This is a genomic window from Paenibacillus brevis (assembly GCF_018919145.1).
In the GTDB taxonomy this organism is placed as follows: domain Bacteria; phylum Bacillota; class Bacilli; order Paenibacillales; family Paenibacillaceae; genus Fontibacillus; species Fontibacillus brevis.
Genome location: NZ_JAHLQJ010000009.1, coordinates 57,672 through 173,014, shown reverse-complemented (window position 1 = coordinate 173,014; position 115,343 = coordinate 57,672). Strand labels below are relative to the sequence as shown.

General features: G+C 49.5%; 108 protein-coding genes (1 of these 108 only partly in view). 20 read left to right on the top strand and 88 right to left on the bottom strand.

Features of this window, described 5'->3' with window-relative positions; genetic code table 11:
- Positions 1-20, bottom strand: the 5' end (the start) of a protein-coding gene (locus tag KQJ23_RS12150; RefSeq protein ID WP_216479145.1) for a Gfo/Idh/MocA family protein. 991 nt of this gene lie to the left of the window's left edge; the window shows 20 of its 1,011 coding nt (coding positions 1-20); it begins with the start codon at positions 18-20; its stop codon lies beyond the left edge, outside the window.
- A 240-nt stretch (positions 21-260) separates the two neighbouring features.
- Here KQJ23_RS12150 and KQJ23_RS12145 point away from each other — a divergent pair, with 240 nt between their 5' ends.
- From KQJ23_RS12145 to KQJ23_RS12135, 3 genes are all read left to right on the top strand, one after another.
- A complete protein-coding gene (locus KQJ23_RS12145) occupies positions 261-902 on the top strand; it encodes a cell wall hydrolase (RefSeq protein ID WP_216479181.1) in 642 nt (213 codons plus the stop codon).
- Positions 903-1,006: 104 nt separating this feature from the next.
- Positions 1,007-1,633, top strand: a complete 627-nt coding sequence (locus KQJ23_RS12140; RefSeq protein WP_216479144.1) for a copper resistance CopC family protein — start codon at positions 1,007-1,009, stop codon at positions 1,631-1,633.
- Positions 1,630-2,664, top strand: a complete 1,035-nt coding sequence (locus KQJ23_RS12135; RefSeq protein WP_216479143.1) for a copper resistance D family protein — start codon at positions 1,630-1,632, stop codon at positions 2,662-2,664. Before KQJ23_RS12140 ends, KQJ23_RS12135 begins: the two co-directional genes overlap by 4 nt.
- Before the next feature lie 82 nt (positions 2,665-2,746).
- Here the strand turns inward: KQJ23_RS12135 and KQJ23_RS12130 are convergent, their stop codons facing one another.
- The 12 genes from KQJ23_RS12130 to KQJ23_RS12075 all read right to left on the bottom strand — a co-directional run bounded on the left by KQJ23_RS12130 (position 2,747) and on the right by KQJ23_RS12075 (position 12,768).
- Complete coding sequence (locus KQJ23_RS12130) at positions 2,747-4,303, bottom strand: ABC-F family ATP-binding cassette domain-containing protein (protein ID WP_216479142.1); 1,557 nt, start codon at positions 4,301-4,303, stop codon at positions 2,747-2,749.
- A 239-nt stretch (positions 4,304-4,542) separates the two neighbouring features.
- Positions 4,543-5,100, bottom strand: coding sequence for a GNAT family N-acetyltransferase (locus tag KQJ23_RS12125; RefSeq protein WP_216479180.1), 558 nt, complete (start codon positions 5,098-5,100; stop codon positions 4,543-4,545).
- A gap of 129 nt (positions 5,101-5,229) precedes the next feature.
- Complete coding sequence (locus tag KQJ23_RS12120; protein ID WP_216479141.1) at positions 5,230-5,868, bottom strand: NAD(P)-dependent oxidoreductase; 639 nt, start codon at positions 5,866-5,868, stop codon at positions 5,230-5,232.
- Positions 5,869-5,915: 47 nt separating this feature from the next.
- Positions 5,916-6,779, bottom strand: a complete 864-nt coding sequence (locus tag KQJ23_RS12115; protein WP_216479140.1) for a VOC family protein — start codon at positions 6,777-6,779, stop codon at positions 5,916-5,918.
- Positions 6,780-6,917: 138 nt separating this feature from the next.
- The gene (locus KQJ23_RS12110) at positions 6,918-7,379 is read right to left on the bottom strand and encodes an Rrf2 family transcriptional regulator (protein WP_216479139.1); all 462 of its coding nucleotides are present in this window, start codon (positions 7,377-7,379) and stop codon (positions 6,918-6,920) included.
- Positions 7,380-7,466: 87 nt separating this feature from the next.
- A complete protein-coding gene (locus tag KQJ23_RS12105; RefSeq protein WP_216479138.1) occupies positions 7,467-8,252 on the bottom strand; it encodes a TIGR00266 family protein in 786 nt (261 codons plus the stop codon).
- Between the two features lie 58 nt (positions 8,253-8,310).
- Positions 8,311-8,814 (bottom strand): hypothetical protein, encoded by a 504-nt coding sequence (locus tag KQJ23_RS12100; RefSeq protein WP_216479137.1) that lies wholly within the window; start codon positions 8,812-8,814, stop codon positions 8,311-8,313.
- A gap of 10 nt (positions 8,815-8,824) precedes the next feature.
- Positions 8,825-9,316: an isochorismatase family protein gene (locus tag KQJ23_RS12095; protein WP_216479136.1), complete on the bottom strand. Its 492-nt coding sequence runs from the start codon at positions 9,314-9,316 to the stop codon at positions 8,825-8,827.
- A 130-nt stretch (positions 9,317-9,446) separates the two neighbouring features.
- On the bottom strand, positions 9,447-10,583 hold the full coding sequence (locus tag KQJ23_RS12090) for a zinc-dependent alcohol dehydrogenase (RefSeq protein WP_216479179.1): 1,137 nt from the start codon (positions 10,581-10,583) through the stop codon (positions 9,447-9,449).
- 208 nt (positions 10,584-10,791) lie between these two features.
- A complete protein-coding gene (locus KQJ23_RS12085) occupies positions 10,792-11,259 on the bottom strand; it encodes a hypothetical protein (RefSeq protein ID WP_216479135.1) in 468 nt (155 codons plus the stop codon).
- 120 nt (positions 11,260-11,379) lie between these two features.
- A complete protein-coding gene (locus KQJ23_RS12080) occupies positions 11,380-12,462 on the bottom strand; it encodes an AI-2E family transporter (protein WP_216479134.1) in 1,083 nt (360 codons plus the stop codon).
- Between the two features lie 39 nt (positions 12,463-12,501).
- On the bottom strand, positions 12,502-12,768 hold the full coding sequence (locus tag KQJ23_RS12075; protein WP_216479133.1) for a hypothetical protein: 267 nt from the start codon (positions 12,766-12,768) through the stop codon (positions 12,502-12,504).
- Between the two features lie 131 nt (positions 12,769-12,899).
- Between KQJ23_RS12075 and KQJ23_RS12070 the strand changes: the two genes are divergently transcribed.
- The 3 genes from KQJ23_RS12070 (at position 12,900) to KQJ23_RS12060 (ending at position 16,259) form a co-directional block, all read left to right on the top strand.
- On the top strand, positions 12,900-14,255 hold the full coding sequence (locus tag KQJ23_RS12070) for a TrkH family potassium uptake protein (protein WP_216479132.1): 1,356 nt from the start codon (positions 12,900-12,902) through the stop codon (positions 14,253-14,255).
- 72 nt (positions 14,256-14,327) lie between these two features.
- Entirely contained in the window at positions 14,328-15,560 is a 1,233-nt protein-coding gene (locus KQJ23_RS12065; RefSeq protein ID WP_216479131.1) for an aminopeptidase, read from the top strand.
- A gap of 117 nt (positions 15,561-15,677) precedes the next feature.
- The gene (locus KQJ23_RS12060; protein ID WP_216479130.1) at positions 15,678-16,259 is read left to right on the top strand and encodes a TraR/DksA C4-type zinc finger protein; all 582 of its coding nucleotides are present in this window, start codon (positions 15,678-15,680) and stop codon (positions 16,257-16,259) included.
- Positions 16,260-16,335: 76 nt separating this feature from the next.
- On the opposite strand, the gene KQJ23_RS12055 is transcribed toward KQJ23_RS12060, so the two are convergent.
- The 3 genes from KQJ23_RS12055 to KQJ23_RS12045 all read right to left on the bottom strand — a co-directional run bounded on the left by KQJ23_RS12055 (position 16,336) and on the right by KQJ23_RS12045 (position 19,523).
- Entirely contained in the window at positions 16,336-17,616 is a 1,281-nt protein-coding gene (locus KQJ23_RS12055; protein WP_249529719.1) for a hemolysin family protein, read from the bottom strand.
- A 1,000-nt stretch (positions 17,617-18,616) separates the two neighbouring features.
- Positions 18,617-19,003: a spore coat protein GerQ gene (gene gerQ / locus KQJ23_RS12050; protein WP_249529718.1), complete on the bottom strand. Its 387-nt coding sequence runs from the start codon at positions 19,001-19,003 to the stop codon at positions 18,617-18,619.
- 97 nt (positions 19,004-19,100) lie between these two features.
- The gene (locus KQJ23_RS12045; protein ID WP_216479127.1) at positions 19,101-19,523 is read right to left on the bottom strand and encodes a cell wall hydrolase; all 423 of its coding nucleotides are present in this window, start codon (positions 19,521-19,523) and stop codon (positions 19,101-19,103) included.
- A gap of 278 nt (positions 19,524-19,801) precedes the next feature.
- Here KQJ23_RS12045 and KQJ23_RS12040 point away from each other — a divergent pair, with 278 nt between their 5' ends.
- On the top strand, positions 19,802-21,127 hold the full coding sequence (locus KQJ23_RS12040) for an FAD-dependent oxidoreductase (protein ID WP_216479126.1): 1,326 nt from the start codon (positions 19,802-19,804) through the stop codon (positions 21,125-21,127).
- Between the two features lie 61 nt (positions 21,128-21,188).
- Here KQJ23_RS12040 and KQJ23_RS12035 read toward each other — a convergent pair whose 3' ends face one another.
- The 4 genes from KQJ23_RS12035 to KQJ23_RS12020 form a co-directional block, all read right to left on the bottom strand.
- Positions 21,189-21,599, bottom strand: coding sequence for a DUF2500 domain-containing protein (locus tag KQJ23_RS12035; RefSeq protein WP_216479125.1), 411 nt, complete (start codon positions 21,597-21,599; stop codon positions 21,189-21,191).
- Between the two features lie 188 nt (positions 21,600-21,787).
- On the bottom strand, positions 21,788-21,976 hold the full coding sequence (locus tag KQJ23_RS12030; protein ID WP_430522297.1) for a hypothetical protein: 189 nt from the start codon (positions 21,974-21,976) through the stop codon (positions 21,788-21,790).
- Between the two features lie 151 nt (positions 21,977-22,127).
- On the bottom strand, positions 22,128-23,417 hold the full coding sequence (locus KQJ23_RS12025; protein ID WP_216479124.1) for a WD40/YVTN/BNR-like repeat-containing protein: 1,290 nt from the start codon (positions 23,415-23,417) through the stop codon (positions 22,128-22,130).
- 67 nt (positions 23,418-23,484) lie between these two features.
- On the bottom strand, positions 23,485-24,474 hold the full coding sequence (locus tag KQJ23_RS12020) for a polysaccharide deacetylase family protein (RefSeq protein WP_216479123.1): 990 nt from the start codon (positions 24,472-24,474) through the stop codon (positions 23,485-23,487).
- A 301-nt stretch (positions 24,475-24,775) separates the two neighbouring features.
- Between KQJ23_RS12020 and KQJ23_RS12015 the strand changes: the two genes are divergently transcribed.
- Positions 24,776-25,702: an L-lactate dehydrogenase gene (locus KQJ23_RS12015; RefSeq protein ID WP_216479122.1), complete on the top strand. Its 927-nt coding sequence runs from the start codon at positions 24,776-24,778 to the stop codon at positions 25,700-25,702.
- Positions 25,703-26,081: 379 nt separating this feature from the next.
- On the top strand, positions 26,082-27,158 hold the full coding sequence (xerS, locus tag KQJ23_RS12010; protein WP_216479121.1) for a tyrosine recombinase XerS: 1,077 nt from the start codon (positions 26,082-26,084) through the stop codon (positions 27,156-27,158).
- A 156-nt stretch (positions 27,159-27,314) separates the two neighbouring features.
- Here xerS and KQJ23_RS12005 read toward each other — a convergent pair whose 3' ends face one another.
- From KQJ23_RS12005 to KQJ23_RS11990, 4 genes are read right to left on the bottom strand one after another with little or no spacing between them, the layout of a single operon-like run.
- On the bottom strand, positions 27,315-28,583 hold the full coding sequence (locus tag KQJ23_RS12005) for a molybdopterin molybdotransferase MoeA (RefSeq protein ID WP_216479120.1): 1,269 nt from the start codon (positions 28,581-28,583) through the stop codon (positions 27,315-27,317).
- Complete coding sequence (lpdD, locus tag KQJ23_RS12000) at positions 28,576-28,929, bottom strand: prenylated flavin chaperone LpdD (protein ID WP_216479119.1); 354 nt, start codon at positions 28,927-28,929, stop codon at positions 28,576-28,578. The genes KQJ23_RS12005 and lpdD overlap by 8 nt, the downstream gene beginning before the upstream one ends.
- Positions 28,930-28,968: 39 nt before the next feature.
- The gene (locus KQJ23_RS11995; RefSeq protein WP_216479118.1) at positions 28,969-29,901 is read right to left on the bottom strand and encodes a dihydroorotate dehydrogenase; all 933 of its coding nucleotides are present in this window, start codon (positions 29,899-29,901) and stop codon (positions 28,969-28,971) included.
- Positions 29,898-30,593, bottom strand: a complete 696-nt coding sequence (locus KQJ23_RS11990) for a dihydroorotate dehydrogenase electron transfer subunit (protein WP_216479117.1) — start codon at positions 30,591-30,593, stop codon at positions 29,898-29,900. The genes KQJ23_RS11995 and KQJ23_RS11990 overlap by 4 nt, the downstream gene beginning before the upstream one ends.
- Before the next feature lie 184 nt (positions 30,594-30,777).
- Here KQJ23_RS11990 and KQJ23_RS11985 point away from each other — a divergent pair, with 184 nt between their 5' ends.
- Positions 30,778-31,623: a polysaccharide deacetylase family protein gene (locus tag KQJ23_RS11985; protein ID WP_249529707.1), complete on the top strand. Its 846-nt coding sequence runs from the start codon at positions 30,778-30,780 to the stop codon at positions 31,621-31,623.
- Between the two features lie 43 nt (positions 31,624-31,666).
- Here KQJ23_RS11985 and KQJ23_RS11980 read toward each other — a convergent pair whose 3' ends face one another.
- The 4 genes from KQJ23_RS11980 to KQJ23_RS11965 form a co-directional block, all read right to left on the bottom strand.
- The gene (locus KQJ23_RS11980) at positions 31,667-32,356 is read right to left on the bottom strand and encodes a 3D domain-containing protein (RefSeq protein ID WP_216479115.1); all 690 of its coding nucleotides are present in this window, start codon (positions 32,354-32,356) and stop codon (positions 31,667-31,669) included.
- A gap of 236 nt (positions 32,357-32,592) precedes the next feature.
- Positions 32,593-33,315 carry an amino acid ABC transporter ATP-binding protein gene (locus tag KQJ23_RS11975; RefSeq protein ID WP_216479114.1) on the bottom strand — a complete coding sequence of 241 codons (723 nt, stop codon included), beginning with the start codon at positions 33,313-33,315 and terminating at the stop codon, positions 32,593-32,595.
- On the bottom strand, positions 33,302-33,988 hold the full coding sequence (locus tag KQJ23_RS11970) for an amino acid ABC transporter permease (RefSeq protein WP_249529706.1): 687 nt from the start codon (positions 33,986-33,988) through the stop codon (positions 33,302-33,304). The genes KQJ23_RS11975 and KQJ23_RS11970 overlap by 14 nt, the downstream gene beginning before the upstream one ends.
- Positions 33,989-34,062: 74 nt before the next feature.
- A complete protein-coding gene (locus tag KQJ23_RS11965; RefSeq protein WP_216479113.1) occupies positions 34,063-34,830 on the bottom strand; it encodes a transporter substrate-binding domain-containing protein in 768 nt (255 codons plus the stop codon).
- Positions 34,831-35,214: 384 nt separating this feature from the next.
- Between KQJ23_RS11965 and KQJ23_RS11960 the strand changes: the two genes are divergently transcribed.
- The gene (locus KQJ23_RS11960; protein ID WP_216479112.1) at positions 35,215-36,960 is read left to right on the top strand and encodes an alpha-glycosidase; all 1,746 of its coding nucleotides are present in this window, start codon (positions 35,215-35,217) and stop codon (positions 36,958-36,960) included.
- A 73-nt stretch (positions 36,961-37,033) separates the two neighbouring features.
- Here the strand turns inward: KQJ23_RS11960 and glgA are convergent, their stop codons facing one another.
- Positions 37,034-38,464: a glycogen synthase GlgA gene (gene glgA, locus KQJ23_RS11955; RefSeq protein WP_216479111.1), complete on the bottom strand. Its 1,431-nt coding sequence runs from the start codon at positions 38,462-38,464 to the stop codon at positions 37,034-37,036.
- Positions 38,461-40,371 carry a 1,4-alpha-glucan branching protein GlgB gene (gene glgB, locus KQJ23_RS11950; protein ID WP_249529705.1) on the bottom strand — a complete coding sequence of 637 codons (1,911 nt, stop codon included), beginning with the start codon at positions 40,369-40,371 and terminating at the stop codon, positions 38,461-38,463. The genes glgA and glgB overlap by 4 nt, the downstream gene beginning before the upstream one ends.
- A gap of 190 nt (positions 40,372-40,561) precedes the next feature.
- Between glgB and KQJ23_RS11945 the strand changes: the two genes are divergently transcribed.
- Positions 40,562-41,782, top strand: coding sequence for a glucose-1-phosphate adenylyltransferase (locus tag KQJ23_RS11945; RefSeq protein ID WP_216479109.1), 1,221 nt, complete (start codon positions 40,562-40,564; stop codon positions 41,780-41,782).
- A gap of 64 nt (positions 41,783-41,846) precedes the next feature.
- Here the strand turns inward: KQJ23_RS11945 and KQJ23_RS11940 are convergent, their stop codons facing one another.
- Genes KQJ23_RS11940 through KQJ23_RS11920 form a run of 5 tightly spaced genes read right to left on the bottom strand, consistent with a single transcriptional unit; the run spans position 41,847 to position 46,569 of the window.
- The gene (locus KQJ23_RS11940) at positions 41,847-42,389 is read right to left on the bottom strand and encodes a GNAT family N-acetyltransferase (RefSeq protein WP_216479108.1); all 543 of its coding nucleotides are present in this window, start codon (positions 42,387-42,389) and stop codon (positions 41,847-41,849) included.
- Positions 42,382-43,842: a sensor histidine kinase gene (locus KQJ23_RS11935; protein WP_216479107.1), complete on the bottom strand. Its 1,461-nt coding sequence runs from the start codon at positions 43,840-43,842 to the stop codon at positions 42,382-42,384. The genes KQJ23_RS11940 and KQJ23_RS11935 overlap by 8 nt, the downstream gene beginning before the upstream one ends.
- Positions 43,839-44,537, bottom strand: coding sequence for a response regulator transcription factor (locus KQJ23_RS11930; protein WP_216479106.1), 699 nt, complete (start codon positions 44,535-44,537; stop codon positions 43,839-43,841). Before KQJ23_RS11930 ends, KQJ23_RS11935 begins: the two co-directional genes overlap by 4 nt.
- A 14-nt stretch (positions 44,538-44,551) precedes the next feature.
- On the bottom strand, positions 44,552-45,838 hold the full coding sequence (locus KQJ23_RS11925) for an FG-GAP repeat domain-containing protein (protein ID WP_216479105.1): 1,287 nt from the start codon (positions 45,836-45,838) through the stop codon (positions 44,552-44,554).
- Positions 45,835-46,569 (bottom strand): phosphonate ABC transporter ATP-binding protein, encoded by a 735-nt coding sequence (locus KQJ23_RS11920; protein ID WP_216479104.1) that lies wholly within the window; start codon positions 46,567-46,569, stop codon positions 45,835-45,837. Before KQJ23_RS11920 ends, KQJ23_RS11925 begins: the two co-directional genes overlap by 4 nt.
- A 184-nt stretch (positions 46,570-46,753) precedes the next feature.
- Between KQJ23_RS11920 and KQJ23_RS11915 the strand changes: the two genes are divergently transcribed.
- Entirely contained in the window at positions 46,754-47,668 is a 915-nt protein-coding gene (locus KQJ23_RS11915; RefSeq protein ID WP_216479103.1) for an ArsR family transcriptional regulator, read from the top strand.
- Positions 47,669-47,733: 65 nt separating this feature from the next.
- Positions 47,734-48,519: an HAD family hydrolase gene (locus tag KQJ23_RS11910; RefSeq protein ID WP_216479102.1), complete on the top strand. Its 786-nt coding sequence runs from the start codon at positions 47,734-47,736 to the stop codon at positions 48,517-48,519.
- Positions 48,520-48,583: 64 nt separating this feature from the next.
- Here KQJ23_RS11910 and KQJ23_RS11905 read toward each other — a convergent pair whose 3' ends face one another.
- From KQJ23_RS11905 to KQJ23_RS11880, 6 genes are all read right to left on the bottom strand, one after another.
- A complete protein-coding gene (locus KQJ23_RS11905) occupies positions 48,584-50,839 on the bottom strand; it encodes a type IA DNA topoisomerase (RefSeq protein WP_216479101.1) in 2,256 nt (751 codons plus the stop codon).
- Positions 50,840-51,676: 837 nt separating this feature from the next.
- The gene (locus tag KQJ23_RS11900; protein WP_216479100.1) at positions 51,677-53,164 is read right to left on the bottom strand and encodes a glutamate synthase subunit beta; all 1,488 of its coding nucleotides are present in this window, start codon (positions 53,162-53,164) and stop codon (positions 51,677-51,679) included.
- Between the two features lie 127 nt (positions 53,165-53,291).
- Positions 53,292-53,795: a dihydrofolate reductase gene (locus tag KQJ23_RS11895; RefSeq protein WP_216479099.1), complete on the bottom strand. Its 504-nt coding sequence runs from the start codon at positions 53,793-53,795 to the stop codon at positions 53,292-53,294.
- Positions 53,796-53,836: 41 nt separating this feature from the next.
- On the bottom strand, positions 53,837-54,631 hold the full coding sequence (thyA, locus tag KQJ23_RS11890; RefSeq protein ID WP_216479098.1) for a thymidylate synthase: 795 nt from the start codon (positions 54,629-54,631) through the stop codon (positions 53,837-53,839).
- Between the two features lie 81 nt (positions 54,632-54,712).
- Entirely contained in the window at positions 54,713-55,156 is a 444-nt protein-coding gene (locus tag KQJ23_RS11885; protein ID WP_216479097.1) for an NUDIX hydrolase, read from the bottom strand.
- Positions 55,157-55,264: 108 nt separating this feature from the next.
- Positions 55,265-56,119, bottom strand: a complete 855-nt coding sequence (locus tag KQJ23_RS11880; protein ID WP_216479096.1) for an undecaprenyl-diphosphate phosphatase — start codon at positions 56,117-56,119, stop codon at positions 55,265-55,267.
- A gap of 216 nt (positions 56,120-56,335) precedes the next feature.
- Here KQJ23_RS11880 and KQJ23_RS11875 point away from each other — a divergent pair, with 216 nt between their 5' ends.
- Together KQJ23_RS11875 and KQJ23_RS11870 are read left to right on the top strand one after the other, a co-directional pair.
- Complete coding sequence (locus KQJ23_RS11875; RefSeq protein WP_216479095.1) at positions 56,336-56,620, top strand: ArsR/SmtB family transcription factor; 285 nt, start codon at positions 56,336-56,338, stop codon at positions 56,618-56,620.
- 5 nt (positions 56,621-56,625) lie between these two features.
- Entirely contained in the window at positions 56,626-59,130 is a 2,505-nt protein-coding gene (locus KQJ23_RS11870; protein WP_216479094.1) for a DsrE/DsrF/DrsH-like family protein, read from the top strand.
- 111 nt (positions 59,131-59,241) lie between these two features.
- Here KQJ23_RS11870 and KQJ23_RS11865 read toward each other — a convergent pair whose 3' ends face one another.
- The 9 genes from KQJ23_RS11865 to pdhA form a co-directional block, all read right to left on the bottom strand.
- Positions 59,242-60,003 carry a hypothetical protein gene (locus KQJ23_RS11865; protein ID WP_216479093.1) on the bottom strand — a complete coding sequence of 254 codons (762 nt, stop codon included), beginning with the start codon at positions 60,001-60,003 and terminating at the stop codon, positions 59,242-59,244.
- A 260-nt stretch (positions 60,004-60,263) separates the two neighbouring features.
- Positions 60,264-61,250: an SPFH domain-containing protein gene (locus KQJ23_RS11860; protein WP_216479092.1), complete on the bottom strand. Its 987-nt coding sequence runs from the start codon at positions 61,248-61,250 to the stop codon at positions 60,264-60,266.
- 15 nt (positions 61,251-61,265) lie between these two features.
- Positions 61,266-62,138 (bottom strand): TPM domain-containing protein, encoded by an 873-nt coding sequence (locus KQJ23_RS11855; RefSeq protein WP_249529704.1) that lies wholly within the window; start codon positions 62,136-62,138, stop codon positions 61,266-61,268.
- A complete protein-coding gene (locus tag KQJ23_RS11850; protein ID WP_216479091.1) occupies positions 62,138-63,169 on the bottom strand; it encodes a TFIIB-type zinc ribbon-containing protein in 1,032 nt (343 codons plus the stop codon). The genes KQJ23_RS11855 and KQJ23_RS11850 overlap by 1 nt, the downstream gene beginning before the upstream one ends.
- 36 nt (positions 63,170-63,205) lie before the next feature.
- Positions 63,206-63,862 (bottom strand): PspA/IM30 family protein, encoded by a 657-nt coding sequence (locus KQJ23_RS11845; RefSeq protein ID WP_346779390.1) that lies wholly within the window; start codon positions 63,860-63,862, stop codon positions 63,206-63,208.
- A gap of 194 nt (positions 63,863-64,056) precedes the next feature.
- Positions 64,057-65,472 carry a dihydrolipoyl dehydrogenase gene (lpdA, locus tag KQJ23_RS11840; RefSeq protein ID WP_216479090.1) on the bottom strand — a complete coding sequence of 472 codons (1,416 nt, stop codon included), beginning with the start codon at positions 65,470-65,472 and terminating at the stop codon, positions 64,057-64,059.
- A 4-nt stretch (positions 65,473-65,476) separates the two neighbouring features.
- Complete coding sequence (locus KQJ23_RS11835) at positions 65,477-66,805, bottom strand: dihydrolipoamide acetyltransferase family protein (protein ID WP_216479089.1); 1,329 nt, start codon at positions 66,803-66,805, stop codon at positions 65,477-65,479.
- A 270-nt stretch (positions 66,806-67,075) separates the two neighbouring features.
- Positions 67,076-68,056 (bottom strand): alpha-ketoacid dehydrogenase subunit beta, encoded by a 981-nt coding sequence (locus KQJ23_RS11830; RefSeq protein WP_216479088.1) that lies wholly within the window; start codon positions 68,054-68,056, stop codon positions 67,076-67,078.
- Between the two features lie 36 nt (positions 68,057-68,092).
- Positions 68,093-69,160 (bottom strand): pyruvate dehydrogenase (acetyl-transferring) E1 component subunit alpha, encoded by a 1,068-nt coding sequence (gene pdhA, locus KQJ23_RS11825; RefSeq protein WP_216479174.1) that lies wholly within the window; start codon positions 69,158-69,160, stop codon positions 68,093-68,095.
- Between the two features lie 256 nt (positions 69,161-69,416).
- Here pdhA and KQJ23_RS11820 point away from each other — a divergent pair, with 256 nt between their 5' ends.
- The gene (locus tag KQJ23_RS11820; protein ID WP_216479087.1) at positions 69,417-70,145 is read left to right on the top strand and encodes an alpha/beta hydrolase; all 729 of its coding nucleotides are present in this window, start codon (positions 69,417-69,419) and stop codon (positions 70,143-70,145) included.
- 154 nt (positions 70,146-70,299) lie between these two features.
- Here the strand turns inward: KQJ23_RS11820 and KQJ23_RS11815 are convergent, their stop codons facing one another.
- Positions 70,300-70,944 (bottom strand): trimeric intracellular cation channel family protein, encoded by a 645-nt coding sequence (locus KQJ23_RS11815; RefSeq protein WP_216479086.1) that lies wholly within the window; start codon positions 70,942-70,944, stop codon positions 70,300-70,302.
- Between the two features lie 155 nt (positions 70,945-71,099).
- Here KQJ23_RS11815 and KQJ23_RS11810 point away from each other — a divergent pair, with 155 nt between their 5' ends.
- Positions 71,100-71,747: a thiamine diphosphokinase gene (locus KQJ23_RS11810; RefSeq protein ID WP_216479085.1), complete on the top strand. Its 648-nt coding sequence runs from the start codon at positions 71,100-71,102 to the stop codon at positions 71,745-71,747.
- Between the two features lie 297 nt (positions 71,748-72,044).
- Positions 72,045-72,554 (top strand): C40 family peptidase, encoded by a 510-nt coding sequence (locus tag KQJ23_RS11805; protein ID WP_216479084.1) that lies wholly within the window; start codon positions 72,045-72,047, stop codon positions 72,552-72,554.
- 78 nt (positions 72,555-72,632) lie between these two features.
- Here KQJ23_RS11805 and KQJ23_RS11800 read toward each other — a convergent pair whose 3' ends face one another.
- The 23 genes from KQJ23_RS11800 to KQJ23_RS11690 all read right to left on the bottom strand — a co-directional run bounded on the left by KQJ23_RS11800 (position 72,633) and on the right by KQJ23_RS11690 (position 95,473).
- A complete protein-coding gene (locus KQJ23_RS11800; protein ID WP_216479083.1) occupies positions 72,633-73,310 on the bottom strand; it encodes a winged helix-turn-helix transcriptional regulator in 678 nt (225 codons plus the stop codon).
- Positions 73,311-73,469: 159 nt separating this feature from the next.
- Positions 73,470-74,447 (bottom strand): hypothetical protein, encoded by a 978-nt coding sequence (locus tag KQJ23_RS11795; RefSeq protein ID WP_216479082.1) that lies wholly within the window; start codon positions 74,445-74,447, stop codon positions 73,470-73,472.
- Entirely contained in the window at positions 74,434-74,991 is a 558-nt protein-coding gene (locus KQJ23_RS11790) for a hypothetical protein (protein WP_216479081.1), read from the bottom strand. Before KQJ23_RS11790 ends, KQJ23_RS11795 begins: the two co-directional genes overlap by 14 nt.
- Before the next feature lie 10 nt (positions 74,992-75,001).
- Positions 75,002-75,448 carry a hypothetical protein gene (locus KQJ23_RS11785; protein ID WP_216479080.1) on the bottom strand — a complete coding sequence of 149 codons (447 nt, stop codon included), beginning with the start codon at positions 75,446-75,448 and terminating at the stop codon, positions 75,002-75,004.
- 13 nt (positions 75,449-75,461) lie between these two features.
- Positions 75,462-75,953, bottom strand: coding sequence for an ABC transporter permease (locus tag KQJ23_RS11780; protein WP_216479079.1), 492 nt, complete (start codon positions 75,951-75,953; stop codon positions 75,462-75,464).
- 27 nt (positions 75,954-75,980) lie between these two features.
- A complete protein-coding gene (locus KQJ23_RS11775) occupies positions 75,981-78,059 on the bottom strand; it encodes a hypothetical protein (RefSeq protein ID WP_216479078.1) in 2,079 nt (692 codons plus the stop codon).
- A complete protein-coding gene (locus KQJ23_RS11770) occupies positions 78,049-79,887 on the bottom strand; it encodes an ATPase, T2SS/T4P/T4SS family (protein WP_216479077.1) in 1,839 nt (612 codons plus the stop codon). Before KQJ23_RS11770 ends, KQJ23_RS11775 begins: the two co-directional genes overlap by 11 nt.
- Before the next feature lie 3 nt (positions 79,888-79,890).
- Entirely contained in the window at positions 79,891-80,694 is an 804-nt protein-coding gene (locus KQJ23_RS11765; RefSeq protein WP_216479076.1) for a hypothetical protein, read from the bottom strand.
- Complete coding sequence (locus tag KQJ23_RS11760; protein ID WP_216479075.1) at positions 80,691-81,368, bottom strand: hypothetical protein; 678 nt, start codon at positions 81,366-81,368, stop codon at positions 80,691-80,693. The genes KQJ23_RS11765 and KQJ23_RS11760 overlap by 4 nt, the downstream gene beginning before the upstream one ends.
- A gap of 32 nt (positions 81,369-81,400) precedes the next feature.
- Positions 81,401-82,309: an SAF domain-containing protein gene (locus tag KQJ23_RS11755; protein WP_216479074.1), complete on the bottom strand. Its 909-nt coding sequence runs from the start codon at positions 82,307-82,309 to the stop codon at positions 81,401-81,403.
- Complete coding sequence (locus tag KQJ23_RS11750) at positions 82,309-83,835, bottom strand: serine/threonine protein kinase (protein WP_216479073.1); 1,527 nt, start codon at positions 83,833-83,835, stop codon at positions 82,309-82,311. Before KQJ23_RS11750 ends, KQJ23_RS11755 begins: the two co-directional genes overlap by 1 nt.
- Positions 83,836-84,006: 171 nt before the next feature.
- Positions 84,007-85,095: a 23S rRNA (cytidine(2498)-2'-O)-methyltransferase RlmM gene (locus KQJ23_RS11745; protein ID WP_216479072.1), complete on the bottom strand. Its 1,089-nt coding sequence runs from the start codon at positions 85,093-85,095 to the stop codon at positions 84,007-84,009.
- A complete protein-coding gene (locus tag KQJ23_RS11740; protein WP_233500667.1) occupies positions 85,064-85,393 on the bottom strand; it encodes a cyclic-phosphate processing receiver domain-containing protein in 330 nt (109 codons plus the stop codon). The genes KQJ23_RS11745 and KQJ23_RS11740 overlap by 32 nt, the downstream gene beginning before the upstream one ends.
- Positions 85,394-85,429: 36 nt before the next feature.
- Positions 85,430-86,296: a deoxyribonuclease IV gene (locus KQJ23_RS11735; RefSeq protein WP_216479173.1), complete on the bottom strand. Its 867-nt coding sequence runs from the start codon at positions 86,294-86,296 to the stop codon at positions 85,430-85,432.
- The gene (locus tag KQJ23_RS11730; RefSeq protein ID WP_216479071.1) at positions 86,286-87,104 is read right to left on the bottom strand and encodes an Fpg/Nei family DNA glycosylase; all 819 of its coding nucleotides are present in this window, start codon (positions 87,102-87,104) and stop codon (positions 86,286-86,288) included. The genes KQJ23_RS11735 and KQJ23_RS11730 overlap by 11 nt, the downstream gene beginning before the upstream one ends.
- Positions 87,105-87,200: 96 nt before the next feature.
- Positions 87,201-88,001: a TIGR01457 family HAD-type hydrolase gene (locus KQJ23_RS11725; protein WP_249529701.1), complete on the bottom strand. Its 801-nt coding sequence runs from the start codon at positions 87,999-88,001 to the stop codon at positions 87,201-87,203.
- 205 nt (positions 88,002-88,206) lie between these two features.
- Positions 88,207-89,130 carry a ribonuclease Z gene (gene rnz / locus KQJ23_RS11720; protein WP_216479070.1) on the bottom strand — a complete coding sequence of 308 codons (924 nt, stop codon included), beginning with the start codon at positions 89,128-89,130 and terminating at the stop codon, positions 88,207-88,209.
- Positions 89,131-89,212: 82 nt separating this feature from the next.
- Entirely contained in the window at positions 89,213-92,650 is a 3,438-nt protein-coding gene (gene metH, locus KQJ23_RS11715) for a methionine synthase (RefSeq protein WP_216479069.1), read from the bottom strand.
- Between the two features lie 225 nt (positions 92,651-92,875).
- Positions 92,876-93,298 carry a FixH family protein gene (locus KQJ23_RS11710; protein ID WP_216479068.1) on the bottom strand — a complete coding sequence of 141 codons (423 nt, stop codon included), beginning with the start codon at positions 93,296-93,298 and terminating at the stop codon, positions 92,876-92,878.
- A gap of 51 nt (positions 93,299-93,349) precedes the next feature.
- Entirely contained in the window at positions 93,350-94,144 is a 795-nt protein-coding gene (locus KQJ23_RS11705; RefSeq protein WP_216479067.1) for an HAD family hydrolase, read from the bottom strand.
- 31 nt (positions 94,145-94,175) lie between these two features.
- Positions 94,176-94,715, bottom strand: a complete 540-nt coding sequence (locus KQJ23_RS11700; RefSeq protein ID WP_216479066.1) for a DUF4153 domain-containing protein — start codon at positions 94,713-94,715, stop codon at positions 94,176-94,178.
- Positions 94,716-94,759: 44 nt separating this feature from the next.
- Positions 94,760-94,933, bottom strand: coding sequence for a DUF896 domain-containing protein (locus KQJ23_RS11695; RefSeq protein ID WP_071784176.1), 174 nt, complete (start codon positions 94,931-94,933; stop codon positions 94,760-94,762).
- Between the two features lie 177 nt (positions 94,934-95,110).
- Positions 95,111-95,473: a LysM peptidoglycan-binding domain-containing protein gene (locus KQJ23_RS11690; RefSeq protein WP_216479065.1), complete on the bottom strand. Its 363-nt coding sequence runs from the start codon at positions 95,471-95,473 to the stop codon at positions 95,111-95,113.
- A 184-nt stretch (positions 95,474-95,657) separates the two neighbouring features.
- On the opposite strand from KQJ23_RS11690, the gene lexA reads away from it, so the two are divergent.
- Positions 95,658-96,284: a transcriptional repressor LexA gene (gene lexA, locus KQJ23_RS11685; protein ID WP_044478777.1), complete on the top strand. Its 627-nt coding sequence runs from the start codon at positions 95,658-95,660 to the stop codon at positions 96,282-96,284.
- A 97-nt stretch (positions 96,285-96,381) separates the two neighbouring features.
- Here lexA and glnA read toward each other — a convergent pair whose 3' ends face one another.
- The 14 genes from glnA to KQJ23_RS11615 form a co-directional block, all read right to left on the bottom strand.
- A complete protein-coding gene (glnA, locus tag KQJ23_RS11680; RefSeq protein WP_216479064.1) occupies positions 96,382-97,710 on the bottom strand; it encodes a type I glutamate--ammonia ligase in 1,329 nt (442 codons plus the stop codon).
- Positions 97,711-97,728: 18 nt separating this feature from the next.
- Complete coding sequence (locus tag KQJ23_RS11675; protein ID WP_044478780.1) at positions 97,729-98,142, bottom strand: MerR family transcriptional regulator; 414 nt, start codon at positions 98,140-98,142, stop codon at positions 97,729-97,731.
- Between the two features lie 137 nt (positions 98,143-98,279).
- Positions 98,280-99,545: a methionine gamma-lyase family protein gene (locus KQJ23_RS11670; RefSeq protein ID WP_216479063.1), complete on the bottom strand. Its 1,266-nt coding sequence runs from the start codon at positions 99,543-99,545 to the stop codon at positions 98,280-98,282.
- Between the two features lie 43 nt (positions 99,546-99,588).
- Entirely contained in the window at positions 99,589-100,899 is a 1,311-nt protein-coding gene (hflX, locus tag KQJ23_RS11665) for a GTPase HflX (protein WP_216479062.1), read from the bottom strand.
- 14 nt (positions 100,900-100,913) lie between these two features.
- Positions 100,914-101,903, bottom strand: coding sequence for an AAA family ATPase (locus tag KQJ23_RS11660; RefSeq protein WP_216479061.1), 990 nt, complete (start codon positions 101,901-101,903; stop codon positions 100,914-100,916).
- Positions 101,904-102,018: 115 nt separating this feature from the next.
- On the bottom strand, positions 102,019-102,690 hold the full coding sequence (locus KQJ23_RS11655; RefSeq protein WP_216479060.1) for a YdcF family protein: 672 nt from the start codon (positions 102,688-102,690) through the stop codon (positions 102,019-102,021).
- The gene (locus tag KQJ23_RS11650) at positions 102,674-103,252 is read right to left on the bottom strand and encodes a ribonuclease FAU-1 family protein (protein WP_216479059.1); all 579 of its coding nucleotides are present in this window, start codon (positions 103,250-103,252) and stop codon (positions 102,674-102,676) included. Before KQJ23_RS11650 ends, KQJ23_RS11655 begins: the two co-directional genes overlap by 17 nt.
- A 148-nt stretch (positions 103,253-103,400) precedes the next feature.
- Positions 103,401-105,989 (bottom strand): transglycosylase domain-containing protein, encoded by a 2,589-nt coding sequence (locus KQJ23_RS11645; protein WP_216479058.1) that lies wholly within the window; start codon positions 105,987-105,989, stop codon positions 103,401-103,403.
- Between the two features lie 352 nt (positions 105,990-106,341).
- Positions 106,342-106,581 (bottom strand): RNA chaperone Hfq, encoded by a 240-nt coding sequence (gene hfq, locus KQJ23_RS11640; RefSeq protein ID WP_216479057.1) that lies wholly within the window; start codon positions 106,579-106,581, stop codon positions 106,342-106,344.
- A 25-nt stretch (positions 106,582-106,606) separates the two neighbouring features.
- Complete coding sequence (gene miaA, locus KQJ23_RS11635) at positions 106,607-107,581, bottom strand: tRNA (adenosine(37)-N6)-dimethylallyltransferase MiaA (RefSeq protein ID WP_216479056.1); 975 nt, start codon at positions 107,579-107,581, stop codon at positions 106,607-106,609.
- Positions 107,565-108,350: a class I SAM-dependent methyltransferase gene (locus KQJ23_RS11630; protein WP_216479055.1), complete on the bottom strand. Its 786-nt coding sequence runs from the start codon at positions 108,348-108,350 to the stop codon at positions 107,565-107,567. Before KQJ23_RS11630 ends, miaA begins: the two co-directional genes overlap by 17 nt.
- A gap of 279 nt (positions 108,351-108,629) precedes the next feature.
- Complete coding sequence (mutL, locus tag KQJ23_RS11625; RefSeq protein ID WP_216479054.1) at positions 108,630-110,609, bottom strand: DNA mismatch repair endonuclease MutL; 1,980 nt, start codon at positions 110,607-110,609, stop codon at positions 108,630-108,632.
- A 226-nt stretch (positions 110,610-110,835) separates the two neighbouring features.
- Positions 110,836-113,502, bottom strand: a complete 2,667-nt coding sequence (gene mutS, locus KQJ23_RS11620; protein WP_216479053.1) for a DNA mismatch repair protein MutS — start codon at positions 113,500-113,502, stop codon at positions 110,836-110,838.
- 69 nt (positions 113,503-113,571) lie between these two features.
- Entirely contained in the window at positions 113,572-115,047 is a 1,476-nt protein-coding gene (locus KQJ23_RS11615; protein WP_216479052.1) for a putative amidoligase domain-containing protein, read from the bottom strand.
- Positions 115,048-115,343 lie beyond the last annotated feature (296 nt).

The following is a 115,343-nucleotide window of genomic DNA, read 5'->3' as shown; positions in this document are numbered from 1 at the left end:
TTTCCGACTCGAATACTCATAAACATGGCCTCCTAGCTTATATGAAATTCTGACATCTGTTGATAAAGTACCATATTCAAACACATTTAAATAGTGTATTTATACGACAATTCAATATATAAAATCGCGACACACTATCATGGATATTCAGGGTTAATTTTACCTCGGAGGTATTTTCCATTTTATTTCCAATAAGTGTGGGTTGTTCCCCCTCTGGAGCTGATTCTATAATGCTAACAGGAAAGGAGGCATGCCCAATGATGAAGCGCAGATTGCTAACCTTCATATTATTGGCCGTGATCGTGGGACTGCAGCCCGTGACCTCGAACGTCCACGCTGCCCCATCCGTACAATACGGCAATACCGTGGGTGATATATGGGATTTACAGTACCGGTTAAAGGTACTCGGTTATTATGCCCCATCGCTGGACGGACAGTACGGAACGCAGACCAAAGCGGCAGTCGCCAAGTTTCAGCTGGCTTATGGTGTCCATGCAGACGGAATTGCAGGCAGCCAAACCTGGAGCTTATTGAGAAAACACACCTTGAACCTCTACGAGATGGACATTTTGGCTAAAATCATATACAGCGAAGCCCGCGGCGAGTCCTATACAGGTCAGGTTGCGGTAGGAGCAGTTGTCATGAATCGTATTCAGTCACCGGATTTTCCCGATACGATCTCGGAGGTGGTGTTTCAGCGTGGCGCCTTTACAGCTATTGACGACGGTCAATACTGGTTGACGCCTGACAGAACCGCCTATCTGGCAGCTCAGGACGCCGTTCGTGGCTGGGACCCTTCAGGAGGCTCGTTGTACTACTTTAACCCAAACACCGCAACAAGCAGCTGGATTTGGTCCAGAACGCAAAACGTAAAAATCGGCAATCATATCTTTGCAAATTAATTCCTCCGGGCACGCCCGGAGATACATAACAAATTCAGGATAGTTGGTTTTAATTTAAAATTTAAGTAGAATAGGAAGCGAGAACACAGAACCTGGAGGATATGATGAAAAAATTTTACGTCGTAGGAGTATTATTAGCATTTGTTCTGCTTGTAACGCCGCATTCTGCTTTTGCCCATACCCATATGGTGTCTTCTTCACCGGAGAAGGATGAGCAAGTCGAGCAGCCGATTCATCAGATTCAGCTGGACTTTCATACGGACATCGCTCCGCTAAGCTCCTTTACGGTCACCGGAGAGCAAGGCGCAATTGAACTGGAGGAGATTCAGGTCGAGGGTGCCCGGATGACCGGGTTATTGGCTGGGGACTTGGAGAACGGAACCTATACAGTGGATTGGAAAATCGTCGGTGAAGACGGGCATCCGATGGAAGGAAGCTACTCCTTCTCCGTAAATGTTCCCGAGTCAGCAGTGACTGAGGAACAGACAGAACCGTCAGCCGAAGACACTTCATCAAATGCCGATACGCCGGCAAATGATAACAACGGCAATGCAGCTACGGATGAGTCCGTCACAGCCGTTGATCCTGATACAAATTCAACCGAAGTAACAGATACAGCAGTCGTCAAGGAACCTTCATCGCTTTCCATGCCGATGCTTATTGCTGGGATTGTGATCATTGCAATTATTCTTGCTGTTGTACTTGTCGTCATGCGGAGACGCCGTTCATGATCTATTGGCTTGGAGAGCCGCTGCTTTATCTCTGCTTTGCGGTTATCATAGGCTGGCTTGCTGTCATTCGTGCCGGAGAGACCGAAATCGCCGCACGGATCCCCAAGCCGTTTGTGATCATGTCCATCATTGGAATTAGCTTGCTCTCCTTTCTTCCCGTATTAAGAATCGTACTGTTCTTTGCGGGGAATGCCGGCTTTGTTGTATCTTTGAAAAATGTCCTGTTTACCCTTGCAGAAGGTAAAGCCTACGGCTGGACCCTGTTATTCTGCCTTTTGATGTTGTCAGCGATGTGCATCAAGCCTTTGCTCATCTCCATCCGGAAGGCTGGTTGGGGCTGGTGGCTGTGCTGTATCCTTTGTCTTGGCCTGGCGGTCGCTACCAACTGGTTCAGCCATATGACGGCAAACTATGGACCAGTTGGCCTTCTCGTACATCTCATTCATTTTCTGTCCGTCATGATCTGGTCCGGAATCTTGATAGCAGCAGGATGGTTCAAGCCTGTGCCTTCACCTTGGTCTGGTTTTTTGAGATGGTTTCACATTCTGGCGATGATCGCCATGACTCTGATTATAGGCTCCGGCTGGCTGATGTCCGCGGTCCTTATTCCGCAGCTTGCAACGGCAGCCGTCTCATCTTATGGGAAAGCTTTACTGCTGAAGCATCTGCTGATCATCCCCTTGCTGCTATTCAGCTTCATAAACGGGTTTCTTGTCAAAAGCAAGCTGTCTCAGGACCACTCCTATCAGCCGACTTCCTGGATACGCGCTGAGGCCGTGCTGGTGCTGGCCATTTACATCATGACTGGATATATGAATCAGCAGGCCACTCCAGAGTCGCAACCTGATCCGCCTTCAGGTCTAGTCTTGCAAGGGCATCCCTCAGCTCTTCTTTATCTGGGCCTGGCCATAGGATGTTTAGCTGGACTGATGGCTGTATACCGCCGGAATAAAAAGGCGTACCTGGCTCTGCCGCTTAGTCTGGTCTTTACGCTTGCGTCCTATCAGGCGGTAATGTTGTTTATCTCCTGATGTCAGGCATTCAAAACAAAAAGGTTCATCCTTTAAAGCCTTATCGGCTGCAGGATGAACCTTTTTGTTTAAGAGGTAGCATTTAGAATACTTTGGTTGTCCAGGACTCGCAATTCCAAGTCTCCGTCACCACATCCCGGTAAAATTCCGGTTCGTGGGAGATTAGCAGAATGCTGCCCTTATAAGCTTTCAACGCCCGTTTCAACTCATCCTTGGCATCTACATCCAGATGGTTCGTCGGCTCGTCAAGTACCAGAATATTCGTCTCGCGGTTAATCAGCTTGCAAAGACGAACCTTGGCCTTCTCTCCCCCGCTCAATACAGCAACCTTGCTCTCGATGTGCTTGGTCGTCAAGCCGCATTTAGCCAGCGCTGCCCGTACTTCAAACTGCGTAAAGGAAGGGAACTCGTTCCAGATCTCTTCAATACAAGTATTATAGTTGGTTTCTTTGGCTTCTTGCTCGAAATAACCGATTTCCTGGAGTTCACCCAAATGAACAGATCCGCTAATAGCCGGAATTTGACCCAGAATACTGCGCAGCAGAGTGGTCTTTCCGATGCCGTTCGCACCAACAAGCGCGATCTTCTGTCCGCGCTCCATCCGAAGGTTCAGCGGGCGGGACAGCGGCGAATCATAACCGATCACTAGGTCTGTCGTCTCGAAGATCAGCTTGCCCGAGGTTCTTCCATCCTTGAAATTAAACTGCGGCTTCGGCTTTTCCTTAGCCAGCTCGATAATATCCATCTTGTCCAGCTTCTTTTGCCGGGACATGGCCATATTGCGCGTGGCTACACTCGCCTTGTTCCGGGCCACGAAATCCTTAAGGTCAGCGATTTCCTGCTGCTGGCGCTTATAAGCGGACTCGAGCTGTTGCTTCTTCGCTTCATGCACCTGCAAGAAATAGTCATAGTCCCCGACATACCGGTTCAACTCCTGATTCTCCATGTGGTAGATCAGGTTGATAACGCTATTGAGGAACGGAATATCATGGGAAATCAAAATGAAGGCATTCTCATACTCCTGCAAGTAGCGCTTGAGCCATTCAATATGCTGCTCATCCAAATAGTTGGTTGGCTCGTCGAGGAGCAGAATATCAGGCTTCTCCAGCAGCAGCTTGGCCAAGAGCACCTTGGTCCGTTGTCCTCCGCTCAGATCATTGACATCCTTCTCCAGGCCGATATCGGTAAGTCCCAATCCGCGTGCCGTCTCTTCAATCTTCGCATCGATCAGATAGAAATCCTGATTCGTCAGCGTATCCTGAATCGTGCCGACATCCTCCAGCAGCTGCTCCAGTTCCTCCGGGGTGACCTCACCCATTCGGCCGTACATGTCATTCATTTCCGCTTCCAGATCGAACAAATATTGAAATGCTCCGCGAAGCACGTCGCGAATCGACATCCCCTGGCTCAGCACAGCATGCTGGTCCAGATAGCCAACCCGTGTACGCCGTGCCCATTCTACCTTGCCTTCATCAGGCTGCAGCTTGCCAGTGATAATGTTCATGAAGGTAGATTTCCCTTCTCCATTGGCACCGATCAGGCCGATATGCTCCCCCTTCAGCAACCGGAAGGAGACATCCGTAAAAATCGCACGGTCTCCGAAGCCGTGACTAAGTCGTTCAACGTTTAATATGCTCATGAATCTACACCTTTTCTATTTACGATATATACCGTCATATTATATATGCAATGAGGGTCATTCAACAAGTCACTTGCAGAGGATGTTCAAAATGTTATCTGTTGCCTTTTTGAGCCTGAACTTTAACGCAGGAATGATTCATACCAAAAACTCCTGCCCATCAAAGAACCTCAGTTCTTCCCGGCAGGAGCTGGCTTGGTAAAAATTATGAAACCGAAATTCGAATTCAGCAGCTCTGATTACTCCTCTTGATTGGCTTCATATTGCTGCTTCAGCAGCGCGAACAATACCGCATCGGCGAATTGTCCCTTCTCATAGAAGCACTGCTTCAGATATCCTTCCTCATGAAAACCGGTCTTCTCAAGCAAATATCTTGAACGGATATTGTCCGGATCAATAAAAGCCTCAATGCGGTTCAGTCCCAGATCCTCGAAGCCAAAGCGCATGACCTCTTGCAGCACCTCGGACATTACGCCCTGTCCCCAATAAGCAGGATTCAGCTCATAACCGATCTCCGATTTGAAATGCTCTCTGGACCAATTATGGTAACCACAGGTTCCGATCACCTTGTTGTCGGGTTTGACGGTGATCGCCCAGCGGAACCCCTTCTTCTCCAGATAGCGGCTATTCCAGGCAAAGATAAGTTCTTCAGCCTGGCTCAGCTCAACAAAGCTCTCCAAATCATAATACCGGGTCACTTCATCATTAGAGAAGTAATGAAACAAATCTCCGGCATCAGCCGACGTCAATTTGCGCAAAATAAATCTTTCCGTCTCTAATTGGGGAAATAACGGCATCTCGCTCGTCCCTTTCGCGCTGGAATAACAAGTCAAATTTAACTTCATTATAGGCGAAATGCCGGGATTGAGAAAGGTTTTTCCTAAAGAGGCAGTTCAAAAAGACAGCTTTTGAATACGCACTGAAATTTAAAGTTCTGATGCTACCGTGAAACGCTCGCGAATATGTTTAGGCTGTTCAATCTCGTCAACGACAGCAACTGCAAAATCCTCATAGCTCACATAGCTGTCTCCGGCTGAATTGACAAGCACATGGTCCTTGCCGGAAATATAGGTTCCCGTACGGCGTCCAAGCGCAAAGGTTGCCGATGGACTCAGATAGGTCCAGTTAAGTCCTTCCGCAGCTTGCAGCGCCTCCAGGTTCTTGCCTGCATTTGATGCCGTTGGATACACGAAGTCCGGGAATTCCGGCGTATCCATCAGCCGCAGTGATTGATTCTCATCCACAAACAAGCTTCCTGCTCCGCCGACAACGAACAGGCGAGTGTCCGGTTTATTCCGCAAAGCCTCGATCAGCACATTTCCTGCTTCCACATATTGCTCCTCTTGTCCGATCGGAGCTGCGAATGCGTTAACGACCACATCAAAGCTTTCAAAGTCTGCTGCAGTTAATTTAAAGATGTCTTTTTCAATGTAAGCAGTGTCCTTCTCCTCAAGCTTGGACCCATCCCGTACAATCGCAGTAACCTGATGACCTCTTTGCTTTGCTTCTCCCAAAATACGGCTTCCAGCCTTCCCGTTCGCTCCAATAACCGCAATCTTTGCCATGTTTCTTTGTCCTCCTAGGTTTTAAATTAATTAATGAGATGAATTACTTAATCAAGAACTACTAGCTTGATCCCGTTACCGAATGGATCCTTGAGCGCAACTCCTTGCTGACCTTCAAGCTTTGCAAATGCTGTTCCCTCTGCATCAAGACGGTTCAGAATTTCCTGCAAAGATGCTTCATCCGGGATAAGAATGGAATAATATCTTAATCCTGCTGCTTGCTCAGGAGCCGGCGGGGCCCCCTTGCCTGCCCAGGTATTGAGACCAATATGATGATGATATCCGCCTGCGGAGATGAATAGGGCTGCATCTCCATAAGTTGTGATTCGATCGAATCCAATGACATCGCAGTAGAAATGCTCCGCTATTTGTAAATCACCGACATGCAGATGGATATGCCCGATCTTGGTGCTGGCGGGCACCCCTTGCCAGCCAACCCCCTCGGAGATCGCCATGAGGCCGCTGACATCCACCGGATCCGTGGTCATGATGATGCCTCCATGTTCGTCTCTCCTCCAGGTATCCCTTGGGCGGTCTGCATAAATTTCGATCCCGTTGCCGTCAGGATCGTCAAGATACAGGGCCTCGCTGACAAGATGATCGCCCTGACCAACCGGAATCTGATGACGGATCAGATTCCGCAACGTTACTCCCAGCGAACGACGATCCGGCAGTAGAATCGCAAAATGGTATAGCCCTGAAGTTCTGCGGTTGCGCTGCTTCTGGAAGAGAGGATTCTCCTCAAGAACCACCAACGGATGTATGCCGTCGGCACTCAATTCAGCTATAGCTCCCTCCTGGCGAAGCAGCTTGAGACCGATCACTTCTTGATAAAATCGGAGCGAGGTCTCCATGTTGCTTATTTTTAATTGTACAAGTCCTATTTCAGTTCGAGGATGGATCCTGTTCATATTCCGCCCTTCCTTTCGAGCTCCTATTTTTGACTGTAACCACTTCAGTTACATCAACTTGTAACCATTATAGTTACAGAATGACGACATTGTCAAGCAGAATTTATAAAGAACAAAAAAGCCCCCATGACGGGGACTTTATCTAATCTGCTCCGGTGCATTCTGGTTATCATCGCAGACAACATGATTCAGCCTGCCGACAATCTCTTCCAGACTCACCTTCGCCAAGGTCTGCTCCATGGCATGCTGAGCCGCGGAAAATACCGGCTCGATGGATTCTTGTATATGCTTGCCGACCGGACAGTTGGGATTCGGCTTCTCATGAATCGCGAACAGACCATCCTCTTCGACGACCTCAACAGCACGATAAATATCCAGTAGTGTAAGCTCGGAGACGGAACGAGCCAGCCGCGTTCCCGCTACACCCGGACGAACCTGAACAATACCCGCTTTATTTAGCATGCCCAGAATCCGGCGGATCACTACAGGATTCGTGTTCACGCTGCTTGCAATATAATCGGAGGTATTTACTCCGTCTTTATTTAGTTCCAGCAAAGAAAGTGCATGTATTGCTACGGCAAACCGGGAACTGATCGTCATGGTTGACCCTCTTTTCCTTCTTGATGTAACTATCATAGTTACAAATACTCGGAAATGTCAATTCCCTTTGTCACTTCTTCACTGAAATCAGCGTTCAAATAAATTGCCAAGACCGCCTAATACACTGCCCTCATCCTTACTGCCGCGGCCATAACGGGCTGAAGACAACACACGATCCGCAAGACGGCTGAATGGCAAGGACTGAACCCAGACCTTACCAGGTCCGCGCAAGGTGGCGTAGAAAAGACCTTCGCCTCCAAACAAGGCTGTCTTCACGCCTTTAACCATCTCGATGTTATAATCCACCGATGCGGTCATGGCAACGAGACAGCCTGTATCCAGACGCAACACCTCTCCTGGTGCAAGCGTCCGCTCCAGCACTAGCCCGCCGGAATGAACAAAGGCCAATCCGTCCCCCTCCAGCTTCTGCATAATGAAGCCTTCGCCGCCGAAGAAGCCTGTCCCCAACCGGCGCTGAAATTCGATTCCTAGGGACACGCCTTTGGCTGCACATAGGAAGGAATCCTTTTGACAGATAATCTTACCGCCAAGCATGGAAAGATCCATAGGAATGATTTTCCCGGGATACGGTGAAGCAAAGGTGACGCTCTGACGTTGATAGCCTTCATTCGTAAAAACGGTCATGAACAGCCCTTCTCCGGTAAGCAGACGCTTGCCCGCTCCCATCAATTTGCCCATCAAGCCGCCGCCCTGATTGCTCCCGTCGCCAAAGATCGTCTCCATGTGGATATCCTGATCCATCATCATGAAGCTGCCGGCCTCGGCAACGACGCTCTCTCTTTGGTCGAGTTGAATTTCCACGCATTGCATTTCTTCCCCAATAATGCGGTAATCGATATCATGTGCCGCCACGTCATTTCCTCCCCAGATATATAAATTCCCTATGTAATATAGTCGCGCTCCTCAGCTCTCACAACTGTTCCAACATAATTAGCATATGTTCAAGCATCTGCGGTAAGTCCTGAATCACTTCTTCACCGAATCTGCGCATGAAATGAACGGAAATTTCGTTGAGCGGGAGTGCGTCGGACTGACCGTATATCGTTGAAATTCGTTGTGTCTGTCCCACATGCCGTCCCCAGATTTCTGTGACCAGCTGCTCAATGCGAGGACAATCTGTGGCGGGATCTCGAACATATTTGAAGAATACAGGCTGCATATGGCATCCCAGCGTGACAGAGCCCAGTTCCATGATTTCACCTGCCAAATCCTCTGTATCGGCCCATAATCTAAGCTCTGCCCATGTGTCCTTCTGCTCCGGCAAGGTGAATTTGATCGCGTAAAACCGCGACATGGCTGACAGCTCGATTCTGTCCGTCCGCCCTATCACTTGCAATTGTCCCTCAGAGTCCATGTCGTAAACGGCTCCTTCAAGCACAACCTTCAGATTGTCGAATACCGTAGGATCAAACATAAGTCCCTCCTTAAGACTTCAATATTGAAGCGATAACAGGATAAGATATGAGCGGCCGAACCTCGGTGATCGCTTGTACTGCATTCGGATGCTCGCCAAGCAGTCCGTTTTGCAAATAGGCTGCGCCAAATCCGCGCTCCTTGGCTCCATTATAAGTGAATGTAACACAGTGCTCAGCGGCGAAGCCGCATACAATTACAAAATCAACGCCCTCCTGCCGAAGCACCTCCTCCAGATTTGTCTTCCAGAAGGCGTTCGACCATTCCTTATGAAGTATTAATTCTCCCCCTGTCAGCTCAATTTCAGGAATGACTGCGAAGTCCTCCGAGTCGATTCCTCCTTCAATCTCGATGTCCTGGATAACCACAATAGGCTTGCCCGCATCCCGAAACAGATTGGATACATAGTTAATATACTGGCATACCTCTTCTACCTCGCCCCGCTTCCTTGGACCAGGAATATGTCCTTCCTGTAAATCAATGATCAATAATGCAGGATTCATATACCAACCTCCTTTCAAATAAATGGATTTTCTATGAAGTTGCTTCTATTATACACGTTTCAGGAAGGACATGGGAACCTGCAAACCAAGCGGGCAGCCCGCGGATCAGAACGGGGCTGCCCAAACTTTCTTATGGCTTCAAGACTACTTTGATACAACCGTCTTTCTTGTCATTGAACATGCTGTAAGCATCCTCAGCCTGATCCAGCGAGAGCCGATGAGTAATAATATCGGTGGGATCGAGCTTGCCGGATACGATTTGCTGATAAAGCTCAGGGATTAGGTGAATAATTGGAGCCTGTCCAGTCCGGATATTCACATTACGCTCAAATAAATCTCCGAACGGGAACATGTTGTATTTCAGGCCGTAGACACCGGTAACCTGGATGGTCCCGCCTTTACGCACGACCTTCGTTGCCGTATTGAAGGCTTGAAGTGAACCGCCTTGCAGCATCAGTGCGGTCTCGATCGTTTCAGCTACCGATTTTTTGGCATCCAATCCGACGCAGTCAATGACTACATCGGCACCGCCACGCGTGATTTCCTTCATATGCGCTTCAAAATCGTCAAATTCCTCGAAATTAAAAATTTCCGCCTTGTTTGTAGTTTTCGCATGAGCGAGCCGATATTCCAGATGGTCCACGGCAATCACACGCTTCGCGCCTTTCTGCCAAGCGAATTTCTGCGCCATCAGGCCGATGGGCCCGCAGCCCAATATCATGACCGTGTCTCCAGGCTTTACCCCTCCATTGATAACGCTCCAATAGGCTGTCGGAATAACGTCGGAGAGGAACAACAGCATCTCATCCTCGATCTCCGCATGCTCAGGAACTACAAAAGGAACGAAATTGCCGAATGGAACTCTAAGCAGCTCTGCCTGTCCTCCAGCATAATCGCCGTATCTTGACGAATAGCCGAAGTAGCCCCCTGTATCCCGTTCCGGATTGGCTTGATCGCATTGGCTCTCCAGTTGGTTCTTGCAGAAGAAGCACTCCCCGCAAGCCACGTTGAACGGAATGATGACGCGGTCTCCCTTCTTGATTCGCTCCACGGCGGGACCGACATCAGTCACAATCCCCATTGGCTCATGGCCGATCACATAATCATCGTACATCCCCGGGACTTCCCCATTATAAATGTGCAGATCAGATCCGCAGATCGCCGTTGAAGTCACCCGAATGAGAATATCATCCTTTTTCTCCAGCTTGGCATCCGGTACCTCCTTCACCCGAACAGCTCTCTTTCCTTGATAGGTTAATGCCTTCATCCAATGTGCTCCCTTCATCTCTTTGGCTTCCTTATCAGGCTTTCCTATTCAAGATGAATTACACGGAATCTTTATAAGTTGAGACACTGATTTGTGCGCATGGGTAACATAGCTTCTTCAGCTCAACTTATATAGTAATCCATGAATTTAAAAAGCACCTTGTCCCCTGGAAAGGCAGACAAAGTGCTTTTGGTTTGCATAAGAGATGTTATTCGTATACCGTCATCCCGCGTACTTGCTTGGCCAATTCGATGTACGGCCCTTCGGCAAGGTTGTTAAAGGCAAGATGCGTAGCTCGCAAGCTCAATAATCGATCCCCGGGCTGAACGCCGAATTGCTCCCAGGTATGCAGGGGCAGACGGATATAGTGATCCGAGGCCAGATGCGTCCAGCAAAATACACGCTCTTTAACACTGGAAACATGGCCGGGAGGCACCTGGAAGTTCTGGATCTCCGGAACGGCGGCAAAAACCTTCGCGAGGGGTGAATTATCAATCAGTTCTTTGCATACGACGCTGAATCCTTTTGCCGTATTGCGTCCAGACATCAGAATCACGTTGGAATTCGTACGAATCCCGTACTCCTGCAGGGCCTGATCCGGCAGGTAAAAGGATCCGTCGGGCAGTATTTTACTCCAGGCATAAAAGTACTTCCCGTTTTTGGCGGTTACTGCCATTTCTTATCATCCCCCGAGCATTTTTGATTAACCAATTTATTAGATTAATCATCTCGCAAGGAGTGGAGCTGGTGATATGATTTTCCTCACCAAAAAAGAGGTTGTGGAAAAGTTTTGGGACTACAGACTGATCTCTTCTGTCTTCGAATCCATATAAATTCTGTAGATTTTCACGATCACGATTTTCGCGACCATATAGGTCGGAATTGCTAGAATCATACCGAGAATCCCTGCAAAATCACCTGCAATCAAGAGCAGAACGATCGTAGTCAGCGGATGGATATTAATTGTTTTTCCGTAAATGTAAGGTGCGACCAGATTCCCTTCGATCTGCTGGGCTGCTACAACAATGATGATCACCCCGATCACCATGGTCGGTGATACCGTAAAGGCCACAATGACGCAGGGGATTGCTCCCAGCAAAGCGCCGAAATAAGGAATGAAGTTGAACAAGGCTCCTACAATGGCCAGCAAAAGCGGATACGGAAGTCCGATACTCCAAAATCCGACGAAGCTCATAATGGCAAGCACGATAGCGCTGATCATTCTGCCCGCGATGAACCCTTTTAGCATGCCGTCGATTTCGCTAAGGACGGAGTGGGCTTCGCCGCGGTATGTCTTGGGAACCGTCCGCAACAGCGCCGGTCTGACCCTTTGGTCTTCCTTCAGCATGTAGTAAAGCATGATCGGCACTGTCCCCACTACAATGAAGAAGTCATTCAGGAAGGTGAAGATGTGAGATACATATCCGCTCGCTTGCTTCAACCCCTGATTGACGTACTCGGTTATCTTTTCCATCAACTGTGTGTTCTCGGTTTGCAGCATGGACATGAATCGATTGTCCCGAATCGCATTGAACTGCGCCTCCAGGCTCGTGACCAGCTTCGGAATGTTGTTGCCAAAATCGATGATCTGCTTCTGGAGAGGTGGCCAGACCAGAATTAGAAACAAGGCGGCCAGGCCGGCAAACAGTAAATAAATCAGCAGAATCGACAGCATTCGATTGAGCTTTCTGACCTCAAGGAACTGAACGATCGGTCTAAGCAAATAGTACAGAAACCCGGAGATCGTGAATGGAACAATCAGAATCTGTACCAGTGTCTCTAGCGGATTGAAAATGAATTTCACCTTGTGTATCAAATAAATAATGGTGAGAATCATAATGGTGCCAAGGGCTCTTCTGTAAAAAGGCTTATCCATCATAGGCAGCCTCTCCCTTCACGATTTCCTATGTATGGCTGGCTACGCTTCAAGCGTGGCCTGGGCTGCTTCCAGCAGCGCATCAAACCAGTCATCATCCTCTTCAAGCGCAGCGTCGACCTGCATAAATTGCGCCTCTATTCCGGATTCATGGGCATAATTAAGGCTGTAGTCCCACTCCTTCCCCCTCTTGCTAAAGAAGGTGACCTCGTAGGCTGCTTTGTGTCCTTCAACCTCAAAGACGGTTTTACCCAAAAAAGCCCCTTCGGAATCTTTATGCATGGAGGCTTCCACAATGTTAAATTTCATCGGTGCAAACTCCCTTTCTACGTTTTTGTAGTGAAATTGATTTCTTCTATTGTCAAGTTCCACTATAATGGGTGATATTATCGTATCATTTTTTGCGTATATAGCAACAACATGTATGAGGTGAATCTTCTTTGGCTAAAACCAACCAAAAGTCCGGTGCGCTAACTCCGGCGAAAGTATTATCTTACGGCTTCGGCATCATCATTATTCTGGGTACCTTCTTGCTGTCGCTAGGACCGGCTTCTGCTGACGGCAAGCCGATGAGCTTGATCGATGCCCTGTTTACGGCTACCTCTGCAACCTGTGTCACAGGTCTTGCCGTCGTGGACACCGGCACTCATTTTTCCCTCTTCGGACAAGTTGTGCTGCTCCTTCTGGTCCAAATCGGCGGTCTGGGCTTCATGGTCATCGGTACCTTGATCGCGCTCGCCTTCAACCGCCGCATCTCGCTCCGGGACCGGCTGGTGCTGCAGGAGGCAATGAACTATAACTCGATGGAGAATCTCTTGACCCTGCTTCGCCGGGTCATTCAGTATTCGCTTGCTATCGAGGGCATCGGAGCCCTTCTGCTCGCTGCACGATGGGCGGTCGATATGCCGCTTGGACAGGCGCTCTATTTCGGGTTGTTCCACAGCATTTCTATCTTTAATAATGCAGGCTTTGATCTGTTCGGCTCGATCCACGGGAAATTCAGCGGCTTGGCTGAATATGCAGGCGATCCTTATGTCAATATCGTTGTCATGGTGCTGATCTTCCTCGGCGGAATTGGCTTTATCGTGATTTCGGATCTGCTGCACTATCGCCATACCCGAAAGCTGACCTTGCACTCCAAGGTCGTGCTCAGCATGTCCGGCATTCTGATTGTTGCAGGGGCTTTGTTGATCCTGTTGCTGGAAATGAGAAATCCGGCTACCCTGCAATCCGAATCCTTCGGCGACAAGCTGCTGGGCTCCTTCTTCCATTCCATCAGCTCCAGATCCGGAGGAGTCACCACCTTGAGTGTTGCGGAAATGGAGCATTCAACACAGTTCTTGCTCATTCTTTTGATGTTTATCGGCGCAGCACCCGGATCAACCGGGGGCGGGATCAAGGTTACCGTCTTCGCAGTGCTGCTTGGAGCCATGTACGCCATGCTGCGGGGGCGTGAGGATATTGTGTTTTTCCGGAGAAGACTGTCTAAGGAATCCATCATGCGGGCTATTACCCAGACCTGGCTGGCCTTAATCCTCGTTGTCTTAACAGGAATGATCCTCTCGACGCTGGAGGACCGCGAGTTCTTGCCGCTGCTGTTCGAGACGACTTCCGCTTTCGCGACCGCCGGACTGAGTCTGGACTTGACTCCGCGCCTAACGGATATCAGCAAGGTGATCCTCTGCATCGTTATGTTCCTGGGCCGGATCGGGCCTGTTACACTGGCATATGCAATCACGCCAAAATCGGAGAAGGAGCTGTACAAATATCCGGAGGGGAAAATAACCATCGGTTAATTGGAACAAGCTTCTTAATCGTAGTATGATAGTAAAAAAACCTATTCCATTAGTTGTGGAGGAGACGAAACCATGTCCAATTTTCAAGACAAGCTGCAAAAATATGCCGATCTGGCAGTCCGAATCGGTGTAAATGTCCAACCCGGTCAAAATCTGATCGTCGTAGCAACGGTTGATTCCGCCGAGCTGGTGCGCCTGATCGTTAAGCAAGCGTATGAAGCCGGAGCAAGATTCGTTAAGGTGAACTGGACGGATGATACCGTAACGCGTCTCCGTTATGAGAAGGCTGCTGATGAGTCGTTCCTTGATGATCCGAAATGGTATGCAGGCGAAATGCTCGAATATGTAGAGAATGGTGCTGCCGTGCTGCATGTGATCTCTTCCGACCCGGATTTATTGACAGGTATTGATCCGCAGCGCATTACGAATCACCAGAAGACCTACGGCAAGGCGATGAGCAAATACCGTGAGCTGCAAATGGCCGACAAATTCAGCTGGTCCATCGTGGCAGTACCCTCCAAGAGCTGGGCAGCCAAGGTGTTCCCCGAGCTTCCGGAGAACGAGCAAGTCGACGCCCTCTGGGAAGCGATCTTCAAGACGGTACGGATCGATCAGCCTGATCCGGTTGCCGCATGGAAAAAGCATATCGCCAACCTCACGCAAAAATCAGAGTATCTGAATAGCAAGAAATATAAGAAGCTTCACTACATAGCTCCGGGTACGGATCTTACGATCGAGCTTCCGAAGGGACATCTATGGGTTGCTGCCGAGAGCTTGAATGCCCAAGGCAACACCTTCCTGGCGAATCTTCCGACCGAGGAAGTGTTCACCGCTCCGCTGAAGACCGGCGTGAACGGAACCGTGTCCAGCACGAAGCCGCTTAGCTACAACGGCAACATTATCGACGAGTTCCAGCTGACCTTCAAGGACGGACGGATCGTTGATTATTCCGCCAAGGTAGGGGAAGCGACGCTGAAGCAGCTGGTTGAGCTGGATGAAGGCTCCCATTATCTTGGCGAGGTTGCCCTGGTTCCTCATGGTTCACCGATTTCCCAGTCGGGTATTTTGTTCTACAATACCTTATTTGATGAAAATGCCTCGAACCACCTGGCGATCGGAAATGCTTATGCCTTCAACCTGGAAGGCGGCAAATCAATGACCCGCGAGGAATTGAACCAGCATGGCCTGAATGCAAGCTTCGCACATGAAGACTTTATGGTCGGCTCCGCGGAAATGGACATCTACGGCGTCACTGCCGACGGAACGGAAGAGCCTGTATTTGCTAAAGGAAATTGGGCGTTTTAACAGATTGTTCAGCCCGGTCCATATACGTTGAACCTCCATTACCCTGCCGGATGAATTCCGGCAGGGTGATTTGTTCTATGCTTGAACGGGTAACATGTCTGCAAAGGAGGAATGAGCATGAATCATCTTAGCGATTCACAATTGCGCACGCTGGAGCATGCCCTGCTGGAGGAACAGCGGGAGCTGGAACATCATTTTGATAACTCCGGCGAAGACTCCCTGTCCGATTCGACCGGCGAGCTCTCTGCTTATGACAACCATCCTGCCGATATAGGCACTGAACTATTTGAACGCAGCCGGGATCTGGCCATTGATGATAATCTGAAGCAGCGAATGAGCGAAATAGGAGAAGCATTGGGCCGAATCCGCCAAGGCACATACGGAAATTGTGTCATCTGCGGTCAAGCCATTCCCTATGAACGATTAATCGTCATGCCATATACAGAATTTTGCACAGAACATGCACGAAAAGAAGCTGAGGAACAAGGCCTCACGTCACGCCCTGTGGAGGAAGACCTCATCACTCCCCCGCCTGCCCGTCCGGATGAGATCGGCTGGCAGCATAGCGGACGATTTGACGATGCAGGCGCTTGGCGTACAGTGGAGCGCTTCGGCAATTCCGATTCGCCTGCCATGGCAGCACGCCGCAACAGTGGTGATTATGAATCGATGCTGCCGGATGAAGAAGATCCTTCCTGATGATTAATGGCATGAACAAACAACAAAGAAGGCTGCTTTGTCCGCAGTTTTGCGGACAGAGCAGCCTTCGAATTTCTTAGGCGCCGGCTTCCTCGATCGGTACGAATTGCCGTTTGAGCAGCTTGACGCGTGAGATTCGTTTATGATCAATTTCCTCTACACTAAACAGATGTCCTTCGTATTCCACGAATTGCCCGACAGTTGGCGGCAGAATCTCAATTCGCGAATACAGCCAGCCGCCGATCGTATCGTAATCCTCACAATCCAGCTCGAAGCCAAAACGGTCATTGACGGATTCGATCAGCATCAGCCCATCAATCGAAAATTCATCCTCGCTCTTCTGCTCGATGCCAGGACGTTCTTCATCAAATTCATCCTGAATTTCCCCTACGATCTCTTCGACGATATCCTCCAAGGTCACCATTCCCGAAGTACCGCCGTATTCATCGATCAAGATGGCAATCTGCGTCTTTCCACGCTGCATTCGCTTCATCAGTTCACTGATCTGAGTCGATTCCGGCACCGCCATAATCGGTCTGACCAGTTCACGGTAATCCTGTGTGCTTGAGCGGATCAGATCCTTGATATGAATGAATCCGATAATATGATCCTTATCTACATTACACACGGGATATCTCGTGCGTGTCCCGTCCAGAGCGATCGTCAGGTTTTCTTCCAGTGAATTTTGCGTATAAAGACATATCATTTCCGTACGGGGAATCATGATTTCTCTTGCACTGGTAGCCGTGAAGTCAAAAATATTGTCAACCAGCGACATTTCGGTACTGTCGATTAATCCGCTCTCCGAGCTTTCCTTCATCATCACCCGGATTTCTTCCTCAGTATGCAGACGATTCTGTCCTTCCAAAGGCGTGATTCCCACCAACCGAAGTAATCCAGAAGACAAGTGGTTCAGTACCCAGACAACAGGATACATGATCCGGTAAAAGACAAGCATTGGCCTCGCCCACAACAAGGTTATTTTCTCATATTTTCGGACGGCGAAAGACTTTGGAGCTAATTCTCCAAGCACGATATGTAGAACTGCGATCAAGATAAAGGATATAGCGAGTGAAGTTACATGCGCAGCACGGTCAGTCAATCCGGCAGCCTCAAACACCGGGTCCAACAATCCCGCTACCAGCGGCTCGCCGAGCCATCCCAAACCTAGTGAACAAAGCGTAATTCCCAGCTGACAGGCTGATAAGTATCCGTCCAGATGTTGAAGCAGATTTTTAGCAATGACGGCACTTTTGCGTCCTTCTTCGATTAAGGCATCCATTCGGCTGCTTCTGATCTTGACGATGGCGAACTCCGCAGAGACAAAGAAACCATTCAGCAGCACCAATAGCAGCATTAATCCTAATGAAAAAAGACTCGGTAAAGGGTCAGTCAATTTGTTTCCTATTCCCGCCACAAATTCGGAGAATAGGAGCACCTCCTTCGCGGTATAGAGTGAACAGAACAAGCTCATCTCCGTAATATGAATATTTATAATTAATTATATAATTATACACTACACAGTCAAACTTTGGTCTATGACAGATAGCCAGGCTTTCGGTCAAAAATAATCCGTTCAAGCGTGCTTTTAGTGAAAAAGGGCGAGTTAGCTGGGGCAACGTGTGAAGGGTGCCTACGATCGCTGTTGTTCGCGGATTTCTCTGATTGGACTTTCAGCACACTTCACATATGCCCTTGCTACTTCGCCTTAGGAGTTTAACTATAATGCAGTTTGCATATGGCTGTGCCGCAAACTGCAGCAATGCAACATGCACATACAGTGCTGCAAGATGCAATACAATTTGCTGCTCTGCAATAAGCTTGCCGCCTGCGGTATGCAAGCAGGTACTGCTCGTAAGCCTACCGCTATGTAGCTTGTATGGGATACTTCGATCAAGCCTTGGCAAAGCCCCCTGCATAGCAACTCGCGCGTTTAGCTTTTCACATTGTATGCAGTTATTGCTGGAGTTGGAGCTCGTGCGGCACGCTTCAGTAGAGCCTGCAATACATCAGCGTCATCCGGTTTCCTTATATGCCGGATATGACTAGCTTGTATGTACATGCCGATGAATTCAAGTGCTCTGCCATCGCATAGAAAGCCTTGGATGAGCTACTATAGTGCATCCGGCACTATAAAGCCGAACTAAGTAGGATGCGTAAAAAGGGCATAAGTGTGAAGGGTGCTGTAGAAACGGAGTGGTCGCCTTTGTGAGCGGATTTCTACCTTGCTATGGTTTACTCAATCAAGAAATCCGCGAACAACAGCGATCGTAAGCACCCTTCACACGTTGCCCCAGGCACGCAAAATCAATCTTTAAACGGTTTTATCCTATACTGCCGCGCTTTCGCCGTCTATCCTATCTTGTTGTAGGCATGTTGCCGATGGTTCCCGGGTATTGATAGACAAGCGGCTGGTCAAAGGTCGCATAGTTCAGATTCACCATCAACAGAATGGTCCGTACGCCGGTTGTAGGATCGCTGATAATAATATGATCTCTTCCTGCTGCTTCAAGCACACCCTTGAATATTTTTGCATTCCATTCCGAATTGTTCTCATAGGTCATATAAAATGTGCCGACTTTGCCCAAATTCAGCCTTAAAATATTCTCGATGTACGATTGTTCGTAGGCGGGAATTTGCACCGGTACTACAGTTCCGGAAGACGTCATTGGACTCCCGCTTGGAACGTTAGGCGGCATGGTCTGGGTCTGCTGGACGGCATAAGGCATAGGTCCGTTCATCATCGGGTAGGGACGGAATCCCGCGCCTCCTTGTCCGAATGCCCCTTGCTGAAACGTTGAATTGAACATGTGGATAAATCCTCCTTCTATTTTCTTGAAGTTAGTAGACCTGCGGACAATCCCCCGCAGTAGGAGCGAAGAAGCAGTGGGCTTTAAAGCGTCCGGTGTTTTGCTGGTTATACCATGTAGACGGGCAGCCTCCTGCCGGTCTGAAGAACCATAAAGCATTGGAAGCGGGATGAATCTTTTCACCATTAATGACTCTTCTTGCCAGAGCTATATCACGTTCCCGAGCACCTTGGTAAAAGTATCCCTTCTGGGTGGCTTCGAATCCGCCCGGAGATTGGAAGACCATGTCTCTCATGCTACGGATGTCCCGGAAATCCAGGCAATTGCCCAGGATCCGGTTTACGCCGACATTACCGACCATCAGCATACCTTCCAGCCCTTCTCCTTCTGCCTCGGCCCGGATCAATCTGGCTAACAGCTTAACGTCTTCTGAGTTCGTTTGAATTACAGCCAAGTTTCTATTCCCTCCTTCCCTTCTTCTCCAGTGGTGTATTTTATGTGCGATAGCCCAAGGAGGTGCATATACAAAAAGTTATTTCAGGCTTGTCAAGGGGTAATCATTAAATAGGTTGTGAATGCGATTACAATTTTGAATATTTAGTGTCTATTTCTATGGACGCGCTTACATGAATAGCATATACTAAGATTGATAAAGCTTGGTGCCCCTTTGCGTTCTCTACCATGTGCATGATCTAAACGTTTGTTTTCAACAACCTTTTAGGAGGTTCCCACATGAAAATCGCAATTATTGGCGGCGGTCTGGCCGGGTTGACTGCTGCGGCATACTTATCCAAAAGCCCGGAGACGGAAGGAACTGTGTTTGAACGAAGTCCACAGCTTGGCGGGCGGGCATTTACTTATGAGAAATCCGGATTCACTTTGAATTTTGGCGCTCACGCTGTTTATGGGTTCGACCGGCACACCCTGCAGATGATGGAACAGGAGCTCCAGCTTCATTTTGACAGCAAGCAGGTTGACAAGCGAAAGGTTGTCTATGCCAAGAATGGTGTCCTCACCCCTGCTCCGCTTGATTTTGTAAACATTATGAAGACCGATGTGCTTACGGTAAAGGAAAAACTGAGGTTTGTGGCCGAGGTTGCTGCAGTGATTGGGAATGTGCATCATCTGAAGAATTTTGCCACGCTCGGAGAATATCTCGACCAGGCGCATTCCTCGGAAGATGTGAAGGAACTATGGGAGCATCTTGTCTGCTCCAACTTCTTCATCACTCCGGAAGATGCACGGCAAGTATCCGGTGAGGTTATCGCAGAATATTATCATAATTTATTTCTCTCTACTCGGCCGGTCAACTATATCCTTGGCAGCTGGTCCACCATTACGAATCAATTAGCCGACAAGATTCGCAATAATCGCAGATGGGACATTGCGGTGAAGGATGCTGTCGAATCTATTGATTATGTAAATGGACAATTCAGATTAAAGACCAAGACTAGGGATGAGTTGATCTTTGATCAGGTCATTATGGCCATGCCGATTCAACAAGCGGGGAAGCTGCTGGACTCTACGCCGTGGGCGGATAAACTTTCCGCCTATAATGCTAACAGCTGCACAGAGGTGCTCGTATACGACGTCGGCTTCAATCACGTCGTTGCCCGCCCCTTCCACTATATCAGCGATATGGATCATAAAGTCTTTATCAGTGACGTATCGGCCACAGATCATACGGTGGCTCCAGCCGGTGGCCAACTGCTCCAGGGCATTGCTTATTTGAATGACACCTTTGAGGATGAAGAGCAGAAGAAGCACTACCTGGATGAAAGACTGCAGCAGATGGAAGCACTATTCGATACGTATTACCCGGGCTGGCGGGAACACGCTGAAGTGAAGAGAGTATCGAAGAAGGCCATGGTGTCCAGTATTAAGAATATTCACTCCAACCAGCTCCTTCCTGTCCAGCTTCCCGGTACGCCGCTCTTCTTCTGCGGTGACGGCTGCGAGGGTAAGGGCGAGTTGGCCGAACGCTCATTCTCAAGCGGGCGAGCGGCCGCGCAACAGATTCTCGCCGAGAGATTACAGTTGCATGCGGTTGCACAATAGAAGCTGAACCCACACAAAAAGAGCTGTTCCCTCGGGACAGCTCTTGATTTTATCCTTAAAGTTAGTAGTGCCTATACTCTTGCATCCCCGTGGTCCGATAGGCCCTTCTCATCCGCTCAAACCCGAGATAGCGCGTTCCCTGAAACGTTAGTTTGCCCTCATCACCCTCCGAGCACTGCCCATATTCCTCTCCGCTCACTGTGAACTCCAACCGGTCTCCGCTCTCCACCTCAAAGGTTACAAAGTATTTGGAATCCGTGCGATTCACCGACAGATCGGGATCATGACGATGGGACACCTCTGTACGCTTGCCTACAATGAGGGAATGGACGCTGAGCATAGGCTTCCGGCTGTTGGATACATGACGATGAATGCCGCTGACTGTAGTAATAGCAAGAATCCCGACCAAGACGACGATGAAGATTGGAAAAGCAGAGTTCATTATATCGAACATTTCTACCCACGATTGCATGCTTCCCCTCCTTATCGCGCAAGCTAGCGCTTTTCGGTCATCCTCCCTTTTCATTCTCATGTATATGCTCTTAGATCGAAAACTTGTATTCACGTCCCAGGTAAATTATTCAAGCCTTGTCCCGTTTTTTTGCAAAAAAATAACCCTCGCCCGGGATGCGCGAAGGTTACGCCGGATTCTCGTTCTTTTTATGCATAGTATAATTGCAGCAATTCTCTGGTCTCTTCAGCGTTCTCTTCCGGCGCAGCGCATAATCCTTGCTCTGCCCAACAAGCCTGGCAAGTCTCTTCGGTCGTGCACAGATGAGCATCCTCGCAAGTGTAGCAGAATTGCAGGTAGTTACGGGTTACGTTTTCTTGGTTGACTGTTTTCATCATGACTCACACTCCTAAGGTTTTGTATATGATTGAACTTGCATTTCTCTCATTTCTTCTTACAAGTTAAATATATCACAAAGTTTTTGGAGTGCACGTGATAAATTTCACAAAATGATGAACTTCATGAAGAAAGTCACATTGTATATTATTTTTAAAGTACCTGCCAGGTGGCTCCTCCATCCATGGTCTGCATAAGCAACGAACGGTTATTATCACTCTGTCCTACTAGCAGCCAACCAAATTGAGAATTGAAAAATTGTATCTTAAGAACTTTAGGATACTCTAGAACAATTTCAGAAAGCTTCGCACTCTGAGGAAGCAATGACCAATTTGCTCCGAGATCGGTTGTATGGTAGACCGATGACCCATGGAGCGACCACCCTTCCCTGCGGTTCAGGAAGGTCGTTGCCTTGGCAGCTGAATCTCCTTGCTGCCAAGGCACAGAGAAAGGCACGAAGCTCCATGAAGCTCCTCCATCCTCAGTGAAGTATCCCTGGTATTTAATATTATCCTCTTTTACACAACCAAAAGGAACCCATCCATACTTCGTGTTGCCACGGAAGAATTCCGGGGCATCCACATTGAGGCGCGAACAGGACGAAAACTTCGAATGATCGAACCATCCCTCCACTTTACTCCAGTTCACACCGCTGTTTGTCGTTTTGTAAAGAGATGGCTGGCCGGCTTCAAGCACACTAACAAACCCATGGTTCTTATCTGTAAAGCTCATTCCGGAGATGACCCCGATTTTAGGCAGCTTGTTAAGGCGTGCTGATGCATCAGCAGCAATGATCGGCGTACTCATGATTTTCTTCCAGGTTGCGCCGCTATCTTTGGTTGAATAGACAGCCTTTGCCTCGCTGCTGGCTCTGTAATCGCCTTCGGTAACAATCCAGCCTTGTTCTGCATCAAGGAAGAAGACAGATACAACCCGGGCCGTATCAGGCAAAGAAGCCATTTTCCAGGTCAGACCGCCATTATTCGTCCGCAGAACAATAGCCTCGCCAGAGCTGATCGCATTTCTAACAATCCATCCTGTATCATTATTCAAGAAGAAGATATCCTTCCCAAATTCAGGATTGCTGGAAAATAAGACCGAAGAGGACGGAGAAATATTCGTCCAGGTTACACCGTTGTCCTCGGTGCGGTATAGACGGAGCTCATTTCGTGTAGACCCCCATGCCAGCCCTGTCGTCGAGCTGAGCAGGTGAAAATCTGTGAGCCGGGTCTGGATTTGATACTTCTTCCCATCCGCCGGCTGTTCTACTTGTATATTTGAATCGATAGATTCAGGGTTAATGATCGTGAGCGTCTGTCCCTCTTCCTGCGTATCCTCAATAGAGACTGGGCTGTTCGCAGGAATTGATGGGTCCGCCGAGCAAGCCGCGAGCAGCATCCCCATGATCAACAAGGCGCTGATGAAGCGTAGACAGCTGTTCATTACGGAATACCTCATTTCCAGTCTGTCAGACTTAGTAGAATCCATGCAATCTATTATACCATCCGGATCATAAACGATCATCCTTGGCAAAATTTACAGGGAAATGCATCTCAGGCTTATAGACGGCGAAGGAATAACCTTTTTTCTGCAGATAATCAATGATGTCGGGAAGAGCCTGAACGGTCTGAGACTTTTCATGCATTAAAATAACTTCGGTATCCCGGTGAACCTGACGCTTCACTTCCTGAATGATTTTATCCGGCTTGCCCGTATAGTTCCAGTCTTTGGAGTCTACGGTCCAATCCCACATTTTGAAGTTAGCTTCTGCCAGACGGTCGCGAATATCCGCATTCACTCCCGGCTTGCTGCCATAAGGAGCCCGAATCAGCCAAGGTGTCGTTCCCGTAAGCTCATTCACCAAAGCCTGTTCCTGTTGATATTCCTTTAAGAACGGGTCCGCCTTCCCGCTATCATAAAGCTTCTTCTTGCTGTGACTCATGCTATGAAGCCCTACATAATTTCCCAACTCGATCGTCCGGTTGACGGATTCCTCATGATCCGTCAATTGACTGCCAATCATGAAAAAGGTAGCGTGTATTCCCCGTTTTTGCAGCAGATCCACTATTGTATCGGTATATTTACTCGGTCCGTCGTCAAAGGTTAGATAGACTACTTTCTGTGCAGAGACCGTGGATTGAGTATCTGTCTTCTCTGACGAAGCCGGAGTCTTGCCTGTGTTTGCTATACTCTTATCTTCCGTGCCAGGTTTAACAGCCGGCTTCTCGGTTAAAGCAGCTCCTTCAGAGGAGCTGTCCTTGGGCTTCGGTGTTGAGACCTGCGGTACGGTGACCGGTGAAGCTACTGGGGGAGGGGTCTGCATTTCTGCTCCCGTCGCCGACTTGGATCCATGGATAATTTGATTAGTTGCATAAGCAGACATAACAATCGAGATAGACGATAGAATGAGAGCGACAGTGACTAGCGCTTTCATCGTTTTGCCTGATCTGTGCTGTGAACGGGACGTGGTGCGGCTTTCGGAAGTAGGATGATTTATCATGGCTATATCAAGATCCTCTCTCTATCTGATGATATAACTAGAATAATATAAAACTGCCCTCCTCGTCCTTACAGAATGGTTACATCTACGGTTACAAAGTTATTACTTCAATAAAAGGAAACAGAAAATATGTTATGTTAACTTATTGAGTTAAGTAATGAATTGTCTTACTTTTTTGTATCCGCAATTTTGCCTATTAACTTCTGTTTCATGTACAATAATTAGAGTAAGTAAGTACATAACCGCTCATGATGCTGAACAACCTAAGAGTGGTTGAATCCAGATGTAGGGAGATGGTCTCATGAATACGCAATTGCGTTCCAGCAGAGTGGTCATTATCGGAACCGGAGCCGTTGGAACAACCACGGCATATACCCTGTTTCTTCGGGAACGTGTATCTGAACTGGTTCTGATCGATGCGAATAAAGACAAAGCATTGGGCGAAGCCCTGGATATGAATCATGGACTTCCTTTTACAGGAGGCGTGAAGATTTGGGCTGGTGATTACAGCGATTGCAAGGATGCGGATGTTATTGTGATTGCCGCGGGTGCTTCACAGAAGCCAGGTGAGACTCGCATTGATCTGCTCAAGCGGAACGCTGGAATCTTCGACAGCATTATTAAGAATATTGTGCAATACAATGATCACGGGATTATTCTGGTCGCGACTAATCCGGTTGATATCTTGAGCTATGTGTCCCTGCGCAAGAGCGGCTTCCCCTCCAACCGTGTCATCGGTTCAGGGACCTTGCTGGACAGTGCCCGATTCCGTTATTTGATCGGTCAAAATAAAGGGATTAATCCACGCAGCATTCACGCGCATATCGTCGGTGAGCATGGAGATTCGGAGCTTCCGCTATGGAGCCTCGCCAATGTCGCCGGAATCAGTCTGGAGTTCTCCGAACAGGACCGCGAGGAGATTTTCAATAATACAAAAAATGCTGCCTATGAAATCATCAATGCCAAGGGAGCAACCTCTTATGCTATCGCATTGGCACTTGACCGGATTATTACCTCCATCCTGCAGGACGAAGGCTCTGTATTGAATGTCTCAACCCTGCTGACCGACTACAACGGCGTGTCAGATGTGTATCTTGGCGTTCCATGTATCGTTGATGGTTCCGGGGTTAGACAAGTGCTTGAGCTCGAATTAGGCGATCAGGAGCTGGCGCAGTTCCAGGCCTCAGCCAATAAGCTCAAGGATGAAATCAGCAAGCTGGATTTGTAAAAAGAAAGGCGACAAACGCGGGCCCCGCTTAAGGTCACGGATTTGTCGCCCTTTTTTCAGTATTAATTAATGAGACTAATTGTTTTTTTGATTTATCTGATTAATTATCGAGAGATCATGATCCTCCGGTCACACCTCCTTCATGTTGCTTTTTGAAAGTTAACATAACAATTAATGTGTTACCCTTTCATCGATGATTTACGTAGCGCCTTCTTTTTACGGATAGAAGAATGATATAATTACCAGTAAAGATGGAATATGTAGTAACTGAACTAGATCCAGCAAATATAAGGGTTCTGTTCTGAATTTTTCATATGTTGAAGTTTTCATTTTATTTGATTGAAAATACCTTGCTAAAATCAGGAGGCTGCATGACATTATGAGTATTCAAAAGACGATTGACCGGAAAAAGCTGGATGAACGGATTGTGCGAATGCCCGGCTATGTTCAGCAATTTATAGATTACAAGCTACCTGATCTGTCTCCCTCTACCCTGCTTGAATATGTGCGGGATTACGAGCAATTCTTCGGTTGGCTTATTGCCGAAGGCTTGACGAGTGCTGCTGTGATCGGGGATATTACACTTTACGATCTTGAAGTGCTTCATATGGAGAGCATCGTGGCGTACCGCTTGCATCTAACCACTCGGACAGAAGGAACCAATTCAAAAGTAACGGTGTCCCGCAAAATGTCCTCTCTTCGCTCGCTGTTTCATTATTTGAGCCAGATTGCCGAAGACGAGAACTTTTACCCGTTGCTAAAAAGGAACATTATGGCCAAGGTGGAGATCAAACGGATCCACAAGCCTAAGGATACGGCAGCAAAGCTAAAAGGAAAAATACTTGAGGAAGAAGAAATCACGGAATTTATTACTTACATTGCAGAGGGGTACCGCGAGGATATTCAGGACAATAAGCAGGCACTTCATGCTTTTGAGCTTAACCGGGAGCGCGATGCCTGTATTGCAAGCCTTATTCTGAATTCCGGGCTCCGGGTATCTGAGATCGTCAATTTGAATGTGAATGATCTGGATTTGGCGAATAAGCTGCTCTATGTATTCCGCAAGGGACACAATGACGAGACCTTCAAGACACCGGTCTATTTCCGGGAGCAATCCAAGGACGATTTGACTCATTATCTTACCCTGCGCCACACACGCTACAAAACTCCGAAGCGGGAAAAAGCCCTGTTTGTAACCATTCCGAACGGAAGCAAGGAAGGCAAGCGCATGACCAAGCGGGCGATTCAGGCCATGATCATCAAATACGCGAAACGCTTCGGCAAGCCTTATCTTACCGTGCATAAGCTGCGCCATTCCTTTGCCACGGATTATTATCTGCAGAATGATATCTACAAGACCAAGGAACAGCTAGGACACGCATCGACCGAGACGACCGAGGTCTATGCCCATCTGACCGATAAGACCATGTCCGAAGCGATTGAACGCCGGAACTGACAAGCTAGTTTAGATGGGGCAACGTGGGAAGAGTTGCTACAATCGCTGTTGCTCGCGGATTTCTACAGCGATCGTAAGCACACTTCACACGTTACCCCCTGCTTACGCAGGTCTTGTTGCACATTTGCAGGAAACTGCGGCAAGTGGAGCATTACATTAGGCCACGACTCCCGGCAGCAGCAGAACCTTGATCAGCTCCCCTGCTTGAACTCCTTCGGTTGTCGGCGGAATCACGAGCAAGGCGTTGCTATCCTTAATCGTAATCATCACGCTGGATTCATCAAGAACAGCCGGATAAGCCCGCAGCCGAGCTCCTTCAACAGTGATTCTTCCTCGAACAAACCGGGTGTAGGCATTGATCTTGGGATAATCGGCCGCCAGTGTCGCCTCAACCTCTTTCAGGAAGGGTTGCTCTATCCCCATCATACGGCCGATAGCGGGTCTGACGAACAGCTCGAAACCGACAAAGCAGGCTCCAGGATTGCCAGACAGGGCAAACAGAAGCTTCCCCTGCCTGACCGCGGCTGTCGTTACACTGCCCGGGCGCATCATCACCTTGTTGAACAGCATTTCCATCTCATCGCCCAGCACAAGATCGGCCATAATATCGAAGTCGCCGACCGAGACGCCACCTGTGGAAATGACGAGATCGTATTCCTCGATCGCTTCGAGCACCCTGCTTCTCGCCGTGGAAAGATCGTCCGCAATCGCGTCCAGAATAATCGGCTCTGCACCGGCATCTCTTATCTGACTTTCAAGCATATAGGTGTTGCTGTTGCGGATCCGGCCGTCTTGCAGCGGTTCATCAACGCCAAGCAGCTCTGAGCCGGTTGCCATCACCGCTACGCGCGGCTTGCGGATCACGGCGACCTCGGAGATTCCGAACGTAGCCAGAACCGAGATTTCGCCTGCCGAGATTACCTGGCCAGCCTCCAGAATCACATCACCTTCGGCAAGCTCCAATCCCACCGGTGTAATATTCGCTCCGGCAGCAATCTCTCGCTTTAGCTTTACGTAATATCCCGACTCTCCATCGGTGGCCTCAGTCATCTCAAACATGACTACCGCATCCGCTTCATCCGGAACCTTGGCCCCTGTCATAATTCTTGCAGCAGTTCCGGGAATAAGGGCTACCGAGGGCAGACTGCCGCAAGGGATCTCGTCGATCACCTCGAGATGAACCGGAGTTTGTGCCGAGCAGCCTGCTGTATCGCTGCTAATAATTGCATATCCATCCATGCCCGAGCGGCGGAAATGCGGATACGGATGCGGAGCCTTGACCGTTTCGGCCAGCACACGGTCTTTAGCCGCAGAAAGACCGACGAATTCACTGGTTAATTTTCCGCAGTAGGAAATGACCTTCTCTTGGGCAGTAGACACCGGTAAGGCCCTCCGCGACATTTTATCCTGTTGATCTTCACCCATGTTGTTCATCTCCGTTTCTTCTCTCAGCCTGCAGCAAATATTGCTCCATTAACTGTTCCGTACGCTTGCTAATCTGATCAATTTCAAGCTTTGTCAGATTATCATAGTGAATTCCCATAACAAGGGTAACCGTACAATGAAGCTGAGCGGCTGCCCGCTCTGCCAGCTTCACGGTAAGCACATGCTCCTTATGCCCAGGTAAGGCAGCGGTCTGCACGTCCACCCTGCCGTCCGCCCAATAAGCGGTTGAGGCCGCCCCGATATGGACCTCCCCGCCGGTGATCGTCACCAGCAGGTCTCGTCCGAGCGAAGCGGCCTCAAGCTTGATATCTGAAAATGGATCCATCCGCAATGCCCCCTGTCGACAACCAATCTGCCTCTCATTTTAAAGGATACCGCGGATTTCGTCCAACGACCGGATTCCCTGGTCCCGCATAAAACATTCTACGCCGTCGACCAGATCAATTCCGGCTCTAATATTAATAAAGTTATAAGTTCCCACTTGAATCACCGCGGCTCCAGCCATAATGAACTCGATGATATCCTCCGTACTGCTGATGCCGCCCATTCCCATGACAGGAATCTCTACCGCCTTGCACACCTGATGGACCATGCGGAGCGCGATCGGCTTGATCGCCGGTCCGGAGAGCCCGGCATACAGATTGTTAAAGACGCTGCGGCGCTTATAGATATCTATCTTCATAGCGGAAAATGTATTAACCAGTGATATAGCATCCGCACCCTCTGTTTCACACATCTCAGCCATTGAGACCAGGTCCTCGGCATTTGGAGAGAGCTTAATGATCAGCGGCAGTGTTGTCACCGCACGAATCTCCCGCACCACCTCCCGGGCAACCTCTGTCTTGATGCCGTACGCCATTCCGCCCGCCTTTACATTCGGACAAGAGATGTTCAGCTCGATCATATCTACTGCAGGCCGTCCTGACTGTTGCCGGGCAATTGCATCCTCTTCAATCAACCGGGCTCCTTCAATGTAATCCTGAAGCGTGTTCCCGCCCAGATTCACGATCCGGGCCAGATCAAGCGCCTCCCATCGCGGGCATTCCTCCTGGAGAAACGCGGCGACACCCGGATTCTCCAATCCCACACTATTGAGCATGCCGGAAGGCGTCTCGTAGACACGAAGGCCTGAGTTCCCTTCCTTGGGATGAAGGGTCAGTCCTTTTCCCGAAATACCGCCAAGCCGGTTCAGATCATAATACGTCCCGTACTCCTTACCGAATCCAAAGGTTCCTGAAGCCATAACGACCGGGTTTTTGAAGGTTACCCCTGCCATCGTGTATGATGTGTTGATCATTCAAAAACAACCTCCTCCGCACGGAATACAGGTCCGTCTGCGCAAGCCTTTTTGCGTTTTTCCTTGCACTTGACGCTGCATACGAGGCAGGCTCCGATCCCGCAAGCCATTCGATTTTCAAGGGATACGTACACATCCGCCGCTGTACCTGAATCCGCCTGCTTCTGCTGCACAGCCTCAAGCATCTTGTGAGGACCGCAGGTATAGATCGTATCGTATTGGTTAAAGTCGACCTGATTCAAAATAATCCCGCCAACATTCGTAATAACCTCGCCTGACGTTAATGCCTTAAACTCGTCCACCAAATACGCCTCGCGGCTGAAGCCGAGATATACATCGGCCTCCGGCACCTGTTTCAGCGCATAATAAAACGGGGCAATCCCGATTCCCCCGCCAACAAAAGCTGTCCGTCCCGCAGACTTCGAAAATCCATTGCCGAGCGGGCCTTCCAGCATGATTTCATCCCCTGCTTGCAGCTTCGAGAAGATCGCGGTTCCTTCTCCTGCAACCAGGTACAGAAATTCAATATAGTTATCCTCCACGTTAAATACGCTAAGCGGTCTTGATAGCAGTGGATACATATCCCACGCCCTTAACATATAAAACTGTCCCATCCGTGCGGCATAGGAGCCTTCTACGGCAAGACGGTATACACCTTCTGCAATCTGCTCATTATAGATGACTGCCGGCAATGCCCTCTCCCCTCTCTATACATGATGATGCTGAAAATACACTTCTCTATAAGATGCAATTTTTCCAGCTGTCAAGTCTGTGATATTTGTCATACCGCAATCAAAATACTTATCCTCCGCATACATCTGTCGTATTCAGGACATACCAAGGCATAATGTATGCTTTTGTGAAGGAGGGGTGATGATGCGGTCTGGAAGGTTTGAAATACGGCTGTTTAAGCTATTGATTATTTGTATCGCATGTATAGGGCTCACTATAGAGCCTTCCGCGACGCTGGCTGAGCATTATCAAATGAAACAGCAGTCCAATTCGACGATTCAGGATCAGGAGTCATCCGCTTACCAAGCGCAAACCGCAGTCACACAAGATCGTCCAAAGTCATTAAGCGAGCTGCGCCGCAGCTATTCGGAAACCTTCAAGTTTAAAGGTCCTGAGGTTAAGCAAGTGGCCCTCACCTTTGATGATGTGCCTGATCCCCGGTTTACCCCGCAAATCCTCGAGGCACTTAGCAAGCAGGGGGTGCGCGCGACCTTTTTCGTCGTCGGTCATCGGGTAAAGAAGCATCCGGACCTGCTGCGGAGAATCCATAATGAGGGACATGTAATCGGCAACCATTCCTACAGCCATCCCCAGTTCAGCAACAAGTCCGTTATCCAGTTCCAGAAGGAAATTCAGCGTACAGAGGATATCATTGCTGAGCTTATTGGCTACCGCCCCCGCTTGATCCGTCCGCCCTATGGCGAAATCACCGAGAATCAAGTCCGTTGGGCCAAGCAGCACGGCTATAAGCTCGTCAACTGGAATGTAGACTCTCTGGATTGGAAAGGAATTAACAAAGAGAAGGTAAAAAAGAACGTGTTAAACGCCGCTGGACCTGGTTCTATTATCCTGATGCACGGGGGCGGCGGAACCGGATCTAATCTGGCCGGCTCCATTGAAGCGTTGCCTGATATTATTCATGAGCTTCAAGCCAAGGGGTATCAATTTGTCACCCTTCCAGAGCTGCTTGATGTATCCCAATCAAAATAAAGCTGCCCCGGCCCGTCTTACGACAGCCGGAGCAGCTTTTTCACTATTCAAGAATATAGAGCGTAATGTCCTGGAAGCCGAATTGCTTTACGGATTGTTGGCTGCCGGGAATAAAGATATCGATTCGGTTGCCCTTTATTGCACCGCCCTGATCTGATGCTGTAGCAATAAATGCGGCCTTCGGAAGATTGCTATGGCTGTGACCCGTAACCAATACCTTAGTTCCCATCGGAATGACCTTCGGATCAACCGCTATCGTTCCAAGCCCGAGCGGGTTGCCGAAATAGTCTACTGCTCCCCACTTTCCGTTCTCGCTTGCAGCGGCAGAATAGGCGGAAGCCTTCACTTGGATTGTCTTAGTATAGTTGAGCGTTTTCCCCCAGGCCTCAACGACATTCTCCGATGAGAATACCTTAAGTGTCGGCTGGACCGTTAAGGTTGTCTCGTCAAGGCTTTCCGCCACTGAAGTTGAAAAGGCAGTCAATCCCTCTTCCGCGTCTGGAATTGTTAGCTTAAGTCCGCTGTATATGTTCTTAGCCTCAACTTTAGGATTGGCTTCCATCAGCTTGTCCAGGCTGATATTGTATTGCTTGGCCAACAGGTAGAAGGTATCGCCATCCTTTGCTGTATGTATCGAATCCGCATACGCCGGCATTCCCTGGAGCATTCCGGTTAAACCTGCGGCTAGGATTATTGTTTTGAAGCTGCGGGACCAAATTATGCTTTTCTTCATGTTGTTCAATTCCTCCTATAACACTGCATTGCTGCAATCGATTTTGGCTGCTATGAATATATCACAATTTTGTAACCTTGAGTCCATGAAAAACCTTCCAATTCGCTCAAAGTCTTGGGGCACAACGACTTTTTTGTGAATTTAGGCGGTTGTAAAGGTAACAATTATGTAAAAAGAGGGACTCCTAATCATCTGCGATGATTTTGGAACTCCCTCTTGATTAACTTCTATTTCAGTTATAAAACCTTGCTTAAAAACTCCCGGGTACGCAAATGCTTCGGCGCTCCGAATACCTGCTCCGGTGTTCCCTGCTCCAGTAGAACCCCTTGATCCATGAACAGAATCCGGTCTCCTACTTCGCGGGCAAAGCCCATCTCATGGGTCACGATGACCATCGTCATCCCCTTCTGAGCAAGCTTCTTCATCACATCCAGCACTTCGCCGACCATTTCCGGATCCAAAGCCGAGGTGGGCTCATCGAACAGCATCACATGCGGCTCCATCGCCAGCGCACGGGCAATCGCAATACGCTGCTTCTGTCCGCCGGATAACTGGGACGGGTAGGCATCGCGTTTTTCCTCCAAGCCTACTGTCCGCAGCAGCTCCATCGCTCGCGCTTCCGCCTTGGCCTTCTCCAGCTTCTTGACACGAATCGGTGCCAGTGTAATGTTATCGATCACCTTTTTATGCGGGAATAGGTTGAACTGCTGGAATACCATTCCCATTTTTTCGCGTGTTCGATTGATATTATAGCCCTTGGTTGTGATGGATTCACCTTCAAACGTAATCTCGCCGCCGCTCGGTTCCTCCAGCAGATTCAAACAGCGGAGAAGTGTACTCTTGCCTGAGCCGCTGGGGCCGATCACAACAACAACCTCGCCCTTGCTGATCTCCAGATCGATTCCCTTCAAAATATGGAGCTGTCCGAACTTCTTGTGCAAGCCCTTAACTGTGATCACTGGCCTTCAACTTCCTTTCAAACACACCCAAAATACGGGAGAGTGTAAATGTAAGAATAAAATAGATGATTGCGACGATCAGATAAGGCGTCATCCCATCGTAGGTAAGACCGGAGACCCTTCCTGACTGGAACATCAACTCGGTTACACCGATGAAGGAGACAATGGACGACTCCTTAATAATCGTAACAAACTCGTTGCCGATCGCCGGCAGTACTGATTTTATGGCTTGCGGGATAATGATGAAGCGCATAGACATCCCCTGGGTCATCCCCAACGATCTTGCTGCCTCTCCTTGCCCCCGATCAACGCCCTGGATACCTGCACGGAATATTTCCGCCAAATAGGCCGAGCTATTCAGCGACAGGGTAATGGCACCGGATTGCATTGCCGAAAAATTAATATCAAAGGCGGTTGCGAAACCATAGTGGATAATCAATAACTGCACCAGCATCGGGGTGCCCCGCAGGAACTCCACCCAAGCATGTCCTATAAACCGCAGCCACGCCCAAGGAGACATCCGTACCAACGCCACAACCAGTCCCAAGATAAAGCCGCATAAGACTCCAATTGCCGCTAGCAGGAGCGTATATTGAATCCCGATCAGAAAATAGCTTTTGTACTGTAAAAATACCGAAAACAACTCCATGTAAATATCAGTCCTCCCGTTCATTTCCCTGCTTCCTACAAAAAAACGGAAAATAGCGAAGCTCTACTTCGCTATTTTCCGGAAGGAAGCGCAGTTGATTATTTTTCAGCCAATGCGCTCGCCTCAGCTACGAATTTATCGATCGACCCATCATTGATGAGCCTCTCCAGCGTCTTATTGACCTGATCGAGCAACTCTTGATTACTCTTTTTAACCCCTACCACATAGCCATCATCCTCAGTCTCAGGCTTGGCGTCCGTAATCGTGATGCCTTCTACATTCTTGACGAATGCTTCAGCCACCGGACCTTCAAGAACAGCTGCGTCTACACGTCCGGATTGAAGCTGCATGATAATGTCATTGATCTTCGTCAGCGAAGTCAGCTTCGCACCTGGGATGCCTTGAGCAATCTCTTCTTGAATCGAGCTCTTCTGTACGCCGATATTCGCGCCTTCCAGCGATTCCATCGTAGCGTATTTATCCTTGTTCTCTGTCAAGGTAACAATCGCTTGTTCGGCCGTATAGTAAATATTAGACAGGCCCACTTGTTCGGCTCGATCCGGGGTCGGGCTTAATCCCGAGATAACCAGGTCTACACGTCCGCTCTCCAGCTCATTCAAGAGGGAATCAAAGTTCATATCTTTAATTTCAAGCTCCTTGCCCAGATCCTTGGCAATTTCCTTGGCGATTTCTACGTCGAATCCGACAATCTCATCTTTACCTTGATCATTTGTAATGTGAAATTCGTAAGGCGGAAAATCCGCGCTCAAGCCGAGCACCAGGTTATCGCTCTTCTTCGTTCCGCAAGCCGACAATACGACAGCAGCCATCAATACCGCTGTTAATAACATACCCCATTTTTTCATCTGTCTCTCTCCCGTTCAGCATAATAATAATGACACTGAGTGAATCACTGGGCTAATTATAAATCAGGATGTATATATATGCAATCACTATTCATACTTTGGTCAATAAATGTTTGGAATTCCAACCTACATACCAAGAGAGCTATCTCGATTAACTAATAAAATTTTACATAAATATTGAATTATATTCATGGTATACAGTGTTTTTGTGCATAATTGATAGACATACATGCGAAACGAACGGGAATACTGGTTCATAGCAAGCGTATTATGGGTAAAAAGTGCTGAATTAACAACTACTTGTTCTTTTCCTATAGAAGTTATTCAAAAAGAAGGCCGATTTTTGAACTCGCACTATCTAATTTTTTACTAGGAGGTGGCCCTATGCTGCTTGAAGCCTTGTATCATGTACCTCGGGATAAATGGGCCTATGCCTATGATTCCTCGACCATTCACCTGCGGATCAGAACAAAGCGTGATGATGTCGAGCATGTCTATGCTATGACTGGAGATAAGTATAATTGGGACGGTACTTACCAGGAGATTGAAATGGAAAAGGCGGCTCACGACCTGATGTTCGATTACTGGGAGGTCGCTGTTAAGCCCAAGTTCAAGCGCCTGTCCTACGCCTTCAAATTAACTGCCGGCAAGGAGACCGTATATATGCTCGATACAGGAATTCAGCATGACGGGCCAACACCGCCGGGTGATCATTACGAGTTCCCGTACATTCATGAGGTGGATCTGTTCAAAGTACCGGAATGGGCCAAAAAGGCGGTATTCTATCAGATCATGCCGGAGCGCTTTGCTAATGGAGATCCCTCGAATGACCCGGAGAACACAGAAGCCTGGGGCGGTGTTCCCCAAAATGGCAACTTTTTCGGCGGGGATTTAAAAGGTGTGCTGGACCATTTGGATGACCTTGTTGCACTTGGCATTAATGCGATTTATTTTACCCCCCTGTTCGTCTCACCATCCAACCACAAGTACGATACAGTCGATTATAAGCAGGTTGATCCTCACTTCGGAGATAATGCTCTGCTGAAGCAGGTGGTGGAGGCCTGTCACGACAAAGGAATCCGGGTCGTGCTTGACGCCGTGTTCAATCATTGCGGCGAACAATTTCCTCCCTTCCAGGATGTCATCAAGAACGGGGAAAGCTCCAAATATGCGGACTGGTTCCATATTCATTCCTTCCCTATCCAGGTTAAAGACGGCATTCCTACTTACGATACGTTTGGCTTCTATGGCAATATGCCAAAATTCAATACTGCCAATCCCGAAGTTAAGGAATATCTGCTTGGTGTTGCCGAGTATTGGATCCGGGAGATCAAGCTGGATGGCTGGCGGCTGGATGTGGCGAATGAAGTGGATCACCACTTCTGGAGAGAGTTCCGCCAGGTGGTTAAGAAAGCTAATCCGGAAGCCTATATTATCGGCGAGGTTTGGAGCGATTCATTGAATTGGCTATTAGGGGATCAATTTGACTCGGTGATGAATTATCCGTTTGCCGATCAGGTCATGGAATTCTTCAACGGCGGCATGGACGGATACGATTTCTCCAATGAAATGGGCTCGCTGATTATGCGCTATCCGCAACAGACGAACGAAGTGGTATTCAATATGCTGTGCAGTCATGATACCCCCCGCCTGCTCACCAGGGTCGGCAACGATAAGCGAAAGCTTAAGCTATGCGTTGTGTTCTTGTTTACGTACTACGGGACTCCCTGCATCTTCTACGGAGATGAAATCGGCCTGAATGGCGGCGGGGATCCCGATTGTCGAAAATGCATGGAATGGGATCCGAAGAAGCAAGACAAGGAGCTTTACGACTTCTACCGAATGATGATCGACCTCCGCAAGCGGCATCCTGCTCTGCGGCGCGGACGCTTTCGTTTCCTGCAGGCCGTGAAGAATGACCCATGCATTGTGTATGAACGGATTGATGAACAGATGCACTTCACCATCTGGATGAACAATACCGGCAAACAACGCGTCCTCTCACACCCCATGGAGACGGAAGACTGGTTCGACGCCCTGACTGGGGACGGCGTGAAGCCGAAGAACGGCACAATGGAAATCGGATTGGATCCCTACGGCTTCCGCATTCTCTGCCGTAAGCTGAAATAAAAGATGCTAAAAGGGCACAGATAGAGGGCTATCCTGGATCATGATCCGGATGCCCTCTTTGCTTTTGTTAATGTCATTCAGTCAGTCTTGTATAGATCTCTATATATTTTCTTGCCGAGCTATCCCAGCTGTAATCTCCCGCAAACGCGTTAGCTGCAATCCGTTTCCATTCCTCGGGCCGATGGTAGAAGGAGACGGCTCGACGAAGCGTATAGAGCAGATCATGTGCGTTGAAATTTTGGAAAGAGAAGCCATTTCCCTCTCCGGAAGTTTCGTTGTAGGAATGGACCGTGTCATTCAGGCCGCCCGTCTCCCGCACAACAGGTATGCTGCCATATCGGAGCGCCAGCAGCTGGCTGATTCCACACGGCTCAAAACGTGACGGCATAAGGAACAGATCGCTGCCGGCATAAATCCGGCGAGACAGTTGATCGCTGAAGCGGATCTGAGCCGATAATTTGTCAGGATGGCGTCCCGCGGCCTCCTTGAACCAATCCTCATAAGCTCTGTCTCCGGTTCCCAGCAAGACAAACTGCACATCGTCAAAGTGAAGCCATTCATCCATAATCCGGGTAATCAGATCCAGTCCCTTCGGCTCCACCAGGCGTGTAATCATTCCTGCCAACGGAACCTCCGGCTTCACCGGCAGACCGAGTTCTCTCTGCAGAGCCTCTTTATTCTCACGCTTTTTGGCCAGACTGCTCCGGTAACGAACCGGAAGCTCGGCATCTGTTGCGGGATTATACAATTTGACATCAATTCCGTTTACGATCCCCGACAGTCTGTCGCCCAGCGACCTTAACAGACCATCCAGACCATAGCCGTAATGAGGGGTGCAAATTTCTCGCGCATAGGTAGGGCTTACGGTTGTTACATGATCGCTGTAGACAAGTCCGGCCTTCATGAAGCTGACATTTCCGTTGTACTCCACTCCCTCTGAAGTGAAATACTTGTCGGGCAGCCCAAGAAGATCTCCAAGGACAATATATGGGAAGATCCCTTGATACAGCAAATTGTGGATCGTAAAAACAGTACGGATCCGGCTGTAGTCCTGATTCCACGAAAAATGTTCTTTCAAAAGCAGCGGAACCATCGCCGTATGCCAGTCATGGCAATGAATAATATCCGGCCAAAAATCCATGATCGGGAGCAAGTCTAGTATCGCCCGGTTCAAAAAGGCAAACCGTTCGCCGTCATCCCAGTATCCGTAGACCCCGTCCCTGCCGAAGTAGGATTCATTGTCGAGAAAATAAACAGGGATGCCCTCCCACTCCAGCGTTTCCACCCCGCCATATACTCTGCGCCAGCCAACGGCTACTTCACTGGAGCCGAGATGGCGCATTTGCTCCTGATAGTTCGAGGAGATATCCTTATATTTCGGCATCACGATCCGAACATCATGACCCGCTTGCTTCAATGCTTTGGGCAGCGCCCCGATCACATCGGCCAGACCGCCGGTTTTAATGAATGGAACGACCTCGGCCGCCGCGAACAAGATCTTCATGCTTTTGCCCTCCTTTTTTTAGGTGTCGGCAGATTGCCGGTTCTCTTCCATACCGAGAAGCTTAATGGAGCCAGCGCAAGCTCCATACTATGCTGCTGTTGGTGCCAGGATACCTCCTCGCTGGACTTGGTAACCCTTATCTCACGGCCATGAGCGTCCAGCTCCGGAATCACACTGCTGAAAATTTGCTCATACATTCCCGGCTTAGGCACACCGACACGATAAACCGGACGGGCGACCGGCTGAAAATTAATGATGATCAGCAAGGTGTCCTTTACTCTTTTTCCTTTCCGCAAATAACAAATCACACTCTGGCCGGCATCATCCGGATTAATCCATTCATATCCATCGCAGCTATGATCAAGCTCCCACAGCGCAGGCTCGCGAAGATAGAACTGATTCAGCGCAGCGGTATATTGCTGTAGTCCAAAATGGGAATCATAATCCAGCAGGAACCAGTCCAGTTCCCCTTGATCCCGCCATTCTATGAATTGACCAAATTCCCCTCCCATAAACACCAGCTTCTTGCCGGGGAAGGTCATGAGGTAACCCAGCAAGATGCGCAGCCCCTCAAATTTCTGCTCATAACTGCCAGGCATTTTGTCGAGCAGCGATTTCTTGCCGTGAACGACTTCGTCGTGGGAGAGAGGCAGTGTAAAGTTCTCCGAGTAGGCATACCAGATCGGAAAGGTAAGCAGGTTATGGCGCTGGGGACGCTGTGCAAAGTCGGTCTCCAGATAAGCAAGGGTATCGTTCATCCAGCCCATATTCCATTTGTAATTGAAGCCCAAGCCGCCCTCATGAACCGGCGTTGTTACGCCAGGCCAGGAGCTCGATTCCTCCGCCATCATCAGGGTATAGGGATAATGCTCGAATACCGCCTTATTCAAGTCCTTGAGAAAGCTAATGGCTTCAAGATTTTCCACACCCCCATACTGATTGGGCGCATATTCACCCTCACGCTTCTCGAAATCCAGCCTGATCATACTGGTCACCGCATCGACCCTTAGGCCGTCAAAGTGATACAAATCCAGCCAATACAAGGCGCTGGAGATCAGAAATGATCTTACTTCCGGCTTGCCAAAATCAAAGCTAAGCGTTCCCCACCCCGGCTTTTCCGCCTTGGCAGGGTCACTGTACTCATATAGCGGTGTCCCGTCAAAGCGCCGCAGTCCATGCGCATCCTTGGTGAAATGTCCGGGCACCCAATCCAGCAGTATGCCAATATTCGCTGCATGGCACTGGTCTACAAAGTACATCAAATCCTCCGGCTCACCATAGCGGCTGGTCGGGGCAAAATAACCTGTGGATTGATATCCCCACGACAAATCATAAGGATGCTCCGTAAGGGGCATAATCTCAATATGCGTATAGCCCATCTTGACGACATAAGGGATAAGCAGCTCCGCCATTTCGCGGTAGCTGTAAAGCGACCCGTCTTCTTTTTGTTTCCAGGTTCCGAAATGCAGCTCGTATATGTTCACCGGCCGTTGGAACAGATTTCTTCTCTTTCGACGCCAGGCCGCATCTGACCATGCATAGCCTTCTATGCTCTTCACAATGGACGCAGTAGCTGGACGAATCTCAGCATGAAATGCGAACGGATCGCTCTTCAACATGCGGTTGCCTTCTCGATCCATTATTTCATATTTGTAGATTGTCCCTTCGGTCATGCCTGGGAAAAAGCGGCTCCAGATCCCGGACTCGGAAATCCTTGTGAACGCACTCTCATGACTTCCTGTCCAACCATACTTATCGCTGGCCAGCGAGACCTGTACCGCATGAGGGGCCCATACCGTAAATCGAACGCCCGTCTGCCCCTCTTCAACTGTAAGGTGTGCGCCGAATAACCGGTAGCCTCTATGGAGCGTCCCTTCATGAAATAAATAAACATCACTGTTCGTCAACCGATCACCTGCTTTATGTAATAGTCCCAATTAAATATTTACCCAACTTTCGGGAAAAATGAACCTGATTTTGAAATTGAAAAAAATTAATGTAATATTTTCTTCTGTTTTCCATAATTTTAGTTTCAACAACATTATATCTCGTTTATTTATGTACTACACAGACGATACCATACGGGAGGGAAACGAAATGAAGAAGAAAGACTGTATTGCAATGCTGCTGGCCGGTGGGGAAGGTAGACGGTTATCGCCGCTTACGTCCAGGCAAGCCAAACCCGCTGTGCCCTTTGGCGGAAATTATCGGATCATCGATTTTCCTCTCAGCAACTGTGTGAATTCTGGAATTGACACCATTGGTGTTCTCACACAATATGAAGCTGAATCCCTGCATGACCACATTGGAGAAGGCGATGCCTGGAATCTTCGCTGCAGTGAGCAGGGAGGCATATCTCTACTGCCATCATACAATGCCGGTGTAGAAGAATATGCAGGAACCGCAGATGCCATCTTTAAAAACCTGGAATTTGTGGATAGCTATAATCCTGAAAATGTACTAATTTTATCCGGTGATCATATTTATCATATGGATTACCGTGAATTGCTGCAATTCCATACCGAATCCAATGCCTCGGCTACCATTTCTGTTATGCCTGTACCCTGGGAAGAGGCGCATCGCTTTGGCGTCATGTCTCTGAATGACAGCAATCAAATTACCGATTTTGTGGAAAAACCGCAAAAGCCGTTAAGTAATATGGCATCCATGGGCATTTATATGTTTAAGTGGGATTTCTTGAAGCAGCATTTGCTTGAGGATGCGCTTGATGAGGCGTCCAGCCATGATTTCGGGAAGGATATCATTCCGAAGATGCTGTCCGGCCAAAACCCGCTGCATGGATTCAAATTCAAAGGGTACTGGCGGGATGTCGGTACAGTACAGAGCCTGTGGGATGCCCATATGGACCTCTTAACCAAAAATTCAGACTGGAATATGTTCCGTGAGGAATGGCCGATGTACACACACCAAAATTTTACCCATTCACGGTCTCTGAAATCACGTCCTGTGCAGCCAAAGAGCTGCCTTGTCAATGAGGGCTGCAGTCTCGATGGCTATGCAGAGCGCTCTGTCTTATTTGGCGGGAGCGAAATCGGGAAATATTCCCGAATCAAGGACAGCGTTGTTATGCCGAATGTAAGGATCGGGCGTAATGTCATGATTGAGCATGCAATTATTGGCGAAGGAGCCGTGATTCATGACGGGGCCATCATTAAAGGTGCCGAAGGCGAAATTGCCGTGATTGCTCCTTATGAGACCGTTGCGGCTAAGCCGATTATGCGCCCTCAGCCGGCACGTCTCCTGAAAGAGGTTTACGACAAGACTGCACGGCTTCGTGCAGAAGGATTATCCTCGTGAGTCCGAATATAAAAGGGTGTCCGTCGACAATATGTTGACAGACACCCTTTTTAGCTATTGACCTTTATGCACTTCTATATACATCAGAAGCCATTTGATACAGAATATAGCTTCTCGCTCCGATCGTTCCCTTTCCTTGCGGAACCATACCAAGCGACTCGTAGTAGGGATTGAGCTTGCGGTTTTGATCCCAGCAATCGAACCTTAAACCTTGCTTGCCTTGTTCCCTGCTGTACCGGGCAGCCCAGTAGATCAGGGCCTTACTGAGCCCAATTCCACGGTACGACGCCCGAACAAGCAGCCGATGCAGATAATGGAAGCTCTCGTCATTCAGCTCTCCCCAATAATCGGGATCACTGCCTTGCAGCGTGAACATTCCTGCCGGCACATCACCATTCATGCACAGAAAAATCTCCCGTTCCCGAAGATAAGTCTGAATCAGTTCTTCAGTGAATTGCTGCGGATACCACTGCTCGATTCCTGCAGCATTCATCCAGGTAGCCGTCTCCACCAGCAAGTCCCTGATTAGCGCCGCATCCTTATCCTCTGCTACACATATCGTAAGATCCATATGTCCGGCTTGAACGCTTCCTACGACTTCATTCATGAGCGCTTCCTCCCTCGGTCGAAGAGGTTTGTTCTTCGCCGGTTTGTTCTTCCGGCTCAGCCAGCGGCAGCTCTACCAGCACGGTTGTGCCTACGCCGAGCTCGCTCTGAAGATCGATATCGCCATGATGCAATTCAACAAGCTGCTGTGTAATCGCAAGGCCTAATCCGGTTCCTCCTCCTTGATGGTTGACCTGAAAGAAACGATCCTTCACCTTGTTCAGATGCTCCTCGCTGATCCCGATCCCGGAATCAACGACCTGAACCAGCACGCGCTTGTCCCCCTTCAAGGATACAACGAGATGTATCCAGCTATTCTCATGGGAGAACTTGATGGCATTATCGACCAGATTCAGAAATACCTGCTTCAGACGGTTCCCATCTCCAACAACAGTGACAGGCTGATCGGTCTCATCCTCCAGCTTGATCTGAATTCCTTTTTGCTCAGCCTTGGCCCATACATTGAGCATGGTCTCCTGCAGCAATTCCTTCAGATTGACGCGTGAAATAACCAGCTTCATTTCATTCTGCTGAAGCTTGGAGAAATCCAGCATCTCTTCTACAAGTCCGATCAGGCGATCCGTTTCTTTCGAGATGATTCCAATCCCCAGCTTCGTCTCCTCCGGATCAAAGCCGCCGATCGTCAACGTCTCGCTCCAGCCCTTGATTCCCGTGAGCGGAGTTCTCAGCTCATGAGAGATCGATGAGATGAAGTCATCCTTGATCTGATTGCTCCGCACGATCTCTTTCGCCATATAGTTCAGTGTCGCTGCCAGTTCGCCAAGCTCATAGGGATATTTGCCCCGGATCCGGATATCGAACCTTCCCTTCGCCATTTGGGCGGATACAGCCCGAATATTGTTAATAGGCTTAACAATCGAATTTGCCAGCCCGATGCTAAATAGGGTAACCAACGCAAGAACCGCCAGACAGACGCCTATCGAGAGTAACGTCAGCTTCATCAGATTAGCATTAATTCCCTCCAGTGAAGTCACGAATCTGACAACAAACCGGTTCTCGCCTCTTTCCATGAGCGGCATGGACACAGCCATGACCATCTCGCCCGTCGAAGGCTGTCTGCCAATCCATTTGCCGACAGAGCCTGCCGATGCCTGAGAGACATCGCTGGTCTGTACGGCCTTGTCAGCCTGGAATGCATTGCTGCTGGCCATCACATCCCCGTTACGGTTCAGGATCATCAGCTCGGTATTATCGAGCTCGAACGTCCGCAGCATTTCCGTGAAATAATCCGGATCCCGGTCGGAGCTGAGCCGGACAAATTTTTGGAAGAAGTCCGAAGCCCAGGTGGAGTGAGTGTACATATGGTTATATACCGTTTCGTAGTAATAAACCCGGATCGCCAGCGAGAAAATAATCTCGACCATGAACAGGGTAACAAAAACCACGATAAAATAATGCATTACAATTTGCCGGCCGATGCCTTTTTTGATCATTGTCCCTCGCCTTTCCATTTATAACCGTGTCCCCACACGGTTTGCAAAAATGCCGGTTCGGAAGGGTTATCCTCAATCTTCTGGCGGAGGCGGCGAATATTGACATCTACGATCTTCGGATCGCCCATATATTCCTTGCCCCACACATGATCAAGCAGCGAATCCCGGCTCAGCGGCGTATTCTCCTGCTCCAAGAAATATTGAATCAACGAAAATTCAGTCGGCGTCAGCTCGATCAAGGCTCCGTTTTTCTTAAATTGCTTGGAGATCAGGTCTAAGGTGAACGGCCCCGAAGTAAAGGTCACCTTCGCACTGCTCTCCCGGTATACGTTCACTCTCCGCAGCAGAGACTGGATTCTTGCAATCAGCTCCGTCGGACTGAACGGCTTGCTGACATGATCATCCGCGCCCACGGATAGTGCATATACCTTGTCCTGCTCCTGAACCTTTGCCGTCAGAAAAATAATCCCGAGCCGTTCATTCGTCTCGCGAATACGCCGACATACTTCGAATCCGTCGATCCCCGGCACCATGACGTCAAGAAGCGCTATGTCAATATCTGGTATGCTCTGCAGCTTGCTCAGGGCATCGTTGCCTTCCGCCGCTTCAATCACTTCAAATCCGTATCGCTTCAAGTTAATCACGATGAAGCTGCGAATGGATTCCTCATCCTCCAAGATTAATACTTTGCTCATGTACGATCCCTCCCTTAATTCGTTGAGCCTGTTCGCTTAATTTCTTTTTCTCCCTTATTCAACTTCACGTCCGTATGGCTCAAGAAGCCGATCACACTATTATTCTCCCGGGACAGCAGCTCCCAATCCTCTTTGTTTCTCTCCCATTCCGATAAAGAGAAGAAACGGATTTCAGCCACGACCTCACCGTTATCCAGCCTTGTAAACCACAGGTGCTCGTTCGTATCCGATTTCGGATCAATCGATACGGTATCCCGCCATTCCACCGGAAGACTGAAATAAAACCTTCCTTCAGGATCCATATACTGCTGCAGGACAAACTTCAACCCGGTGTCCGCATCCCACTGGTAATACGAGAATAACGGAAGATCATCATAAGGTTTGTCTTCCCAGCCCTTAGGCTTCTCTGATCTGCCGACCTCCAGCATGCCGTCATTATTTACGTCGCCGCTGAGAATAGGATAATTTTTAAAGGTCGAGTCCTGTGAAGGCAGCAGATCCACCCATTTGCTATCCTGCATAACAAGCATATGCGAATAGGCATAATGCGAGCCAAAGGAGGCATCCAATACGATCCCCTTCAAATCAGGGGTAATATTGCCGCTGACCGCGTTATAGTATTCCTTGATTGGATCATCCAGTTCAATGTGATCCAGCTCCTTAAAGGTCTCATCGTATTGATAGGTCGTCACCACCGCGCTTTGATCCCGCTTGAGCGTAATAACGGTCAGATCCAGCCTGCCATCCTGATTCAGATCATCCAGCAGGAAATCATAATAAGGCAGGGATACCAGCCTATTAATCTCTTGCCCGTCGTACGTATATACGATGAGTCCTTTCTGCGCATCATCTTCACCGCTGGAGAAGCCCGCAATGATATCGGGTCTTCCATCCCCGGTTATATCCCGGAGCGCAAAGGTCTCCAGCACCTGCCCCTCTCCATCGAACGTCGTCTTCGCCGACCAGGTTCCATTGACATACTCCAGGATCAGTCCATGAATGCGGACAGCCTCATCCGGTGTCTCATAGAACACAATCGCCTCCATGATCCCATCGTTATTGAGGTCAATCGTGCGAATGGAGCTGATATCATTCACGTCCCGGGGACGAATTTTCTGGGCGCCCTTGATCTCCGCATTGATCACACTGATCAAGGATTCCTTGTCCGAGGTCAGCTGCGGGGTCTCCATCAGCGATTTGGGATCCTTGATAATACTGCAGCCGCTAAGCACAATGAGCAACATACTTCCGGCCAATATTGTCAGCCAGCCTTTGAACAACCACTTCACCACATTTCTCATATCAGATCAATTGATCTCTTTTCACTTTCCGTTAATCTCCGGCCGGTTACATCTAGCTCGATTTTTCCGTCTACCAGCCCCCAGATGCGGGAGCAGAAACGTTCGGCAAGCTCGATTGGAAGCGCGGCAATTACGGTTTTGCCTTTATTCTTGCACAAGTCCTGAAGCGTTCCCAGCACATTCTCCGCCGATTTCGGATCCAGACCGATCACCGGCTCATCTGCCGCGATGAAGTCCGCACCATGCACTAAAGCCCGGCAAATCGCGACACGCTGCCGTTCACCGCCGCTCAGCTTGCCTGCCTTCACATGAGCCTTGTCCAATAAGCCGAACTTCTCAAGTTCATCCATAGCCCCCATGTAATCGTCCGATCTGACCATTCCGGTCACGCGGCGAATCCATGAGGTCTGGCCCACCTGCCCGATCAACACATTTTTCAGCGCGGTTTTTTCCGGGTTTAAAGACGGATTTTGCTCCAGATAAGCACATTTGGAACGGTATTTCTGCGACCCCTTGCCCCCGCCGGAAATAATTTTTTTGTCATCCCAGCTATAGTCTCCCCCGGTCCATGGGTCGCGCAAAGCCAAGCATCTCAGCAGCGTACTCTTGCCTCCGCCGCTCGGTCCGACAAGCCCGATCATTTCCCCCTGCTTAAACTGGGTGGTGATTCCGTGCAATACTTCCTTTGTGTTGCCTTCTACACTTAATGTCAAGCGCTCGACATTCATCATAAGTCCGATTCTCCTTTGGTCTGTACAAGCTCTATCTTATAGTTTATTGGAAATAGCCGTGAAAATCCATTACAGCCTATTCATTTTTATACTTTGATTAAAAAAGACCTGACATAAGAGTAGACAAGCTCTCCATCAAAGGGTGATAATGAATATGAATGCTTGTCCTGTGGGAGGTTAAGTCATGTACTATGACGTGAAAATTGACGTTTCATCGGTGTATGAACTTTTGAGTAGCTTTATCATATACACGACGCGAAAATGGGTGAACAACCTGGATGTCGGCCAGGAGTGGATTGATGAGATTGAATCCCGGCTCAGCAAGGAAGAACGCGCAGCCTTTGCTGAGGCTTCCGAGCTTCCGTTCAGCGACTACGACCTGCTGTATGCACTTATTCTGGAACGACAGCCAGAAGCTGATGCGGTGCAATTTCTTGATGACTTGGCTGAGTCGACAGAGGAAGCCCTTCTTTTTAAACTCAATTCCTATGTTCTCACTGTGAATAGTCAGGATATTTCGCGGCTTAAGGGGTATATTCCCCTGCTTCGCATTTGGTATGACCGCTATTTCCGTGAGATTGAACAGCAGTATGAAGCATTACTGCTCGAGGATGCCGAAGAGAAGCGCGCGTTGTTTTACAAAATGGACCCGGGTGCTCTGGTTGAATATGCATCGGCAGGTCTTGTAGTAGAGCCTGGCTTGCCTGTGAATAAGGTTGTACTTTTGCCTTCCATTCATTTTCGGCCAATCAATACTTATTGTTTCTATGAAAGCACACTGGTTATCCAATATCCGCTGGATCTTCCCGAGCTTGATGAAGAAGAGCCGCCGATCTGCCTGCTTCGGTTAACAAGAGCGCTCGCTAGCCCGGAACGGCTTCGCCTGCTCCGCTACATTGCAGATGAGCCTAAATCCATTTTTGAACTGGCCCAAAGCCTGTCCCAATCCAAGGAGTATCTTATGCATCATCTGATGCTGCTGCGTGTTGCAGGACTGCTGCGGATTCATCTGGTTGAGCGGGATACAGAGAAGTTCACGATTCGTCCGGATGGCGCTTCTGAACTGCAAATTTTCCTGGAATCCTATATTCGACTATAATAGCTACATACGGATTGATGCATGGAACAAGGCATCCTGTCTTAACCCGAAGGAGTGACATTATAATGAGCAAGACACTGACACAACAGATTATATTCGATCTCGACGATACGCTCGTGCATTGCAATATATATTTCGATCAAATATTGGATGAATTCACGGAGCTGCTGTCCAGTTGGTTCGCAAGTACCAGAATCACCGATCAAGAGATCCGTGCCAAGCAAATCGAAATCGATGTTGCCGGCGTCGAGCAAATCGGGTTTATCAGCACCCATTTTCCTCAATCCCTGATCGAGACGTACCGCTATTTCTCCCGGCTCCTGGGTCTTGAAGCCGGCTTTGCCCAGGAAGAACAGCTCATGAAGCTCGGAATGAGTGTATACGACCGGGAGATTGAGGCTTATCCGGGCATGACACAGACGTTGAACCTGCTGCGCAGTCAAGGTCATCAGCTCCATCTGTATACTGGCGGAGAGAGTGTTATTCAGCAGCGCAAAATCGATCAAATGCGGCTGACGGACTATTTCGAAGAACGCATCTATATCCGCCGGCATAAGAACGTGGATGCCCTCGAAGAAATTCTCACTTCATGTCCCTTCGACCGGAGCCGCACCTGGATGATCGGCAATAGTCTGCGGACAGATATTATGCCTGCCCTGTCGGCTGGGATTCACTCGATATATATCAAGCGTCCCAACGAATGGTCCTTTAACCTGGTCGAACTTAAGCATGATACCAAGTCTGAAATGTACACCATTTCCGCGCTGGAAGAGATTCCAACGGTCATTGCCAACAAACTGTCGCTGTCTTCCTTTTCTGGCGTAAAGCAATCTGCCGCCGGCAGCAATTAACACAAAATGAGACCTCCTTGATTCTTCTTACGAAGAGTCAAGGAGGTCTTTTATTTGCGTTCACTTAGGAATCAGCATTCTGCAGTTCCAATTTGCCGGTATTGGAATCGTTCAGGACGATTCTTGCCTTGTAAGATTGATCTCCGTCCTTAAAGGCCAGCAGTTGCGTCTGGCCCTTCTCCAGCAATGTCTTCAGCATGGCATGGGAGATTTTCTTGCCGGAAAAATCCTTCCAGATGACGAAACTGCAGCCCTGCTTATAATGAGTACAGCCGTAGCCTTTCTTGCCCTCGATCAGTTGCCCGCCGCAGCCCTGCCGCGGACAGTCCGCGAGCGGCTGCATGCTGCCGGTGCTTGAAGAAGAAGCCGTCGCTGCTTTCGCTTCGCTTTTCTTTTCCGTGGATGTCTTGCGGCCTCCTCTTCCTGCCGCTTTCCCTCTGGATTGTCCGGCACTCTTCTCTTCCCCCGGCTCGAACCGGGAGGCCTCGGCTTTCGGCTGGGTCCTAACCTTATCAATGATGGAGATCGTAAAGCGCTTCACATTGTCCATGAACTTCTCACGGGCCGCCTCACCCTTGGAAATCTGATGCAGCCTGCGCTCCCACTGACCCGTCATTTCCGGCGACGTCAACAGCTCCACGCCAGCATGGCGGATCAACTCAATCGCTGTCCGCCCCTTCTGCGTGACGGTGATCCGCTTGCCCTGCATCGTAATGTAGCCCACCTTTTTGAGACGCTCGATCGTTGCGGCTCGAGTGGCAGGCGTGCCCAGTCCCGCTTCCTTCATGACCTCGCGCAGCTCCTCATTTTCCAGTTGCTTGCCTGCGCTCTCCATGGCCTTTAGCAATGTCCCTTCGGTATAGGCCTTAGGCGGCTGAGTCGCCTTCTCTTTTGCTTCAGCAGCGCTACAAGTTACCGGAGCTGAGGGATCAACCGCAAACGGCTCGCTGACCAGCTCCTCCGCTTCCTCCTCATCCTCCTGCTTCTTTCCGCGTCCGGAGGATTTCGCACCGCTGTCATCATTCGGCATGCACACCTTCCAGCCAAGAGAGAGCAGTTCCTTCACATTGGTCTTGAACATTTCCGATTCCACTTCAGTCCATACCGTATGCTGCTTATACTCAGCCGGCGGATAAAAGTGGGACAAGAAGCGGCGCACGATCAGATCATAGATTTGCTGCTCCTCCTTACCCAATGCCCCGGCACGGCGAAGGGTAGGCAGAATCGCGTGGTGATCCTCCACCTTGGACGGGTTGCAGACCGATCTGTTACCCGTATGCACAAGAGCGGGCCTTCCTTGCTCAGCGAGGTCCCTATAGGCTGTTGATTTCAGCATATGGAGCGCTTTGTGCATGCCTTCAATATTTTGCTCATTTACATAGTTCGAGCTGGTACGCGGATAAGTAATGACCTTATGCTTCTCGTAAAGCGCTTGAGCCAGATCCAGCGTCTTCTTGGCTGAGTACCCAAACTTCGCATTTGCATCCCGCTGCAGCAGGGTCAGATCATATAGCTTATAGGGATATTCTCTCGTATCCTTAACCTCATAATCTGTGATTCTTCCTTGTTTGCCACGCACCTTCTCAGCAATTCCCGCTGCCTTCTCCGCATCGGTCAGGCGCTCCCCTTGCCAGGCTCCTGAATAGACACGGGTATCCTGCTTGAACTCTGCTTTGATCTCATAGTAAGTAAGCGAATCAAAGCTCTCAATCTCTCGCTGCCGATCATAGATTAAGGCCAAGACAGGAGTCTGCACGCGTCCCACCGATAAAAGTGTCCGGTGCTTGGTCGTAAATGCGCGCGATGCATTCATGCCGACAAGCCAATCCGCTTCACTGCGGGCACTGGCTGCCAAGGTCAGATTTTCGAACTCCCTGCCTTCACGCAGCTCGGCGAAGCCCTTGGCAATACTCTCGGCGGTCAGGTCCGAGATCCACAGGCGTTTGACTGGCTGCGTCAGCTTCAGCTGCTGCTGAATCAACGCGAATATGTACTGACCCTCTCTCCCTGCGTCACAGGCATTCACGAGCGCCGAGCATCGTTTAGCCAGCTCGCCGATTATCTTGAGCTGATCCTTGGTGCGCGGGTTCGGAACAATTTTGAATTGCTCGGGGAGGATCGGTAAATCTCCAAAGTTCCATCGTTTGTACTTATCGTCATATGCGTCAGGCTCGGCCAGGCCAAGCAGATGTCCGATGGCCCAAGTTATAATGTACCGCTCACCTTCCAGATAGGATCGATTATTTTTCGCCTTCGGCTCAATGACCGCCGCAATCGTCCTTCCCATATCCGGCTTTTCGGCAATAACCAGTGTCTTCATGATCTCAAGGCCCCTCTTTCTTGCATTCAAATCCTTATAAGGTCAAGAAAAGGGCCACGCCTCTGGCGCAGCCCTGTAGCTGAATCTATTATATCATATTTTGGAATCAGGAGGTAATAGTTGGACTAATGATTCTACTCTCGGGGGCAACGTGTGAAGTATGCTTACGATCGCTGTTGTTCGCGGATTTCTCTGATTGGACCAAGTTCAGGCAAGGGAGAAATCCGCAAACAAAGGCGAACGCTAACGCTTCTTCAGCAAACTTCACACTTATGCCTTTCTCCGTAGTCTCATTGGTCCAACTAATATAAAAGGCATTAGAAGAGAATCCTTAGACTGCTACGCCCTAAAGCAGCTAAAGCCTCAATTCAAATTAGAAGCTCAACTCTTGACATGAAGAACAGTTCCTTTTAAACCGCTTTTTTGGAGGGCAAAAGGGCACAAAGACGATACGAATGTCTCCAAGTCTATGAATACTATAACGAAGAAATAACTGGTTCAAGTGGCATTAGCATTGAACAGGTTTTCTCCCTGTCTTCTTGGGCTATGAGCAAATCCCGCGGGGCTTCATCCACTCTGGCGGGAATGAAAGCTGCCCGCAGGTCGCCCAAGCGAAAAGCGATCAGTACATATTTGCATTCCTTAACTACCATGTTGTTGAACAAAAGTTCATATATAGGGCATAAGTGTGAGGTGTTCTGAAGAAGCGGAGCGTTCGCCTTTGTGAGTAGATTTCAACCTTGGATGGTTTATTTCAATCAAAGAAATCTGCGAACAACAGTGATCGTAAGAACACCTCACACGTTGCCTCTTTATGAACAGTCATTAATAGAGCGGTTAAGCTAGCACGGTTGCACCCATCAGATACTTGTCGACCTCCTTCGCTGCTTCGCGGCCTTCATGAATGGCCCAGACAACAAGGCTCTGCCCGCGTCTCATATCGCCAGCGGCAAACACTTTGTCAACGTTGGTATTATATTTGCCGTAACGCGCCTTCACATTGCTCCGCCGATCGGTTGCAAGCCCCAACTGCTCGGGCAAGGTCTGCTCCGGTCCGTCAAATCCGATGGCGATCAGTGCCAGCTGGGCCGGAAATACGCGCTCGGTTCCCGGGATAGGCTGATAAATCTTCCGGCCGGTCTCATCGACAATCCGCTGAATCTGGATCGTGTGCAACTCCTTCAAATTCCCCTCATCATCGCCGACAAAACGGGTTGTCATGATCGAGAATTCTCTGGGATCGCTGCCGAATAAAGCCTTGGCTTCCTCTTGGGCATAATCCAGTGTGTAGACATTCGGAAACTGCGGCCATGGATTGTTGATCTGATCGCGCTCCAGAGGCGCCATGGCATGGGTTCCAAATTGAGTGATGCTCCGGCAGCCGTGACGAAGCGAGGTTGCTACGCAATCCGATCCGGTATCCCCGCCGCCAATGACGATCACGTCCTTGTCCTCGGCAGACAAATATTGGCCATCCTCCAGTCCGGAATCCAGATAGCTCTTGATCGTTGCGTTCAGAAACGGCATCGCATATTGAACCCCGTTCAAATGGCTGCCCTCTATGTTGAACTCCCGGGGCTTGGTAGCTCCTCCGCATAAGACAACTGCATCATAATCTTCGACAAGCTGCTGGGCAGGGATATCTTTTCCGATTTCCGTATTAGTGACAAAATGAATCCCCTCTGCCGCAAGCAGATCGACTCTGCGCTGAACAATCTGCTTATCCAGCTTCATCGCAGGGATACCGTACATCAGCAGTCCGCCGATTCGGTCAGCCCGCTCATATACGGTGACCTCGTGACCGGCTTTATTCAACTGCGCCGCACAGGCAAGGCCAGCAGGCCCTGAGCCTACGACAGCGACTCTGCGGCCGGTCCGCCGATTCGGCGGCTCCGGTACAATCCAGCCTTCTTCAAATCCCCGGTCAACAATAGCCTGCTCAATATTTTTGATCGTCACAGGCTGTCCGATCAGACCCACCGTACAAGAGCCTTCACAGGGTGCAGGACATACCCGTCCGGTAAATTCGGGAAAATTATTCGTCTTATGCAGGCGTTCCAGCGCATCCTTCCACAGTCCTCTATACACGAGGTTATTCCACTCCGGAATGAGGTTGTGCACCGGACAACCGGATGTTCCCCCTAGCATATCAATACCTGTGTGACAATAAGGAGTGCCGCAATCCATGCAGCGCGAGCCTTGTTTTCTCAGCTCCTCCTCAGACATATGTTTGTGAAACTCCTGCCAATCCTGAACCCGTTCGGACGGGCTTCGGTCGCCGGGAAGCTGTCTGTTGTATTCCATAAATCCAGTTGGTGTAGACATCCATTAATCCCCCATCCGTCTATGTAAAAGTCCCCAAACGATCTTGGAAACTCTCACATTTCAATGTATCTTGATGTTAGCATTCGGGGGATTTGTTATTAATGGATTATTGATACGATATTTTGCACTATTCAGCACTCGAACCAGGGCGTACATACGTCAAAAAGCGGTAATCATAAGGGTTCTTCTCATCACGAATTCCCTCTTCTTCCCCACTGAGCACATAGTCATCATCCCACTGAAAATCCGGGAAGTAAGCATCGCCTTCTACATCCTCATCAATCAGTGTAACCAGCAGGCGATCTGCGTGCTCCAGAAATTGGCGATATACCGCCGCTCCACCGATCACCCACAGCTCTTCCTGCCGGGCCAGCTCCAGAGCTTCGTTCATAGAATGCACCACTTCCGCCCCTGTTGCCATATATTCGGCGTTATGCGTCAGAACGATATTTCTGCGTCCAGGCAGCGGCTTGCTGCCGATCGATTCCCAGGTGCTTCTTCCCATTAGAATCGTCTTACCTGTCGTCTGCGCTTTAAAATACTTCAAGTCTGCCGGAAGCCGCCATGGCAGCTTATTATTACGGCCGATCACTCTATTTCGCGACATGGCCCAAATCAATGTGATTGACAAGCTTACCGCTCCTCTCATACAACCGATTGCTTAAGTGATTCCTATACTGAAACTGCAGCCTTGATCGTCGGATGATACTGATAACCGCTGAATTCAAAGTCTTCATATACATAGTCGAAAATGGACTCCGGCTTCCGCTTGATAATTAACTGCGGCAATGGATACGGCTCACGTTCCAGTTGTGTCTTGACCTGCTCCAGGTGGTTGTTGTAGATATGCACATCTCCGCCGGACCAGATAAAGTCTCCGACCTCCAGATCACATTGCTGGGCCACCATATGCGTCAGCAGCGCATAGCTTGCAATATTGAACGGAAGGCCCAGAAAGGTGTCGACCGAGCGCATCGTCAGCATACAGGACAGCTTGCCGTCCGCTACATAAAATTGAAAGACGAAGTGGCAAGGAGGCAGCTTCATCTTGTCCACCTCGGCCACGTTCCAGGCGCTGACCAAATGCCGGCGCGAGTCAGGATTCTTCTTGATCCCCTCGATTAAATTCGTAATCTGGTCAATCGTCCGGCCGTCAGGAGCTTCCCACGAACGCCACTGGGAGCCGTATACCGGACCCAAATCTCCGTTCTCATCCGCCCATTCATCCCATATTCTTACACCGTTTTCTTTCAAATAAGCAATATTGGTTTCTCCGCTCAGGAACCACAGCAGCTCGTGAATGACCGATTTCAAATGAATCCGTTTGGTGGTCATCAGCGGAAACCCCTGAGACAGATCGAAGCGAAGCTGACGTCCGAATACAGAGATCGTTCCGGTACCGGTCCGGTCTTCCTTCGCTGTTCCGTGATCCAATACATCCTGCAGCAAGTCCAAATAACTTCTCATATCATATGCCCCCGTATCGTTTATAGTTATCTTTATTATGTTCGGAAATAGAGAGCTAATCAATCTATTTTCGCTTCCTACTTATTCTTTCTCCCCATATTGAACACCCTCATCGAAATAAGGAACGCCTTTCTGCTGCTGAATGAGACTGCTTATCCCCTTTTGGTAATAAGGCATCAGCAAATCGGCTCTTGGAAGTTCAATCCATTCCACCTCGGCTACTTCCTCGGGCACATTGGTCCCTAACTGCCCGCCGATAATCTTGGCGTGAAATGTGATAAGCAAATAATGCTTGCTGCTCTCAGGTGTCCGAAGCTCATTAATAGCCGCAACATCCAGCACCTTGATATCAAGTCCCGCCTCTTCCTTCACTTCGCGGATTAAGGCCTCCTGCAGCGTCTCCCCCTGCTCTACCGTTCCGCCGGGAAGTGTCCAAGTATTTCGGCTTCCTGTGTTGTGTACCATCAGAATCCGGCTGCCATCCTCGCTTGGCAAGAGCGCATAGACAATATCAATCCGATTCATATCGATGTCCTCCTCTACCGTGTCGGCTCACTTCCGACCAAACCGCTCGTATGCAAAAAAAGTCGGCCACCCTTTATCGGATGACCGGCCTCTGACAAGCGCTTGAAATTATCCGAATACTCCGATAATACCCGCTAACAGTACAATAATCGCAAAAATCATACGGTAATATACAAATACCTTCATTGGCTTCTTCTGCAGATAGGAAATAAATTTGTTGATGACAGCCAAAGCGACGATAAACGATACCAGAAAACCAACGCCAAGCGAGACAAGCTCCATCGAAGTCATGCTGCCAAACCCGCCGATTTTGATGATCTTAAGCGCACTCATCCCGACCATGACCGGAATAGCAAGGAAGAAGGAAAATTCAGCAGCTGCTACTGTCGTTAATCCGGCAACCCAACCGCCAATGATTGTGGAAGCGGATCGGGACATGCCCGGAATAATGGCCAGGCATTGAAAGGCGCCAATAATAAGTGCCTGTTTCACGGTCACGTTGAGCTCGTCACCTCCGCCTCCGGGCTTATTGTTGCGGAATTTGTTCTCCGCATACAACATCCATAAACCGCCGAAGAAGAGTGAAAATGCCACAACAACCGGAGTGAAGAGATGCTTGTCAGACCAGTCATTCAGCAGAACGCCGAATACGCCGCCCGGAATGCAGGCAATCGCCAGCATCAGCCAAAATCGAAAGCCAGAACGCTGGAAGCCTACCTTTTGAGGGAAGAAATTTACTAGCGTATCTTTGATCTTTTTCCAATAGAGTACAATCACGGCCAATATGGCCCCTAATTGAATGACATAAGTATACATTTCAACATAAGATGGCGTCGTTCCGCTAAAGCTCAGTAGGTTGCTGAAAATGACCAGATGTCCTGTTGAAGACACAGGCAGGAATTCCGTAATCCCTTCGACAATTCCCAGAATAATCGATTTTAATATTGTGAAGATATCTTCCATAGTGTCTAACTCTCCTTTGACCAACTCTTATCCATAGAGCACGAAATAAACATACCTCATTACTTTAACAGCATCGCTTGCTCAAAATCAACTATCTGGACAATTCCCTACTTTTATCCTATGTAATCGAACCATCCATCCATGACTCGGATTTGACATCAATATCGTTATATCGTAATATTGCGATATACAAATATAAAACGGGAGGACAACCGATTGGACAACAACATCAAGCGTTATGAAGAGGCCTCCGAATTGCTCAAGGCGCTCGCGCATCCGGTACGTCTATGTATCGTGAAGGGCCTTCTGGAGAAAAAGGAGTGCAATGTGTCCTATATGCAGGAATGTCTCGGTCTGCCGCAGTCGACGGTATCCCAGCATTTGCAGAAGCTGCGCAGCATGGGCATTGTGGAGACGGAGCGCAACGGACTAGAGGTGCTGTACCATGTCTCGGATACGCGGATCACGCAGCTGGTTGAGCTACTTTTTAAGGAGGAATAGCACATATGGGTAAAAAGATACTTATTGTCGGCGGGGTTGCCGGAGGAGCTTCGGCTGCAGCCCGATTGCGCCGATTGGATGAAGAAGCAGAAATTATTATGTTCGAGCGGGGCTCTTATATTTCGTTCGCCAATTGCGGGCTTCCCTATTATATCGGAGATACGATTCAGGACCGATCCAAGCTTCTGGTTCAGACGCCGGAAGCGATGCACCAGCGCTTCCGGATCGATGTGCGCATTGACAGCGAGGTCATTGCCGTTCATCCGGAGCAAAAGTCGGTCACAGTCAGAAGCAAGAGCCGCGGTGAATACGAAGAGTCCTACGATTCGCTCATTCTGTCTCCCGGAGCAAGTCCCCTTCGGCCTGCCCTTCCTGGGATCGAGAGCCCGCAAATCATGACGCTCCGCAACATTCCGGATACGGACCGGATTAAGCATCATATCGAGGAAAAGGGCATCCGGTCGGCAGCCGTCATCGGCGGAGGATTCATCGGGGTAGAGATGGCCGAAAATCTCCGTGAAATCGGGCTGGAGGTCACGCTTATTGAAGGCGGGCCGCAAATTCTTGCCCCTTTCGATGCCGACATGGCCGGCGCCCTGTCCAAGGAGCTGGAGGCCCAGGGCGTCAAGCTCCTGCTCTCTCACAGTGTGCAAGGCTTTCGGGAGCTTGGCGATAGGACGGAAGTCATGCTGTCCGGCGAATTGACTCTGTCTGCAGAGCTGATCATCCTCGCAATCGGTGTGGCTCCGGATACCAAGTTCCTGCAAGGCAATGGTATCGAGCTCGGTCCCAAGGGACATATCCTGGTTAACGACAAGCTGCAGACCAACCTGCCTGATATTTTTGCAGTGGGCGATGCTATCCAGATTACCGATTTTGTCAGCGGCACACAGACCGCAGTTCCGCTTGCGGGCCCGGCCAACAAGCAAGGCAGAATTGCCGCAGACAATGTATGCGGCCTGGGTACGACGTATAAAGGGACGCAAGGGACCTCCATCATCAAAGTGTTCGGTCTGACAGGGGCAGCCACGGGTCTTAATGAGAGGACGTTGCAGCGGCTGGGCATGCCTTACCAGGTGACTTATGTCCATCCGAATTCACACGCCGCCTATTATCCGGGAGCCGTGCCGATGACCATCAAGCTGCTGTTCAATGACGAAGGGGCTGTTCTCGGAGCTCAAGCGGTTGGCTATGACGGCGTAGACAAACGAATAGACGTCATAGCAACCGTCATCCGTCTCAAGGGAAGCGTGACTGACCTAACCGAGCTGGAGCTGGCCTATGCCCCTCCCTATTCCTCGGCGAAGGATCCGGTAAATATGGCCGGGTACACCGCTGAAAATATTCTCACTGACAAAACTTCGGTGTTCATGCCTGCCGAACTGGAAATGCGAGATCCGGACTCAACGCTGCTTCTCGATGTAAGGTCACCGCTTGAGTATGCGAACGGCCATATTCCGGGCTCCCTCAATATATCTGTCGATGATTTGCGGGAAAGAATATCTGAACTTGATTCCGGCAAAGAAATATGGGTGTATTGCCAGGTTGGCCTGCGCGGCTATACCGCTTCCAGCATCCTTCGGCAGCACGGCTTCCGCGTCCGTAATCTGACCGGCGGATACAAGAGCTATCTCATGAGCCGGTACGCCCCAAAGCCATATTATCCATCCGCTGACGCTGAGTTGGAGACAGCAGCGGCAGCGGTTGAGCCGGCTTCCGCCTCCACTTCGGAGCGCAAAGAGCGTCTGTCCGCAGATACGATTACTGCCGACGCTGTGCTGGATGCCTGCGGATTATGCTGCCCCGGCCCGCTTATTCAGGTCAAGCAATCGATGGACCAGTTGAAGCCGGGTCAAGTACTGCACATAACCGCTACCGATCCGGGATTCTATGAGGATATTGCCTCCTGGGCCAAAATGTCGCAGCATCAGGCGCTTCAGATCAACAAGTTGCCCGCAGGGAAAATTGAAGCCTATGTGAGGAAGGGCGACCCTGCCGACCAGGGATCCGTTGGTAAACAGACCTCAACATCCACGGGCACGGAGGGTACGTCCATGGTCGTATTCAGCGGCGATTTAGACAAAGCGATCGCCTCCTTCATCATTGCAAACGGCGCTGCGGCCAGCGGTAAAAAAGTGACCATGTTCTTCACCTTCTGGGGATTGAACGTAATCCGTAAGCCGGAGAAGGTACAGGTCAAAAAAAATCTGATCGGAAAAATGTTTGGCAAGATGATGCCGCGCGGAAGCCGCAAGCTAAGCCTCTCAAAAATGAACATGATGGGGATAGGCGCGAAGATGATCCGGGGCGTCATGAAAAGCGGCAACATTGCGTCCTTGGAGGAGCTGATGCAATCTGCGCTTGACCAGGACGTTGAACTTGTTGCCTGCCAAATGTCGATGGACGTTATGGGCATCCGGCAGGAAGAGCTGATTGACGGCATTAAAATCGGCGGCGTAGGCTACTATCTCGGTAAAGCCGACCAATCGGGCATTAATCTATTCATCTAAATATTCCGCGGCAAGTTGAACTGATGACTGACACTGAGTAGTAACGCGTAAATGTTATATGGAATGAAAAGCGGCAAGCTCAGAAAAATACTGAACTTGCCGCTTTATTTATTAATTAACCGCCTTGTTATCCGCTTCCGCCAATTCCTTTGATTCAACAAGTTCAAACATTTCTCCGTTAAAGCTGTATACTTTCAGCGTTGTTTGTGGCGGTTCTTTCTGCGTAACGTCATCGTCCTCCAACTTGACTACCGTCTCCCAATTGTACAACCAGCCATCAATGACTTGATAGCTTCCAGCCAATAGAGAATGGCTCCCTGCGATCATCGCATTCCTTCCCTTTAACCAGCCGTTCCAGACTTCCTTGAACTCTCCGTTATCCAGATGCCATAAGTGGGCCTCATACACATCCACTCCGGTTCCCCCGGTACGATCGACCGTCTCGAAGATCATCTTCAATTCCACGTCTTTCACCATGCCGGGATGAAGCTGTTCTACCTTCCAATCTTTCTCTGCGATCAACTTGTATTCTCCGTCCGCACCAGAATCAAAAATAAAGAATTGACCCAGATGGACTCCGCCGTCAATACCCGCGATGATTTCCAGCTCGCTGTCCGTGTCTAGTTGCACCTCGACATACGACAGTCCCTCCAAATAATATTCCTCTCTTTGGCCCTGCTCAACAATCCACTTTGCAATTTGGTCCTTTAACGGCAATTCTGCTTGTGCGAGGGCAGTGGGATCTTCATTAATAACCTGCCGCTCTGTAAGGGAATGTGCTCCGGTCGAGTTGGCATTGAAGTGATTGGATGCTAAAACTCCCAGCAATAACAGTATGAGACCAGCAATGAATGTAATCGTCTTCTTTTTCATTGTTCGGGGCACCTCGTATCGGATTTGAGCTCGTATACTCCCATTGTAACAGAACTTGTTTTCCAAGAAATGAAAAGTTTGTTAAAAATACAATGAAGTTAGAAAACAGCGGCTCGACCGAGGCTTGTCTGACTGTTACAAACAAAGGAAGAAGGTGAAAGCCACCCTCTTCCTTCTGATTTTTGATGATTATTTTTCATTCTCAACATGCGTTAGTCAGCTCATAATTTACACTTAATTTACACTATTAAGGATCGGCCTTAAACCAGCTTCTGGCCGCAATTCGAGCAGAAATTAGCGCCTTCGTTCTTTGCGCCGCAGTTCGGACAGAAATTCGGCTTTTGGCCGCCCCCTTGAGCCGGAGAGCCGGAATTCGAGGATTGATTGCCGGAAGAAGACGGATTCTGATTCATGTTCTTCATCATCTCCCCTGCGAGATTCATTCCCATCATCATTCCAGCCATGTCGCCGGCAACACCGCCGCCCTTTACTTTACCTGAAGCGATTCCGTCCGTCATGCTTACCTGCTGGTATTTTTGCAGGTTGCCGATCATTTCATGCGACGCTGTCTTGGTGATCATATCCTGGATTTCCTTTGGATAGTTAAAGCTCATCACCTGGAAGCCGGTAATCGAGATACCGTTGTTAAGCACCTCCATATCCAGATCCTCGCGAATCCCCTTCGCAATGTCAGAAGCATTTGCCTGAAGATTGAACATATCCTTGCCTTCCCGGCTAATCCATTTCATCAGCAACTGATCGAGCACCGAAGTAATTCGGATTTTGACATCCTCAACCAGATAACTGTTGCGAATACCGGCGATTTTGTCGATCAGCGTTACATAATCAGTGACCTGGAAGGTAAAGGTACCGTTAGCGCGAATCGGCATCCCTCCAGGAAGCTGAGGCGTCGGGATGAGCACCGGATTTTGCGTTCCCCATTTCACCGTAAATTCCTTCGTATTCACGAAGAGAACTTCCACTCTCATCCCGCTGTTGAATCCGAATTTGAAGCCCTTCAGCGTGGAAAGGAACGGAATAATATCCGAATCGATATTGTACTCGCCATCGTCCTTGAAAATCCCCTCGATCTTGCCATTATTCACGAAGATTGCATCCTGACCCGAGCGGATGATCAGCTTACTTCCCTTCTTTATTTCACGGTTGCTCCATTTCCAAAAAATCATATCCTCACGGAACTCTTCCCATTCCACTACATTGGCAAACTGATTCTTAAAAAATCCCATGCTCATCCATCCTCTCTAAAATGATCCTCTGCTGCCGCTGTGACTGTGTCCTCCGCCTGTTCTGCCTCCGCCGCCTCCCCCGCCACTGTTGGTGTTGCGCTCAATTTTACGTTTGGAGACCGTAGTACGGATATATTGATCCTTCCTGGATACCACGCCGGAATTTCTGGAGTCTTCATAAGTAAACCGGTTCACCGTTACGCGTCCTCCCGCGTTCGCTGCCATGATGCCTACGGCAATACCGCCCACTGCCAGCGATACGATCAACTGGAACCAGCCGTTGGAAATAATAGATTCTTCATCATCGTCCGAAGCAGGTGTATAGTCAGTCCGAGGAACGCCTGGGCTGGAGATTCCCGAGCTGCCGCTGCCCGGATCGTATGCAGGCGCCGGCTCGATTCCCATGAACTCATTCGCTTTATCTAAAAACTTCGTAAATGCCTGCTCGTAGTTCCCAGCTGACAAAGAAGGAGTGATCAAATCACGGATTTGATCAGCCCGTTCATTGTTCACGTATTCCATCCCTTTATAGAACCCGGACACATACAGTTCACGGTTGTTCATGTCCAACGTCAGCATCACCACACTGACATTGCGCACATCGGAATTCAATTCATAATCATCGTAAAAATCACCCATCAAAACCTGAACATCCGTTCCAGCAGGGTTATTGGAAGTATAAACAATAAAGTCCGTGTCCCATCTTTGGCTGTATTCATTAGCACGCTGATTTAATGTTTCAGTCTGGCTGCTGCTTAACAGTCCTGCCTCATCATAGATTAACTGCCTCGTCTCATCCACGCTCGATGCGTTAATCGTCTGAAGCGGGACGAGCAGCAAGATACCGATCCAGATGGAGAGCATCCGCATCGCCCATTTGTTATTCATCACAGGAACCCACCTCCCATGCTCAAGGAGATCAGCTTCAAAATCAACAGCGTGCCGGCAGAGATGCCTGCGAACCAGGAGAAGATCTTGAGCTTGCTAAGCGGCGGTTTGCCAACCACCTTACCGGTCTGCCCGTTCATCGCAAACATATGCTCCTGCCGATTGTAATCATAAGTAAGAATCCATACCGGCAGCAGCACATATCTTGCACTTGCATGCGTCGTAGTAATGTGCTGATTCGAGTAATTCATAGTCGTGTATCCGGTGACTGATGCCTGAATAGCTGATCTAATGTAACCGGCAACCTTGTCCTTCGCCCGGGGAAGCAACTGCCTGTCACTCTGACTGTATTTCTCAGCCATATAGCCCGATAAATAAGGCGTCTTGAATTCCTTGAGATGCTCATAATGAAACGGCTCTAGTTTATCCATCAGGGTATCGTCCATTTTCTCCGCAGCATCCACCGGAACCTTGACATAATTGAGCTTCAGTCTGCGATAGACATCATAGTATTCGGTCTCGGTAATATGATAATCGCCGCGCGTATACGATCTTACCTTGGTTCCTTCTCCGTAAACCTGAGCATCATGGTGAAGATCGTACAGCCAGAAAGGAACATAGATCCCTGTAATCTCCTTAATCCGGTCCGCGGTCATAAAGCCGCTGGGGGTCAACAATCCCCGCTTGCACCATTTGCGGAAGGCCTGTATGGCTTCTTGTTCCGTTACCGTAAATGGGATGACCATAGATGGCGCAAGCTGACCGCTCAGCCGGTCACCCAGCACCACCGGAGAGCCGCAGAAGCTGCATATGGTTGCCGAAGTATCTTTGTTCGTAATCAATACCGCACCGCAGCTCGTACATTGATATTCAATAGCTTCATCCTTTTCAAATACCTGCTGTGCTATCGGATCAAGCCTCTCCTCGATATTGTCTTGACGGCCGCAGCTCTCGCAGGTCAGCATCCCGCTGTCGCCGTCAAACTTCATATTGCCCCCGCAGTTGGGACATTTATACTCAATTACCGGCATTACATACTCACCCCGTTATGTTCAGCAGCAAGCTGCCTAATTGTTCTGTTTGTCTTTCAGAGCTGCCAGTTCCTCCTGCGGAGTGCGTGTCTCAGCATTGCTTAAGCCCATACTTTCCTCCCAAGCTCTGAATTCCTCATCAAAATCCTTCGGGCCCGCCTTTAATTCAGCCAGGGCTAGCGCTTCATTCAAGGCCTGATCAGCCTTCGCCTCCAGCTCGTCAAAGGAGGCCTTGCCCTTCTGCTGCTCCCGGTTTAACTTCTCCACTTCAGACAGCTTTTCCTTCAACTCCTGATTTTTAGCTTCCAGCTTCGTAAGATCAGAAGCAAGCTTCAACTGCATTTGCTTTAACTTTAATGGTTGTTCTGCCGCCTGTCTGTAAGCAGCTTCAAGCTGAGCCAGCTTGCCGCTTAGCTGCTTCTTTTTCTCTAGAAATCCAAGGGCACGCTGTTCCTCGCCAGCTTCCACGGACTTTTCAGCATAGCGCTGAAGCTTGCTGATTTCGGCCTGGCATTCCTCCAAGGCGCGTCTGGAGCGCTGCTCCTCGGCCTCTGCAGCTGCTGTCTCAGCCTTCAGTGCACCCAGATCCATCTGGAGAGTCCGCAGATATTCCTTCACCGCTTGCTCAGGCTGCTTCGACGACTCCAGCAAAGAGCGAATATTGACACTCATAATCTCTGTAAATCTTGATATAATTCCGATCGTAATCTCCCCCTATTCCCCTCCGGATTTTTCACCTATGTAAATAATACTCCATTTTGCAGGTCAGGGTTTCATAAACATTCTAGCGGGTGCCAAAAAAAGAGGGCAAGACCACAAAATCGGTCCTGCCCTATCCATATCCTTAGGAGTAAAACGTAAAGACGGTCATTCAAAGTGAACGAATATTAACGGGAAATGACGTGAATTGGATGACCTTCGACCAATTCAGCAGCTTCCATCACGATTTCGCCAAGTGTAGGATGCGCATGAATCGTGAGGGAAATATCTTCAAGTGTCGCACCCATCTCAATAGCAAGCCCAAGCTCGGCAATCAGGTTGGATGCCTCGATACCGACGATTTGTGCCCCGAGAACAACCTCGTTCTCTTCATTAGCTACGATCTTGATGAAGCCTTCAGGCTGGTTCAGGGACGTTGCACGGCCATTACCCGCAAATGGGAACTTGCCGGATTTTACCTTGAAGCCTTGCTCCTTTGCTTCCTTCTCGGTAAGACCTACGCTGGAGCATTCAGGATCTGTGAACACAACCGCAGGCATTCCTTTGTAGTCTACCACGGAAGGCAGACCAGAGATAACTTCTGCAGCAACTTTACCTTCATAAGAAGCTTTGTGCGCAAGAGCAAGCCCAGGAACGATATCGCCAATCGCGAAGATCTGCGGATTGCTAGTGCGTCCTTGATGGTCAACTTTGACCAGACCACGTTCGGTCAGTTCCACACCTGCAAGATCCAGACCCAGGTCTCCGTCCGTATTCGGACGACGACCAACAGTTACAAGCAGGTAGTCTGCAGTTACTTCTTTATTTTCACCATTCACGGAATATTTCACAGTAACGCTCTTATCGGTTTGTTCTGCACTTTCCGCTTTGGCATTTGTTACGATTTCAACGCCAGTCTTCTCCATGCTCTTCGCAACCAGGCGAGTCATATCCTTGTCAAAGCCAGGAAGAACAGTGTCCATTCCTTCGATGATCGTTACCTTGGTTCCGAACTTGGAGAACATTTGACCAAGCTCTGCGCCGATGTAGCCACCGCCGATTACAACGAGGCTGCCTGGAACTTCTTGAAGCTCAAGCGCTTCAGTCGAGGACAGGATACGTCCGCCGAACGGGAATGGCTTCAATTCAATCGGACGAGAGCCAGTAGCCAGGATGCAATGCTTGAAACGGTAACGCGGGGATTCATGATCGTTGAATGCGCGCGCTTCGCTCTCATTGATGAACATCACTTCACCGCTGAACACTTCAATCTTGTTGCCTTTAAGCAGACCCGTTACGCCTTGAGTCATTTTCTTAACGACACCGCTCTTGAATTCTTGAGTCTTCTTGAAGTCAACCTTTACATTTTCAGCCGTAATCCCGAAAGCTTCGCCATGAAGGGCTGCCTCAAATTGATGAGCAGCAGCGATCAGAGCCTTCGATGGGATACATCCGCGGTTCAAGCACACGCCGCCGAGTTCTGATTTATCGACGATGACAACCTTTTGGCCCAGCTGGGCGGCACGAATGGCCGCCACATATCCGCCGGGACCGGCGCCTACGACTAGGGTATCAATATCTAAAGAAGCGTCTCCTACTACCATGTTGTTATACCTCCATTACGAGCAGCTCTGGGTTGCCGAGCAGCTGTTTGATATAGTTCATGAAGTTTTGTGCCGTTGCACCGTCGATGAGGCGATGGTCAAAGCTGAGCGACAACGCCATTACAGGAGCCACTACAACCTCGCCGTTTCTCACAACAGGCTTTTCACTAATACGGCCCGTACCAAGGATAGCTACCTCAGGGTAGTTAATGATTGGTGTGAAGAACATACCGCCCGCAGAACCGATATTCGAGATCGAAATCGTGCTGCCCTTCATTTCATTAGCAGAGAGCTTGCCATCGCGGCCCCGTGCTGCCAGATCACTGATGGCTTCGGCGATCATCCAGATGCTCTTGCGGTCTGCCGATTTGATTACCGGAACGATCAAGCCGTTGTCGGTATCTGTAGCAATCCCGATATCATAGTGCTTCTTGTATACAATTTCGTTGTTCACTTCATCAATCGAAGCGTTAAGTGCAGGGAATTTACGGGATGCAGCTACCAGAGCCTTAACGATAAATGGCAGGTAAGTTACCTTGATGCCCTTCTTCTCGGCAACCGGCTTCATCCGTGTGCGGAAGGCTACCAGCTCGGTTACGTCCACTTCGTCCATGATCGTAACGTGAGGAGCTGTATATGCCGATTTAACCATCGCATTGGAAATCGCCTTGCGGATGCCCTTGAACGGTACGCGTTCTTCTTCCAGATCAGCGCTGCTTGAAGCCGCAGAAGCCGCTGCAGGTGCGCTAACCGATTCTTCGGATGCCTGGGAAGCTACGGCCGCCGGTGCAGCAGAAGTGCCGCCGCTCTTGAATGCATCTACGTCCTCGCGAGTCACTTTACCAGCTTTGCCGCTGCCCGTCACTTGTGCAATATCAATACCTTGCTCGCGAGCATATTTGCGTACGCTCGGTGTTGCAAGAACTTCATGGCTAGGGGCTGCCGGTGCAGCAGTACCATTTGCTGCGCCCTCTTTGGCATCAGCAGGACTGGAGGCTGCCGGAGAAGAAGCCGTATCCGCTCCGCCCTTCGCCGAATCGGCTTCTTGGGCTTGTGCTTCTTCATGTGCCGGCTCTTGCTCAGGGATGTCGCCTTCCGCATCAATTACAGCCACAACTTGGCCTACGCGGAAGATCGCGCCGTCAGTACCGAATACTTCAAGCACCGTACCATTGACTGGGCAAGGCACCTCAACGACAGCCTTGTCGTTCTGAACCTCCATTACGATATCTTCGTCAGTTACTTTGTCGCCGGCTTTGATATGCATTTTAATAATTTCGCCTTCATGCAATCCTTCGCCGAGCTCAGGGAAGCGATATTCAAATTTAGCCACCTGGAAGACCTCCTGTTTCAATTTAGGATAGTTATAGTACGTGTTCGAAAAGTCAGATTTTCAGCACCGAGAAGGTTGTGAGAACCCGAAGAAGGAGGAACGGAGTGTAGGCAAAACCTACATGAGCAAAATGCTTCTAAAGGAAGCATACCTCGTAAGCATCCGCTCGGACTTCTAGGGTGAGCGCAAGATTCGATGTCGAATTAACCTCATAAATTACTTCGTGATCAAAAGATGACTTTTTGAACAACCTCTTATAATTGTTGTCAATTAGAATTCAAGAACCTTGTTGACCCCTTCAATAATCCGGGCCGGAGTAGGAAGCCACTGATCTTCGATTTGCGCAAACGGATATATAGTATCCGGAGGCGTGATACGAAGCACTGGAGCTTCCAGATGCAGGATAGCTCTTTCATTGATCTGAGCGATAATCTCAGCCGCCATACCTGCGGATTTTTGAGCCTCCTGAACCACGATCGCACGATTTGTCTTCTTCACGGAAGCAAGGATTGTATCGATATCAAGCGGCACAAGGGTACGAAGATCGATGACTTCAGCCTTGATTCCCTTGGTTTTCTCCAGTTCTTCAGCAGCCTTCACAGCAGTATGAACCATCATGCCGTAAGCAATAATCGTAACATCGGAGCCTTCGCGAACAATGTTAGCTTTGCCAAGCTCAACCGTATATTCTCCTTCCGGCACTTCAGCGCGGAAAGCATGGTACAGATTCAAATGCTCCATGAAGAATACAGGATCGTTATCGCGAATAGCGGAGATCATAAGACCCTTGGCATCATAAGGATTCGAAGGAATAACCAGTTTGATCCCCGGAGTTTGGGCGATCAAGCCTTCGAGAGCATCCGTATGGAGTTCAGCAGCTTTAACACCGCCGCCGTATGGCGTACGGAATACAATCGGAGAATGATAGCGTCCGCCGGAACGGTAACGCATGCGCGCTGCCTGAACCAGTATTTGATCGAGTGCTTCGAAAATAAAGCCGACGAATTGAATTTCCGCTACAGGACGGAAGCCTTGAATCCCGAGGCCGACAGCCATACCGCCAATTGCGGATTCAGCCAGCGGCGTATCAAATACACGCTCTTCTCCGAACTCCTTTTGCAAACCTTCTGTAACGCGGAATACCCCGCCGACATTACCTACGTCTTCTCCGAACAGCACGACATTCGGATCCCGGTTCAACTCTACGCGCATCGCATCGCGAATTGCTTCTTTCATATTCATTTGTGCCATTGCTTCATATCCTCCTCAATAGAACTTCTTTCAGGCTTATTTAAAATCCGCTTTTTGCTCTTCCAGATGCTTAGGCGTTTGCTCGAACATGCTGTCGATCAAACCAGGAATCGTCATTTTCTCGGTTTGTTCCGCTTTCTTAATCTGTTCGTTCACTTTTGCCTTGGCTTCTTCCTTCACGCGGGCCGTTTCTTCATCGTTCCAAAGTCCCTTTTTCTCCAGGTACTTGGCAAGACGGGCAATCGGGTCCTTCTCGCCCCATTGTCCTTCTTCTTCCTTCGTCCGGTACTTACTTGTGTCATCGGACAAGGAATGCGGACGGAAACGGTAAGTCACAGCTTCGATCAACGTAGCTCCTTCGCCGTTACGCGCACGTTCAGCAGCTTCCTGAACCGCACTGATCACCGCGAATACGTCCATACCGTCGATCTTGATACCGCGAATCCCTGCCGCTACCGCTTTATGAGCAATGGACAAAGCCGCTGTTTGCTTCGAGAATGGAGTTGTAATGGCATAACCGTTATTTTGCACAAAGAAAATAACCGGCAGCTTATATACGCCTGCATAGTTCAGTGCTTCGTAGAAATCGCCTTCGGACGATCCGCCGTCACCGGTATAAGTAATGGCCACTTGCTTCTGCTTCTTCAGCTTGTAGCCCATGGCAATACCCATGGCATGAAGAACCTGTGCGCCGATAATAATTTGAGGCATAAGTACATTAACGCCTTCCGGAATTTGTCCGCCGTGTTGATGACCGCGGGAATACAGGAAAGCTTGGTACAATGGAAGACCATGCCATACGAGCTGAGGCATATCGCGGTAACCCGGGCAGACAAAGTCATTCTTGTCCAGCGCGAATTCACTGCCGACCATCGTTGCTTCTTGTCCGGATACCGGAGCATAAAATCCGAGACGACCTTGGCGTCCGAGGTTAATGGCGCGTTCGTCCCAAGTACGTGTAAATACCATACGGTACATTAATTCTTTTAACTGATCGTCCGACAAATTCGGAACCATCTCTTTGTTTACAATTTCTCCATCCGGCGAAAGGACGGTTAAAGCTTCGACTTCCTCCGTATATACTTCATAAGGAATCCTGCTCATTTTCTTCACCTCGACAAAATATTTGATTATCATGTTCCTCTGTTATAGAATTATTATACAACTGTTTCACCTGATTAGTCAAAGGAATTGCGATAAAATGACTAAACTTTTTATCTTTGTACGTATAACAGTTAGTGAATAATTGTATAACAGAAATCCTGTATTTGGCTTGTATGCGTTTTCCGTACTACTGGATATCTTAACTTAAAGAGACTCCAAAAGCAAAATCTTAAAGAAGCAAGGAGCGTGCCTAACCATGACAGATTCCCGTTATTTAAAGCGGACAATTATTAAGGAAGAGCTCGAAAGCCGATACCTGGAAGAGAAGCGAAAGCTTCGAATCTACCTGCCGCCTGGCTACAACGAAATCCTAAGTTACCCTGTTGTATATTGTCAGGACGGCGAAGAATTTTTTAATTTCGGGCGAATCGCAACCCATGCGAATCAGCTGATATTAGATGAAGGCATCGATCCATTCATCATTGTCGGCATTGAAGTCGATACTTCGATCCGAACTGAAGAATATGCTCCTTTCGGGAATCGCTTTGATGCCTACATGAACTGTATAACTGATGAGATTATTCCCTTTGTCGAAAGCAAATATCCCGTTCGGCGCGAAACGCGCGAGCGTATTCTGGCCGGAGATTCCCTGGGCGGCTCCTTCTCTCTTCATCTGGCGATGAAACATAGGGATCTGTTTTGCAATATTATTAGCTTGTCCGGCGCATTTTACGAGGCTTCATTGAACATAATCGAATCTTACTCCGACCTCTCTTCTTTATCTGTTTTTATGATTGTAGGTCTTCAAGAGCAGACATATACGACAGATACGGGAACCTATAACTTTGTCGAATTAAATCGAAGAGCCAAAGCTTTGCTTGAAGAGCGCGGAGCTAAGGTCTCCTATGCGGAGAAGGACGGGAAGCATCTATGGGGCTTCTGGCAACAGGAATTGCCTGATGCGCTGATTCACTTTTTAGGATAATTACCCGATAAAAGAGCAAAAAAGTTGAGCGAGAAAACGCAAGGTTTCTCGCTCAACTTTTTTTAATTTGTTTCAGTGCTTATTTCTATCCGATGAGGCTTCCCCATCAGCAATTCTTAGTTATCTTTCAACTTTTGGACAGCCGGTGCTTTATTTATAAAAAGCTGCTATGCTCTGAATTCACATTTTTGCTGGAGGATTTCAGGGAACGGCGCGGCAGCTTCCATTTGAAGTGCACCGACAGCATGCGAGCAAATACGATCAGAGCAAACAGGAATAATAATCCTACTGTATTGCTGAAGATGCCCAGCCCGACACTAAGACCGCCAATCATTGCCCATACCGCATAAATCTCATCCCTAAGCACAAGCGGCTTCCGTCCGGCAAGACAATCCCGAATCATCCCCCCGCCAATTCCGGTTAGTACCGCAGCAACGACAACCGCAATTAACGGATGGTTCATGTTTGTAGCATATAAAGCTCCTTGGATCGCAAAGGCTGACAAACCAATTGCATCAAACAACGCTTCTGTCTTCTTCCAATGGGGAATCCACTTGATCGGAAGCAAGAAGGCTGCAAGGATCGATAACACCGCCCACAGAATCAATTCACCCTGTGACCATAATGTTGTAACAGGAACTCCTATTAAGACGTTGCGGATAACACCGCCTCCAAATGCGGTTACCAATCCAAGGACAAGCACACCGAGGATATCATAGTCCTCCTCCATTGCCACGAACGCGCCCGACATGGCAAAAGCAGCTGTGCCGATGATGCTGAAAATATCAAATAAATGCATCTTCTGTTCTCTGCTCCCTCTCACATACAATGTTTCTTTCGTCCATTGTATTCCGGGCAGCTTAAATTGTGCAAGCTTAAAAGTTGAATTATACTAATATTTAATATTGATAAGATGAACTACCGGATTGAGACCTAGAAAGGAAGATTTCAGACATGGAAGAGAAACGGGTGTATATTTTTGCCGGCGGCCGAATTGATCCCTCCTGTCTTGAGCAAATCACATTCTCCGAATCTGATATGATCATCGGAGCTGATCGCGGCGCTTTATTTCTAATACAACATGGCCTGTCTCCTGATATTGCAGTCGGTGACTTTGATTCCGTCAGCCCGGAAGAACTGGACTTGATCGCCGCTAACAGCAAGCAATTCATTTCCTGTGATGCCATAGACAAAGATTTAACGGATACGGAGTTGGCTTTTGATCTGGCAATTGACAATAAGGCCACCGAAGTGACGATGCTCGGCGTATTGGGAACCCGGTTCGACCACTCTTTAGCCAATGTGCACATTATGATGCGCGGACTGCAGCATCAAATCGCAAGTTCCATCTGGGATGCGAACAACTACATTACCCTGACCGGGACGAGCTGCGAGCTGGAAGATCGAGGGTATACATATGTATCTTTGCTCCCTCTGACCACAGAGGTAACGGGAATAACGCTGGAAGGCTTCATGTATCCCCTGGAGAACGCAACCATTAAGATGGGACAATCGCTTGGTGTCAGCAATCGTCTGACCCATGGTCGAGGAGTGATCCGGATAGACAGCGGCTTGCTATTAATTATTCAGAGCAAGGACTGAGACGGAAACAAAACATCTATAAAAAATGACAGATTCGTAATAAATTTATACCTATGTTTCTTCTTTTGAAAACACGGAATTTTTCTTGATATATCAAGGGATTTTCGTGTTTTTTCGTTTGTTTTTTCACTTAAATTCTTACTATTTTGTAACTTTAATCTGTTTTTAATAATCAGGGGGAATCCCTTGCCCTGCAAGCAATACAGCAATTATGGATGATTTTGGGTGTATAAAAAGCTGATATACTCGGTTTACAAGCCGGTCGACAAAATACAAGAAATTTGGAGGTATACTAACTTGAACAGACACACACTATTCCAAAAAGTACTGACAATTGGAATCGCATCGACTATCGGATTCGGCACACTGCTTGCAGGAGGAGCCGAAGCGGCATCGGTACAGCAAGCGGAAAGCGCTGCTGTATCCAGAGGCACGCAGGTCGTTAATTACGGAAAAACATTTATGGGTACCCCATATAAATTCGGAGCATCTACGTCTACAACCAAAGTATTCGACTGTTCTTCCTTTATGAAGCATATTTTCAAGAAGTATGGCGTAACATTGCCTAGAACTTCTGTTCAGCAATCCAAGGTTGGCGTTGCTGTATCCAAGTCTAATCTGAAAGCCGGAGATTTGGTATTCTTCTCTAGCGGCAGCCGCTCTACCGGGAAAAACATTACCCACGTCGCCGTTTATATGGGGAATGGCAAAATTCTTCATACGTATGGCAGCCCAGGCGTAACGATATCCAACTTGAACTCGACTTTCTGGAAAAATGCCTATGTAAAGGCTCGTAGAGTACTCTAGTAATTGATCTCATAGCATTATTACCTCGACCGCACAAGGACTGCTTCCTGGCTAAACGACCAGAAGGCAGTCCTTTTGTCATCGAAGCACATATCCTGTTCCTCTCACAGTATGAATCAGCTTATGGCGATGGCCTTTATCAATCTTTTTTCGCAAATGCCTGATATATACGTCCACCACATTCGTACCTGTTGAAAAATCATAGCCCCATACCTCCTGAAGGATAATTTCTCTCGGGCAAACCTGTTCAGCTCGCTTTACCAAAAACCGCAGCAATTCAAATTCCTTGACCGTTAACCTGATTAACTCTTCGCCCCGAAACACCCGCTTGGCCTTCAGTTCCATCCTCAAGTCAGCATATGCAAGCTCCAAAGGGTTGCCGTCTGCAATGCGTTTGAATAACTCTATCCAGTGGCGAACACGGATGGCTAATTCTACGGTTGGGATTCCCTCCGGCAATATCTCGTGTGCTCCGGAAGAGTAGGCTTGGGCTAATTGCCTGCTGGTCCAGTTCTCGACAATAAAAATCCAGGGTAAGGATAACCGGATATCCCAGGCTCTCAGCCGATTCCAAGCAATCTCCTCCAGCGATGACGCGAAGATAAGGCATGCTTCCGGGGCGATCCGATCCATGTGTGCCTTTGCTTCATCTATGTCCGGATACAGCCAGGGTTCAAGGCCAAGCTGCTCCAGTTCCTCCTTTCGCTCGGAAGCGTCGAAATGATTTACCTCAACGATTAATATGCTTTCCTTCATTTGATATCTGCCTCCAGCCTTGTTCAATCCGGGTAATCCCAATTACAGTTAAGATGGGCAAAATAAAAGCAAACCATTCCTTAGCGAAATGGTCTGCTCCAAGGATACTAAATGCCGCTGCCTCTCCACTAGAGCACTAGAGCAACAGCACGTAATCCTTCACCGGCAATTCCACTCATAGTATCCAGCCTCTGCGGCATTCCGCCTATGAACATACACTTCTTCTGCTGCAAAAGGCAAATTGCAAATTCGCGATGAGGCATAAGGAAATCCTGAGACGGGATCCTTACCGGCCAGAAATTCCTTGGCTCTCACTACTCTCCCTCCGCCTAGTGCATAGTTATTGAACCGGCTCACTCCTGCGGGAATCCCTTGGAGAAATACCAGCATGCCGGGTTCATCCAGCGTATTGCTCCAATCTTCCTGTGAAATTGTCGGCATCGTAAACAGGTAAGTCCATCCAAGCTGCCGCACGACCGTATTGTGGCTTTCTATAGCTCGGGAAAGGTCTTGTTCAATGGAGTGCACAATTGCCGATCTTCTCAGCTGGTCGAATTGCACTGGATCTGAGAGCAGATCCGGAAGCAAGACATGCGGAAGCTCCCCTCGCTTGCCCTGGATTTGCTCGCCTGTCTGGTGGTCAATGACAGCAACCTGATCATCCAGTGTGAATGCGGCACTATAGCCTTGCTTATCCTCATAAATGAAGGGCTTCTTTGGCATCCATTGATGGGATGACTGGATAACATTGCTCCCGTCCATTTCGTCAGCGAGTTCATACATATAATATCCGTCATAATCAATAACAATAATAGCCGGAATGTACAGCATGAATGCATCCAACGCCGCCGAATCGTCAGCAATGCCAAAATTATATCCAAGAGAACTCCGCAGCACAGATAGCGCCTCTTCTTTGTTCACCCTTGATTGCTTGTCCGAAGCATAGCCATACTCATCAGCCTGTAAATAGTTACGGGTCAGAACAACTCCCGCATCCTGCACTGCTGTCCTGAGCGCTGTTGTATACTGGATTTCCAGCACACGGGCCTGCCGGAGCTGTGCGGTATTCCATCCCGTCACCACACAGAGCGGTAAGAGAATGATCACGAAGATCAATGACCAATCAGTAATCTTCATTCAGGATCATCCCTCCATAGGCAAGCCTTCCGCTGCTGCTTTCTTTCCCGGTCAGTCCAACCAAGTATCCGGATAAAATCTGGTAGGTCGATCGTGAGCGGGGAGTTAGTGTCACCACCCAGAAGTCCCCCAGTTCCATCACATACAGCCTTCGATCCAAGCTCCCGTTCCCGCCGGAAACCTCAGGATATAACACCTCCATCACATCCTCAGTAAAGTAGGCGTCATAGACAACCTTAAATTCATGCTGAAAGGTCGCGGCATCTGCCGGGTCATCGTATTCCGGATGGTATTTCTTGTGTCTATGTTCCAGCTCAATATCGAACACAACACCGCTGCGCGCAAGTTCCCTGCTAAAGTCCTCGACCATCTCAGGCGATACATACCCTTTATTTCTAACCGCATCGGTAAATTGCACCAGACTGTTATAAGCGGAAAGCATGCGCAAATCCTCCTCGCGCTGAGCTGTCTGCATTAACGGGAAAAACAGGATCAGCACAATGGCCAGCAACGCAGCAGTAATCGATGAGAGTGCATTCCCCACCTTCCTCCCCCTAATCTCTCTTAAATTGTATTGTTATCAGGCCACCAGCTCTTTCTGTAGTTACCGATGCCGTATAAGATGCTGACAAATCAATCACACCAAGCAGTCGATAAAGATCCTGATCGTATAAGGCAGCGGGATCATTCAAATCCGGAAAAATCGGTTGGATGACCTCCCCATCGACCACGATTTCAGCTCCTTCAGCCGCCCATCCGCGCATTCCGTACAGCATCTGCAATCCGCTGTATGTACCCGGCCCCGGAATGCCCGAACTATCGATTCTTGGCAGCGTCTCCTTGCCATAGGCAACGGTGTGCTCCTGATTTTGGATATGGGCTGCGGTATGTATGAGAACAGCATCCTGTACTTGCACCTGCTGCAGGACACCCCATAATGCCATGACAGCGATTGAGGCTCCGGAGCCTGTCCATAGCAACGCTTTGATCGGACTATTCATAGCAACCGGACTCTTATGGACTGACTGTGGTTTGTGTGAAGACGAGACCGCGCACAACATTTGAATTATCTTTAATCACCTTGGCTTTGAACTTGCCGCTTGGATTCACGTATTCGTTTAGCTTCTCATTCCAGGTGTTGCTGATGTTAGCACCGCTTGCTCCAATAACAGATCCATACTGCTCATTCGTCAGAGTTCCCGTGATGCGCAGCATATCCCCATACCATTCACCGGCTGCATTTTTTCCCGTCTTCACCTGAATTCCAAACTCTGCGCGGTCCTTGAACTTTCGCAGCGCATTGGTGACCTGGGACCCGCTGACCGTTGTATCGTCATATACTGTAAAGGAAGCTTGCGACAGCTCGGTTTGGATATCGGAGAAATTATTTTGCGCCGTTTTGGTCGCCTCCTGAGCGGATACAAATAAAATGACCACAATTGTAATCAATGCTATTGTCAAAAAAATACCCGCGGCTACTTTTAAAGCGGAAGATGCATTATTCATAACTAAAACCTCCTGTGAATTAGCACATTATAAGTGCTGAATTTGCTCAAAATAGATGTCCATCTGCCGGAAGCTCATCCAGATCAACGGGATGACCAGGTATCCGAATATTAGGGAATACAATGGTGCGAACCCGAACATCCGCCCCAGCTCAGCCTTCGTATCCAGAGACTTTTCAAATTGAAGGCGTCTTTGTTCAAATTGAAAGGACATGTCGCTCTCCAGATCATCAAAGGCCGCGTGAATCGTTATTTTCTCGTTGGCCAGTATCAGCTTGTCTACAAGCTGGCGAAATTCCTCCAGCCCGGCTTCTTCTTTCAGTTCCAGAAGAGCAGCTTCCGATCCATGCGAGAAATGCAGCAGGCATTTTTGCAGCGGCTGTCTGAAGATGACGGCATAGCTGTACATCCATTCCAAAATCTCTTCTACCGAAATCCTGTCTAATTCCCTCAAAATATAAATCATTGTCTGAAACTGATATACTTCATTCTTCCTGTCGATCATCCTGATTCTTCGCTTTAGCAGCAGCATTAAGTACGGCATGTAGTAACCGGCCATACCGAGTCCGGCAGCCGCCGGAAGCTCCCACCATTTGAAGTACTCCTGATCAAGCCGATTCAGTTTATCGATAATCCGGATATAAACAGCCTCAGCTTCGAGCTCAAGTGCAGCTCTATTTTGGTTTCCCTCGGACAGAGCTTCCATGATCTCAGCCTTTAACTGCTCTTTATCCGTCCCTGAACGAAAGGCATCGGAGAGTAGAAGCTGCTTGTCCAGACCAACAGCTCTTTCAGCAGCCTCCCGATCCTGGGAAGAAAGCGAGCCGAAGAAAGTGTATCCGGCAGGAGCCTCATTCTCGATCCACTGTTTGCTTTTCCAGTGCATACTGAATGCCCCGCCCACTGCGAGCACCGTGCACAGGATAAACACCAAGATTCGTCGAAGCTGGAATAGCTCCAAGCTCTGGGAGTGGTTGGTATCCTTCAATAGCTGCTGGAGATGAATCCGGGCCCGGGAGCCCGGCAACGGGATAAAACAAAGCGCGATTTGCCTTAACCCCTGAAGCCGATAGAGCTTCGCCTCCCAACTCATGCTGTCTTCCCTGTGACGAGTAGCGTACTCCTCCTCGCCCTTCAGCTTCTGCAACAGCAATGTACTCAGCAATACGATGAGCAAAAGGCCTGCCTTCACGAAAATTCCTGCCTTGCTTAAGTAAAACTGTTCTGTTAAAGGAAAGCTGGAAATGGCCCAACGTTCGACCGGCCGGGTAAAGAATACCGGCAGCAGCGCGATGAAACTTAATCCTTTCAGCAGATAATCCAATCTTTTTCTGCGAAGCACATCCAGCTGGATTTCTCCGGTCAAATTGCCCAGTCCGCGCAAATAGAGCGAACCCTTTCCCTTGTTCTGATCCCCAAACTCCATGATTAATCGGGATATTCCGGCGAATGCCTTCAGAAAGCGATTAGGGGCAGTCTCATAATAGCGCTCCAATGCTTCTTCAGGCTTGCTGTCCGTTAGCGCATCATGAATGAATCTTGCATGACGGCGGACCGGTTCAGCAGCGTCTTCCCCCGCTTCTTCAACTGCGTCTGCTGCCATACCATGACGTTGATAGGCATGTCTTACCCCGGACAAAAGAGACAGCATTCCCTCAAGCAGCTTGACCTCAAGCCGATTCACCTTCAGTTCCAGCAGCTGCCCTTGAATGACCGCGCTGACGATGAGCGAGGTAAGGCCGAAGATCACACCAGGGTTCATCACCAATAAGCCAATTAACGTAGCCGTATTTATTCCAGCCAGCACATAAAGCATTTGCATGCTCTGGATCCGAAGTGTTCGCTCCTCATACATTTGGATAACCGACATTCTTGTACGGACCTTCATCAGCAAATAGCGTATCCACACCGTCTTTAAGGCAAGCGAATAAGATCTCAGCATAAATTGCTGACAGAGCCCTTTATAGCCTGCTCGAGATTGCATTTCTTCACTTGATCCCGCAGCAACAGCTTCCATCCTTCCCTTGTGCCGGCCAAGCATCATGAGGAGCAGGAAGACGATGAAGGAACCACCGGCTGCCAGCCAAAGCACGGCTCTAAGCTCCAATATTCTCCCTCCAGACCTCAGCGGTAAAATCCAGAAACGAGGCAGCATCCTGAATTTGCATGGACTTCGCCATTTCTGTGCGGCTAATCAAAGATAGTGGCTCTATAGCGACATAGGCCCCCTCTCTGTATTCCACAATCGTACGCTCAATGTAGCCCTTCCTCCGTCCGGAAAATCCTTTCTCTTTCTCCTCGTCGCCAGGCTCTCTGCAGCATTCGGTAATCCGTTCAATATACCGATTTCCCTTGGCATCCTTACACAGGTGAATATCAAAATCGATGACATCGGCTACCTGCTGCTCGGCAATAGTCTCATCGCGAAAAACGCCGCTTTTCAGCAAAGAATTGCGTAAGGACTCGATTAGATTGCGAAAGGTTTTGGCGTGATGCGTGAATACGGTAAACAAGCTCGCCACTTGTGCTGTCTGAATCATCCAGGAGGCGACCTCATCGGTTGCCACCTCTCCGAGGATATGTACAGTACCGTCCGTCTTCTTCTGAAGATCCAATCCGGCTTGTCCTGAGACTGTGTTTGTCTCTTTAAAGCTGAGAATATTCCGCGAGGAATAGATTCGCCGCAAATTCAACTCGAAGGACATCTCCTGAACACGCAGCGTATAGGTCGGATCGATATGCCGCACCAACGCCATCAACAAGGTTGTCTTGCCCGAGCCCTGCGCTCCCGTAATTGCCGTAATTCTACCGCCCTTCATCAAATATTTCAGCAATGTAATGGGGAGCACGGCGTTTCTGCCCGGAATCAAGTCTGGCAATGCAGCATTTTGAATATCGAATTTCCGGATAAAGAATGCCCAGGTCTCGGCAAATGGCGGCCGCACCACAACGACACGGGAACCATCCTTCATTTCATTGACCTTATAGCCATTCGCTTCCGACAATTGTCCGGGCAAATTGTACTTATATATGTTTTGACACACACGCTTTAACTCGGCCTCACTGCCAAAGGTCAGGAACGATATCCGGATACTTTTCCCCTTATAAAAAATCCAAACACTGTCCCAAGCCGATGTTACCGGGAACCCGTCGCCATCAAGCCTCTCCCCTTTGTCAGGGGTGTCCGATTGATCTAAAATACTTCTTAGCGTAGCATCGGTTACTCCGCTCACCCCGCCGCTCACGCCATCAATCCGCTGCTCCCGAATGACATCAATGACAGAATAACCTTTATACAACTGATAAATCCGCTGAACGACCAGTTCCAGCTTCTCTTCAAATAATAGCCGACGGCCTTCCCGATAATAAATGCCGAAAATATCATCCGCATTGATCTCATAATATCCGCCCAGTTCCCCGCCAGCAGGATGTCTCAGCCTGTCCAGCTCATATTCTTCAATTAATGCCGTAAGGGCTCCATCACCATGCCTCAGCGCATACAGATAAAGAATGATCTCGAACTGGTCCTGGGCGCTTAATCGCTCGCGCTCTTCAAAGGGAATAATCCGGTCAATGTTATCCGGCTGAATCCCATAACCATTAAGCAGTAAATCTTTAATAAATGACTTCACGTAGGCCTTGTCCTGCACATCACCAAATGCGGCTCCTCTAAGCGCCTGTCTCAGCTCTGTCCGCACCCTCACCCTTCGTGCCCAGGCCTCTTCGTTCAAGCTCCATTCACGCTCCGGGTTTCGGCTTAATTCATGGAGCTCCCGCTTCACATATTTAATGAGCTCAGTAATTACATATGGATCATGGACAAGCATGTTACTAGACGAGGCCGAATTGAATGTGCGTATTTTAAACCACAAAAAGGCAAGCGCTGCTGTAATGATTGAGACCAGGATCAATGTGTTCCAGCCATGAAAGCTCATGCGTTATCTCTCCTCTCCGCCAACGGCGGACAGCGTTCTGCCAGTCGGTGTTTGCTGCATAATCTGCTCCGTCAATCTCTCCAAACCGGAGAAGAACGGACCCGATGTCCTTTTGCCAAGCGGTTCGGAGGTGTGATAGTACATGAACCTCAATAAGTCCCGATGATTAACCGCATCCCGAAAGGCAGTACAATAATCCAGTGCAATGATCGGAACACGGGCTTTATACCGGCGCCGGATGTTATTCACGCTCCAGCGCGAGCTCCTGTCAAAGTCCCTCAGCACCAATACCTCGTACGATAAGCGAATGTCAGATGGATCTGCTCCGTCCTTTTCTTCAAAAAATTTCTCCAGCAGCATTCGATTTTGTGTCAGCACTGCAACTCGAATTTCAGAATGGGGCAAGCTCTGAGCCTCGCTCGAATAAGTAATTGTGAGCCCATAAATCTGCTCGGCTAAACGATAAAGCCCGATAGCAGGTATCTTGCCATGAATAAATCCGGATACGATATCCAGCTTCTCCGCGATCAAGGAGTAGGTATAATCCCTAAAGTTACCCGCAGACAGCCTTTGATTAGCCTGTAATCTGAGCAATGATTCAATACCATGCTCACGAACCTGGAACCCGGAGGAGTCCTGCAAGCCATCGGCATGAAGCCTCAGGCCGGACTCCAAGCCTCCCCCTGCTTTATGCTCATTGAGCAGCAGGACCCTTCCGGGCCGTCTTAAACTATGGTAGACAGCAATGGCAGCAGCGATGTCAGCAGCACCACCATCTCCGTAATCCCAAAAATGAACTCGGCTCATGCGCCTCTCCTTTCTGCATGACGAAATACACTCCAGACCTCAGTGTGCGCCCAGCCCGTAAGCTCTCTTACGAGTCCTATTAAAGCTTGCTTGTAGGCTCTGGATATCCGTTTCATCCGAATCATGCCGGTATGCTCATTGGAAAGGCGAATCTCTTCATTTTCTTCTTTCCACGGAATCGAGATCATCTTCTCCCTCCAGACCAGCGGCAGCTCGGTAAGCAAGTCAAGTGTATAATCGTGATTCCTGATGGAATCCAAAGCCCTGATGAAGACTGGCTGAATCTCTCTTCCATGAAACTGCGGATATTGCTTACAGATATTATGGAGCCATTCTATACTTCGGCCTAACTCACAATGATCAGGCGTACTTACCCAGACCAATCTATCTTCGCCCTCTAACTGCATATCGATAGATTCATTAGCTGTTCCTATGTCATACAGACAATAGTTATACTCTGCTAATTCTGCGTCCTCCGGTGACCAGGTAATATCAAATCCGTTGTACTCGGTTACTGCCAGCTCTTCTATTCCTGTATTAGTCAAATAGCGGTACATATGTCCGTCTGTCCAATCCACCAGCAGCACCTTGCTTCCGCCAAGCGCCATCAATTTGCAGGTATACAGCACAAGATCCCGCTTGTCGCATCCACCCATAAACAGCCATTGCTTCAATCCATTTCTCTCCTCTCCCCGCACGATATGCATCAATCGGACGGGCTCATCACAAATTGCGCTTCATTGTCGGAAATCCTTTGTTGCCCGGATGTTGAACCTAAGCTAACTGCAAAAGCCGCAGATGACTGTCCGTCCAGAACGGCTAATTCTCCATCCAGTCTTGCCCGAGCGGAGGCTGCCAGTTCAAGCTCGGCTAGCTTTACAATATTAGGATCCTTCTTCATCAATTGAAGAACGGCTTCGTTAGCCGGATAGGTTGGGATGGCCTCAGCCTGAATGCCCGGCTCCACGTAAAGCAAAGCATAAATGGAGGCTTTATGAAGATACGCATCGACTATGGCACTGGAAAGGGACAGCAGTTCCTTCTCATCCAAAGTCATGGTCACAACCCCATCCTGGTCGCGAAGCTCGCTGATCTTCTTTTTCGAAAGCAGTATGTAATCTTGTCCAGTCGGAAACTGAATACGCACATCGACCATGCTTCCATTGCTGGCGGCTTCGGGAAGTTGAATAAAACCCATCTCCCGGTATCTCAAATCATGAGAGAGAGGTTCATTCTCCCAGAGCAGGTTTTCCGTCAGCGGCATGTTCGCTTGAAGAGACAGCTTGGCGACACGGCCGACTATATCCTCGGAAGAGGTAAGTAATTGGTCCGGGATCCGATCTTTAGGCAGCTCTTGCTGCGTCAAGTCTTCGATCGTGATCATTTGACCGGTTTCCAACGGTTTTGAAGGAACCCACACTTTTACGGTGCTGTGCTCCAAAGCCTCCTTCAGCGCAGATAGCTCCTGATTCCATTTTTCCTCGGCAGCTTGCCGTGCTTCTCTTACTTGCTGCGCATATGCCAGCCACAATGAACCGGCAATAAGAGCAGATAGTATGAACCCTGCGCCTGCCGCAAAAAGCAGATGGCGCGTTTTTCGTCTCAGCTTAAACATTACATCCTTCCTTTCCAGCGTTGTCTTAATCGGGCAAAGCTGCCGGAACGCTTGACAGGCTCCCCTATCATCGGGAATATCAGCTTGAGCAATTCGCATGCCGCCTCGATTGCCTCCACTCCGGGTTGAAACGGATTATCTTCGGCCGGCAAGGCATATACGGAGACAGGCGACTTCAGCCTTCGCATCCGCTTTACGGTTCTCTCTGACGCGAAGGGAATTACGCATACTAATCCCCGGCGTCCAGCCGCAGGGCAAATCTCATGAAACTCTGCTTCCGCTCTGCGCCAGACTCCCGCCCCTTCGATCCAAATTGCAAGATCTGCACGGGCAAATTCCTCGAGCTCCTCTTTGCTCCGGCTTTCCCCTTGATCGAATACAATACATGCTCTATCACTTGTTAGTAGTTCAAGGCGCTCTGCGCGTGACGGTGAAGATAGATACTCAACTCCTTCCAGACTGAAAGCGCGTGCCGATTCCGCTTGCTCATCAATCAATCCTTCTTCGATTGCCGCTGCGGCAAGCTTCCGAAAATCAGAAGCCTTGCTGTCAGTTTCTATTACAGCTGTCTCAAAGCCCAGTTGGGCAAGAGTATGAGCTAACAGAATCGAAGTATGCGTAGAGCCTGCTCCGGGAAAAGCACTCATAACCGCAATCGTTAGCGGCCTATGCATGCTAGCCGCAACACTGCTTCGATGCCCTCTTCCGCTTCCTGAGGATGGCTGCTGCGAGCTGTTCTGCAGGATGCTTCTTAACGCAAAATAGGTCTGATCCGCTGATTCGTATCTTTCCTCCTTTTCTTGCGCCAGCAGCTTGGACAGTACCGGGTTCAATGAGGATAATCCCCGTCTCCCTATAAGTTGCTCCGCCTTTTCACACCAGAAGCTATGCTGCCCCTCTGTGGCCAAATAAAGCAAAACGGCTCCTAGCGAATACAGATCACTCCTTGCATCACTCTGGCTGCCGCCATACTGCTCCGGTGCGGCAAAGCCGATAGTGCCGAGCTTTACCGTATCCTCATCACGATGGATGCTGTACCTTCGAGAAATGCCGAAATCGATAAATCGAATGTCGCCGCTTGCGTCAACCATTAGATTTGACGGCTTTAAATCCCGATGAATTATAGGCGGATCAAGCCCATGCAAATAAGATAATCCTTCGCAGATTTGCATTCCGATAACAGCAAGCCGCTCCGCCGTCAGGCGCTGTTTTAGGTCGCTTGCATATTGGTCAAGATGTCTGCCGTCCACGTAATCCATAACTAAAAAATCGCAACCCAGCAGCGGATCAGCCACAAAATCTATAATGGTCGGCAACCGGTGATGATTCAATGCGGTTAAAAGATGCGCCTCCTCTTCAGCATCAACTCCCGCTGCTTCTCCGCCTGCAGTGACCTTGATGGCCCATCGCTTTCCGGACAGCTTCAAATCGGCGGCAAGAAACACTTTGCTGATGCCGCCTTCTCCCAGCAGCTTCAATAAGCGATAGCGTCCCGCCACCACGTCGCCGCAATCCGGAGCAGTCATCCATACTCACCTCCTTGAGAACGCAAAAAAGGAAAGTCTCCTGTCTTATCCGCAACCTGCGGACGGACAAAGGATACTTTCCCATGCGTCATTTGTATAATTTTGGAACCAGTATAGACCATGCTGGCTGCCTTTGTAAAGCAATATTTCATTCCAATTTAATTAATCGCATTAATATTTAATCATGTATAGCGTGATTTCGTCTCGGTTATGGAAGAGCTGCTTGGCCCGTTGAATCTGGAGTCTCGCATTCTGGAAGGTCGTCATGACCTCCTGAATCAATGCCATTGGCTTTTTGGTCAGCAGCTTCACCGTGATTACCGCAGTCCCCCCTGGAGCCAAGCAATACAGCAGCTCAGATACCAGCTTAGCGGTCAGCTTCGGACTCCAGCTCATATCACAGACAAGCAGGTCGAACTGATTATCCTTGAACTGCACACTCCCGGCATTCTTCTGAATATAAGTCAGTCTGGGAGAAGCAAGGACGGTGGGATGCAGTTTCGCTGGATCCACCGCAGTAACATTCAGACCTCTTTCCAGCAAGAAGGAGGTCCAGCCTCCTGGTGCAGCTCCGATATCCAGCGCTTGATGGAAGGAGGTAAAGTCAATTCCGAACACCTTCTCCGCTTCGAGCAGTTTGAACTTGGCCCGGGAGATTTGCCCCTCTTCCTTTTGAAATCGGACAGCGCCGCCGTTCCAGTCCGATATATTATGTTCAGGCTTAGCAATTCCCATATATACGGCATTTGCAGCCGCGAACACTGAGATAATCCAGTCCGCATCGCGAACTGCAAACTCGGCATTCAGTTCATCCAGGCCGCTCTGGATCGCATCCTTTAGCTCTGCCGCTGAACAATTCCATACGGATTGCTCGCTTTTTCTTGTCTGAACGGCAATCCGGCTTTGCTGCAGCCTATCATCATTTTTCAGGAGCTCCTGTATCTCAGATAGCCAAGCAGGAGGAACAGCATCCTCTTTTTCCACCCCGGACTCTCCTTGCCCAGCGATTTCCCAAGCCTGATCAACGACGAACATATGCCGCAGGAAAATAGGAGGCTGGCTTACCATTTGCTCTACCAAATTCTCTGCCGGCTCTTCAATCACAGCCACAAATACTTCTCCCGGCACCAAAAAGCGGCTCTTTACAGCACCGAACCGACGGCGCAGCTCTTCCTGTGCATATGGAGCAAACCCGTGATTTGCCGAGCATATTAATCTTGTCGTCAACCTAGTATCCCCCTGCTTTACGTTCAATTTCATCCAGGAGATCAAACGGAATCGGGCCGGTATGCAGAATGACATGGTCCGGCTTATTCTGATGCAATATGTCATACATGCTTCTTCTTCCATACATGCTGGAGGAATGTAGATAAATCTCGCGGGCATAAAGCCCTTCCATTGCAATAGCGGTAGCTACATCATTCCCCGTCTTCTCATTTGGTCCCATATCAAAATCAAGCGACAAGATGTCTACCTCTGCTTGCCTGAGCAGCTCCAGACATTCGTCGACCGATCTTGCCAAGGTGAATCCTTCGGGACATCGTCGAAAGTCATCCATATATACATGAATCACATTAATTCTTCCTTTCCGCAATTATTCCGGTTGTTCTGCCTCTATCCATTCAAAAACACGATTAATATCTTCCATGTAGGTGCCGTCTTCTCCCGATTCGCTCTCCATAATCATCGGCTTCGTCCGAATTACAGGATGGCTTAACAGACTGCAAAAGCCTGCCTTGCCAATGAATCCCTGACCGACTCTGGCGTGTCGATCCTTCCGGGACAGAACCGGATACCGGGAGTCATTCAAATGAATGACTTCAAGCGCATCCAAGTAACCGAGTTGCTCAGCTCTTGGTATAAAGTCATCATCATTCTCGCCGCGCCACATTCCGGATGCAAACGCATGGCACGAATCCAGGCAAAACCCAATACTGCCCGGCGATTGGCACAGGTCTCGAATCTGCACCATTTCTTCCAGTGTCATGCCCATCATACCATGGTCGCCAGCCTGATTCTCGATCAGAAGCTTGGCGATACCTCCCCAGCCGGATAGCACTTCATTTATACATTGTATAACATTTTGATATCCTTGTAAGGGGTTTCTTTTCTTATATGTGCCAAAATGAACAACAATTCCCAATGAGCCGCAACTCTCCGCAATTTCAAGATCATTCCTAAGTGACGACACAACTGCTGCGTATTGCCCTGCATCCGCTTCTTGTCCTAAAGCCAGATTTGAGGGATAAGGCGTGTGAGCAACAGAGATAATTCCATGCTTTGAGCTGATTTCCTTGCAACGGGATGCGTCTCTCTTATCATAATCCTTCACTGCCAAACTGCGAGGGTTTTTCGGAAAATACTGAAACGCCCCGGCACAATGCAGTCTCGCTTCTTCTGCTGCCTTACCGTATCCTCCCCTGATACTGAGATGGCCGCCGATCCTTATTTTATCGGACATCCTGACAGCCAGGGCTGTAGAATACTTTACGTCCATTCATTTCTTCCTTCACAATGCTATCACCGCACCTTGGACAAGGCTCCCCCTCGCGGTCATAGACCTTCAAGCGGTCATTTGCACCGCCGGTCACGGTATCCGCTTGCGTTAGCGGCAGTTCCATATAACCTCCGGCTTCGGTCATTTCAGACAGAGTCTCCCGCATTGCTTCATACAACCGCTCAAGATCCTCATCCCCGAGACTCTGCACCTTCACAGTAGGTCTCAATTCGGCCGCAAATGCAATCTCATCGGCATAACAGTTGCCAATGCCTGAGATCACATCTTGATTGACCAGCACCGTCTTCAGGCTGCCCCGGCGCTTTTGCAGCAGTTTTTTGAACAACTCCAGATTCATTTTTCGTCCGAATGGCTCCGGTCCCAGGTGGGACAAGGTTTCGTCCGCCTCACGCGCGCTCATTTCATGTAAATATCCCAGCCGCAGCCCGATGAAATAAAGAACCAGCTCAGGACCGAATTCGATTTCGATCTGGGTATTGCGGTTAGGCCGGTCATCTTTGGCACCTAAATAGATTAAGCCTCCAAGCATAAGATGAAGCAAAAGACGGCGCCCGTTATCCAGATGAAACAACAGATGCTTGGCCCGCCGTTCCACGAAAATAATCTTTTTCCCAACCACTCGTTCTTTAAACAGCTCTGCGGTTATATTCAACGATTTTTCCCTGTTAATCTGCACATCCGTAATTTCTTTGTCCAAGAGGCGCTTGGACAGCTCAATCCGGTAATGCTCCATTTCCGGTAATTCCGGCATCTTCATCGTCCTTTCAACTAGCGTTCCATTTACATCTGCATATACATTGAACCAAATAATTCTTAAGTTGGACTACTCGTAAAGTGTTCTCGATTCTTAGAATGCACCGGCGATGCTCTGACGCAATTCATGCAAATTACGGTAAATCAGATCCGGCTGTACTCCCGCATCAGCAATAAAGCTCTGGAGATTCGCATCGGTTGTAATTCCGGTAAGCACAAGTATGGTTCCACATCCGGCTTGCACGCCTGCAGATATGTCGGTCAGCATATTATCGCCGACAACAGCAACCTCTTCAGGGCTCAATCCCAGGCGATCAATCGCATGCTTCATCAATATCCCTGACGGCTTGCCGATGACAACGGGCTTGCTGCCGGTAGCTGCTTGAATCGCGGCTGACAGGGTTCCAGCCCCCGGCATCAGCCCGCCATTCGCAGGCAGCAAGAGATCCGGGTTGGTTAACACATACTTGGCTCCATTTCTGATCCAGCCTGCCGCATTTGCAAGCTTGTCATATGTAAAAGAAAGATCGATCCCTTGCACTACCACTTCAGGATCATCCTCCACAAGCCTCAATCCGGCATCCTCCAGCGCGCTGGACAATCCCTGTTCGCCGATATAGGCGACCCGGCAGCCAGGCTGTTCACCCGCTATATATTCGGCTGCCGCCACAGCTGAGGTGCATACTTGGTCTGCCTTGGCAGGAATCCCCATGGAGGATAACCGCTCGGCAACCTCTTCCGGCGTCTTTGAAGAGTTGTTCGTCACAAAGAGATACGGGGTCGAAGTCTGTTGAAATCCCGCGATCAAAATATCCGCTCCATCAATCATACGATTTCCGTGATATAAAGTTCCATCAAGATCAATCAGATAAGCTTTCCATCGCATCGTTGTCATGTTCATTTATTCACCCTCTGATCTCTATTGTACCTATAAATACAAAGAGCAGGCAAATTCCTCCAGTTGCTTATTTCCGAAAACGGTTCAAATCAGCTTATATTTTGTCGAATGCGCTCAACAACAGTCCAAATGGCCAATTTAGAGCCCGCTAACCTTGGTAATAACTGTCATTTCCTGCGCTTTCCCGGAAAATAATTTATACTTATCGCAGGACTGGGTACAACTCATGCTCCTGAGCCAGATAGGAATCCGGAAAAACTTCTCTTGCCTCAGACAGCAGTTGTTCCAGCTGATGCTCATATTTGTAACGGGAGCTAAAGTGGGTAAGATATAGGCTCTTACATTCACTTTGCTTAGCAACCTCGGCGGCCTGGCGCGCCGTACTGTGATGATAAGTATAAGCTGTCTCAGCCAGATCATGCATGAATGTCGCTTCATGCACTAATACATCCGCTCTATCAGCAAGCGGATGCTCGGCCGGACAAGGGCGCGTATCTCCGAGGATGGTCACGATTCTTCCACGCTTCGGTTCTCCTAGCACATCCTCAGGACGCAGAATGGTCCCGTCTGCTGTCTGTATGCTCTCCCCTCGCTTCAATTGACCATAGAGAGGCCCCGGTGAGATGCCATGCTTCGCCAGGAGCTCCTGGTTCAGCTTGCCGGGCTGGCTCTTCTCCACGATTCGGTAGCCGTAGCTGTCAATCCGATGATCCAGCTTCGCAGACTCCACCCGAAACGAGGCATCCTCGAATAAACTGCCGCCTTCATGCTCCACAATCTCCAATTTGTAATTAATTCTGGATTCGCTGAGCTCAAGCACAGTATTCACAAACCGTTTGATCCCAGGAGGTCCAAACAGTACGAGCGGCGTATCTCCCCCCTGATAGGCCCTGCTGGACAATAATCCGGGCAGGCCAAACAGATGGTCACCATGCAAATGAGTGATAAAGATAAATTCAAGCTTGCTCAGCTTTAACGGTGAACGCAAAATCTGATGCTGTGTCGCCTCGCCGCAGTCGAACAGCCAGAAGCTTCTCCGCTCGTCAAACAATCTTAACGCTAGGGAGGTTACATTTCTCTCCAGAGAAGGCACTCCGGCATTGGTTCCCATAAAGTACAGATCCATAATTCGCCTCCATCTCATCGCCGGGAATCACCCGCATTGTCAAAACCCTCCGAGATCTCGGAGGGTTCCTGGAACGGGGATTCTAAGCTTTGTCGACATTAAAGTACTGTGCTTCGGGATGCGCGAAGACCATTGCTGTGACCGAGGCCTCCGGCTCCATCATGAAGCCGTCAGTAAGCTGTATTCCGATGTCTTCCGGCTTCATCAGCTCAAATAGCGGCTGCTGGTATTCCAGATCCGGACAAGCCGGATAGCCGTAAGACACTCGAATTCCTTGATATCGGGCACCATGCCGCTGCTTCATCGTCATTTCAGGCGAATCTGGAAATCCCCAGATATCTCGCATAATGTGATGGACCCGTTCTGCAAGTGCCTCCGCAGTCTCCAAAGCAACGGCTTGAAGAGCATGCGAACGCAAGTAATCGCCATTCTGCTTCCATTGCTCGGCCTGCTCGCTGATGCCTTGACCTGCGGTAACAACGAGGAATCCTACGTAGTCCATAACTCCGCTCTCAACCGATTTAAGGAAATCCGCAAGGCACAGGAAGGGCTCGACCCGTTGTCTCGGGAAGGTAAAGGTGTGGAGCACACGGGAAGGATCTGCCGGGTCATAGACCAGAATATCATCTCCCCGCGATTGTGCAGGAAAAAAACGGTACATCGCTTGTGCTTTAATCGTACCGTGCTGCACCGCCGATTGCAAAATAGAATCGACAGTTTCTTTCAGCTGCGTTGCCTTCTCATCGCCGGAAGCCAGCAGCTGTTCCACGGAGCCCCGCAAGCCAAGATGATGCCCCAGCAGCATTTGCATATTAATGTACGGAATAATGTGATTCATCGGATAATCCCGAAGCACGTGGCGATCGAGATCCGGCGGGATATATACCGGGGCATCCGGAGAAATGCTTGATCTCAGCGCACGGGTTAGCGTCGGCAACGGTTGAACAGGCTTCTGGACCGCATCCGCCTCGAGCTCCTTAATCTGTTCCTTCCGGATCAACTCCCGGCGGGAAGGATCCATCAGCTGGTTCGCCAGATCAAGCCCGTCCATTGCATCCTTGGCATACAGCACCATACCTTCATATTCTGGCCGAATTCTCGTTCTAGTAAATTTACGGGTCAGGGCGGCACCGCCAACCAAAATCGGGACATCGATGCCTGCCGTCCGCAAATCTTGTGCGGTTGTGACCATCTGCTGCGCAGACTTCACCAACAGCCCGGACAAACCGATCGCATCCGGTTTCTCTTCCCGGCAGGATTCAATGATCCGTTCCGGTGGTACTTTTATACCCAAATTGATGATTTTGTAACCGTTATTGGATAGAATGATCTCCACCAGATTTTTGCCGATGTCATGCACGTCGCCTTTAACGGTAGCAAGCAAAATCTTCCCTTTCACCGAGCTCTCATTCTTCTCCATATGAGGCTCCAGGAAACCCACCGATGCCTTCATCACCTCTGCGCTTTGCAGTACTTCGGCCACGATCAGTTCATTCTTGTTGAACAACCGGCCTACTTCCTCCATCCCGGCCATCAACGGACCGTTTATGACCTCCAGCGCAGAGTATTTGCCCAGCGCTTCTTCCAAATCCGGGATCAGGCCTTCCTTCGAGCCTTCAACGACATAAGATGCCAGACGTTCTTCCAGGTTAAGGAGGACCGCCTTTTCTTTTTTCTCCGGCTTCTTATTCCGGAATGCGGCGACAAAGGCGGCCAATGTCTCATCATTTGTATTGTAGATTAATTCTTCAGCAAGTCTGCGTTCTTCCTCCGGAATCGAGGCATACCGTTCCAGCTTCTCGGTATTGACGATGGCATAATCAAGCCCTGCCTTGGTGCACTCATACAGGAATACGGAGTTAAGCACCTCGCGCCCTGCCTCCGGAAGCCCGAATGAGACATTACTGATCCCAAGCACGGTCTGGCAAGCAGGAAGCTCCTGCTTAATCAGCCTGATTCCTTCAATCGTCTCCTTCGCTGAACCAAGGTACTGCTCATCCCCTGTGCCAACAGGGAAAACAAGCGGATCAAAGATCAGGTTTTCCGCTTGAAGACCATATTTGTGCACAAGCAAATCATGAGACCGCTTGGCAACCTCCAGCTTGTCCATCCGTTTGATTGCTTGTCCCCGCTCATCTATGGTTCCTACGACAACCGAAGCGCCATATTTATGAATCAGAGGAGTAACATGCTCAAACTTTTCTTCCCCATCTTCAAGATTAATGGAGTTAATAATCGATTTCCCCTGGCTGTAGCTCAAGGCTAAATCCAGCACCGTTGGGTCGGTGGTATCGATCATCAGCGGTACCTTCACTTTTTTAGCAACCAGTTCAAGGAACTTCTTGATATCTTCGGCTTCATCCCGGTCCGGGTCCTGAACGCATACATCAATGACCTGTGCGCCGCTCTTTACCTGGGCTCTGGCAATCTCGGAAGCTTCCTCATATTTTCCCTCCACAATTAAACGTTTAAATTTGCGCGAACCCAGAACATTCGTTCTCTCTCCGACCATATAAGGCCGGTTGTCGCTCTCGATATATACCGGATCAATTCCGGATATCGCAGGCAAATGATTGCCGTTTAACGGCCGCGGAGGATACGCCTTCAATTGCTCAGCCATCGCCCGGATATGAGCAGGGGTTGTGCCGCAGCAGCCTCCGGCAATATTCAGCCATCCTTGCTCGGCAAACCCAGCCATTTTCTTGGCCAGCGAATCCGGAGACTCATGGTAATTTCCGTTTTCATCAGGCAAACCGGCATTGGGATAACAACTCACCCCTGCCTTCGCCATTTCGGACAAGGTGCGAAGATGATCACGCATAAATTCCGGTCCAGTCGCACAGTTCAAACCTACCGAGACCGGCTTGAGATGCTCTAGCGAAATATAGAAGGCTTCGATATTTTGACCGGCAAGGGTTGTACCCATCGGCTCAATCGTACCCGAGATCATGAGCGGCAGAGATTTCCCTGTCTTCGTATACGCATTGCGTATCCCGATGCTTCCTGCTTTTACGTTTAATGTGTCTTGAGATGTCTCAAGCAAAAGTGCATCAACACCCGCGTCAATCAGGGCAATCGCCTGCTCTTCATAGGTGTTGATCAGCTCCTGAAACGTGATCCCTCCAGTAACAGACAGCGTCTTTGTAGTAGGTCCCATCGCGCCTACCACATATCTGGGGTGCTCAGGGGTGCTATATTTCTCCGCAGCTGCCACCGCTAATTTAGCAGCCGCAAGATTAATTTCGCGCGAGCGATCCTGCAGGTCATATTCGGCCAGAACCACCGAGGTTGCCCCGAAGGTGTTCGTCTCAATTAAATCAGCACCCGCCTCAAGGTACTGTTCATGTATGTTCTGAATCAGCTCAGGCCGGGTAAGTACGAGAATTTCGTTACATCCGTCCAGTTCCTCACCGCCGAAATCCTCACTTTCCAGATTCTCCTGCTGGATCATGGTACCCATAGCTCCATCAAGTATTAATATTCGTTCTTTCATCATCATTTCCAAGCTAGGTTTACTCATGACCAATCCCTCCCGTAAAACGTTATGTTTTAGTTTAGCAGAAGCAAGCCGTTAAGAAAAGGGATAATCTTCTTAAGCTTAGCAGCTGTCCGATTCATTAAATATAGTAATCCTATTTATTTAGTGTAATTAGGTATTTCCGAACATTAAATTATTATATTCTAAAATCGTTCGAATGTTTGGAAATACAAGAAAAGAGCGCTTTGCAGGCGCTCCTCCTATAGCTTATTCATTTACAACGAATGTCTCCGATGGCATGGAATGCTGATCCATTGCCGTTACATGGGAAGTCACTTCATACTCTCCAGCTTCATCAAGTGACGTCTCCCACACATAAAGTCCGTCTCCCGAACTCGCTACCGTTTCCATGACATGTTGTTCATCAGTCGATCCGTCCGTTCTGCCTAATTCAAACATAACCTCTTTCGCATCATCCACCGGCTGATCCTGATAGGTCACTTTTGCCTCAAACCTGATGTTTTCCCCGACCTTCACCTCGCCCGGAATTACGGTCAACTCCACCAGAATCGCTTCCGTCACGCCGACAGAAGCATGGTTATACTGATCCTGTTTGTTTCCGCAACCCCCAAGGAGAAGGATTAAAGCGCATAATGCCGGCAGCAGCGATCTTTGTAGACATATTTTCATCTATCTTCCCCTCCTTTATTTCGATCATCAAGGTGATATCCTGTTCATCACTTAAGAAAGAGCTTCAATAATAGCATGCAGTTCTGACAAGTGCTCAATTTCATGGTGCGGAACGATCTCATCGGTACGCGGCTTATGCTCACGGTTCACCCATACTGTTGTCATTCCGGCTCCAAGTCCGCCACAAATATCAGTTGTTAGCTTATCGCCGACCATCAGACACTCATCTGCATTCAGCTCCAGTTTCTCCAATGCATGCTCAAAGATCGTCAAATCCGGTTTACCTTTCCCGAAAGATCCCGAAATAACAATATGATCAAAATAGGACGCCAGCTCAGGTACACCGTTAATCTTCTCTTGCTGCAGCGCCGGACATCCGTTCGTCAACAGCAGCAGCCTAACCTTCCCTTTCAGCTCGTCAAGAATGCGGAAGGTCTCTTCGTATACGTGAGGGCGGCTACGACGTTCCCTTCCAAACAGGTTAGCGAGTTCTTCGGCAAGTCGCTCATCATCCACACCAAGCGATAGCAGACCCCTACGCCACGATTCCTTGCGATAGACCGGAGCCAGTTGCTCCAGCTTGCGGAATTCCGGTTGTTCTCCCGCCGAAAAAGTAGCCCACAAGCCTTCGAACGGATTGATACCAATCATTTTTGTGAATGGGAATGTCTCATAAGACTCGTACAACTCTCTGGCTTCTCTGCGTACAGCTTCCTCCAGCCTAACCGGGTCGGTTCCGGCGGTTTCCTGTGCCTTCAGGCAGGTTGCCTCAAAAGCTTCACGGACGCTACGATCATCCCATAACAATGTATCGTCCAAGTCAAAACATACGGCCTTAATCGTCATTCCACTCGCACTCCCTGTCTAGATCTATTTTTTATTCCGTTTCAAACGCTACATGGTTCACTTTAGCATACTGCTCCAGATGAGCAGCCATTGCTTGAGTATCAAACAGATTGCGGCTGCGGGAAAATACCCAATTTACATCCTTGCTCTTAGGAACAATCGTGATCTTGTTGCGGTTTTTACTCACTTTGATCTTGCTGATATTGTTCGCTTCGATGATCTTGTCTCGGTTGTACTTGGATGTGTACAGCCAGGTTCTGTCGATTCTCAAATAGGGTCTTCTGAGGAAGATCATCAGAGCCAACAACAGGTACAAGACGATCGTCAGCCAGAAAATAGTAGAACTTAGCTCAGCCGTGTTTCCAATCGTTCCGATCACGCCATACAGGATTGCCAGGAGCGCTAATACGACAGGCAAAATAATCTTCCGGCCCTTAAAAATCTCACCATCACCTTTTGCGCCAAGCGCAGTTCGGGGATCCCTGTTCGATCTGGTCTTTACGGCAGGCCCCTTCCCGTTTTTGTACATCTTCTTTTGATTACGCTCCACTTTTCGGTCAAACGATCCCATTCTTGCTCCTCCTAGTTCAATGATGAAGTCAATATAGCTTTGCTTTATTTATCCACAATTTCGATGGATTCCAACTGCTGCCGGAAATTTCTCCGGACATTTTGCAGATAAACCTCACGCAGATGCGCTCTTTCCAGCTTTTCGTCTTCCGTTAAGCCCTCGGAATTGTTCTTCCGGGCCAGTTCGTTGATTCTTTGAATCAAAGCATCTATATCCATGGTGTCCCTCCTGACATCTAGTAGAAAAAATAATACAACAATCTTACTTTGACATGAGAAAAAGAGCTTGTCAAGGCAAGTCAGTCCTTGAGTCAAGCTCTTCCTGGGAAGCAATGAAATTGCTGTAAATCTGAACTCAATTAATGGAATAAATGCATCACCAACCTTTAAAGCTGATCAAGGCATTCTCAGGGTGTCGCCAACCCGGATATTACTTGAATGCAAGTCGTTAAAACGCTTGATTCTCTCTACATAGACACGAGTATCCTCGCTTGCAGGCTTATTATCCAAGGCAATCTCCCACAGCGTATCCCCTCCATGAACAATAACCACTGTGGCCGATTCCTGTTTATTCGAAGAACTGTCAGATGAAGCGAATGCAGAAACGACTCCTGTTCCCGTAACACTTAGAAGTAAAAGAAACAGGACCAGCTTTATAGCCCCCTTCCCCCATCTCTTCATACAGGATTCAAGAAAGGAAGCCGGCGAGGCCGATTCGGGTGTCTCATAGATACTCTTATATGTAGTGTATTTTAACATTATTATCATCCTCCAAACAAATGTTCTCGTTCTTGTTTTTTAATATAACACGAACACTTGTTTGATTCAATACTTTTTAGAACAATCGTTCCCTTTATTTTCGATTTAATTTAGAACTTATGTTTGTACGAACGACAGTTCTATGTTATAATTTTTCCAAACGTTACTAATGGGGGATATTGAAATGTCCAAGGTGTCCAGCCGTCAACAGGCAATACTAGAATTTATCCGCAACGAGGTCCGTATGAAAGGCTACCCACCCTCCGTCCGTGAGATCGGGGAAGCTGTTGGACTGGCATCCAGCTCGACCGTCCATGGTCATCTTGACCGTCTGGAGAAGAAAGGACTGATCCGCCGGGATCCTACCAAACCGAGAGCTATTGAAATACTCGGCCAAGAGGATGAGGATGGACTGGCTTTATTCACACATAGCATCGCCCGTGTTCCTGTCGTAGGCAAGGTAACAGCCGGTGTTCCTATCACGGCTACCGAGAATATCGAAGACTACTTCCCTCTTCCGCAGCACTACGGAGAAGAAGGAGAAGTATTTATGTTGTCCGTGGTGGGTGACAGCATGATCGAGGCTGGCATACATAGCGGAGACTTTGTCATCGTCAAGCAACAGCAGACCGCTAATAACGGAGATATTGTCGTTGCCATGAATGAAGATGATGAAGCTACCGTCAAGACCTTCTATAAAGAGAAGGACCATATTCGTCTTCAACCCGAGAATCCGACCATGGAGCCTATTCGCTTGAAGCAGGTTACCATTTTGGGCAAAGTTATTGGCTTGTTTCGGGATTTGCACTGATTTGATACAGTATATAGAAAAAGACGCCCTAGGGCGTCTTTTTTCGCATTCTTATGCATCAATCCCCCGAAGCCAACGGCCTCGGGGGATTCCTTGATTAATACAACGTCATATATTGATCTCTTTCCCAGTTGTGAACTTGCGTGCGGAAGATATCCCACTCGATTTCCTTCAATTCGAAGAAGTGGGTCAAGGCATGATCGCCGAGCGCTTCCGTAATGACCTCACTGCGGATCAATTCATTAATTGCTTCCTTCAGGTCAACCGGCAAGCTAGGGATCCCCTCTTCGATTCTTTCCTCTTCGGACATTACATAGATGTTGCGGTCCACCGGATCCACCAGCGAAAGCTTGTTCTTAATGCCGTCCAGGCCTGCCTTCAGCATAACTGCCAAAGCAAGGTATGGATTCGCAGCAGGATCCGGATTACGAACCTCAATCCGTGTACTCAGTCCGCGTGATGCAGGAATACGGATCATCGGGCTGCGGTTGCTGGAGGACCAGGCAACATAGCAAGGTGCTTCATAGCCAGGAACCAAACGCTTATAAGAGTTGACGGTCGGGTTAGTGATCGCTGCAAATGCACGAGCATGCTTCAGAATACCCGCCATGTAATGGCGAGCTTCTTGACTCAGTCCCAACGCATCGCTTTCCTCATAGAATGCATTCACATTGCCGCGGAACAACGACTGGTGACAGTGCATACCCGAACCGCTAACCCCGAACAACGGCTTCGGCATAAATGTCGCATGCAGTCCATGCTGACGGGCGATGGTCTTTACAACCAGCTTGAAGGTTTGAATTTGGTCTGCAGCTTTAATCGCATCCGCATATTTAAAATCGATTTCGTGCTGGCCCGGGGCAACTTCATGGTGAGAAGCTTCGATTTCAAAGCCCATCTCTTCCAGGGTCAATACGATTTCACGACGACAGTTCTCGCCAAGATCAGTAGGAGCAAGGTCAAAATATCCGCCTTGGTCATTCAGTTCCATGGTTGGATTGCCTTTTTCATCTGTCTTGAACAGGAAAAATTCCGGCTCAGGACCCACATTCATGGAAGTGTAGCCCATTTCTTCGGCTTCACGCAGTACCCGCTTCAGAATACCGCGAGGATCGCCGGCAAAAGGAGTACCGTCCGGCATATACACATCACAGATCAGACGGGCAACGCGGTCTTGTGCTACCCAAGGAAATACAACCCAGGTGTCCAGGTCCGGGAAGAGATACATATCAGATTCTTCGATACGTACATAGCCTTCGATGGAAGAACCGTCAAACATCATCTTGTTATCAAGCGCCTTCTCCAGCTGGCTCACCGGAATTTCAACGTTCTTGATGGTACCGAGCAGATCCGTGAACTGCAAGCGGATAAAGCGAACATTTTCTTCTTTGGCAATACGTGTAATATCTTCTCTAGTGTAACCCAAACTAATCTCTCCCCATATTTATAATTTGAAAAAGCTGGACAGTTCTCCCTGGATCAACGATACCTGGCCCGGCCGTGTTCCTCCAGTTAATAACTGCTGCTTTAGCATCCGGTACAGTTGGGAATCAGACATTTCCTTCCGCTTCACTTCGGTATCCTTCGTAATTACAGTAGCCTCTTGAGAATCCTTGGTCATCGGGTTCATCACCTGCTTGATGCCGGCAATATTAACTCCCTTATCAATTAGACCCTTGATCTCCAACAAGCGCTCCACATCGTTAAACGAGAACAATCGCTGATTGCCGGACGTACGTGCGGGAACGATTAATTGATGCTGCTCGTAATAACGAATTTGCCTAGCCGTTAAATCCGTGAGCTTCATTACAATTCCAATCGGAAACAAGGCCATATTTCTGCGAATTTCGTCACTCATCGCTCTCAACCTTCCAGTTAGATAATCATGTTATTATTCTATGTAAAGTATCCTGACATGTCAATACTTATGTTAGATTAACTCACAAAAGAAGTACCCCCTGACTTCATCAGGAAGGTACTTCTTCTTCATATCTTTTAGCCGGAAATCTCCAGCAGCTTGCGGTCCAGCATTAATTGCAGCGCAGTTAGAATACCGAATTTTACATGAGAATAGGTAAGTCCGCCTTGCATATAAGCAATATATGGCTCGCGGATCGGGGCATCTGCCGACAGTTCAAGGCTCCCTCCCTGAATAAAGGTGCCGGCGGCCATGATGACCGGATGCTCGTAGCCGGGCATGTCCCATGCTTCAGGCACTACATGCCCATCCACAGCTGCGGCTCGTTGTATGCCTTGTACGAAGGCAACAAGCTGCTCTTCACGGCCGAAAGAAATAGCTTGAATCAGATCGGTACGCTTCGCATTCCACGCGGGACGGCTCAAGAATCCGGCCTTGGCAAATACAGCTGCAGCCAAAATGCTTCCCTTCACAGCTTGTCCCACAATCACAGGAGCAAGGAACAGTCCTTGGTAGATGCCGCGGGTTGTACCCAGCATAGCGCCAACCTCTCCGCCAATCCCCGGCGCAGTCAAACGATACGCAGCCAATTCTACCAGCTTTGCTTTGCCACAGATATAACCTCCGGTTTCAGCTAAGCCTCCCCCCGGATTTTTAATCAGTGAGCCTGCGATTAAGTCAGCCCCTACCTGAGTCGGCTCCAGTTCCTCCGTAAACTCGCCGTAGCAGTTATCGACAAACACAATGCAATCGGGATGCAGGCGTTTTACTCTGGCCACCATTTCGCCGATCTCGGCAACCGAGAAGGAATCCCGCCAATCGTAGCCGCGTGAACGCTGGATTCCGATGACCTTGGTACGATCGGTAATTTTGGTACTGACCGTATCCCAATCCACGGTGCCATCGGCAAGCAACGAAACTTCATCATAACCGATTCCGAAATCCTGGAGCGATCCGGTGCCATCTCCCGGCGTACCAATTACCTTGTGCAAGGTATCATAAGGTGTTCCTGAAATGTATAAGAGTCGGTCGCCAGGACGAAGCACCCCAAACAGCGCCGTGGCAATCGTATGCGTCCCGGAAGCAAAATGCGGGCGCACAAGCGCGGCCTGCGCACCGAACACCTCGGCATAGACCTGGTCAAGAATCTCTCTTCCTCGGTCATTGTAAGCATAACCGGTCGATCCGGCAAAATGAAAGTCGCTGACCTGAAACTTCTGGAAGGCCTCGATCACCTTCCATTGATTCAAATCTGCGATCCGGTCCATCTCGCGGAACTTGTCAGTCACCTGCTCCTCCGCCTCTTGAACCCAGCGGACAATCTCTTCTGAAAATGCTGCCATGTTGATAATCCCTCTCCCATTCAAATTCAAACAAATGAATAACTTAATGCTTCAGTGGCTCTTCCTGCTCTTTGGTAGCAAACGGAGCCAGCAAGTAAGCATATTTATCATATTCACCCCGGCTGACATCGATCGAATAAATGGTATCCGTTTCGTCATACCGATGATTTATAACTTGTCCGATCCTGTATAGTACAGGCGTCAAGTCTCCCCTGGCGGCCGGAATCCGGAACGTACGCAGTCCGCCTGACAGGGATTCTTGCACGGCCTCACGAATACGGTTCATATCATGCTCATTAAAGGCGCTTACCTTCAGGTAACCGCTGCCCCCATGCAGCATCTCCTTCTGACGCTCTTCACAGAGATCCATTTTATTATAGAGCACAAGCTGCGGCTTTCCTCCTGCCCCCAGCTCATGAAGAATACGGTCCACTACCTCCTGCTGTTCCTCCCGCATTGCGGACGATGCGTCGATGACATGCAGAATCAGATCAGCCTCATTGACCTCCTCCAGCGTCGCACGGAAGGCCGCCACCAGATCATGAGGAAGATTCTGTATAAAGCCAACGGTATCGGTTAATACCACTTCTCTGCCCCCGGGCAGTTCCATCGTTCTCGAGGTTGGATCCAGCGTAGCAAACAGCCGGTTCTCAATCAATACATCCGCATCTGTCAACGCTTTTAACAAAGTCGATTTTCCTGCATTGGTGTAGCCTACCAGCGCAACCTGGACAATACCGGTTTCCTTTCTTCTGGAACGGTGCAGTTGGCGATGCCGGGTTACTTCATGAAGCTGCCGCTTTAATTCCCCTATTCGTCTGCGGATATGACGTCTGTCGGTCTCCAGCTTACTCTCACCCGGACCCCGGGTTCCGATACCGCCGCCTAACCGGGACAGATTCTTGCCGTGCCCGGATAATCTCGGAAGCAGATAAGTCAACTGGGCAAGCTCTACCTGGATGATCCCCTCCCGGGTTCTGGCACGCTGTGCAAAAATGTCCAGGATCAGCTGAGTACGGTCAATGATCCGCACATCAAGCAGCTGTTCCAGATTACGTACCTGCGCTCCGGACAGCTCTTGATCGAAAATCGCCGTATTTGCCTCCTGCTCCTGGAGCAGTTCCTTCAACTCCAGCACCTTGCCTTTGCCCAGCAAAAAACGGGGGTCCGGCCTGTCCCGATACTGAACTATCTGCCCGGTAACCTCAACCCCCGCCGTATCAGCCAGTTGAATCAATTCGTCCAGCGAATTTTCCGGTGATATCCCTTCTTTCTTCATATCCGGCGTGATCAGACTGGCTACAACAGCCCGATCGGGTTCCATCGTCCTGGTCTCATAGGTTAATCTTGACATGACTTGATAAGCCCTCATTTCTTCTCTAGCTTCAAATCCTCAGTTCGAATGGTCATCAGTTCCAGCTTGCCTGGCGATCCGCCGCTGTATTGCTGAAGCAGCCGGACAGCCTGCTGGCGGATAGACCGCTCAATCACATTGCGGACATATCTGGCATTACTGAAAAGATGTTCCGTCTCACATTTCTCTTGAACCAAATGCTGCTTAATTTTGAGTATCGCCTGAGGCATCAAAATATAATCCCGTTCCTTAACCATTCCTTCAGCAATTTGAATTAATTGATCAATCGAGTAATCCGGAAAATCCATCTGAATCGGAAAACGGGACGGCAGCCCTGGATTTGTAGCCAGAAAGAAATCCATTTCATCAGAGTAACCAGCTAAAATCAAGATGAATTGATTCTTCTGGTCCTCCATCGCTTTTACAAGTGTATCAATCGCTTCCTTGCCGAAGTCCTTATCTCCGCCGCGAGCCAGACTGTAGGCTTCATCGATGAAAAGAATGCCTCCCAGCGCCTTCTTGATTAGGTCTCTCGTCTTCTGTGCGGTGTGTCCGATATATTCGCCGACAAGATCAGCTCTCTCCACCTCGATCAAATGCCCCTTACTGAGAACTCCCATCCGCTGAAACATTTTGGCGACGATTCTTGCTACCGTGGTCTTTCCTGTTCCCGGGTTCCCCTTAAACACCATATGGAATACCTGAGGGTCTGATATCAGACCTGCCTCCGAACGCATTGCCGCAATTTGCAGCAGAGCGAATATCTCAAACATGAATTCCTTAATATGATCCAGACCTACAAGGCCGTCTAATTCCTTTTGAAGCTCATGGAACAGGTTTTGCTGCTGAGGATTGCCCTTGGTTCCCGCGATCTGCTGCCCTTCACTCTCTTGGGTCTGAGGCTGGGATACAACCGGAGGCTCGGAACTTCGAAGAATGACGTTAATCTGTCTTGAAGGTCGCTCTTCAGGAAATCCGCTTCTGGCCACAACACGTCCTGACATCTATGGATCACCTCTAACCAATGGGATTAGCTAATAGAGAGGTTGTTCAAAAGCTGACTTTTTGAACACGCTTATAGAATGTATTCTCTCTTCTGCTCCGTTATTAGAAGTTTTGCTATTTCCAGCCCAGGACGAGCCTGATCTGATCCATCTTCCACTTCGTGTAAGCCAGGACCTCCCGCAAAACGGTTTGATTAGGCTTTAGAACCTTCGTCTCCGTTAGGGATAGCCCCGGGTGATCGTAATTCAGCATCTCTGCAATCTCGTAGGCCCGGTTTCCATGATAGGTATGTGTGATAATGACTGATGATTTCAGACCGTGATCCTCCATGATCTCCCGGCTGAATAACAAATTCTCATAGGTGCTTGTTGATTCATTCTCCAACAGGAGCGCTTCTTCAGGGATCCCGTGCGAGATCAGAAAGTTAGCCATCCCCTCCGCCTCGGTATACTTGTAATCCGGCTTATCCAGTCCGCCGGTCAGGATGAGCTTTTCGAACTTGCCCGCTCTATAATCTGCCAATGCCTGATTCAGACGCTCCTGCAACCCCGGACTTGGCGTATCGCCCCACATAGAGGCTCCAAGGACGATCCCTGCATCGGCTGGCTTCTGGTCATATCTGTTCACTGCCGGATTCCGGTCAACACTGCCGATTTGATACAGGCAAAATCCGATCCACAGCAACCCGGCCAGCACGCAGCACACAAGAAAAAGCAGGAGACGTCGACGCATCCCGCTTGTCCTGCGCCTAGATACCGCTACAACCGGTCTAGTCCGATAATCCATCTTTGCCTCCTGTTCGCGGTGGATTCAGCTCAAAGGCATGCTTCTTGAAATCCTCCAGAGACATCGAAAAATAAGGGAACCGATGAGCACGGATCTCCCCAAGCAGCTCACGAGCCGTCTCTGTCGCCAGATCATAATCCTTAACCGTAATCGAGCCTTTGCCCAAAGCATCGTCTAGCTCATCCTCATCCAGCAGGAAGACCTCTCCATTCCGAAGCACCACAATATCCAGGTATAAATCATCGAACCAGGGCACGCCTTGATCTGTAACTCCCTGGGTTTTGCACACATCAATATACCATTCCACGATCTCGCCTTGATTGTCAAACATCGCGGTCACGATAAAGTGTGCCCCCTTTGGATAATACTGGAGCCAAGTGTAGCCCTTGTCGGCAATACGGAACGTATGCCCTCCGTAGGTTTTCCAGAGGGGGTCTCTCAAGGCATGGATATTGTACAGCGTCATATAGCCTGTAAATGCTTCGCTTTCCACATACTTGGATTTGAACTGGCGCTGGGTAATGCGCCGCCAATTCGCACGGTCTCCGAATTTTCTCTTCATAGGCTGATCCCTTTCAACACAATGTATAATCAGCTTACCATATTTGATAGGGAGTCTCAAAAATGAAATTTGGAGTTCATAGGTTTTCATAAAAAAACAGGACATCGGCCCTAAGCCGATGCCCTGTTTCACTTCTGTCTATAGCGGATTATCCGCCGGTATTCGGATCTCCTTGCACCTGGGCAGCCGGATCATCTCCGCCCTGTCCTTCCTGTGCTGATCCGTCTATATCCCCGTTGCCCGGAGGCTCCTCTCCGCCCCCGCCCGGATTGCCGCCGCCTTGTCCCTGATCAGGATTTTGGCCGTTCTGATTTCCGTTGCTGCCGTTATCGCTATTGCCGGGACCATTTCCATTGTCGGTTCCATTCCCTTGTCCCGAACCAGGACCTTGACCGTTGCCGCCTTCCTGTCCGGTGTCATTCCCCGAACCCGGGTCAACAATGATGCCATCGTCAGGATCGATATCGTCCATTGGAGGATCATCTGCCACAATCAGCACCTGTGCAATATTGGACGGATCGCTTTCTTCATCATTGGCCGGATCATAAGCAGTTACATAGTATTCATAACCGGAACCAACCTCTGCTGCGATATCCTCTGCAGATGTTGCTTGGGTCTCATAATACAATGCAAAGTCCATTTCCGTAAGTGCTCTACGATAGAGACGATATACCGCTCCTTCGGTATCCACGCCATCCCAGGTCAAGGCAATAATGCCTGTATCCTTATTGTAAGAAGCGGACAGGTTGGCAGGATTCAGAACCAGTTCTTCTTCCGGCTCAACCGGCTCCAGATCAGCCGGCACCGGGAAGTCCTTCACAGGATATCCTGCCAAAGCTTCCTTCATAATCGTTGCGAACAGACTAGCGGCCTGGCCGCTGCTGCCGTTGAGCAGATGATTTTTATCAGGCTGATCATAGCCCATCCAGATCGATGCGGTCCATTCCGGCGTATAGCCTACGAACCAGACATCTCTGTTCTTGCTGCTCTTAAGTCCGCTAATTCCGTGCTGCGTTGTTCCCGTCTTGCCGGCTACGGGACGGTCGATCTTGGCCCGTTTCCCTGTCCCGTCATTGATAACATTCTGCAACATGCTCGTCATATAATAAGCGGTCTGTTCGGAAATCACCCGCTTCGTCTTAGGAGCATTGTATTTGTATTTCTCTACACCATCATGATCCTGAATCGACTTGATGGAGTAAGGCGCATTGTAATTGCCCCCATTAGCAAATACGCTGAAGGCTCCTGCCATCTCGAGGGTATTCGTGCCATAGGTAAGTCCGCCAAGCGCAATCGCAAGATTGCGGTCGTCCTTATCCATCGTAATTCCCATATCCGTAGCCATCTTCAAGCCTGCGCCAACGCCTACTTCATTAAGAAGCCAGACAGAGGGGATGTTTTCCGATTTCGTTAATGCAGTAGTCATATCAATTGTTTTGGAATAGCCGTGCAGGTTTTTTGGACAATAGTCGCCGAAGCACTGCTGCTCATTGCTGATCAGAGAGTTAGGTGTGAACTTGCCGCTCTCGAGTGCAGGAGCATAGGAGACGATCGGCTTGAACGTTGACCCCGGCTGACGGCGGCTTGTTACCCGGCTGAAGCCTTTACGCTCATAATCGCGGCCGCCCAGCAGGGCGATCAGACTTCCATTCTCATGATTCTGAATAACAATGGATGCCTGTACCTGCTGATCATCGACGCTTTTTTCAAAGAAATCGTCATTGGCAAAGGCCTTTTCTACAGCTTTTTGTGCTTGAATGTCCATCGTCGTATAGATTTTATAACCGCCACGGTTCAATTGGTCTTCCGTCAACCCGAACTTCTCTTCGGCTTCCTTCACCACATAATCGATAAATCCCTGATAGCTGCCGCTTTTGTCCGGTGCCGCGTAGGTATAATCCACCGCTTTGGCCTGATCCCGCTCCGCTGCAGTAATATAGCCCTCTTGGTACATCAGCTCCAGGACGACAGCACGCCGCTGCTTGGACTGCTCAGGATTAGCGACCGGGTTGTAGATAGACGGACCTTTAGGAATTGCCGCCAGAGTCGCTATTTCCCATAGCTCAAGCTCGTTCAGATCGCTCTTCCCGAAGTAGCGCTGGGATGCCGCCTTGATACCGTAGGACTTCTGACCGAAGAAAATCCGGTTTAAATACATCGTCAAAATTTCATCCTTCGTATTGTGGCGCTCCAAGGCCATTGCAATCGACATTTCTGTTGCCTTCCGAAAGAAGGTCTTGTCAAAGTCCAAGAACATGTTCTTCGCTAATTGCTGGGTGATGGTACTTCCCCCTTCAACAAGCGAGCGTGCCATGATATCCTTGACCGCAGCCCGGCCGATCGCCCACAAATCGATCCCGTTATGCTCGTCAAAGCGACGGTCCTCAGTCGCCTTGAATGCATCTTTCAACAACTCAGGGATATCTTCCTCTTCCACAGGTTCGCTCCGGTTGACCGACAGCTCACCCATTAATTTGCCTGTGCGGTCGTAAACTTTGGAGGTCTCGTAAATAAACAGCTTGTCTTGATTCTCGGCCAGAATCTTCTCGCCGCTGATCGTAATGTACATATAGCCTGCAATCGCGCAGAAAATCGCAAAGGCAATCGTGAAGAACGAGGTCCACAACAGCTTTTTCGTGGTGATCCGTTTCTTTTTCTTTTTCTGTCCCTGGGATGCCCCTTGCTTTTGTGCCGGCTTGCTGCTTCTCTCCAGTCTGGAAGTTCTCTTGTCTGGCATGGTGTTGACTCCCTTCTTACCGATCTTTCGATCCTCTCTCTACTTTACTTAAAGAGGTTGTTCAAAAAGTTCCCTTTTGATCACGAAGTGTTTCAAGAGGATCATTCGACGTCGAATCTTGCGTTCACCCTAGAACTCCGGTACTCATGTAGGGTCTGCCTACATTCCGTTCCTCCTTCTTCGGATTCCCGCAACCTTCTCGGTGCTGAAAAGTTGACTTTTTGAACTCGCATTATAACTGCGAGCATTACATTGAATTGGCCCCGGAAAGAAAAGAACAACCTCTCTCAGGTTGCTCCACTCTTCTTCCTATACACTTAAACGTCTTGCAATTTAAAAAGTTTCAGATGTCTTATGCATCATTTTGGGTTTCTTGCATCAGGGACACGTTGCGCTGCGGCTGGAAAGTCGAAATCGCATGCTTGTACACCATTTGTTGACGGCCGTCACTGTCGATTACGATGATATAGTTGTCAAATGCCTTGATTGTCCCTCTGATCTGGAAACCGTTCGTCAGAAACACCGTAACAGGAATACTCTCTTTGCGCATTTGATTCAGGAATGTATCTTGGATATTAATGGACTTGTTCATTAGCCGTACCCCCAATAGGAATCATTTAGTGTTTAGAATTATATTCAATATCTGATGAAAACTTTCCTGCTATTATAGCCTGTGCTTCCATGAAAATTGACTGAAAATTTTGGCCGTCCCCCACATCGATCCAGGAAATATCCTTCATGTGGCGGAACCAGGATAACTGCCGCTTGGCAAAATGACGGGTATCCCGTTTCAATTTGTACACCGCAGCCTCCAGTGGAACTTCATCCTCCAGATGCTCGATGATTTCCTTGTAGCCAAGTCCCTGCATGGATACCGTATCCCGTGGAATTCCTCTCTCCAGAAGCTGGCGAACCTCCTCAACCAGTCCTGAAGCGACCATTTCGTCAATACGCTGTTCAATACGGTTATATAGCATTTGACGGTCCATTGTCAAACCGATGAGGCAGAGTTCATACGGAGATTCCCTCTTTTGCCGCTCCAGACTCGCAGATAACCGTTCACCTGTGACATGGAATACCTCAAGAGCCCGGATCACCCTCCGGATATCATTGGGGTGCAGCCGCTCAGCGGATTTCGGATCGACCTCGGCCAGCTTGGCATGAAGCGCCTCCGGTCCCTCCAGCTCATAGATTTGCTGCTGACGTGCCCGGAACTCTTCATCGGCAGAAGCCTCGGTGAACTGAAAGCCATAGCAGACGGATTCAATATACAAGCCCGTACCACCTACTATGAATGGCAGGCGGCCTCTGGCATGGATCTCCGGAATCAACTGCCCGCACCATTCCTGAAACAGCGCGACCGAGAACGGTTCGTCCGGCTCCAGCACATCAATCAGGTGATGAGGAATGCCCTGCGTTTCTTCAAGGGTTATTTTAGCGGTTCCGATATCCATTCCCCGGTACACCTGCATGGAATCCCCGGAAATAATCTCGCAGGAGAATGCCTTGGCCAGCTCAATGCTCAGCCTTGTCTTGCCTACTGCTGTCGGACCAAGTAAGACCACCAGCTTCGGTTTATCCAATGTTGTCAAGCTCAATCACTCCGTACACAATTTTGGCCTGGGAACGGCGGCAGATCGTAAAGCCCAAACGCTGAAATTCACCGCTGTCTTTCTTTTCCTTCAGCATGACGACCTTGCGCGCTACCCGGCAAGCCTCCTGAACAGCTTCCCGGGTAAGGCAGCTGTTATTCGCAAATGCTCTCAGCGGGGAGATCGCTGACGATTCCGCCACCGGATCCCGGAACATGGGATCAAAGTAGACAACATCGGCGCTCTTATCCGGCAGCCCCTTTAAGGCTTCCAGATGATCGCTGCGCACCAGCTCGATCCGCCGAAGCGCCTCATCAAACTCTTTTACCCCGGATACATAGTTAGCAAAACCTTCATGAAGCAAACTCCACAGCGGAAGGGATTGCTCGAGCGCAAGGACCTTTCCGGCAGCTCCGGCTCCCAACGAGAATATCGCCGAATCCGAGCCTAGCCCGGCGGTGCAATCCACCACGGAATCCCCCGGCAGCAGCTTCGCCGCCTCCAGCATCGGATCGCGCTCCCCGCGCAGGACCCGCTTCGCACGGACAAAAGACATGCTGGGATGAAAGTGCATATCCTCCTCATTCTGCCGATAAAGCCTTGCCCCACCTTCGAGAACCACTAATATGTCCCCGTCCCCCGTTTGAAGGCTCATCTTTGAAAGAGAGGTTCTGTTCCTAGGAAGGTAGCGCACGCCTGTCTTCGCAGCAAGGCTCTCGGCTCTTCTCACGGTTGCCTGGGCCGGATGATCTCCTGTTGTTATAATCACTGGCGCTCGTTCCTCCGTTCTCTATAGTTGATCGAAAGGTGACTTTTTGAACTACCTCTTTACATACGTGTTCAAAAAGATAGCTTTTCAGCGCCGAGAAGGTTGCGAGAACCCGAAGAAGGAGGAACGGAGTGTAGGCAATACCTACACGAGTGAAATGCTTCCAAAGGAAGCATACCTCGTAAGCATCCGCTTGGACTTCGAGGGTGAACGCAAGATTCGATGTCGAATCAACCTCTCGTAACACTTCGTGATCAAAAGATAACTTTTTGAACTTCCTTACATGACCCGCTTGAATAATTTTTCCAGATCATAGTTACTAAAGGAAATGACAATTGGCCGCCCGTGAGGGCAGGTATAAGGCTGCTTGCAGCTGGCCAATCGGGCAAGCAGAGTGTCTGCCTCCTCATTTGTCAGCTTTTGATTCGCTTTGATCGAGGCCTTGCAGGAGACCATAATGGATGATTTCTCCCGAAGCTTGGCCAAATCCAATTGGCGTTCATTCAACACCCACTCAGCCATCTCCGTTATGATCGAGGCCTCTTCTCCTTCCGGAAACCAGTAAGGATAAGCAGCAACGCGGAATGTTCCGCCTCCAAAAGGCTCAAGAATCACACCCGCCTGCTCAAACCAGCTAAGGCGATCCTTCAGCTTCTCCGCCTCGGCAGGCGTAAATTCAAGCGTCAAAGGCAGCAGCAGCTCCTGGGACGCATCGGCTGGTTTGCCGAATTTCTCGTAGTAATATTCGTAATTCACCCGTTCATGGGCCGCATGCTGATCGATCAAGTACAGCCCCTGCTCATCTTGAGCGATCAGGTAAGTGCCATGGTGCTGCCCGATCAGGGTCAGCTCCGGAAAGGCCGGCAGCTCCGGCGATGCGTCCGGAGCGCTATACAGCGCGTCGGCATCGGCAGGCCGCGCCGGCTGTGCCGCCGCCCCGCGCGAAGCGGGCGGCGCAGAGCTCGGCTGCGCGGCTCCGCCTGCGCTGCCGGCAAAGCTGCCCGGCGCCGGGCGCTCGCGCAGCGCCGATGGCCACCCCGCGGCAGCCGCTTCGCGGGCCGCAGGGCTGGTGTAGTCGCCGCTGGCTGGAGCGGCGCCGGGCAAGGCCTGTCCGGCCGTCTCATGAGCCGGCCGCGGCACCGCCGCAGCCGCAGGCGCGGCGGATTCTGCGCTGCTGTCCGGCCGGAAGGCCGGGAAGCGCAGCTGCTCCTGGATCACCGATCCGGAGCCTGGCTTACCGAGCGGCTGCTTGGCGACCTGAGGAATCAGCACCTGCTGTGACAAGGCCTGCCGCAGCGTCTCCTCCACAAAGGCATTCAGCTCGATCTCCTTGCTGAAGCGAACCTCCAGCTTGGCCGGGTGCACGTTCACGTCAACCAGTGACGGGTGCATCTCCAGTTGAAGCACCACCAGCGGATAGCGGTTGATCGGAAGCAACGTATGGTATGCGCGCAGAACACTTTGCTGCAGACCCGTATTCCGGATATACCGGCCGTTAATGATCGTCGACATGCCGGTCCGGCTGGAACGGGTCAGCTCCGGAAGACCGATAAAGCCGGTAACCCGGTAATCAAGATTCTCTCCTTCGATAGGGATCATTGCTTTCGAAGTATTGATCCCGTAGATTGCAGCAATGACCTGGAGCAGGCCGCCGCTCCCCCCGGTTTGGAGGAGCGTATTGCCGTTATGCCTGAGACTGAACGATATTTCAGGATGGGCCAAAGCCTGCCGGTACATCACATCCGACACATGCCCCAGCTCCGTCTGAATCGTCTTCATATATTTAAGCCTGGCCGGTGTGTTGTAAAATAATTCCTTAATGGTAATATCCGTTCCCTGAGGCGCTGCGGTCAGCTCATTCTCCTTCAGCGTGCCGCCTTCAATTGCGATTACGCGGCCAAGGCCGCTGTCGTCGGCAGAGGATACAAGACGGACCTTGGAAACGGCCGCAATACTGGGCAATGCCTCCCCGCGGAAGCCAAGGCTTCGGATCTGGAACAGGTCCCGCCCGTTTGCAAGCTTGCTGGTAGCATGACGATAAAAAGCCTTTTCGCAGTCATCCGACTCGATCCCCAAGCCGTTATCCGTGACCTTGATCAGCTCCAGTCCGCCTTCCTCCACTTGAACCTCAATTTTGGAGGCGCCAGAGTCTACGGAGTTCTCGACCAACTCCTTCACCACTGAAGCAGGACGCTCCACAACCTCGCCCGCCGCGATCTGGTTTGCAATATGCTCATCCAGTACCGTTATTTTTGCCATGCATGTTCCCCTCCCGTCAACTATACTAGTTGAACTAAAGATTTGTACACGAGAGACAACGTGTGAAGTGTTCTTACGATCGCTGTTGTTCGCGGATTTCTTGGACTGAACTAAGCCATCTTAAAGTAGAAATCCGCTCACAAAGGCGAACGCTAACGCTTCTACTGAACACTTCACACTTATGCCCTTTCTGTGTAGCTTTCTAGTTCAACCTATATATACCTAACTACAGCTGCTTCACCTTCTGCTTCAGCTCATTTACAAGCTGCATAGCCTCCAGTGGTGTCATATTCATTAAATCGCAATTCTTAATGGTATTAACAATTTGCTTCAACCCGCTGTCATCCTGTATCGGTTTGCTCTTTCTTTCCACAGGCTCATCGCCAAAAATAGAGAGCTGCACAACATCGGATGTTGGCGGGACTTCAGGTGCAATTTGCTTGTCCGGCAAAGACCCTCCCGCCTCTGATTGGACAGGGAGATCCCCTACTGCAACCGCTGCGGCCGCCTGCTCCAGGCTCTGAAGCAGCCCGTACGCACGCTCGATGATGCCATTCGGCAGGCCCGCAAGTCTGGCACAATAGATGCCATAGCTTGTGTCGGCCGCCCCGGGCACCAGCTTGCGCAGAAAGTGCACCTTATCCCCGCTTTCCTGCACAGCCATGCGATAGTTGCTTAAGCCTGACAGACTGCTCTCCAGATGGGCAAGCTCATGAAAATGCGTGGATACCAGTGCCTTGCAGCCGATATGATGATGGACATATTCAATGACAGCCTGGGCAATGGCCATCCCTTCGCTTGTCGAGGTTCCCCGGCCCAGCTCGTCAATGATAATCAGACTTCTTGAGGTGGCTTTTTCGGTCATAATCTGGATGTCGGCCATTTCCACCATAAACGTGCTTTGCCCGCCGATCAGGTCATCTGCTGCCCCTATTCGGGTGAAAATCCGGTCCACAACCGGAATCTCCGCCTTGGCCGCCGGCACAAAGCTGCCGATCTGGGCCAGGATGGAGATCAACGCCACCTGACGCATATACGTACTCTTCCCGGCCATATTAGGTCCGGTAATCAGGAGAATGCTGGCCTTGTCTTTTTCCAGCGCCGTTCCATTATCTATAAATGAGGCATCCTTCATGACGGTCTCGACAACAGGGTGACGTCCCTGCTCGATCCGCAAATCATACCCGTCCGTCAATTGCGGACGCACATATCCGCCGTCCGCCGCTACTGCGGCGAGCGCGCACAGGACATCGATCTTGGAGAGCTGCTCGGCGAGCAGCTGCAGACGCTCGATTTGTCCGGCTATCTGCTCCCGCAGCTCGCTGAACAAGCGATATTCCAGATCGGCCATCTGCTCCTCAGCCTCCAGAATAAGCGTCTCCTTTTCCTTCAGTTCAGGGGTTACAAAGCGTTCGGCATTGGCGAGCGTCTGCTTGCGCTCATAGCGTCCTTCAGGCAAAGAACTCAAATTCGATTTGGTCACCTCGATATAATAACCAAACACCTTGTTGTAGCCGATTTTAAGCGACTTGATGCCGGTATGCCGGCGTTCTGCCGCTTCCAGCTCGGCAATCCAGCGCTTGCCGTTGCTGCCCGCCTCACGCAGCTCGTCTAGCCGTTCATGATACCCGTTGCGGATGACGCCTCCATCTCTGACCGATACCGGGGGATCCTCCGCGATTGCCGCATCGATCAGATCAGCCAGGTCGCTGCATACATCCATTTCTTCCGCCAATTGCCCTAATGTTGCCGAGCCGGAGGATTGACACAGCTCCTTAATGCCCGGAGCCTTGCGCAGGGATAACTTGAGCGCATTCATATCCCGGCCGTTCGCACTTCCGAAGGCGATTCGCCCGGTCAGCCGCTCCAGGTCGTAGACCTCCTCCAGGGAAGCCCGCAAATCCTCACGAACGATAAAGCCGTCGCGAAGCTTCTCCACCGCCTCCAGACGGGCTTCGATCTCAGCACGCTTGAGCAGCGGCTTATCTACCCAGCGACGAAGCAGACGCGCTCCCATCGAGGTCTCGGTCCGGTCGAGCAGCCACAAGAGCGATCCCTTCTTGGAACGCTCTCTGACCGTCTCCACCAGCTCCAGGTTCCGCCGGGTAAAAGGATCGAGAATCATATATTGCTCCGGCTCATAGGAGGAGAACTTGGTCAATTGCCCCAGAGAGCGCTTCTGCGTCTCGCTAAGATAACCGATTAACAGAGAGATACAGCTTCGGCGTTCATTTTCAAGACGAATCCAGGCAGCCTCGCCGAACTGCTTGCGGGACAGCTCCTCCTTGCCTTTATCCCATGCAGTATAGACCACGCTTTTGCCCAAAGGAGCAGCTTGTCCTTCAATATAGGAGAGCAGTGCTTCATCCCCGATCAGCTCGGAAGGATCGTAGACACCAACCTCTCCCTTGAGCCATTCCCAGCTCGACGGCGAAGAGGTGACATACAGCTCCCCTGTGGACAGATCGCAGGCAGCCAGCGCCATCGTGCCGTCCTGCTCAGTCAAGCAGACGAGATAGTTGTTGGCGCCTTCTCCTATCGTTTTGCCCTCCATGACCGTTCCCGGGGTCACGACGCGGATAATCTCCCGCCGGACGACCCCTTTGGCCGTAGCCGGGTCTTCCACTTGCTCGCAGATGGCCACCTTGTATCCCTTCTCGATCAGGCGCTGGATATAATTCTCCGCCGAATGATAGGGAACGCCGCACATCGGGATTTTCTCCTCGACTCCGCCATCCCGTCCGGTCAGCGTAATCTCCAGCTCCTTCGAGGCAAGCAAGGCATCCTCAAAAAACATCTCATAAAAATCGCCCAGCCGGAAAAAGAGAAAAGCATCCTGAGCCTGGGCTTTTACACTCAAATATTGTTCGATCATTGGGGTATATGTAGCCATTCGCAACCTCCAAATTCCCTTTCATAGATCTCTATTATACCAGAAAGGCGGTCAGGGTTACGAGTGAAATTACAGCCTCCACATCAGCCGGATATCTGCCGACTCATCCCAGGTTGCACCGGAGGAAATTGCGTCAAGCAATGGATCGATATAGCTTTGATAGCGTTCGTAAGCAGGAAGCTCCCTTAACCTGCGTGCCAATGGCGGCCATTCTCGTGCCAATACTGTCTTCGTCCCCCGGTAAAAAGCTTTCCGCACCTCATTAAGCTCAAGCGGCCGTTGATCAAGCTCTCTATAGCTTTCAGTAATGGCCCTGGCTAGTGCGACAATTCCTTTTGTCACCATAGGAGAGATCAGGAAGCTCGGCAGGGTTCGATATTCGAAGCCTCCGTAATCCTGGAGCCTGTAATCACCAAGACTCCCATAGCGCGGACGGCGACGGGCACTCCGCTCATCCTCTAGAAGCGCCACCGGCAATGCCAAATAATTATCAAGCACTCGAAGCAGCTCTCCGGATAGCGGAACACCGCTGAAATGCAGATGTCCTCCCAATGGAAAGCCTTGCTGCGGCATCCCTCCCGCCTGCCAAATCAACTGGTCATCAGATATCGCCGCACGTGCTGTACGGAACGCTGCCAACAGATGAAGGACGACCTCTCTAGGCTCCGAGCCAGGTTTAGGACGCAGCTCAGCAAGCGGAAGCATTCTTCGTCCCCGGTACCTTAACACATCACAGCCTGCTACTCCCTGGCGGTCCAAATACCGGGATGCCGGAATGACCTTGCGGGTGTCCGGGTTATACAGCAAAAATTCCGGGTCCATCCCGATCAGGGGGACCGGCAATTCCGACTGCCATTGACTCAGCAGCTGCAATTGCTGCCTCATCGCATCTGCCATCCGCCATTCCCAGCCTGGAGACCGCCAATCTGTCCCGTCCGCCACATGCTCCACAATAGATTGGCCGTCCCCATCAGTGCGGAGCATCACCTCTCCGTAGTCAAGGCCTAGCGCATATAAGGAGTGAACAGCCGTCCTCGACAACCGCTTCCAGAGTGGAGAGCCGGGTACAGGAGCGGCAGCGGATTGCGGCAGCGCCATGCCGCTTAATGCGTCTTCACCGTTCCAAGGAACCATTTGAAGAGGCTGTAAATGATACACCTGAACCAGATACCGGCGATAGTACCCTTTTATAGCAGGCCCCCTGCTTAACTCCGAGGAAATCCCTTCCATGCGTAGCCGGGATTCCATTTGCTTAACACTTCGGTTTCTAACTAGCCCGGCGCCGAAGTTCATCGGCCACTCGCACAGATCTCCTCCTGCATCAGCATCCGCAGGTCCATAACAAAGACAGTTATCCTGCAATCTAACCCGCCCGTTATTCCATCTGTCTTTCGTACCAAGCCGTCCTTCGCGAAAGACCTGTAGGCGGTCGTCGGCAAGGTTCAGCACTCGGAAAGGTCCTTCGTTACGGTTCAGAGCAAGGATCAGCTTTCTTTTCATCTCCGCATTCAGGGACGGGAGTACAAGCACATGGCGGACGCTCATCACAACGACTCTCCTTCATCTTCTATATCGGATATAACGGCGATTGCGGAATCTTTCTTCCCTGCTTAACTCTTGTTCAAAAAGTCAGCTTTTCAGCACCGAGAAGGTTGCGAGAACCCGAATCAACCTTTTGAAGCTCTTCGCGATGGAAAATGACTTTTGGGCTACCTCTATAAACAAAAAGAGGGCAGCCGCCCTCGACGACGACGCCCCTGCCGCATATAGTAGACCATACTAACCATCCATCATTGTTGCCGGGAAGCTGTGAGCGGCTCCTCGCAAGAGATGTCCGCAGT

What these genes read in the sequence shown, in the direction of transcription:
- KQJ23_RS11930 (WP_216479106.1), bottom strand. Translation starts at nt 44,537, where the DNA reads ATGAGCAAAGTATTAATCTTGGAGGATGAGGAATCCATTCGCAGCTTC.
- lpdD (WP_216479119.1), bottom strand. Translation starts at nt 28,929, where the DNA reads ATGGATCCATTTTCAGATATCAAGCTTGAGGCCGCTTCGCTCGGACGA.
- KQJ23_RS11850 (WP_216479091.1), bottom strand. Translation starts at nt 63,169, where the DNA reads ATGCCGGTAATTGAGTATAAATGTCCCAACTGCGGGGGCAATATGAAG.
- pdhA (WP_216479174.1), bottom strand. Translation starts at nt 69,160, where the DNA reads ATGAGCAGGATTCCTTATGAAGTATATACGGAGGAAGTCGAAGCTTTA.
- KQJ23_RS12015 (WP_216479122.1), top strand. Translation starts at nt 24,776, where the DNA reads ATGAATACGCAATTGCGTTCCAGCAGAGTGGTCATTATCGGAACCGGA.
- KQJ23_RS11970 (WP_249529706.1), bottom strand. Translation starts at nt 33,988, where the DNA reads ATGAACGGGAGGACTGATATTTACATGGAGTTGTTTTCGGTATTTTTA.
- mutL (WP_216479054.1), bottom strand. Translation starts at nt 110,609, where the DNA reads ATGGCAAAAATAACGGTACTGGATGAGCATATTGCAAACCAGATCGCG.
- KQJ23_RS11785 (WP_216479080.1), bottom strand. Translation starts at nt 75,448, where the DNA reads ATGAATAGTCCGATCAAAGCGTTGCTATGGACAGGCTCCGGAGCCTCA.
- KQJ23_RS11765 (WP_216479076.1), bottom strand. Translation starts at nt 80,694, where the DNA reads ATGAGCCGAGTTCATTTTTGGGATTACGGAGATGGTGGTGCTGCTGAC.
- KQJ23_RS11750 (WP_216479073.1), bottom strand. Translation starts at nt 83,835, where the DNA reads ATGACTGCTCCGGATTGCGGCGACGTGGTGGCGGGACGCTATCGCTTA.
- KQJ23_RS11655 (WP_216479060.1), bottom strand. Translation starts at nt 102,690, where the DNA reads ATGGATTATCGGACTAGACCGGTTGTAGCGGTATCTAGGCGCAGGACA.
- KQJ23_RS12140 (WP_216479144.1), top strand. Translation starts at nt 1,007, where the DNA reads ATGAAAAAATTTTACGTCGTAGGAGTATTATTAGCATTTGTTCTGCTT.
- KQJ23_RS11830 (WP_216479088.1), bottom strand. Translation starts at nt 68,056, where the DNA reads ATGGCACAAATGAATATGAAAGAAGCAATTCGCGATGCGATGCGCGTA.
- hflX (WP_216479062.1), bottom strand. Translation starts at nt 100,899, where the DNA reads ATGTCAAGATTAACCTATGAGACCAGGACGATGGAACCCGATCGGGCT.
- KQJ23_RS11925 (WP_216479105.1), bottom strand. Translation starts at nt 45,838, where the DNA reads ATGAGAAATGTGGTGAAGTGGTTGTTCAAAGGCTGGCTGACAATATTG.
- KQJ23_RS11935 (WP_216479107.1), bottom strand. Translation starts at nt 43,842, where the DNA reads ATGATCAAAAAAGGCATCGGCCGGCAAATTGTAATGCATTATTTTATC.
- KQJ23_RS11910 (WP_216479102.1), top strand. Translation starts at nt 47,734, where the DNA reads ATGAGCAAGACACTGACACAACAGATTATATTCGATCTCGACGATACG.
- KQJ23_RS12040 (WP_216479126.1), top strand. Translation starts at nt 19,802, where the DNA reads ATGAAAATCGCAATTATTGGCGGCGGTCTGGCCGGGTTGACTGCTGCG.
- KQJ23_RS11660 (WP_216479061.1), bottom strand. Translation starts at nt 101,903, where the DNA reads ATGTCAGGACGTGTTGTGGCCAGAAGCGGATTTCCTGAAGAGCGACCT.
- KQJ23_RS12085 (WP_216479135.1), bottom strand. Translation starts at nt 11,259, where the DNA reads ATGGCAGTAACCGCCAAAAACGGGAAGTACTTTTATGCCTGGAGTAAA.
- KQJ23_RS11705 (WP_216479067.1), bottom strand. Translation starts at nt 94,144, where the DNA reads ATGACGATTAAGGCCGTATGTTTTGACTTGGACGATACATTGTTATGG.
- lpdA (WP_216479090.1), bottom strand. Translation starts at nt 65,472, where the DNA reads ATGGTAGTAGGAGACGCTTCTTTAGATATTGATACCCTAGTCGTAGGC.
- KQJ23_RS11770 (WP_216479077.1), bottom strand. Translation starts at nt 79,887, where the DNA reads ATGAGCTTTCATGGCTGGAACACATTGATCCTGGTCTCAATCATTACA.
- KQJ23_RS12090 (WP_216479179.1), bottom strand. Translation starts at nt 10,583, where the DNA reads ATGAAGGCATTAACCTATCAAGGAAAGAGAGCTGTTCGGGTGAAGGAG.
- KQJ23_RS12080 (WP_216479134.1), bottom strand. Translation starts at nt 12,462, where the DNA reads ATGATGGATAAGCCTTTTTACAGAAGAGCCCTTGGCACCATTATGATT.
- metH (WP_216479069.1), bottom strand. Translation starts at nt 92,650, where the DNA reads ATGAGTAAACCTAGCTTGGAAATGATGATGAAAGAACGAATATTAATA.
- KQJ23_RS11740 (WP_233500667.1), bottom strand. Translation starts at nt 85,393, where the DNA reads ATGGATGACTTTCGACGATGTCCCGAAGGATTCACCTTGGCAAGATCG.
- KQJ23_RS11880 (WP_216479096.1), bottom strand. Translation starts at nt 56,119, where the DNA reads ATGGAAGATATCTTCACAATATTAAAATCGATTATTCTGGGAATTGTC.
- KQJ23_RS11650 (WP_216479059.1), bottom strand. Translation starts at nt 103,252, where the DNA reads ATGAAGAGAAAATTCGGAGACCGTGCGAATTGGCGGCGCATTACCCAG.
- mutS (WP_216479053.1), bottom strand. Translation starts at nt 113,502, where the DNA reads ATGGCTACATATACCCCAATGATCGAACAATATTTGAGTGTAAAAGCC.
- KQJ23_RS12100 (WP_216479137.1), bottom strand. Translation starts at nt 8,814, where the DNA reads ATGTTTGATCCTACGGTATTCGACAATCTGAAGGTTGTGCTTGAAGGA.
- hfq (WP_216479057.1), bottom strand. Translation starts at nt 106,581, where the DNA reads ATGAACAAGTCCATTAATATCCAAGATACATTCCTGAATCAAATGCGC.
- KQJ23_RS12115 (WP_216479140.1), bottom strand. Translation starts at nt 6,779, where the DNA reads ATGAACAGGATCCATCCTCGAACTGAAATAGGACTTGTACAATTAAAA.
- lexA (WP_044478777.1), top strand. Translation starts at nt 95,658, where the DNA reads ATGTCCAAGGTGTCCAGCCGTCAACAGGCAATACTAGAATTTATCCGC.
- KQJ23_RS12020 (WP_216479123.1), bottom strand. Translation starts at nt 24,474, where the DNA reads ATGATAAATCATCCTACTTCCGAAAGCCGCACCACGTCCCGTTCACAG.
- KQJ23_RS11810 (WP_216479085.1), top strand. Translation starts at nt 71,100, where the DNA reads ATGGAAGAGAAACGGGTGTATATTTTTGCCGGCGGCCGAATTGATCCC.
- KQJ23_RS11645 (WP_216479058.1), bottom strand. Translation starts at nt 105,989, where the DNA reads ATGCCAGACAAGAGAACTTCCAGACTGGAGAGAAGCAGCAAGCCGGCA.
- KQJ23_RS11940 (WP_216479108.1), bottom strand. Translation starts at nt 42,389, where the DNA reads ATGAATGAAGTCGTAGGAAGCGTTCAAGCCGGACATATGGATCTTACG.
- thyA (WP_216479098.1), bottom strand. Translation starts at nt 54,631, where the DNA reads ATGAGAAGTTATTTGGACTTGCTGCAGGATGTATTGGATCACGGAACA.
- KQJ23_RS12110 (WP_216479139.1), bottom strand. Translation starts at nt 7,379, where the DNA reads ATGACGATCAGTTCCCGGTTTGCCGTAGCAATACATGCACTTTCTTTG.
- KQJ23_RS11755 (WP_216479074.1), bottom strand. Translation starts at nt 82,309, where the DNA reads ATGTTTAAGCTGAGACGAAAAACGCGCCATCTGCTTTTTGCGGCAGGC.
- KQJ23_RS11675 (WP_044478780.1), bottom strand. Translation starts at nt 98,142, where the DNA reads ATGAGTGACGAAATTCGCAGAAATATGGCCTTGTTTCCGATTGGAATT.
- KQJ23_RS11725 (WP_249529701.1), bottom strand. Translation starts at nt 88,001, where the DNA reads ATGACAACGATGCGATGGAAAGCTTATCTGATTGATCTTGATGGAACT.
- KQJ23_RS11985 (WP_249529707.1), top strand. Translation starts at nt 30,778, where the DNA reads ATGCGGTCTGGAAGGTTTGAAATACGGCTGTTTAAGCTATTGATTATT.
- KQJ23_RS11745 (WP_216479072.1), bottom strand. Translation starts at nt 85,095, where the DNA reads ATGAAATTGAACGTAAAGCAGGGGGATACTAGGTTGACGACAAGATTA.
- KQJ23_RS11980 (WP_216479115.1), bottom strand. Translation starts at nt 32,356, where the DNA reads ATGAAGAAAAGCATAATTTGGTCCCGCAGCTTCAAAACAATAATCCTA.
- KQJ23_RS12125 (WP_216479180.1), bottom strand. Translation starts at nt 5,100, where the DNA reads ATGCCGTTATTTCCCCAATTAGAGACGGAAAGATTTATTTTGCGCAAA.
- KQJ23_RS11885 (WP_216479097.1), bottom strand. Translation starts at nt 55,156, where the DNA reads ATGAATCGGATTGATATTGTCTATGCGCTCTTGCCAAGCGAGGATGGC.
- KQJ23_RS12130 (WP_216479142.1), bottom strand. Translation starts at nt 4,303, where the DNA reads ATGAGCATATTAAACGTTGAACGACTTAGTCACGGCTTCGGAGACCGT.
- KQJ23_RS11900 (WP_216479100.1), bottom strand. Translation starts at nt 53,164, where the DNA reads ATGTCTACACCAACTGGATTTATGGAATACAACAGACAGCTTCCCGGC.
- KQJ23_RS11735 (WP_216479173.1), bottom strand. Translation starts at nt 86,296, where the DNA reads ATGTCCGATAAAATAAGGATCGGCGGCCATCTCAGTATCAGGGGAGGA.
- xerS (WP_216479121.1), top strand. Translation starts at nt 26,082, where the DNA reads ATGAGTATTCAAAAGACGATTGACCGGAAAAAGCTGGATGAACGGATT.
- glgA (WP_216479111.1), bottom strand. Translation starts at nt 38,464, where the DNA reads ATGAAGATCTTGTTCGCGGCGGCCGAGGTCGTTCCATTCATTAAAACC.
- rnz (WP_216479070.1), bottom strand. Translation starts at nt 89,130, where the DNA reads ATGGATCTGTACTTTATGGGAACCAATGCCGGAGTGCCTTCTCTGGAG.
- KQJ23_RS11920 (WP_216479104.1), bottom strand. Translation starts at nt 46,569, where the DNA reads ATGATGAATGTCGAGCGCTTGACATTAAGTGTAGAAGGCAACACAAAG.
- KQJ23_RS11820 (WP_216479087.1), top strand. Translation starts at nt 69,417, where the DNA reads ATGACAGATTCCCGTTATTTAAAGCGGACAATTATTAAGGAAGAGCTC.
- KQJ23_RS11865 (WP_216479093.1), bottom strand. Translation starts at nt 60,003, where the DNA reads ATGAAAAAGAAGACGATTACATTCATTGCTGGTCTCATACTGTTATTG.
- KQJ23_RS12005 (WP_216479120.1), bottom strand. Translation starts at nt 28,583, where the DNA reads ATGGGTGAAGATCAACAGGATAAAATGTCGCGGAGGGCCTTACCGGTG.
- KQJ23_RS12135 (WP_216479143.1), top strand. Translation starts at nt 1,630, where the DNA reads ATGATCTATTGGCTTGGAGAGCCGCTGCTTTATCTCTGCTTTGCGGTT.
- KQJ23_RS11815 (WP_216479086.1), bottom strand. Translation starts at nt 70,944, where the DNA reads ATGCATTTATTTGATATTTTCAGCATCATCGGCACAGCTGCTTTTGCC.
- KQJ23_RS12030 (WP_430522297.1), bottom strand. Translation starts at nt 21,976, where the DNA reads ATGATGAAAACAGTCAACCAAGAAAACGTAACCCGTAACTACCTGCAA.
- KQJ23_RS11800 (WP_216479083.1), bottom strand. Translation starts at nt 73,310, where the DNA reads ATGAAGGAAAGCATATTAATCGTTGAGGTAAATCATTTCGACGCTTCC.
- KQJ23_RS11870 (WP_216479094.1), top strand. Translation starts at nt 56,626, where the DNA reads ATGGGTAAAAAGATACTTATTGTCGGCGGGGTTGCCGGAGGAGCTTCG.
- KQJ23_RS11695 (WP_071784176.1), bottom strand. Translation starts at nt 94,933, where the DNA reads ATGGATATAGATGCTTTGATTCAAAGAATCAACGAACTGGCCCGGAAG.
- KQJ23_RS11615 (WP_216479052.1), bottom strand. Translation starts at nt 115,047, where the DNA reads ATGAGCGTCCGCCATGTGCTTGTACTCCCGTCCCTGAATGCGGAGATG.
- KQJ23_RS12065 (WP_216479131.1), top strand. Translation starts at nt 14,328, where the DNA reads ATGTCCAATTTTCAAGACAAGCTGCAAAAATATGCCGATCTGGCAGTC.
- KQJ23_RS11995 (WP_216479118.1), bottom strand. Translation starts at nt 29,901, where the DNA reads ATGATCAACACATCATACACGATGGCAGGGGTAACCTTCAAAAACCCG.
- KQJ23_RS11730 (WP_216479071.1), bottom strand. Translation starts at nt 87,104, where the DNA reads ATGCCGGAATTACCGGAAATGGAGCATTACCGGATTGAGCTGTCCAAG.
- KQJ23_RS11915 (WP_216479103.1), top strand. Translation starts at nt 46,754, where the DNA reads ATGTACTATGACGTGAAAATTGACGTTTCATCGGTGTATGAACTTTTG.
- KQJ23_RS11710 (WP_216479068.1), bottom strand. Translation starts at nt 93,298, where the DNA reads ATGAAAATATGTCTACAAAGATCGCTGCTGCCGGCATTATGCGCTTTA.
- KQJ23_RS12075 (WP_216479133.1), bottom strand. Translation starts at nt 12,768, where the DNA reads ATGAAATTTAACATTGTGGAAGCCTCCATGCATAAAGATTCCGAAGGG.
- KQJ23_RS12095 (WP_216479136.1), bottom strand. Translation starts at nt 9,316, where the DNA reads ATGAATCCTGCATTATTGATCATTGATTTACAGGAAGGACATATTCCT.
- KQJ23_RS12025 (WP_216479124.1), bottom strand. Translation starts at nt 23,417, where the DNA reads ATGAACAGCTGTCTACGCTTCATCAGCGCCTTGTTGATCATGGGGATG.
- KQJ23_RS12145 (WP_216479181.1), top strand. Translation starts at nt 261, where the DNA reads ATGAAGCGCAGATTGCTAACCTTCATATTATTGGCCGTGATCGTGGGA.
- KQJ23_RS11965 (WP_216479113.1), bottom strand. Translation starts at nt 34,830, where the DNA reads ATGAAAAAATGGGGTATGTTATTAACAGCGGTATTGATGGCTGCTGTC.
- KQJ23_RS11960 (WP_216479112.1), top strand. Translation starts at nt 35,215, where the DNA reads ATGCTGCTTGAAGCCTTGTATCATGTACCTCGGGATAAATGGGCCTAT.
- KQJ23_RS11905 (WP_216479101.1), bottom strand. Translation starts at nt 50,839, where the DNA reads ATGAAGACACTGGTTATTGCCGAAAAGCCGGATATGGGAAGGACGATT.
- KQJ23_RS12060 (WP_216479130.1), top strand. Translation starts at nt 15,678, where the DNA reads ATGAATCATCTTAGCGATTCACAATTGCGCACGCTGGAGCATGCCCTG.
- KQJ23_RS11860 (WP_216479092.1), bottom strand. Translation starts at nt 61,250, where the DNA reads ATGGGATTTTTTAAGAATCAGTTTGCCAATGTAGTGGAATGGGAAGAG.
- KQJ23_RS11670 (WP_216479063.1), bottom strand. Translation starts at nt 99,545, where the DNA reads ATGGCAGCATTTTCAGAAGAGATTGTCCGCTGGGTTCAAGAGGCGGAG.
- KQJ23_RS12055 (WP_249529719.1), bottom strand. Translation starts at nt 17,616, where the DNA reads ATGCTGCTATTGGTGCTGCTGAATGGTTTCTTTGTCTCTGCGGAGTTC.
- KQJ23_RS11780 (WP_216479079.1), bottom strand. Translation starts at nt 75,953, where the DNA reads ATGAATAATGCATCTTCCGCTTTAAAAGTAGCCGCGGGTATTTTTTTG.
- KQJ23_RS12035 (WP_216479125.1), bottom strand. Translation starts at nt 21,599, where the DNA reads ATGCAATCGTGGGTAGAAATGTTCGATATAATGAACTCTGCTTTTCCA.
- KQJ23_RS11945 (WP_216479109.1), top strand. Translation starts at nt 40,562, where the DNA reads ATGAAGAAGAAAGACTGTATTGCAATGCTGCTGGCCGGTGGGGAAGGT.
- KQJ23_RS11690 (WP_216479065.1), bottom strand. Translation starts at nt 95,473, where the DNA reads ATGTTAAAATACACTACATATAAGAGTATCTATGAGACACCCGAATCG.
- KQJ23_RS11855 (WP_249529704.1), bottom strand. Translation starts at nt 62,138, where the DNA reads ATGAATAACAAATGGGCGATGCGGATGCTCTCCATCTGGATCGGTATC.
- gerQ (WP_249529718.1), bottom strand. Translation starts at nt 19,003, where the DNA reads ATGATGAACGGACCTATGCCTTATGCCGTCCAGCAGACCCAGACCATG.
- KQJ23_RS11700 (WP_216479066.1), bottom strand. Translation starts at nt 94,715, where the DNA reads ATGGGATCGTTTGACCGAAAAGTGGAGCGTAATCAAAAGAAGATGTAC.
- KQJ23_RS11795 (WP_216479082.1), bottom strand. Translation starts at nt 74,447, where the DNA reads ATGAAGATTACTGATTGGTCATTGATCTTCGTGATCATTCTCTTACCG.
- KQJ23_RS12120 (WP_216479141.1), bottom strand. Translation starts at nt 5,868, where the DNA reads ATGGCAAAGATTGCGGTTATTGGAGCGAACGGGAAGGCTGGAAGCCGT.